Consider the following 115,343-nt stretch of genomic DNA (forward strand, 5'->3'; position numbering starts at 1 on the left):
GAAACTCAAAGGAATTGACGGGGGCCCGCACAAGCGGTGGATTATGTGGTTTAATTCGATGATACGCGAGGAACCTTACCAAGGCTTAAATGGGAAATGACAGGTTTAGAAATAGACTTTTCTTCGGACATTTTTCAAGGTGCTGCATGGTTGTCGTCAGCTCGTGCCGTGAGGTGTTAGGTTAAGTCCTGCAACGAGCGCAACCCCTGTCACTAGTTGCCATCATTAAGTTGGGGACTCTAGTGAGACTGCCTACGCAAGTAGAGAGGAAGGTGGGGATGACGTCAAATCATCACGGCCCTTACGCCTTGGGCCACACACGTAATACAATGGCCGGTACAGAGGGCAGCTACACTGCGAAGTGATGCAAATCTCGAAAGCCGGTCTCAGTTCGGATTGGAGTCTGCAACTCGACTCTATGAAGCTGGAATCGCTAGTAATCGCGCATCAGCCATGGCGCGGTGAATACGTTCCCGGGCCTTGTACACACCGCCCGTCAAGCCATGGAAGTCTGGGGTACCTGAAGTCGGTGACCGTAACAGGAGCTGCCTAGGGTAAAACAGGTAACTAGGGCTAAGTCGTAACAAGGTAGCCGTACCGGAAGGTGCGGCTGGAACATCTCATTTTAGAGCGTCTTAAAGACGTTAAACAAAATCAGTATCGTAAGATACATTATACTTACTTAAAGCATAGCTTTAGTTTTTTGTTTGGTTGCTATATAAAAATACAAAACCCACTAGAAATTAGTAAAGGGATTGAGAGAGGCAAAGAAGATAAAAGCAGAGAGAGAAAGACGAAGAAATTAGTCTATTATCAATCAGTCTATCATCTTTTACGTCTAAAAGACAGTCTCGTAGCTCAGCTGGTTAGAGCGCTACACTGATAATGTAGAGGTCGGCAGTTCGAGCCTGCCCGAGACTACTAATTAAAGCGGTAAGCATTAAGCTGGAAGCAGTAGGCAATACGCCTAAAGCTTATAGCGTAAAGCCTGCAGCACCTAGAGGGGAATTAGCTCAGCTGGCTAGAGCGCCTGCCTTGCACGCAGGAGGTCAAGGGTTCGACTCCCTTATTCTCCACAGTTTTGGAAGACTGATTTAAAAGTTACGAATGGAGCCAAAAACAACATTTGTTCATCAGTTGGAAAAGAAGAAATTAAGATCATTGACATTAACGGTAAAGACATCACAAAGAGAAAACCGAGCGCATAAAGCGCTTGAGTAACCAATAGGAAAGAAATCGTTAAGGGCGTATGGCGGATGCCTAGGCTTTCAGAGGCGACGAAGGACGTGGTAAGCTGCGAAAAGCTGCGGGGATTGGCACACACGAATTGATCCGCAGATATCCGAATGGGGCAACCCGGCATATTGAAGATATGTCACCTCGTAAGAGGAGCAAACCCGGAGAACTGAAACATCTAAGTACCCGGAGGAAAAGAAATCGAAGAGATTCCGTAAGTAGTGGCGAGCGAAAGCGGATTAGCCCAAAAGTCTTTTTATGTTTAGAGGAATGTTCTGGAAAGAACAATCGTAGAAGGTGATAATCCTGTACTCGAAAGGCATAATAAGATGATAAATGAGTAGGGCGGGACACGTGAAATCCTGTCTGAATATGGGGGGACCATCCTCCAAGGCTAAATACTCCTGAAAGACCGATAGTGAACAAGTACTGTGAAGGAAAGGTGAAAAGCACTTCGAATAGAAGGGTGAAATAGAACCTGAAACCGTACGCCTACAAGCGGTCGGAGCAGCGTAATGCTGTGACGGCGTGCCTTTTGCATAATGAGCCTACGAGTTAATTTTACTAGCGAGGTTAAGGTATTAAGTACCGGAGCCGGAGCGAAAGCGAGTCTGAATAGGGCGTATAGTTAGTAGGATTAGACGCGAAACCTTGTGATCTACCCATGGGCAGGTTGAAGCTCTGGTAACACAGAGTGGAGGACCGAACCGGTTGACGTTGAAAAGTCTTCGGATGACCTGTGGGTAGGGGTGAAAGGCCAATCAAACTGGGAGATAGCTCGTACTCTCCGAAATGCATTTAGGTGCAGCGTCGTATATAAGTTTATTAGAGGTAGAGCTACTGATTGGATGCGGGGGTTTCATCGCCTACCAATTCCTGACAAACTCCGAATGCTAATAAATGTTCTGCGGCAGTGAGGGCATGGGTGCTAAGGTCCATGTCCGAGAGGGAAAGAACCCAGACCAACAGCTAAGGTCCCCAAATATATGTTAAGTTGAAGCAACGCGGTTGGACTGCATTGACAGCTAGGATGTTGGCTTGGAAGCAGCCATTCATTTAAAGAGTGCGTAACAGCTCACTAGTCGAGCGGTCCGGCATGGATAATAATCGGGCATAAACATATTACCGAAGCTATGGATTTATATTTTAGATATATCTGGTAGGAGAGCATTCTATTTGCGCCGAAGCAGTACTGTGAGGTATTGTGGAGCGGATAGAAAAGAAAATGTAGGCATAAGTAACGATAAAGCAGGCGAGAAACCTGCTCACCGAAAGACCAAGGCTTCCTCAGCCATGCTAATCAGCTGAGGGTTAGTCGGGACCTAACGCGAACCCGAAAGGGGTAGTGGATGGACAATGGGTTAATATTCCCATACTTGCTCACAATAAAAGGGGACGGTTGGATGTAGCTGCTGGAGACTGACGGAATAGTCAAGGCCTAGCCTTCGGGCGAAGCTGCTGTAGTGTAATCTGATCCAAGAAAAGCCGAAGTGAAGCAACCCGTACCAAAACCGACACAGGTGGTCGAGGAGAGAATCCTAAGGTGCTCGAGTGAGTCGTGGCTAAGGAACTAGGCAAAATAGTCTCGTAACTTCGGAAGAAGAGACGCCATCAGCAATGGTGGCCGCAGTGAAGAGGCCCAGGCGACTGTTTATCAAAAACACAGGACTCTGCTAAATCGAAAGATGCTGTATAGGGTCTGACACCTGCCCGGTGCTGGAAGGTTAAGGAAGGTGCTTAGCGTAAGCGAAGGCATTAACTGAAGCCCCAGTAAACGGCGGCCGTAACTATAACGGTCCTAAGGTAGCGAAATTCCTTGTCGGGTAAGTTCCGACCTGCACGAATGGTGTAACGATCTGGGCACTGTCTCAGCCACGAGCTCGGTGAAATTGTAGTATCGGTGAAGATGCCGATTACCCGCAATGGGACGAAAAGACCCTGTGAACCTTTACTATAACTTCGTATTGACTTTGAGTAAGTAATGTGTAGGATAGGTGGGAGGCTTTGAAGCAGGCACGCTAGTGTTTGTGGAGCCGACGTTGAAATACCACCCTTTACTTACTTGGAGCCTAACTTCTTTCAGAAGGACATTGCGTGGTGGGTAGTTTGACTGGGGTGGTCGCCTCCAAAAGAGTAACGGAGGCTTTCAAAGGTACCCTCAGCACGCTTGGTAACCGTGCGTAGAGTGTAATGGCATAAGGGTGCTTGACTGTGAGACCAACAAGTCGATCAGGTGCGAAAGCAGGACATAGTGATCCGGTGGTTCCGTATGGAAGGGCCATCGCTCATAGGATAAAAGGTACTCCGGGGATAACAGGCTAGTCTCCCCCAAGAGCTCACATCGACGGGGAGGTTCGGCACCTCGATGTCGGCTCGTCACATCCTGGGGCTGGAGAAGGTCCCAAGGGTTGGGCTGTTCGCCCATTAAAGTGGCACGCGAGCTGGGTTCAGAACGTCGTGAGACAGTTCGGTCTCTATCTATTGCGGGCGTTAGATGTTTGAGAGGGCTTGATTCTAGTACGAGAGGACCGAATTGAACAAACCTCTGGTGTATCAGTTGTACCGCCAGGTGCACCGCTGAGTAGCTACGTTTGGAAGAGATAAGCACTGAAAGCATATAAGTGCGAAACTCGCCTCAAGATGAGACATCTTTTAAGGGTCGTTGTAGATGACGACGTTGATAGGCTATAGGTGTAAAGACAGTAATGTCATAGCCAAGTAGTACTAATTACCCGTAGATTTATAGCCTTTGGTTGCTATATCATATAATAAATGACAAGTTCTTTATGCGCAGCGAAGGTTTTGTCTTTGTGAAAGTTTTTATCGCTTAAAACGCAATAAGCTTAAGGCTTCAAGCCTGATGCTTAAAGCTATATACCTTCTTTAGGGTGGTTTTAGCGGTGGGGCTCACCTGTTCCCATTCCGAACACAGAAGTTAAGCCCACCAGCGCCGATGGTACTGCTAACGCGGGAGAGTAGGCCGCCGCCAGTTTTTATTTTATTTTTAAAAAATCCTTTATCATAACGATAAAGGATTTTTTTTGTTTTATACCCAGCTCAATGTATGAGTAATGGGTAATGAGTAATACATCGATTATTCATCATTCATCAACTATGATTGATCATCCATCACTTATCATTCATCATTGATCAATTATCAATGGTAACCGGACAGTACACCCTCCAATGGTCACTCCACAGGAGTCTCAACAAAGTATTATCAAATAATTTACAGTATTAAATCGTCTGGATTAAAGGAATCATAAAGACTCTAATAAAGTAGGCTGGATTCCTGCGGAATGACACAGTGGAAAGAAACGGAGCAAATGAAAAAGAGAGACGCCATAGGAATTAATTAAATTACTCCATTTGGAAAAGATAACCACGGAACCCGTATCCCGAATTCGTCACATTATTTATAACGTATCATTGATCGTTCGTTCACTATCATAGCCCCGATAGGAATGGTTACCCCGCAGCTTGGGTTGGAGTGAATGTGGTGGAGCGTGGGAGTGTATGGGCGCGAGGAGTATGAATGGATAGCGGGAAACAGCTCCTGAAATCTCAAGTGATGTTAAGTAAACTATTTCCTTCTATTACCCCGTTTTCCTCGAATAAATTCAATAAGTTTGTAGTAGTTTTCCAAAAATAATTATAATGTCAGGAAATATTCTGATCATCGATGATGAGATCAAACTCCTTAAATTACTAGGAATGATCCTTTCCCAAGAGAATTTTAATGTAAAAGAAGCTTCTACGGCACGTTCGGCAATGACGATGCTGGAGCAATATGAATTTGATGTTGTTCTGAGCGATGTTCGTCTGCCTGATGCTTTTGGAGTAGAGCTGGTAAAGTCTATCAAGACCAAATATCCACAGCTTGAAATTATCTTGATGACGGCATTCGGGAATATTATGGATGCTGTACAGGCCATGAAGAATGGCGCTTATGATTATCTGGTGAAAGGAGATGATAATGAGAAAATAATCCCATTGGTGTATAAGGCTCTTGATAAGGTAAAAGACAATAAATCGAGGGTTGTTCAGCAGGTTGTGACGAAAGGATTTGATCAGATTATTGGTAAGTCACCACTTATTTTGCAGGCTAAGAAGTTGGCTGAGAAAGTCGCTTTAACGGATGCTGCTGTGCTTCTTACAGGAGAAACCGGAACGGGTAAAGAAGTTTTTGCGAGTGCTATTCATGAAGGGAGTGACAGGAAGAAAAACAGTTTTGTAGCGATCAACTGTTCAGCATTCAGTAAAGAAATTCTGGAAAGCGAGCTTTTTGGTCATAAACAAGGTGCTTTTACTGGAGCTTTGAAAGATAAGAAAGGATTGATTGAAGAAGCTAACGGAGGAACTCTGTTTTTGGATGAAATCGGTGAGATGCCCATAGAGCTTCAGGCAAAACTGCTCAGGGTTTTGGAAACCAGGGAATTTATCAAAATGGGTGAAACCAAAGTTTCTAAATCTGACTTCAGGTTAATTGCTGCTACCAACAGAGACCTGATAGATGAAATAAAGCAGGGAAATTTCAGAGAAGACCTTTATTTCAGGCTGAATGTCTTTGAGATCACGCTTCCGCCATTAAGAGAACGAAAAGAAGATCTGAAAGCTATTGCCAAGCATTTTATAGATATTTTTTCTCATAAACTTCATCTGACAGCGGTTCAGGTAGATCCTGATTACTATAAAGTACTGGAACGAAACGACTGGAAAGGAAATATCCGTGAGTTGAGGAACGCGGTAGAGCGCAGTTTGATTTTAATGGATGACAATATCCTTGACGCAGAAAGTCTTCCCCATTATTCGGAAAAAGCTGTTCCTGAAAGTGATTCTTTAAGTATCAGATCACTGGAAAAAATACACATACAGAAAGTTTTACAGTATACAAAAGGTAACAAGGCAGAAGCTGCCCGTTTACTGGAAATTGGTATTGCCACATTGTACCGTAAACTTGAAGAATATGGATTAAAATAAACCTTTTATCATTTTAATAAAGAGCCTATCATTTTGATAGGCTTTTCTGTTTTTATATAGTTTTGTGTTTTATCTTAATGTGTTGTTAATCAATTAATTGATTATTTGATTTTCAGAATGGACTTTCTTTTGGCATATAGTCTTCGAATAAAATATTTAAAAATGACAATTTCAAGAAAAACGTTTAAAAAACGGGAGCACTCGACTTTTAGTCTGCTGATTGTATCGTACGTATTGTTGACCCTTTTAACCCTAATGATTAAAATATGATGCTCATAAGTTTAATTCTGCTTTTTGCAGTATTGTTTTGGCTTTTGTATAAATCAGTTGAATTTTTTGATAGAATATAAATTATGTGGAGTTTATTTTTCCTCTCAATACTTGCCTTCGTGTATATCTGTTATGTTTTAATGAAACCTGAAAAATTTTAATTAGTCATGAATACAGAGATTTTAGGCATTATAGCAATGTTTGCTATCACATTAGTTATCGGAATATTTTTAGGGAAATATATAGCTAATGTCTACGGATACAAAAAGACTTTTCTGGATCCGGTTTTTGAACCCATTGAAAAGTTAATTTATAAAGTTTCGGGAATTAATCCTGCCCGCCAGATGAACTGGAAACAGAATATGTATGCCATGCTGGCAATCAATCTGGTTTGGTTCATCATAGGTTTCCTTCTTTTAATGAATCAGGCGTGGCTTCCTTTAAACCCTGACGGAAACCCGAATATGTCACCCGATCTGGCTTTTAATACTACCATTTCATTCTTGGTAAACTGTAATTTACAGCATTATTCAGGAGAAACAGGAGTAAGTTATCTGAGCCAGCTTTATCTGATGTTTTTACAGTTTGTCACGGCTGCAACGGGAATGGCGGCAATGGCTGTCCTTTTCAGGGCTTTTAAAGAAAAAACAAGTACCGAACTTGGGAACTTCTACGATTTTTTCACCAAATCAATGGTCAGAATCCTGGTCCCGGTAAGTGTAATTGTTGCTTTAGTACTTTCTATTAACGGAAGTCCGATGACATTCGAAGGGAAAGATCATGTCATAACACTGGAAGGCCAGAAAGCAGATGTCTCCAGAGGTCCGGTATCAGCATTTGTTGCGATCAAACACTTAGGAACTAACGGAGGTGGATTTTTCGGAGCCAACTCTGCGCACCCTCTTGAAAATCCCAATTATATGACCAATATGACAGAGATGATCGCTCAGATGATCATTCCGTTTGCGTTGGTATTTGCACTGGGATTTTATCTGAATAAAAGAAAACTTTCATGGGTAATCTTTACGGTAATGACGGTCGGTTTTCTGGCACTTACCATTCCGAATATAGTGAATGAAACAGGAGGAAATCCTTTGATCACAAAAATGGGAACAGATAACAGCCTGGGAGCTATGGAAGGTAAAGAAATCCGTTTCGGAAGTGCAGCGTCAGGCTACTGGAGTATTGCCACAACGGTAATTTCAACAGGATCAGTGAACTCAATGCATGACAGTACAATGCCTCTTTCGGGAATGAATGAATTGCTTGCGATGATGATCAACTGCTTCTACGGAGGCTGTGGAGTCGGAATTCTGAACTATTTTATCTTTATCATTCTGGCTGTGTTTATCAGTGGTCTGATGGTAGGACGAACGCCGGAATTTATGGGTAAAAAGATTGAAGCGAAGGAAATGAAAATTGCTATGATCGTCGCTTTATTCCATCCTTTCCTGATTCTTGCAGGAACCGCTTTAACGGCTTATCTGCCGGAATTTGGGACAAAAACATTGAACAACCCAGGTTTCCATGGTTTCAGTGAAATGCTGTATGAGTTTACTTCTTCTGCAGCGAATAACGGATCCGGATTTGAAGGGTTGGGAGACAATACACCCTGGTGGAATATCTCAACGGGAATTGTACTGTTACTCTCAAGATTTATCCCGATTATAGGACCTGTAGCGATTGCTGGACTATTAGCACAGAAGAAATATATCCCTGAAAGTTCAGGAACACTGAAAACAGATACGGCAACTTTCGGATTCATGACTCTGGCAGTGATTTTACTGATTGCAGCGTTGTCTTTCTTCCCTGCATTGACTCTAGGCCCTATTGCAGAGCAGATTCAGTATTTCTCAAAATAAATGTGAACATTAAAAATTAAAATCAATATTCAACCATTAAGGAAGCCGAAAAGTTAGGAAGCTAGTCTGACACTTACTGAAACGTTCACTTAATATTATCCATATCTATCCTCATTATCTGGCAAACCTTGATGGTTACTATTGATTTACAATGATATAAATTCTTTCAAAAAAATGAAAAATCAGTCACAAACATTGTTTCAAAAAGATTTGGTCAACGAAGCGATAAAACAGTCCTTCGTAAAGCTGAATCCGAAGATTATGTTTAAAAATCCGGTAATGTTCCTGGTGGAGATCGGAACTATCGTCATGTTTATCGTAAGCATGTTCAGCCTTACCGGTGATAAAACCCAGGGAAGCTTTTCCTACAACTTTTTAGTATTTATAATTTTATTTTTCACCGTTCTGTTTGCCAACTTTGCAGAAGCTATTGCAGAGGCAAGGGGAAAAGCGCAGGCTGATACCCTTAGAAAAACAAGGGAAGAAACTCCGGCCAAATTAGTGCTTAATAATAAACCGGGATTCCAGGTAGAAACAAGACTGAAGATGTCTGCTGAAATGACCTTAGGTGATATTTTCCTTTGTGAAGCCGGAGATCAGATTCCGATGGATGGAGAGATTATTGAAGGTCTTGCTACCATTGATGAGTCTGCTATTACCGGAGAAAGTGCACCTGTCATTCGTGAAGCGGGTGGAGACAAAAGTTCTGTAACAGGAGGAACGAAAGTATTGTCAGATAGAATTAAAGTAAGAGTAACCACAAAACCCGGAGAATCCTTCTTAGATAAAATGATTGCTCTTGTAGAAGGAGCGTCAAGACAGAAAACACCCAACGAAATCGCATTAACCATACTTTTAGCAGGATTCACGCTTACATTTATTATTGTTACCCTCACTTTAAAACCTTTTGCAGACTATGCGCAGACTCCGATTACCATAGCGGCATTTATATCTCTTTTCGTTTGTCTTATTCCGACAACCATCGGAGGTCTGCTTTCTGCAATCGGGATTGCTGGGATGGACAGAGCATTAAGAGCAAATGTGATTACCAAAAGCGGAAAAGCAGTGGAAACTGCAGGAGATATTGATGTATTGCTATTGGATAAAACCGGAACAATTACCATCGGAAACAGAAAAGCAACTCAATTTCACCCTGCCAATGGAATTCAGCCTGAAGAATTTATTAAAGCTTCTGCATTAAGTTCCGTAGCGGATGAAACACCGGAAGGGAAATCTATTATTGAACTAAGTGCTTTAAAACCTGAAGATTTATTGGTTTCCAATCCTACGTATATCGATTTTACTGCAGAAACAAGAACTTCAGGAATCGATTTTGACGAAACAAGAATCCGTAAAGGAGCTTACGATACGATAAAAAAACTGACTGAAAAAGCCGGGAATATCTTCCCGCAGGAGACCCAGGATGCAGTAACCAAAATTTCTGAAAACGGAGGAACTCCTTTGGTAGTAGCCGTTAACGAAAAAGTATGGGGCGTGATTGAACTTCAGGATATTATTAAAACAGGAATCCAGGAACGTTTCCAGAGATTGAGAAAAATGGGTGTGAAAACGGTAATGGTAACTGGTGACAACCCTCTGACGGCAAAATTCATTGCAGAAAAAGCAGGAGTAGATGACTTTATTGCTGAAGCTAAACCTGAAGATAAGATGAATTACATCAAAAAGGAACAGCAGGAAGGTAAGCTGGTTGCGATGATGGGAGACGGAACCAATGATGCGCCGGCACTGGCACAGGCCGATGTTGGGGTAGCGATGAACAGTGGAACTCAAGCCGCAAAAGAAGCCGGTAACATGGTAGACCTTGACAACGACCCTACAAAGCTGATCGAAATTGTGGAAATAGGGAAGCAGCTATTGATGACCAGAGGAACATTAACGACTTTCAGTATTGCGAATGACGTAGCGAAGTATTTTGCCATTATTCCGGCACTGTTTATCACTTTTATTCCTTCTCTGCAGAAACTGAATATTATGAACCTTCACAGTCCTGAAACAGCCATATTATCAGCAGTTATTTTCAACGCGGTGATTATTCCGTTCCTGATTCCGCTGGCATTGAAAGGTGTGGCTTATAAGCCGATTGGTGCAAGTGCATTGTTAAGAAGAAACCTTTTGATCTATGGGCTAGGCGGAGTAATCGTTCCGTTCATCGGGATCAAAATCATTGATCTGGTAATCAGTTTATTCTATTAAAATTAAAAAAATGAAAAATCATATTGTTTCAGCATTCAGACTAACGCTTGTCATGTTGCTAGTTACAGGTATTTATCTGGCAGTGGTTTATGGAGGTTCTAAAATACTTCCTAACAAAGGAAACGGAGAAATTATTTACAACAAAGGGCAGAAGTTTTATGCCAATATCGGACAGGAATTCAAATCTGAAAAATATTTCCACGGCCGTCCTTCTTCAGTCAATTATAACGCAGCAGGAAGCGGAGGAAGTAATAAAGGTCCAAGCAATAAAGAATATCTGGAAATTGTACAGAAAAGAATTGATACTTTGAAAATGGATAACCCTGAAATGGGTAATGCAAAAGTTCCTGTAGAGCTTGTTACCGCAAGTGGAAGCGGACTGGATCCGGATATTTCTGAAGAAGGAGCTTTATACCAGGCAAAAAGAATTGCAAAAGTGAGAAATATTTCAGAAGAGCAAGTTAAAAGCTTAATTAATAATCAAACGGAAAAGCCGTTGTTAGGACTTTTCGGACCTACAAAAATAAATGTTCTGAAGCTTAACATTGCTTTGGATCAATTAAAATAATAAATTTAATAACCGATAATCATGTCAAGGTTTTAAACCTTGACATGATTCATACACCATAAAACTAAAGTGAAAAAATATCTATTTATAAGTGCACTATCAGGGCTGTTTTTAGCCAAAGCACAATCATCAGATTCATTAAAAACAAGTAATAAAGTGACATTTTCCGCTTATGCAGAACTCTTTTATACCTATGATTTTAATGAGCCTGGAAATCATATTCGTCAAAACTTTTTGTATTCCTATAACAGGCACAATGAAATGAACCTTAACCTGGGATTGGTTAAAGCCAATTATCAGAGCGAAAATACCCGTGCTAATGTAGCTTTAATGGCCGGAACCTATGCTCAGGATAATATGGCAGCAGAACAAAATGCATTACGGTACGTGAATGAAGCCAATGTAGGAATCAAAATATCAAAGAATAAGAATTTATGGATTGATGCAGGGATCATGCCTTCCCATATTGGATGGGAAAGTGCCATAGGAAAGGATAATGTGAACCTGACAAGAAGCTTAGCTGCAGAGAACTCTCCGTATTTTGAAACCGGAGCCAAAATTTCCTACACTTCAGATAACGGGAAATGGTTTTTAAGCGGATTGGTATTGAACGGATGGCAGCGTATTGCCAAACCTGAGGGAAACCAGAGTATTTCTTTTGGTCATCAGGTAACATATAAACCAACTGATAAAATTACCCTGAACAGCAGTTCATTCATAGGGAATGATAAAGCAAAAGAGGACAAAAGGATGCGTTACTTTCATGATTTGTATGGAAGCTTTCAGATAACGGATCAGTTTTCTGCTATATTGGGATTTGATATCGGTGCTGAGCAGAAATCAAAAGGAAGCGAGCAGTATAATATCTGGTATAGCCCGAATGTTCAGATGAAATATCAATTGGACAGCAAATGGGCATTAGCGGGAAGACTGGAATACTATAATGATAAAAATGGGGTGATCATCAGCACAGAAACGCCTAACGGATTTCAAACTTTCGGATATTCTCTGAATGTAGATTATGCTGTTTTCAAAAATGTTGTTTTCCGTACAGAAGCGAGAGGTTTTACATCTAAAGATGCCATTTTTGCTAAAAATGATGAATTTAAAAAAGGAAATTTCTTTATAACGTCAAGCTTAGCGGTTTGGTTTTAAAAAAGAATTTAGCCACAGGAAAGTGCTTAAAGTAAAATTAAAAAGAATAAAATCAATGTCATCAGCAAAAGATTTTTTAGAACTGATTCAAAAATCCCGTAAAGGAAAATTCAAAATTTATATCGGGATGAGTGCAGGGGTAGGAAAAAGTTTCCGTATGCTTCAGGAAGCTCATTCCCTTTTGCGAAATGGCATTGATGTAAAGATTGGCTATATTGAAACGCATGGCCGTGAAGAAACTGAAGCTCTTGTAGAAGGAATTCCTCAAATTGAAAGGAAATCAGTTTTTTATAAAGGAAAGAACCTTGAGGAGATGGATCTTCAGGCCATTATCAATGAACATCCTGAAGTAGTGTTAGTGGACGAACTTGCCCATACCAACGTAGAAGGTTCCAAAAATAAAAAAAGATGGCAGGATGTGCTGGAAATTCTTGATAACGGAATCAACGTCATCAGTGCCATGAATATCCAGCATATCGAAAGCCTGAATGAAGAGGTAAAGAAAATTACCGGAGTAGAAGTAACAGAGCGGGTTCCGGATAAAATTCTTGCATTGGCGGATGAAGTCGTGAATATTGACCTTACCGCAGATGAGCTGCTGACCCGATTGAAAGAAGGGAAAATCTATAAAAAAGAAAAAATTCAGACGGCACTGAGTAATTTCTTCCAGAGCGGACATATTCTCCAGCTTCGTGAGCTGGCTTTAAAAGAAGTGGCCACCCACGTGGAAAGAAAGGTGGAAACAGAGATCAAAACCGAAAATTTTAAGCCCATAAAATTCCTGGCCTGCATCAGCAGCAATGAGAAAATTGCCAAAACAATTATTCGTAAAACCGCCAGATTAGCCAGCTATTATAACAGTCCATGGACTGTTTTGTACGTTCAGAAGCCTTCTGAAAATCCGGAAAAAATTGCATTGGATAAACAGCGGTATTTAATTAATAATTTTAATTTAGCACAGGAATTAGGCGCCAAAGTAGTCCGCATCAAAGAAAGCAGTGTTCACAACGGAATTCTGGAATATGTAATTGCCCATAATATCACGACGGTCTGCATTGGAAAGCCCCATGCCAGTTTCTGGCAGCGAATGTTGGGGTACAGCTGGATCTATACCCTTATGAACAGGCTGAATGAAAGACAGATAGATATTATTATTTTATCTTAAAAGTAATGAAACTTAAAACGAAACTTACCTTAGGCGTGGGCCTTTTATTTCTACTGATCGTTCTGCTTTCAGTGATAGGTTCTGTATACATCAATAAATTAAAATCCGATACTGAAAAGATCCTTACGGCCAATTACAACAGCCTGGAATTTTCCAAAAATATGCTTTTGGCGTTGGATAATATCAGTACAGACAGTACCGTTGCCATAGCAGATTTTCGAAAAAATAATAAGCTTCAGGAAAAGAACCTTACAGAATTTGGAGAAAAAGAAGCCACGCAGAATCTGAATCTCCATTTCAACAGCTACCTTAAAGCTCCCGATATCCATAAAGAAAAGCTTATCCGTGAAGATCTTTCGAAGATCATGTCTTTGAATATGAAAGGGATAGAACGAAAAAGTGATATTGCGATTATTACAGCAGAAAATGCCACTTTTTGGATCGTAAGTTTAGGAACCGTATGTTTTCTGATTGCTTTTATCCTGCTTTTCAATTTACCACAAACCATCGCAGAGCCTATCAATCAATTGACCTTCAGTATTAAACAGATTGCCGATAAAAACTATAGTGAGAGGGTTCATTTTAAAGGAAGTGAAGAATTCAACAGTCTGGCAGACTCCTTCAACAGTATGGCGGAAAAGCTTCAGGAGTACGAAAGCAGCACGCTTTCCAAGCAGCTGATGGATAAAAAACGGATCGAAACGCTGGTTAACAATATGCATGATGCCGTGATTGGTCTGGATGAGAATCATTTTATCTATATGATCAATGATGAAGCTTTAAAGATCACCAATCTCCATAAAGAAGATATTATTGGAAAAACGGCTCATGAAGTAGCCATCAATAATGATCTGATGCGTGAACTGCTGAAAAATATCGACCATCCGGTAAAAGATCCGATTAAGATTGTCCGTGATAACAAGGAAAATTATTTCGAACAGGATATTATACCGATCAATATTGTAAAAACAGGGGAAAAAGAAAAAAAGAATATCGGAAAGGTAATCCTGCTAAGAAATATTACCCCTTTTAAAGAACTGGATTTTGCCAAAACCAATTTTATTGCGACCATTTCCCATGAACTGAAAACTCCGATTTCTGCGATCAAAATGGGTGTTCAGCTTCTTGGAAACCAAAAGTTCGGAGAACTGAACGAGCAGCAGCAGGAATTGTTGAAGAGCATCAATGAAGACGGACAGCGTTTATTGGATATCACAGGAGAATTGCTTAATCTTTCCCAGGTAGAATCCGGAAATATCAGACTGACCGTAGAAAAATGTTCCCCCAAAGAAATTGTACAGACTGCTGTAAAGAATGTTGAAAAGCTTGCCGAGCAGAAAAACATTTCCATCAGCACAGAATATTTTCTCGAAGACAATGATGCAGTGACTGCAGATTTTGATAAAACCGTCTGGGTGATGAATAATTTCCTGACTAACGCGGTAAAGCACTCTTTTCAGGACGAAAATATTAAGATTGTAGTAGAAAAGCTGGATTCATTCATTCAGTTCAGTATTATTGATACCGGAAGCGGGATAGATGAAAAATACCACCGCCAGATCTTTGACCGCTATTTCCAGGTTCCCGGCGAACATCAGAATGGAACTGGCTTAGGCTTGGCAATTTCAAAGAATTTTATTGAGAAACAGCATGGAGAAATAGGAGTGAAGAGTTCCCTGAATAATGGAAGTACGTTTTATTTCAGACTGCCGGTTTCATAAGAGTTATTGTTATATCTTTGAATAAGAAAATATTTGATTTTTCTTATTTAAAAATTTGTAATTCTATCCTTTTAAATTCATGGATCCTTTTTTCTATTTGCCATTGGCAGGTGTAGTATTTTTTATCATTTCAAGAATTTTCTTTTATAGCCAGAAAAATAAAATTATCGAAAAATATAAACAGCCGGATGCGGTAGTTTTTAAAAATATCAATGGTACCATTGTTTCAGTAACTAAAGGAGGTCTTCGCTATAGTAAAAGATTTCAATGGTGTAGTTTTGAAATTTTCATGAATCAGAATTCTATGTTTTTGTTTCCTAAAGATTTTTACATTGTTCCCGGTAAGTGTATTAATCTGAGATTTGGATCAGATCGAAGAAATACAAGAAACCCGGAAGTTCTGAGAGAATTTCATATATATGACAATCATGTAGAACTGATTCTTTATCCTGACTGGATGGCCAATACAAAACGCACAATTTCTTTGAAAGGATTAAACAAGGAAGAAATTTTACTGTTCCGGAAAGCGTTACTTAAAGAAGCATGAAGCATAAACCGTTATTCTTATATTTGTGATAAAAATAACAATGAGAAAAGCTTTAGGGCTCTTATTATTTTCAGTTGTATTGAGTATTCAGGTCTCTGCACAGACATTCACATTAGAACAGCTTAACAGTTTCAACAAACTTACGATGGATGAGTTTAAAAAGGAAATGAAACAGCTTCAGTTCAAATTTTATGACAGAACAGATGGCTTAAGCTTCCTTTTAACCGAATATGAAACTCCAGACTATAGCTCGAAAATCGGAAAGTTTGAATATAAAGAAGAAAAATCTGAAGACAGAATCGAGTTTGAGTTTAGGGACAAAAAAGAATATGAGCAGTATCTTAAACTGATATTAGCAGCAGGATATAAGGAAACTGAGAAAGGAAAGATTATCACCAAAGAGCTTTATGTAGATTACTACAAGAATAAGGAACATATCAGGATGATTCTGCCAAAATCAGGAGAAAACGCTCCGTATACTATTATTGTTTTTAAGTAAACAAGATTATATATATTCCGAAGATAGCTGCAAATATTGATTCTTAATAACAAAGAAGGCTGTGAAATCTATCACAGCCTTCTTTGTTATTCATTTTATAAATTTAATCCTTAATAAACTTCTGTACAAGTACTTTGTCCTTGGTGAAAGCTTTTAGAATATAGTTTCCTTTAGAAAGTTCAGAAACAGAAATTGAGTTTCCTGTTACACTTAATGAGCTGATAATTCTTCCAGTCGCATCATAGATTTCAGCTTTGATGATTTCCTGCTTGGATCTGATATTTAAAACATCTTTTGCAGGATTAGGATAAACAGAAATACTCTGGTTTTCCTTATCAATTTCTGCTGTTGCCAATACATTTTGAACGCTTGTCGTATAAGTATTGGTAATAATCGGATGGTTGTAATCGAAATAGATTTTGGCTGTATTACTGAAGCTGTTCCCGATATTTAAGGTCGATTTTGTTTTAATCTTAAATGAAACATATCCGTCATTATTGGCATCATCAAAAGGGAGTTGGATGTTTTCAAAGATGAATTCTACGGTATTCGGATTGGTAATTCTTGTCACAAAATTATGGCTTCCGTCTAACGCTACCAGGGAAGAAATATCAAATTTAGTAATGTCAATTTCATCTTTTACCACAATGTTCTGTGCATTGGCTGTTCCTGTATTTTCAAATCTGATCAGGTAATGTACATAGTCTCCCACCTGGGTTTGCGCAATAGTCGTTCCTTCAAGACAAGTCTTATCATTCGGGTCAAAAGAATTAACAACCGTTTGGTTCAATGTGAAGGTATTGTCAGCAGGTGTTTCGTCTGTAGCTCCATTGATTTGTGCGGTGTAATGTAAAATATCACCTCCATTTAGCGGTGGAGCCTGTGTTGGTGTATTTAATTTCATCGTTACAGTAATTTCTTTGGTTTCAAAAGGAAGAAGATTCGTGAAATTCCAGTTCATTGTTCCGGAAGATTGAGAGCTTGGAGATGTCGTTGCAGACTGATAGCCCATTCGGGTATGATCAAAATTAAAAGTTATATTTCCGGATTGTGTTCCTGTTCCTTTATTTTTATAAAAGATTTTATATTGAGTAACAAATCCCGGAACTGCTGCCTGCATAGGAATTATAACAATCTGCAGATCATTATGGGTACCATTCGCTGTTAAACAAAAGTTCTGTGTATAAGGACTTACCTGTGTTGGGAAATTGGTAGTGAATGAAGGGGGCGTAATATTAAAATAAGAAGGATTTTCCAACACAGGAGAGATAGTGTTAGTTCCGTATGTCAGAGGGAAAGAATAAGATCCGAACGCATTTGAAATGGCCATGTTTTGCCCTAAAATATTGAATTTTTGAAAAGGTTTTATCATGTCATTAATGTCGCATCCATTTGTGTTCATGTCATATCTTGTTTTACCCTGAAGGATAAAATAAGAAGAGCCTCCTGGTGTGAAAGAACAATAAGAATTTACAACAGCATTGGGTTGATTATAGGATGCTAATTGCGATATTGCATAGTCAGTTTCTATAGGGTCAGTGCATACATATTGCAGCTGTGGTGTATTTGAAAATCCAATGCCAAGATAATTATGCTTTCCGTTTTTAAGATTTAAAGTCTGTAAAGTAAGATTATTATCAAGATCAGCAATATCCAGAATAGTCTGCTTTGATAGATCAATATTCGTAAGCGAATTATTCATTACCTGAATACCTTTTAAGCCTTTTGCCTGATCAAATGCAATATTGGTTATATGATTATTATTGGCATACAAATAACCTAAAATTGGATTATTATTAAGTGTTAATGTGGTAAGCTGATTATTGTAAATATAAAGCATTCCAATCAAAGGGCTTGAACTAAAGTCCAGACTTGTGATTTGATTGTCGTTAGCAAGAAACATTACCAATCCGGTATAAGGGGTTACGTCAAAAGTCTGGAAAAGATTGAAGCTTATACTTAAATAGTTTACTAAAGAAGGATTAGGAATCGAAAGACTGCTTAGTTTATTACGAAATAATTCTAGTTTTTTCAAAGCTGTATCTCCTGCAAAATTAATACTTGTTAGAAATTGGTTTTCACTAACATTTACTTCTTCCAACGCAGGGAGATTACTTAAATTTAAAGAAGTCATCGCTGAATTCTCCAATGATAATTTTGTAAGATTAGGAAGTCCGGAAATATTAAACCCACTAATGTTGGAAACAGAAATTTCTTGTAGCGAAGTGTTCTGGATATTTATAACGTTTCCCGCGCTGCCAAATTGTGCGGTATTTATAGCATTGCAGTTTTCAATCGTTACGTTACCTACTGTTCCGCCTGAAAAAATTATTTTTTGAAGGTTAGTATAATTACTGAAAATCAGATTAGAGGATATATCAGGATTTGTTAGTTTTAGCTCAGTTAAATTCGGAAATTCAGTAAGTACGGATAAACCTGTAATAGCATTTGAAAGATCAGATAGATTTATTTTATAAACCAGCGAAGCTTCCGATAGTTGAATCTGTCCATCATTATTTGTATCCAGAGTAATAACGTTTCCAGTAGAATCCCTTGTTGCTCCGTACGTAAACAATTTTGTTTTCAAATAGGTATCGACATTTAACGTCTGAGCCTGAAACTGTGCAAACAGAATCATCAAAATGATTAAGTAGATTTTTTTCATGGATTAGTTTGTTATTTTTTTATTCTTTTATAGAATTGATTGCAAAAATAAACCATTAAGACAATATCTTAATGGTTTATTTAATATTATTTTGATTTTATTACTGTTTCTCAATCAGATCCAGAAACTGCTGCTCATCCAGAATTTCAATTGTTCCGATATCCTGAGCTTTTTTCAGCTTACTTCCTGCTTTTTCACCTACTACAAGATAGTTGAGGTTTTTTGAAACTGCAGAAATATTTTTTCCGCCATGCTTTTCTACCATTTCTTCTGCAGATTCTCTGGTGAATAATGACAATTTTCCGGTGAATAAGAAAGTTTTTCCTTCCAGAACATTGGATAGAACTTCATTGGTACTTTCTCCTTTTTCAAGCTGTACTCCGTAAGATTTCAATCGATCGATCATCAATACGTTTTCGGAATTCTGGAAGAAATCTACAATACTCACCGCAATTTTAGCTCCGATGTCTTCTACCTGACAAAGCTCTTCTACACTAGCATTTTTCAGTTCTTCAATTGTTGGGAAGTTTTTTACCAGTTTCTTAGCTACTGTTTCTCCCACGTGCTTAATCCCAATCCCATACAATACCTTTTCAAAAGGAATCTCTTTGGATTTTTCAATTCCTGTGATGATATTCTGGGCAGATTTTTCAGCCATTCTTTCCAGGGGAAGAAGCTGTTCTTTTGTTAAAACATAGAAGTCGGCAGGATTTTCAATCAGTTTTTCTCTGTACAGCTGTTCAATCGTTTCACTTCCAAGGTTGTCAATATTCAACGCTTTTCTGGAAACATAGTGAATCATTCTTCCTACAACCTGTGGCGGACAGTGAAGCTCGTTCGGGCAGAAATGGATGGCCTGATCCTCAATTTTTACCAGCTCAGTGCCACATTCAGGGCAATGTTTGATATATTCAATTTCTTTGCTTTCTTCCGTTCTTTTATCTGTGTTTACCCCTACGATTTTCGGAATAATTTCACCTCCTTTTTCTACATACACGAAATCATGTTCATGAAGATCCAGCTTTTTGATGATATCTTCATTGTGCAGAGAAGCTCTTTTCACAATGGTTCCGGCCAGTAAAACAGGTTTAAGATTAGCAACCGGAGTAATAGCTCCCGTTCTTCCCACCTGATAAGAAACGCTTTGAAGCTCTGTTTCTACCTTTTCTGCTTTAAACTTATAAGCCATGGCCCAACGTGGAGATTTGGCTGTATAGCCAAGTTGTCTCTGTTGTTGTAATGAGTTGACCTTTAAAACAATACCATCAATTTCAAATGGCAGATTATGACGTTCTGTGTCCCAGAAAGTGATAAATTCCTGTACCTCGGCCATCGTTTTACATAATTTGGCCTGTTGGGAGGTTTTGAAGCCCCAGCTTTGCGCTTTCTGAAGCAGCTCCCAATGGGTTTCCGCAGGAACTTCATCAGAAATAAACTGATACAATACCGAAGAAAGGCCACGCTTTCTTACCTCAGCGCTGTCCTGCATTTTCAAGCTTCCGCTTGCAGTATTTCTTGGATTCATGAAGGGATCAAGGCCTTCTTCCTCACGAAGTTTATTGATTTTATCAAAGTTTTTTCTGGTCAGATAAATTTCGCCACGCATGAAAAAATGAGTCGGGAAATCTCCTTTTAAAGTCAGAGGAATATCTGAAATGGTTCTTACATTCGGGGTAATCTCATCACCCTGGAAACCATCACCACGGGTAACCGCCTGAGACAGTTTTCCGTTTTCATAAAGGATAGAAATTGATGCACCATCATACTTCAGCTCAGCAACAAATTCTACAGGATCTTCAATCGTTTTGATGATTCGTTTTTCCCAGTCTTCCAGATCGTCAAAATCATAGGAATTGTCCAGAGAATACATTCTGAATTTATGCTGAATCGTGGGGAAGACCTTGGTAACACCACCACCTACACGAACTGTGGGAGAATTTTCATCATAAAACTCTGGGTACCTGGCCTCCAGATCCTGTAGCTCCTCCAGAAGCATGTCAAATTCATAATCTGTAATGGTAGGAGTATCCAGTTGGTAGTAGTTTTCGTTATGCTGGTGAAGCTCTTTGCGGAGCTGTTCTATCTTTTGTTGAATGTTTTCAGACATTGGGTTTCTATCTTTTGAGCAAAAATAACTAAAGTAATTGCATTTAAAAAATAACAGAATAAAATAGTACGGGAAAATTAAAAATGCTTAATATGTGTTAACCTACTGGTTTTACAGAAAATAAAACGCGTGTTTAAAGTAATTTAACATAACGTTCTGATTTAATTAAAAGAATGTTAAAACTTTCTTAAACACCCCGCTCTTAAAGTCAAAATACCTTTGCACATCTGATTGAAAGAAACCTCTGAATGATCTATCATTGTGAAAATCAAAGAGGTTTCCGGGCTAACATCAAAAAATTAATAATATAGATCTTCGGAAGAAATGAAAAAAGTAAAGATTGTACTGGGATTATTGTTTTTAGGGCTTGGGACAATGGCTTATGCACAGACCACGCAGGCTTCTATTGTAGGGAAAGTTACCGGACCGGGAAGTACGGCTCAGGAAAAAGTGAAAGTAACGATCGTGAATGAGTCTACAGGATTCAGAACGGAAACGGAAACCAACTCAAAAGGGGAATATATTTTTAAGGAAATTCCTCTTGGAGGGCCTTACACGGTCATTGTGAATGACGATAAAAAAGAAGGTTATAATGTCAACTTCGGAGATCAGGTGACCGTGAATATGGATCTGGGGAATGAAAAGACTATTGAGGAAGTAAAAATTACAGGAAACCTTAAAAATAAGATCGGAAACCTGGGAGCAGCTACCGCAATTTCTGCGAAAAACATCAACATGCTTCCGGTGAACGGACGAAACTTCACCAATCTTACGGAATTATCTCCGTTAAGTGGAAAAGGAGGAAACCTTTCCGGTCAGCTTGGATCTTCCACCAACTTTACGATTGACGGGATGACAGCAAAAAATCCTACTTCTGCAGGATCAACAACGAGCCGAAGCGGTGCACCATTCTCCATCTCCATTGAAGCGGTGCGTGAATTCAAAATCACTACCAACCAATATGATGTTACATTGGGAAGAAGTGGAGGAGGAACAGTAAGTGCTGTTACCAAATCAGGAACCAATAAATTTTCCGGAAGTGCCTGGGAATATTTAAGAACAAACTGGCTTTCCAGCCCTTATGATATCAGAGGAAACAAAAGAAATAATGATTTCTCCACTTCCCAGTTCGGTTTTTCATTAGGCGGACCAATCATTAAAAATAAATTACATTTCTTCGTAGCATGGGATCATCAGCTGGATTCAAGACCTTTAGTGATTGCTGATATCAAATCGCCGGATGATGAGAAGAGATTCAACACAACCACGCAGACCCTTAATCAGTTTCTGGATATTGCAAGAGCAAAATATGGAGTAGGAAGCAGCCCGCAATTCGGAACTTTTGATAAAGTGAGAAACTCTGATGCCGGTTTCTTACGTCTAGACTGGCAGATCAATGAAAAGAACTTATTAACCCTCAGAAATAACTTTACTTACGATCTTAACAAAAACGGATTAGGTGATAATACCAATATCAATTTTTTTGAGTCGTACGGAAATGACAAAAACCTTGATAACAGTTTATTATTGACTTTAAGATCAAATCTGAGACCTAACTTAACCAACGAATTAAAGGCGCAGTATCTTTATACCTTCCAGGACAGTTACCAGAACAACCAATTAGGAAAACCTGTACCGAGAGCTATTGTTGAAGGAGTCTCTTCAAGTGCGGGATCTACGAATATTCAGATCGGCGGACACCGCTTTGCTCAGGAAAGCTTCAGAAATAATGTGTTCCAGATCGTAGATAACCTATACTATAATACGGATAAGGTAAAATATACGTTTGGGGCAGATCTTATGTATACAACAGCAAAATCGGTATACGGAAGTGAGGTGAACGGAAGATTCCATTTCCAGGGAATGAGCAATTTTGAAACCATGACACCTTACCGATTCTATAGAGAAGTTCCTTTGGTGGCCGATCCGTCTGTCAGATCAAATATCTGGAACATTGGTCTCTATGGGCAATTCCAGACCAAAGTAGCTAAAGGACTTGATTTAATGGCTGGTTTGAGATTAGATTACAGTGGTTATCCGAAAGCAGAATTCAACCAGAAACTGTTTGATGAAATGGGAATCAGAACCGATAATCAGATCAAATCATTTGTCATCCAGCCAAGGTTCCAGTTTGACTGGAACATTAATGAAGGAAATAAAGACTTCCTGAAGTTCGGTGCCGGAATTTTCTCTTCCGATATCAACAATTATATGATCATCAACAACCTTGTATTTGATGGAAAGCATCTGGCTACTGTGGATGTAACGGGTAAAGATGTTCCGTTCCCGGATTTCAACAGCTATCGAGATGATTACAATACGGTTCCGTCACTTTCTCAGAAGCAGATTCCAACGATCAACTATACCGGTAAGGATGCAAAGATCCCGATCGTTTATAAAGCCAATATTTCTTATACCCATTTCTTCAATGAAAGGTTCAGAGCAGGAATTGCAGGATACATGGCTTTAGGTAGAAACAATTACTATTATTACGATAGAAACATGGTGGCCAATCCTTTCTTTACACTGGCTAACGAAGGCGGAAGGGGAGTATTTATTCCTACAGGAGCTATTACCAATAATGCCAATAACAGTGTAAGTTTCGACTGGAAACAGGGAAGAATCAATAATAATTTCGGAAGAGTACTGGAATTGGTGAGCGATGGTAAAGTAAACCAGTTCTCATTCGTAATCGATACAAGTTACCGCTACTGGAAAGATGGAGAAATCACCGCAAGTTATACATGGTCTGATATTAAAGACAATACTTCTTACAACGGAAACGTAGCCAACTCTGCAACATTGTCTACGATGATTCAGAGTGATCCCAGAGATTTAAGAATGACGTATTCTGACAACCAGTTCCGTAATAAAGTCGTTATTTATGGTAACTCACCTACGATTGCAGGATTTACTTTAGGAATCAGATACTCAGGGATTGGAGGAACCCGTTTCTCTGCAACAACAGGGGGAAATATCAACGGAGACTTCGTAGATTCCAACGATCTTGCTTTTATCTTCCCGAATCTTACCCAATCTATTTTGGATGATCCACAGGTAGGACAGGCTCTGAAAGATTATATCACTGAATACAACGGAAAAATTGCAGAACGTAATGGTGGTAAAAACGGTTTCTACGGAGTTTGGGACGTACGTGTTGCCAAGAAAATTAAATTCGATAAAGTCGGAGCTTTCGAACTTTCCGTAGATATTTTTAATGTAGCCAACCTTTTGAACAAAGAATGGGGTGTAAACAAATCATACGGAAATACTTCTCTGTATAAAGTGACGAAGTTTAATAAAGATACGATGCAGTACGAATACACCAAAAACGTAAGTGGAGGCGGTTTGGTTCCTCTGACAGGAAATCCTTACCAGATCCAGATCGGTGCGAAATACAGTTTCTAACTTTTACCTTTCTTAACCACTGAAGACATAAAAGAAATTGAGCCGGCTATGGTAAATCTCACTTAGCTTTAATCAGTAAATCTTTTATGTCTTTTTGGTTTTTATTTTGTAATAACTACCTTTATCAGGAAGTTTCACGACTTTATTTTAATAATTTAAAATTATATTATGAAAAATTTTATCTTAGGGTTAGCAGTTTTAAGTACAGTTATGATGAAAGCACAAACCCAGATTATTGCCCATAGAGGATATTTCCAGGCTCAGCCTCCAACAACAGAGAATTCAATTCAGTCATTGGAAAATGCCCAGAAATTAAAAATATATGGGTCGGAATTTGATGTAAGAATGACAAAAGATGGTGTATTGGCGATCAATCATGATGAACACCATGGTAAAATGGAAATTTCAGAAACTCCTTTCAAAGAACTGGAAGCCTTGAAATTATCCAACGGAGAAAAATTTCCGACCTTAAAAGATTATTTGAAGCAGGGGAAAAAAGACAAATCTCTAAAGCTGATCGTTGAGATCAAGCCAGCGAAAACTCCGGAAATAGAAAATGAAATCACAGAGAAAACGATCAAAATGATTAAAGATATGAAGCTGGAATCTCAAAGTGAATTTATTTCTTTCAGTCTTAATATCTGCAAAGAGATCAAAAAACTGGCTCCTGCCTTTAAAGTACAATATCTGAACGGTGAGTTGTCTCCTGAGCAGATCAAACAAGAAGGATTAGATGGAATGGATTACCACTACAGTGTCTTCCAGAAAAACCCAACATGGATTGCTGATGCAAAAGCATTAGGGTTAATTACCAATTCATGGACCGTAAATGACGTTGCTGTTTACGAAGAATTGAAAAAACAGGGAATCGGGTTCGTAACAACGAATATTCCTGATCAGTTAAAGAATAAATAACGATTGAATATCCTTCACCAATAGTACAACCGAAGGACGAAATATTCCCCTCCTTCGGAGGGGTGGCAAAAATTCAAAGAATTTTTGACGGGGTGGTTTACAACAATGCCCAATAATAAACAAATTACAAAGTCTGCCTCTTTAAAAAGAGGCAGACTTTTCATTTTTAAGAATTATCCAGTAATTACTTCAGAGATTAAAAAGAGATATTGAAAATCGATGGTTTTTAATATGCTTTAAATCAGTTGATTATATGTATTGTGTGGTATTATCTCAAAGCAAGACAATAAAGATACATAAATACAGCCTTACCACCGTATTAAAAATACTTAATTGCTTAAGTGTTTGTTTATGAGTTGTTTAAATAGTGTTGTTAAGACTTGATTAACATATGGTTTAATAAATTTTTAAGAAACGTTAAAGTCATGTTAAGATCATCCTGGTAATGTCGTTCTAATTTTGCGCAAACAAAAAGGAAATGCGTAAAGAGACACAAAAACTGTTGGTTTTGTCGCTGTTAGGATTCGTCAGTGTCAATCTGGCAGCTCAGCAGAAAGCTAAAAAGGACACCATTAAAGGAATTGATGAAGTAGTTGTAACTGCTTTGGGAATCAAGAGGCACGACAGAGCTTTAGGGTATGTTGCCGAAAAAGTAGATGCCAAAACATTTGAAGAAACCCAGAACAACAACTGGGCGCAATCCATGGAAGGGAAGGTGGCCGGCCTTAAAATCCAGACCGCCGGAGCAGGACCGTTGGGAACTTCCAGAATTACTTTGAGAGGGGAAAAATCCATTATGATGGATCACAACTATGCTCTTATTGTAGTGGATGGAGTGCCATTGGGAAATTCCACTACAGGTTCCGGTACAGCCGCCTATGGAGCTGGTTCCGGAGGTGATGTTCCCATCGATCTTGGAAATGGATTGAACAGCATCAATCCGGATGATATTGAATCCGTAACGGTATTGAAAGGAGCTTCTGCAGCCGCATTATACGGATCACGCGCTGCCAACGGAGCTTTAATGATCACCACAAAATCCGGAAAAACAAAAAACGGAAAACTAAGAGTAACTTTCAATTCTTCCTCAAGCTTTGATTCCGTCTTGAAATGGCCGGACTGGCAATACGAATACGGACAAGGAACACTGGCCACCAATACAGCAGGAAATTTTTACTACTCTTATGGCCTTTCTCCTGATGGACCAAGTACCGGAGGAACCAGTAGTGCTTTCGGACCAAAATTCGCCGGACAGTATTATTTCCAATACGATCCTAATGTGATGGGACAGAGCAAGGAAAGACAATTATGGAGGCCTTACGAAAATAATATTAAAGGTTTCTGGAGAACAGGTTCTACTTACTCGAACAGTATCTCAGTAGAAAGCTCCAATGAGAAAACCAGCTTCAGATCTTCACTTACCTATCTTAATAACGAATGGATGATGCCGAATACAGGCTTCGACAGATTCAATTTTGCGTTGTCATTTGCCCATCAGCTTACCCAAAAATTAAAAATATCAACAAAATTTGCTTATAACACTACTACCAGTGACAACCTTCCTGCGACGGGATACAACAATCAGTCGATTTCCTATTTCATGATCTTCCAGAATCCCAATGTAGATCTGGAGTGGTATAAGCCGATCTGGAAGCCGGGGCAGGAACAGGTTGATCAGATTCATCCGTTCAGTTCTTACATAGACAATCCTTATATGATTGCTTACGAAATGCTGAATGGAGTCAGAAAGAAGACCATTACAGGGAATATCACGGCAGATTATCAGTTTAATAAAAATTTCAGCTTAATGTTGAGGTCAGGAATTGAAATCCTGAACGAAAAAAGAACGACCAAAAGACCATGGAGTTCTGCCAATTACCTGAAAGGTTTCTATAGAGAGCAGTTTATCAAAAACCAGGAATATAATAACGACCTTCTATTCTCTTATAAAGCAGACTGGAATAAATTCAGCATTTCAGCGTCAGCAGGGGGAAGCATTCGTTATAATGAATACCTGCTTAATGATTATCAGGCCATCGGACTGAAAACAGCAGGAGAATACAGCCTTACCAACGCACTTTCTATTCCGGTTAAATATCCGGCACCCAGAGATAAACATGTAGACAGTGTGTACGGATTGCTTACTCTGGGATATGACAATAAAATATTTGTGGATATTACCGGAAGAAACGACTGGAGCTCTACGCTTCCGAAGCAAAACAGATCTTTCTTTTATCCTTCGGTGAGTACCAGTTTCATTTTATCAGATATTTTTAATCTGAAAAGCAATAATCTGAACTTGTGGAAACTGAGAGCTTCATGGGCAAAAGTAGGGATTGACAGTGATCCTTATCTTTTGGACAATTATTATACAGCAAGCAACATTACAGGAAGTGTAGTAGCACCTACCACTTTTAATAATCCTACTCTTAAACCTGAGAAAAATACCAATATAGAAGCCGGTATGGATTTCAGCCTTTTCAAAAACAGATTGAACCTGAATCTTACTGCCTATCAGAATTTCAGTGAAAACCAGATTATCCCTGTATCGTTACCCACCGAAGCAGGATATTCCAAAAGGATCATTAATGCGGGAAAAATCCGAAACAGAGGTCTTGAACTTTCTGCCGATATCTTAGCTGTAAAAGGCAAAGATTTCTCATGGAAAGTAGGTGGAAACTGGTCTACGAACGAAAACAGGGTGATGACCTTACCTGAAGGCTTCGATGGCATTGTTTCCAACGTAGGAGATGTAGTATTCTATAAAATGGAAGTAGGAGGTTCGTTGGGAGATATGTATGGATTTAAATTATTAAGAAACCCGGACGGAAAAGTAATTTACGGAGATAACGGGCTTCCTGCAAGACCCGCAGATATTGAAAAAGTAGGAAATGCGTTTCCGAAATGGAGAGCCGGTCTTCAGAATGATTTCAAAATCAAAAACTTTACGATCAGTTTCTCATTTGACGGTCAGTATGGTGGTATTGCATATTCTCAGTCACATCATAAAATGTCTGAACAAGGTAAGCTGAAATCGACCCTTCCGGGAAGAGACAACCCTGGCGGAATGATTGTAGGAGACGGAGTAGTTCAGAACCCTGATGGTTCCTTCAGTCCCAACACAAAAGGAGTGCTGGTATCTTCTTATTACGGAGATTATTACAGGAGAGCCAATGTGGAGACCAACAGCTTCAGCACAGACTTTATTAAGCTGAGAGACGCAAGAATTGCTTATTCATTCCCGAAAGAAACCATAAAATCTATAGGACTGGATGATCTTACCATTGCCATTTTCGGAAAGAACTTATGGATGTGGACCAAGTTCCCGATGTTTGACCCTGAAGTGGCTACACTGGACAATGCAACCATCACTCCGGGAGTGGAAATGGGACAGCTTCCCACAGCAAGAACAGTTGGTTTTCAGTTAAATCTTAAATTCTAAAATTTTAAAAATGAAAAAAATAATCATACATCTGACATTGGTAGTTTCTGTTTTCATGCTTCAATCCTGTGACAGAACCTTTGATGAAATGAACACAGATACCAGTAAAGTGAAAGACCCTTCAGTTGGCAGTCTTCTCGCTCCGATCCAGTATGAAATGGGAAGTTATGGCTATAACAGGGCAGATGATTTCACCTTTGATATCATGCAGATCGCTTTAGATTTTCCCAATGAAGGAAATTCCTACAGCAGATATTATATGGATGAAAAAAGTGGTAACGGATACTGGAATACTTCTTACAGATGGCTTAAGCAGGTAAGCGATCTTAGAAAATATGCAACAAAAGAACAGAATAATAATTATCTGGCTATTTCAATGGTCCTGAACGCATGGATTGCTTCCAATCTTACTGATGCTTTTGGGGATATCCCTTTATCTGAAGCATTAAGAGTTGAAGAAAATATTTTAAAACCAAAATATGATAAGCAGAAAGATGTCTATATCCAGCTGTTAAATGACCTGAAAACAGCCAACTCGTTATTCAATACCAATCAGGCATTAACGGAAACAGATCTGTTTTATAACGCCAATACAAATAGTCAGACCGGAATTTTAGGATGGAAAAAATTCTGTAACTCCTTGTCATTAAGATTACTGACCAGAATTCTAAGCCGGAACGGAGAAGTGAATGTGTATGAAAGAATTCAGGAAATTATCAACAATCCGGCACAATACCCAATTTTCCAGAACAATACAGACAGCGCAGTTCTGCCACTTTCCGGAATATCTCCTTACTTACCGCCGATCGCCCGTCCACAGGATTTTACAGCGTACAGGGCAGCAGGTGAATTCTTTGTGAATGCCATGAAAGATAACAATGATCCAAGACTGAGCATGTTTTTCACTAAAGCTAAAGCAACGTCAGGAGAAGATCTTGGTTATAAAGGAGCTCCATCAGGATATGCTTTGGGAACATCTTTCAACTATCAGCCTTCCAACCTGAACCAGAACCTGGCGAAAGCACCTTTAAAGATTTTAATCATGACCTATTCTGAAGTACAGTTTATCCTGGCAGAATTGGTTAACAAAGGAATTATTGCAGGAAATCAGCAGACCTATTACGAAACCGGGGTGAAATCTATTATTGAACAGTGGGGAGCAACAGTTCCTGCCAATTACTTCAGTAATCCTAAAGTGGCGTATGACGGTTCTCTGGAAAAAATTATGCTTCAGAAATACATTTCCCTGTTTTTTGTTGATCATCAGCAATGGTATGAGTACAGACGTACGAAACTTCCGGTACTTCCAAATAACGGCGGACTTCAGAACGGCGGACAGATGCCTGTGAGATTCATGTATCCTACCGCTACAAAAGTAATGAATGCGGATAACTATAATGCAGCCGTACAATCCATGGGTGGAGACAATATCAATGTGAAAATGTGGTGGAATAAATAATTGTGATTTAAAGATTAAAATAATTTAAAGATTTAAAAAATTATGAGTATCAATATAAAATTTATAATGCCTTGCATGCTGGTTTCAGCAATGGCTTTCTCACAGGCTTCTGTTGCCGGATACGTATTCGAAGACAGTAACAAAAATCAAAAGAAAGAAAACCGCGAAAAAGGAATTGAAGGAGTAGCCGTTTCTAATGGGGTTCAGGTAGTTCTTACCGATAAAAACGGAAGATACAGCCTGCCGGTTCAGGAAGATCAGACTGTTTTTGTTATCAAACCTTCAGGATATCAGACTGCTTTAAATGCAAACAATCTTCCACAGTTTTATTATCATCATAAACCAAAAGGGTCTCCTGCAGATTTTAAATACAAAGGAGTTGCGCCCACAGGAAACCTTCCCAAAGAACTGAACTTCCCGCTTTATAAGCAAAACGAGAACAAAAATTTTGACATCCTTGTTTTCGGTGATCCGCAGCCTTACACAGAAAAAGAACTGGATTACTTCAAAAGAGGAATCGTAAACGAAGTGAAAAATACTAAGAAAAATGCAGTGCTGGGAATCAGTCTGGGAGATTTGGTAGGTGATAATCTAAGCCTTCAGAAACCTTATGCAGACGTTATGAAAGAAGTTGGACTGCCTTGGTATAATGTGATGGGAAATCATGATATGAATTATGATGCAAAAGAAGACAAGCTTTCCGATGAAACATTTGAATCGAACTTTGGTCCGGCCAATTACGCTTTCAACTATGGTAATGTACATTTCATCATTCTGGATGATATTCTTTATCCGGATCCGAGAGACGGTAAAGGATATTGGGGCGGATTCCGTGAAGACCAGCTTCAGTTTATTGAAAACGATCTGAAACTGGTTGATAAGAACAAACTGATCGTCATTTCTTTCCATATTCCGTTGGAACATAACAATGAAGACAATTTTAGAAATGCCGACCGTCAGAAGTTATTTGATTTCTTAAATCCTTTCCAGAATGTATTGCTTTTATCAGCACATACCCATATCCAGCAGCAGATTTTCTACGGCAAAAAAGCAGGCTGGAACGGAATAAAAGAACTGCACGAATATAACGTAGGAACTACCTGCGGCGACTGGTATTCAGGAACACCGGATGATGCCGGACTTCCTACCTCAACCATGAGAGACGGAACGGCAAAAGGATATTCTTTTATCAGCTTTACAGACAATCAGTATAAAGTGAAATACAGAACTGCCGGAAAACCGGAAGATTATCAGATCAAATTATATGTTCCGAAAGTAATTCCTTCCTCAAGAACTTCTGCCAAAGTACTGGCTAACTTCTTCATGGGAAGCAAAAAAGACAAAGTAGAATACAGAATAGATGGCGGAAAATGGGAAGAAATGGAATATGACGAAACCATCGACCCGAATTTTGCTCTTTCTGTTTTCAAATGGGATTCTACAGAGAAAATTCTTCCGGGAAGAAGACCTTCCAATCCCGAAATGTCAAAACATATCTGGGAAGCAGATTTTCCTAAGAAATTAGCATTAGGAAAACACAAAGTTGAGGTGAAAGCTGTAGACATGTATGGAAATGAATTCTCAGCTTCAGAAGAATTTGAAGTTCAGAACGCCATCCAGATTCCTTAAGCTTTTTATTTTTTTTACTATACCTTTTTTTAGATTTGAAACCGGTTCTTATGAGCCGGTTTTAATTTTTATCGAGGTTGAGATAAACCATAAAAGTCACAAAAGTTTTTAAGATATACTTTGGATATAAGAAGCGCACTTAAGTTTTATAAAAATCTAAGTTTTCATCTTATGTTAACTTTTATACAGGATGATTGTAACTTTTAAATATTCTCAATAGTAATCATCTTTTGTGACTTTTGTGGTTGTATAAAATATAAGTTAAATCTGTGTTTTCACCGCCTCATAAAAATGTTCTTTCGTAACTTTGTATCAAGAAAAGATCATTACTATGAATATAAACGGAAAAAATGCCATTGTAACAGGTGGTGGAAGAGGACTAGGAAAAGCCGTAGCATTAGCTTTAGCCAATGAAGGAGTAAACGTTGCCATTACAGGAAGAAACGAAGAGAACCTTAAAATGACGGTTGAAGAAATCAAAAAATTAGGAGTACATTCAGCTTATGCAGTATTTTCTGTAGACAATGAAATTCAGGTAAAAGCTGGAATAGAATCTTTAGCAGAGCAATTGGGAGGTATTGATATCCTGATCAACAATGCAGGAATCGGAGACTTTGGTTCTATCGAAGAAATGCCTTCTGAAACATGGGAACAGGTGATTAAAACCAATCTTTTCGGGGTGTACTATGCAGCTAAGGCAGCTTATCCATTTATGAAAGCTAAAGGAGAAGGTGATATCGTGAACGTAGCTTCTACTGCAGGTCTGAAAGGAGGCCCGAATATGTCTGCATATGCCGCTTCAAAAGCAGCAGTAGTATCTCTTTCTCAATCCATGATGGCAGAATGGAGAAAACAAAATATCCGTGTCATTACGCTTACTCCAAGTACTATTGCTTCTGATATGAGCATCCAGGGCGGTCTTACAGATGGAAATCCTGATAAAGTATTACAACCGGAAGATTTTGCAGAATGGGTAAGAGATATCCTGAAAATGAACAGAAGAGCGCTGATCGCAAACGGTTCTATATTCTCAACAAATCCTTAATAAGGTTTTAAAATTTAAAGTTCAAGGTTTAGAGTTTAATGTTTACAGCTTTTACAAAGAACCATTTTAATCTAGCTTGAATGATAAAATTCAATAGGAGCGGGCTTTAGCCCGCTTTATTTTTTATGTTTCTATTTAAGTTTTGGCTGAATCCAAGGGAAATTTGTCATGATTTTTAAGACGGGCTAAAGCCCATCACTATTGAATATATTATACGCAGTCATCTGTGGCCTCACTGCCATCCGTGGGATAAAAATTTCACAAATAAACCTTCCTGTCTTATTTATTCAAAAAATTGACTTTCATCCACTAAAAAATATAAAAATCCCCGGTTTCAGCCAAAATTTACTCCATCATTTTTTTAACCGTGATAACATTAGTATTTTTGCAGCAAATTAGTCACATGCAAAATTATTTAGAATTCAATTTCAAAATTTCTCCATTACAACCCTGGAATGAGATTTTAATGGCAGAGCTTATAGAAATAGGCTTCGACAGCTTTACAGAAGAAATTGACGGAATTTTAGGATATATCCAGACAGATTTGTTTCATGAAGATCAGCTGAAAGCACTTCCGATCTTTGAAAACGAAAACGTAAAAATCGAATATTCTTTTGAAGAAATGCCAAACATCAACTGGAACGAAGAATGGGAAAAGAATTTTTCTCCAATTAATATCGATGATAAAGTATTGATCAGAGCAGAGTTCCATGAATCTGTACCGGGAATGCATGAAATTATCATTCAGCCAAAAATGTCTTTCGGAACGGGGCATCACCCTACAACCCATTTGATGATCCAGCAAATGATGGATATTGATTTCAAGGGTAAAAAAGTATTGGATATGGGATGCGGAACTTCCGTATTAGCCATTTATGCAAAACAGCAGGGAGCTGGAGATACAAAAGCAATCGATATTGATGAATGGTCAGTAGAAAACTCAAAAGAAAATGCAGTAAGAAATAATGTAGAACTGGATATCGAACAGGGAACTGCAGAAAATTTAGGGAAAGAGAATTACGATATCATTTTAGCCAATATCAACAGAAATATCCTGATCTCAGATATCCCAACCTATGTTTCGGTATTGAATGACGGTGGAAAATTATTACTTTCAGGCCTTTGCTTCTTTGATGTAGATGATATTCTGGAAGTATGTAAAGAGAGCGGACTAGAGCTTAAAAAGAAGTTGCAGCGTGAAGAATGGGTAAGCCTTCTGCTTGAAAAATAACACACAAAAAAACAAAATACGAATATGAAAACTTTATGGACAGCTTTACTTTTACTGATGCTGCAGTTTTTTACAGCTCAGGAAAATGAAGTATATGCAGATGGTATCTTTGGTTTCGAAGAAAATAAAGCACAGAAGATCTTTACAGATTGGACCCGTGTAAGACTGGATCCGGGAGTGAATGCCAGAATTGTAGATTCACTTCAGACCAATCAGCAGATAATGATTCTTAAAAAAGAAGAAGGCGTTCTGAAATTGGGAGAAAGAGCTGCCAACTGGTATAAAATCTCCTATCAGAAAGGAGAAAATACAGTGGAAGGATATATCTGGGGTGGTAATCTTTGTGTAGGATACCGCAATAAAAACGGGTACGATTTCCTTTTTGGGCTTTCCAAAACAATTGACAGGAAGAACAAAGAATTCAATGAGACTGAAAAGCAGAATATTGCCGGAATCAAAGTGATGGAAGGAACTACACTTATGGATGAGGTATATTTTGATACCGGAAAAGGAGAGGAGCTTAGTTTCGGATCTTTCAATATAGAAAGCGGTCACAAGCTTCAAAATGTAGAATTTACTCTTAAAGCTTCAGTTTCCGGAGAAGCGTGTGGAATAGCCGGCTATGATCAGTATGTTCTTTTTAAAGATAAAAAACTGATTGCCCTTCCGCAATTGATGAATGTGGGTGATGCCGGTGCTTTTTATCACAGTGAAGAATATATTTTTCCAAATGATAAAGGAGGAATTCCCAATGCATTTATCTTAAAAGTGGAAGATATGGAAGTAGACGAGAAAGACAGAGAGAAGAAAAAACATTCTTCCAAAACTTACCTTTGGAATGGAAATACATACAGACTGAAATAAAATCAGAATGTAAGCAATAAAAATCCCTCAACTGTAATTGAGGGATTTTTAGTATAATGTCATGATGAAACCCGTTTACAGATAATCACTATCGTATTTATGAATTAATGAAAACAGCTGTTTGTGTTCCATTAAAATTATTCGGTTTCAGATATTGATTTGAGAGATTGATAGAGATCACTTTCTGCATCAAGGTATAATTTTTTGCGTAGACGGTATTTCTTTGTTTGTACAGATCTGTGCTCCATTGAAGAATATTGTGCAATTTCTTTTGAAGAGAATCCTAACCATATCATAGCGCAGAAAGATAAATCAGAATGAGAAAGACGAGGATTGATTTTTAAAAGCTGCTGACAGACTTCAGGATAAGTTTTCTGAAATAGTGATAAAAAGCCAACACTGTTTTTCTTTGCCAGCTGGAGGATCTGCTCATGATTTTCACTGAGTTTTCTCTTTAGAGTTTTTGTTTCTTCTTCCTGCTGAAGAATGATCTTTTTGCTTTCTACAAGCTTTTTTTTCTTTCTTCTAATCTGCAGATAAAAATAAAGAGACAATACAATAACGATTACCGATGAGCCCCCTCCATACCATAAAGCAGCTTGATGTTTTGTTTTCTTTTTTTCTTCCTCATCTTCTTTAGTTATTTTATTAAAAGATAATGTAATAGCGCTGCTTGAGTTATTGTCTATACTATCATTTAGTGAGGATGCTTTGTTTAAATACTCAACTTCTTTGTCAGTTTTTTTTAGTGCTTTGTACACTGAGGCAAGCGATCTGTAATCATTTAAAACCAGCTGAGGCCTGTCGACTTCTTTTGCCAGTTTAACAGATTGGGTGAAAGCATCAATAGCCTCGTTATTTTTTTTCTGTACCTGCATAAAAATGCCATAATCATATAAGGTTGCTGCTCTTTGGTACTTATTATGCTTAAACCGTTGGGTTTCTAACAGGTCAAAGGCTTTTTTAAAATAAGAGTTAGCCGAATCTGGATTCCAATTGTATTTGGTATAATGACTGGCTATGTGGGATACATCTAAAGGATTAGGGTCTATTTTCATCGCTTTATGAAGATAGGCGAATGATGAATCGTGCTGTTTAATTCCGTCGAAATAGACCGATCGGGTTGAATAGACATACCGTAAAAAAAAACGGCAGTCCTGATTATCTTTTTTTAATCTTAAAGCATATTTCATGGCTTTCAAATTATAATCTAAAGCCATTTTGGGGAGATTCATTCTGTTGTATACCTGTCAATATTCCTGAATAATTTTACCCGTAAGAAAGTCGTCATTAAGCTTTTTTGATTTTTCCTCGGCATAATTCAGATATTCTATGGCCTTTTTAAATTCTCCTATCAGCCAGAGACGATTCGCAATATTGGCATAACCCCAGGCTTCTCCTTTAGGATATTTATTCTGAATGGCTGATTTTATAATTTTTTGATTCCAGATGATAAGATCCTTGTTAGACAATCTCGTTCTGAGTTCTTCATTGGTTTTTATAAGTAAAGTATCTATTTGCTGTGCATTATAGTGCTGTGGAAACAGTTTTGAACAACAAAATGTAAAAATCAGGCAATAGATTATTCTATCAAAGTTTTTCAATGTGTTCATGGTTGTAGAATTAAAGATAATACAGGAATGAGATGGATACAAGATAAAATGAATTCATTAGGATATAATCTGCAGTGCATTGATTATTGTCATTCAGCATAATGCCATTTAAAAAAACGGGTGGGACTATTAATCCCACCTGTTGGCATCATAAAGGTTTTTTGATCTATTTGTGTTTTAGAATCAGTAATTTGTCTGCAATTTCAAAAAAAAAAACAAACAGGAAGAATAATTGAATACATCATAAATACATCATTTTATTTTTTGCTGTATGTAGGGCTGCTTATTATGTTGTATACATGATGTATGTCCATAGTGTGTAAGTACTGTAGATAGGCTTTGTTATGTTGTGGCTGCTGTGTTTGCTTTTGCGCAAGGATGTCATCAAGAAATAGAAAATAATTTATTAATAAGGGTGAGTCATTCTTTCCCTGTGTTTTTTACTAAGAATTAACACTGCAAATCCTACTTTATAGTAGATATAAAATAGATCTACTGATGAAAAATGGACATGCAGTCAAATAATATATCAGATAGGCTTAAATGAGATGTTTTAAACAAGCTATCGGACGATTCTTTCAACAGAAATATCTGAATAAGATTATCTGGGGTCATTATTATCAATAAATAATGATGAGGAATTTATTTAGAATAAAAATAGTAGTGTATTGGTAAGCAGTTGAAATATTGTATGGTATTGCTTTTTGTTTTGAGATTTTTGTCCATTATAATCTGTGAAAATCGATTACATTTTATGAATTTTTCCTTTTTGGATACAATAATCTGACATTTGATTACACCTGTTTTTTTTATTCGTTGGAACTTTGTACCAACAAAAATAATCTTAAAATGAAAGTATTTGTAACAGGAGCTTCAGGCTTCATTGGTTCTGCGATTGTTAAAGAATTAATTGCTTCAGGACATCAGGTAGTAGGCCTGGCACGTTCAGAACAATCTGCAGCAGTAATTCGCAGGGAAGGTGCGGAAGTGTTAAGGGGAGATCTTGAAGACTGGGAAGTTTTAAAGCAGGGTGCCAAAGATTCAGACGGTATTATTCACGCGGGTTTTTTCCATGATTTTACTCAATTTGCAAAGGCTGCGGAAATTGATAAAAATGCAATTAATGCAATAGGAGAGGCACTGATGGGAACAGATAAAGCTATGGTAGTAACAGCAGGAATTTTAGGATTACCCCTTATTAACGGAAATATTACAGAGGAGAGTCTTTCATCTGGTTTTCCGAGATCTTCCGAAACTACAGCTTTGACATTGGCTGAAAAAGGAATAAATGCTTCAGTTGTCCGCTTAGCACCGTCGGTTCATGATAAGGGTGACAAAGGTTTTGTTCCTTTTATAATTGGGCAGGCTCGTATCAACAGCTTATCAGGATACCCTGGTGAAGGATTGAATCGGTGGACAGCTGTTCATCGTTTGGACGCAGCAAGATTATTCCGTCTGGCATTTGAAAAAGGAATCAAAGGAGCAGTATATAATGGTGTGGGTGACACAGGAATTAACATGAAAGAAATTGCTGAACTGATTGGCTCAGAACTAAATTTACCTGTTGCATCCCTTTCTGAAGAAGAAACAGCAAAGCATTTTGAATGGTTGAGTGGATTTATAGCTTTTGACAGCCCTGCAACCCATTTTAAAACGAAGGAACTCTTAGGCTGGAAACCTGAACATATCGGACTTATAGACGATATGAAACAAAATTATTTTTAACCATTTGTGAAATTTTCCACTGTATTTGATATACCCATTGGTAAATTTTTTGACAGAAATGGAGATGAATTGCCTTGGTAAAACAAACAATGACTGTATAAGCAATTAACCAGAAAAATAAAATTAAATTTGTGGTATGGAGCCAAGAGAGACACAAAGAATAAAAACAATAAGCGAATTCCACAGATTGCGTGGTTTGCCAAATCCTGAGCACCCGCTTGTCAGTATTATTGATTATTCTTCCATCAAAAGACCTGCTGACATTGATGAAGTAAATCTGATTTTAGATTTCTATATGATTTCCTTAAAGAGAGGAATTGGTGGAAAGATGTATTATGGACAACAGGAGTTTGATTTTGATGACGGGCTTATGGCATTTATGGAGCCTAACCAGGTTTTCAGGATTCAATCTGATCCTTCTATCAAGGAAGAACGTTCAGGCTGGCTGTTGCTTATTCATCCTGATTTTTTGTGGAACACAGCACTTGCTAAAGGCATCAGGAGATATGAGTATTTTGATTATTCAGTGAATGAAGCACTGTTTCTTTCCGAAAAGGAACAAAAAACGCTGAATAGCATTATTGATAACATTAAGCAGGAATATCAAACGAATATAGACCGATTCAGTAAGCAGATTATCATTTCACAGATTGAAAGCCTGCTTAATTATTCAGAAAGATTTTACAATCGTCAGTTCATAACAAGGGAAAAAAGCAATCACCAGATTCTGGAAAGGCTGGAGAAATTACTTGATGAATATTTAAACATAAAATTGCAGAGAAAGGATTGCTTTCCGTACAGTTTATTGCAGATGAGCTCAATATCTCCCCCAAATATTTAAGTACTTTACTGAAAACACTGACCGGACAAAATACACAACAGCATATACACAACAAATTGATAAAAGTAGCCAAAGAAAAATTATCCACTACAAATTTATCTGTCAGCGAAATTGCTTATGAAATAGGATTTGAACATTCTCAGTCATTCAGCAAGTTGTTTAAAAGCAAGACATCCCAAAGTCCGCTGGAATTCAGAGGAAGTTTTAACTGATTGTTTTATCATAACTTAATCATTAAAATTAGTATCAAATGAACTCTAAATATCCAAGGTGTAAAAGTTGGGTTACACATTTTTATGGGTATAAAAAAGATTCACTGTTTCCAATAAGCCTTTATGTGGGCGCGAAAGGATTCGAAGTTTTACCGTCCCGATTGAAATCGGGATGCTCTATCCTGTTTGATTCATTAAAATTGTTGGATTGTAAAATAAAATTGTAAACAAAAAACCTCACAATAAAAATTGTGAGGTTTTTGTGAGCGCGAAAGGATTCGAACCTTTGACCGTCTGCTTAGAAGGCAGATGCTCTATCCAGCTGAGCTACGCACCCTAAATTTTTTAAGTCGGGGCGGCAGGATTCGAACCTGCGACCTCCTGGTCCCAAACCAGGCGCGATGACCGGACTACGCTACGCCCCGAGGGTGTCATCACTAATGAATTTTACTTCGTTTTTGCGGTTGCAAAGGTACAATACTTTTTGGAATAAAAAAATAAAATCAGGAATAATTTTTAATTAATTTTTCATGACTGCTTCTCGATTAATTGTACATATTTAAAAATCATAGCCTTAGGCTGTTTTTTATAGTTCGATGCTAAAACGGTTTATTTTACCCGGATCTGAGGAGAAATAAAAAGACTCAATATTTCCGCTAAGTCTTTATGTGGGCACGAAAGGATTCGAAATTTTGCCGTTCTGATTGAAACCGGGATGCTCTATTTTCTTTTTTTTGTTTGTAATAATTATGGGTAGTAAAAAAAAAAGACTCACTGTTTTCAGTAAGTCTTTAAGTGAGCTCGAAAGGATTCGAAGTTTTGCCGTCCCGATTACAAATCGGGATGCTCTATTGAGTATGGTTAATCATTGATTGTTTGAGGGAATAAAAAAAGACTCACTGTTTCCAGTAAGTCTTTATGTGAGCGCGAAAGGATTCGAACCTTTGTCGTCCCGATTACAAATCGGGATGCTCTATTCAGTAATCATTGATTGTTTGAGGGAATAAAAACAAAAAAGACTCACTGTTTCCAGTAAGTCTTTAAGTGAGCGCGAAAGGATTCGAACCTTTGACCGTCTGCTTAGAAGGCAGATGCTCTATCCAGCTGAGCTACGCACCCTAATTTTTTTTAAGTCGGGGCGGCAGGATTCGAACCTGCGACCTCCTGGTCCCAAACCAGGCGCGATGACCGGACTACGCTACGCCCCGAGAGTGTTATTAATAACGAATTTACATCGTTTTTAGGGCTGCAAATTTGCAATACTTTTTGGAATAAAAAAAATAAAATGAAGAATATTTTTTAATTAATTTTCCTGATTTCTTTTTTATTACCTTTACCGGGTTAATAACCATAGACTTATCTTGTTTTAAAAAGTTTAATTTTTTTTTCCTCTTTTGGGATCTGCAATCATCTGTCCATGGTATTTTATTTTTTAATCTAAAATGGAAACAAATATTTTTATAAGATTATATTCAGTTAAATTTTTATGACATCCTATATAGATTCCAATAATTATTATCTGTCAAAATTTTTTAATTGTGAATTCTTCAATTACGATAGCTTTTGGTTATTTTATAGTCAAAGAAATGGAATTCGAATGGCCGATCTTTTTTCTAATCAAAAAATTTATTCTTTTCTGTGGGAATATGCTGATGTAGGCATTTTATTAAGGATAGATGAATGGAAAAGAGCTTTCAGGAGAAGTAATATTGACGTTTTACCAGATGCTAAGCTGCATACCCGGAATTACCTATCAGGAGGGCGAAAAGTATATCTGGATTGCTTGGAAACCAGTCCTGTAATTGCACACAAAAAATTTAAGGACCTAACCGCATACTATATCGGACAACGTTTTGGTCAGATCGTTACCGATGAAAATATATCTTTTACTGATATCAATTTAAGTTTTCTGGAATTAACTGACAATATTGATAAATTTAAAGCGTTTATCAGGATTTTAGACACCAATGGTATTCATGCATTAATTTTAAATGGCTATCATCATCGAGGAGAACTGCTTAAAGTATGTATAGTTAAAAATAGTGAAATGAATTTAAAAACAGAAGAAACTTTACCTTTAAATGTTTTTGAAAATACTTATGTCTCAATGCCTTTTAACTGGTAAAATTATTAGAATCCCGCTCCGCAAAGTCTCCCGACTTTGAGGTGAAAAAACAAATAACTCAATTCAATATTAAAAACCTCGCAAAACGCGAGGTTTTTTCATTAAACAAGCCCCACTAATCCCTATATTTGCCTCATGAAACGATTAATGCTGCTGTACATACTTTTCCCTGTATTTCTATTCTCACAGACGACCGGAAAAGTGATTAAAATTTCAGACGGAGATACCATTACTTTACTGTTAAAAGGCAACCAGCAAAAAAAACTGAGATTGGCTGAAGTCGATTGTCCGGAAAATGGGCAGGCGTTCGGTAAAAATGCAAAACAGTTTACTTCTGCTCAGGTATTCGGGAAAACGGTAAGCTTTGTTGAAACCAATACAGACCGCTATGGAAGATCCATTGCGAAAGTATACTATGACGATGGAAAATATCTTTCCAGAGAGCTTATCAAAGCCGGATTGGGATGGTGGTATTTTTCTTATTCCAAAGATGCCTCTTTGGGTAAGATCCAGGAAAATGCTAAGAATAAAAAGATAGGCCTTTGGCAGGATATCAATGCGGTTGCTCCCTGGGACTACCGCAAAATGAAACGTGAGCTTAGGAATAATAAGAAAATGGAAGCTGCTAAGAATGGAGCAAAAATAAAAGGTGCAGCATAAATATCAGATTATTATCCAATCTGATGAATGGTGAAAAATAAAACTGTCTCAAAAAATGAGACAGTCTTTTAAACAAAAAATAGTACAATCCTGATCTGGAAATTAATTTCTGTTTTTTACCAGAATCCATCCGGTGTAGGAAACCAGTTTTTGGGTATCCGGATCAGTCCATTTTATTTCATACCAATAGGTGCCGCTGTTTACCGGAGTACCTCCGATGGTGCCATCCCATTTTAAGTTATTATTTTTATCGGATGAATGAATAAGCTGTCCGTATCGGTTGAAAATATCAAACTTCAGATCTTTCAAAAATCCAAGCTCTGAATAATCCAGAGTATCATTGATGCCGTCACTGTTTGGTGTAATGGCATTGATAAGATTTGGAACCAGAATCTGTACTTCTACAGGGTGGCAGTTGCTGGAGTCTTTCACATAAAAAATATTTTTACCTCTTGGAAGGCCTGTAAAGACATTAGAATCCTGCCATATCATTCCATCCCTTGAATATTGGTAAGGAGGTGTACCGCCTTCTACAGTAAGTGTAACCGTATTTCCTGTAGTTTCTATCTTTTTAATTTTTGGAACAGGAACAGATAGTACTTTTACAAACTGTTTCGTTTCACATCCATTGGAAGTCAGGATTACCCAATAATTACCTATGGAAGCGGTGATAGATGGAGTAGTTGCTCCTGTGTTCCATAAATAAGAGGTATAGCCCGGCCCGGCATCCAATGTAACGCGTGCATCCGGACATATGTACCGATCCACCAGAAGAGCAGAAGGCTTGGGTGGAATCACAGTTAAAGTAATTTGGGCAAAATCAAAACAACCATTGCCTGTAATTATCTTTACGTAAACTGTTGTGTTTGAAGAAATATAAGCGGTAGGAGTAGTTATTTCATTCGTTCCATTGGTGGCATCTGCGAGAGTTGGATAATATCTCTTTGTCACTGGAGCCGTGGTCGTAACAAGAGCTGTAGTTAAATCGAAAGTTCCCGTATTAGGATTGCCTGGAACAAAGCATCCGTTAAGATTTGCATTCTGCACATTCGGAGCAGGATAAAATTGAAGAGTAATTCTAGCATTAGCAGTACAGCCTTCTACTGTAGTTACTTTTACGAATACTGTCGCAGGAGCAGCTGATGGATATGCATTGGCAGGAATAATTTCATTGGTTCCTGCATTTAAGTCAGCCATGGTAGGATAATATTTTCTGATGGCATTGGTTGGTCCTCCTACAGGAGCTGTAGTAAGATCAAAAATACCAGTTCCGTTGGTCTCGCAGGTTTTTACAGTCGTATCCGTTAAAATCAGAGGCTGTACTGTTATATTGACTTTTACCTGTTCACAATCTGTAAAATCCGGGTCGTTTCCACAGAATTTATAAGTGAAAGTATCCGTGGTTGTTCCTGCATTGGCAGTATAAGTAAGAATTCCTGTTGCAGGATTTACTGTTAAAGTCCCGTTCACCGGAGGAGCAATGATCTGTACTGTTCCTGGTACGGGAGTCTGTGTAGAATTGGAGAATGCAGGAGTGATGGCGGTAGGAGTTCCGGCGCTGCAGACATTCATTGATTTTACAGTATTGACAATGCAGGTGTATACTTTGTAGGGATATGTTGTGAGAGGATTACAGGTGCTTTTAGTAATTGATACGGTATAATTTCCTGCTTGGGTAGGAGTATAGGTATTATTGTTCGCACCCTGAATAGGAGTGCCGTTAAGATTCCATTGATAATGGTCAAAACCGCTTTCTACTTCTAAAACAATTCCCGGAACACATTCTCCGGCGGATTTACTGATTACCGGAATGGAATTGAAACCTGCAAAATATCCTCCGTAGCCAAGATTTCCGCTGCCTCCAATAATCCCGGCTGTAACCGCTTTGTTGGAAGTTACCGTAACATTTCCGGATATATTGGGAATAGAGTAAGAAACCCAGTCTGAAGTTCCGGTTACGGGAAAAGGTCCCTGTGCCGCTGCAGGTGTTACCCCATTTACTGCCACTCCGGCGCCTGCCTGTGTCAGGATATTGAGCTTTACAGAAAGTGGCGGGTTGAATGTCGTATAGTAGGGCATTTCTCCAATTTTTCCAATTTCATCAATAACAGTGGGAAGAAAACAATTCAAAGGAGGAATGTAATTAAAACCTTCTGTGGCGTCATTATCTGCAATGCCTGAAAGAAGCTGATAAACATACACATTTTTTGATGCTTTGACATACATATTGAGATGGGATGGCCCGTTAACGATATAATTCATTGCACTGACACGGTAATATTGTCCTTCGTTCAGAGTAGCAACCGGAGTAGGGTTGTTGTTCAGTCTGATTTCCGTATTATTTTCAGTAGCAACAATGATAGCGCCTTCGATTTCTGGAAGAAGGTTGCCCATTCCTTTAATAAGAACAAACTCCTGACCAAGGCGTTCTACAGGAACAGACTGATCCATCACAATGTCCTCTCCGTTATAAGGGGGAGCCAGCCCAAACTGACCGTGGTAATTTCCGTTGGTTACTGATACCGGTTTTGTAGATTCTATTTTAGCTCCGATAAAACCATCTTTATTTCCGGGTTTATTGGCATAACCTGCCAATATATAAGACTGCCCTTTGTTCAAAGTAATTGTAATACTCGGATGGGTAAGTCCGTTGAAATTATTATAAAACCAGGTAGTCATGGCATATCCGGAAACTTTAACCTGGGTATTGTCCTCTGTTGCCAGAATACCACAAGTGAAGTTCTGACTGATCTGATTGTTCATCAATGGTGAATACACTGCATAAAACTTCGTTCCGATTCCAGCTTTTCCCTTTGATGTTAAGATTTCCCCGTGATTGATTTCTGAAAATCTGTAGGTAGCAAAGAAAGGTAAATCACCGTGAAGATAGAGGCCTCTTGTTTTTACACTCATGGCATCCGTTGTATTCTGGCCTGTCATCAGATTCCAGGGTACATCAAAGGTCTGTGGATTTCCTTTGCTGATAGTAACCGTTCCAATAACGGTGTTATTATTGTAAATGGTGACGGGAAAAGGAGTTATATTATCTGTGGAAAGATAAAGTGCCTGTTTCGGCGACCCGTTGGAAGAACTTACCACCATGGGAGCAAACCAGTGGTCTGTATCCCGCTGTGCATAAGCAATTGAAGATAAGAATAACAGTATAAAAATAAATATGATCCTTTTCATAAAATTGTAGGGAAGATTAAATTAAATTGAACTCGACAGTGGCTGTGCGCCTTTGAATTAATCTTTATTTTTCAACAAGATCCATCCGGTGTATTTAATGATGGCATCCTGCAGAGCTGGCTCTTTCCAGGTGATGCTGTACCAGTAAGTTCCGGTAAACAGTTTTTTATTACTGAACATACCGTCCCATGTGTAATTGTTAAAGCGTGTCCCGGTAAAAACATTGTTGCCATATCTGTCGTACACCGTAAAAGACAGATCTTTTTTATAAGCAAAATCTGCATACGAAATTGTGTCATTAATATTATCACCATTAGGCGTAATAGCGCTGATCAGATTAATAACTGTTAATTCTACTTTTAAAGGTTCACAGTTATAAGAATCTTTTACGTAAAATTTGTTCTGTCCGTTCGGGAGGTTAATGAAAATATTTGAGCTTTGCCAGCTGGCACCATCAAGAGAGTATAGATAAGGAGGCTGTCCGCCGGTTACGGTAAGAGTAGCTTTATTATTTTCAATATCAATATTTTTGATAACAGGTTGGGGAGCGGCCTTTATCGTAATATTCTGTTTGGTAAAGCAATGATCATGTTCCAGAATCACCCAGTAATTTCCCACTCCTGCATCGGAGATTGATGAGGTAGTAGCGCCTGTGCTCCATTCATATGACTGATATCCCGTTCCTGCATCCAGTGTGGTTGTAGAATTAAAACAGATAAACTGATCTTTAAGCAAAGGAGAAGGATGAGGCAGGGTAACGGTAAGAGTTACCGTTGCAATAGTATAACAACCATTAGCATTAATTACTTTAATGTATATTGTTCCGCTGGTCGAAATGAAGGCATTAGGGTTTTGAATAGCATTGATTCCGGCTACAGCATCCTGTATCGTTTTATAATATTCTTTTGTAACACCTGTTTCATTGGTAACCAAAATCTGTGTAAGATTAAAACTTCCTTTATCCGGAGCTGAATCCATATAACATGACGTTAAAGAAGCATTCTGAACCTGTGGGGAAAGACTGAACAAAAGACTGATTTTTGCCTGGGCAGAACATCCTTCAGGAGTTGAAACTTTTACATAAATATCTTTAGGAATAGCAGATACATAAGCATTAGCCTGTATAATTTCATTGATTCCGGCCGTCAGATCTGCTAAGGTTGGGTAATACTTTTTTATACTTCCCGACGGACCTCCCACATTGGCGGAAGTAAGATCAAAAATTCCTGTTCCGTTATTATTGCAGGCCTTGATTGTAGTATTGAAAACACTCACTGATTGTACGGTAATGTTTACCTTTACTTCTTCACAATCGGTAAATTCGGGAATGTTACCACAGAATTTATAAGTGAATGTATCGGCTGCGGCCCCTGTATTAGCTGTATAAGTAAGCAGTCCCGTTGTAGGGTTTACATGGAGCGTACCATTGGCTGGCGGAGTGATGATCTGTACAGTACCCGGAACCGGAGTTTGGGAAGAATTAGTAAATGCTGGGGGTATAGTCAAAGGGGTGCCTGTCGAGCATACTGTCAGCGCTTTTGTTGTCTGTACCAGACAGGAAAATGCTTTATAAACAGGAGTTGTCGCAGGCGGACAGCTTCCTCCCACTGATACAGTCACTGTATAATTTCCCGGCTGGGTAGGAGTGTAAGTATTGCTGTTTGCTCCCGGAATAGCTGTTCCATTAAAATTCCACTGATAGGAAGAATAACTGTCATCTACCTCCAGGGTCATACCGGGAATACAGGCTCCGTTTTTCCTGGCAATAACAGGTATAGAAGAGAATCCGGCGAAATAACCACCGTAGCCGACAGCATCATATCCAGCTACAATTCCTGCTGTAACAGCTTTGGTTGATTGAACTGTGACATTTCCTGTAACGTTTTCCACAGAATAGGTTTGCCAGTTTGTATTTCCTGTAACGGGATAAGGTCCCTGAGTACCTGATAAATTATTTCCATTTACAGATACGGTTGCTCCGGATTCAGTAATGATCTGTAATCTAACAGTAGGAGTCATGGGTGTGAAATAGGGAAGAATATTAATCATCCCGATCTCATCAATTTTCTTTGGTAGAAAACAGTTTAGCGGTGGAATATAATTGGCTCCACCTGTATTGTAATATGTTCCGGAAGTCCCGCCGGACATTAGCTGATAAACATATATTTTCTTAGTAGAACGGATGCGCATATTGTAATGCCCGCTGAAATTCTGGCTGATATATCCCGTTGCGCCTATTCTATAGAACTGCCCCTCATTTAATGTTGCTTTTGGAACTGTTTCATCATTCAGGTAGACTTGTGTGTTATTTTCAGTAGCTACAACAATAGCTCCTTCAAGTTCATAAGCTAGAGGAGATGTACCTTTCATTAATACAAATTCATCTCCAAGACGTTCCACAGGTACGGATTGATCCATGAAGATATCGCTTCCTCCCGCTCCGTTGCCAATCAGTGTCTGCTGTCCGTTAAAATTACCATTAGTAACTGTGATCGGTTTGTTTGACTCAATTTTAGCTCCGATGAAACCGGTAAGATTCCCTGCTGAGGAGCCCTTTCCATCAATAGTATAAGATTGCCCTTTATTTAAAATAATGGTCATGGAAGGAGTCGTTGCCCCTGTGCTTCCGTTGGAGAACTGCACCGCTGGATTATAACCTGACACAGTAACTGTAGTATTATCTTCCGTTGCTAAAATACTACAGGTGAAATTATAAGTAGGATCAGGCTGTGGTAAGTTGACATAGGCAACATAGAATTTTGTTCCGATGCCCGCCTTTCCTTTAGACGTAAGTATTTCTCCATGTTTGTCTATTGAAAATCTGAAAGTACAGAAAAAAGGTTTCTCTCCTTTTACATAAAGTCCCCGGGTCGTGGTTGTAAATACCTGCGACTGGGATTCGGTAATCATATAATCTTTAAGAATATCAAAAGACTGAGGATTTCCTTTACTGATAGTTACAGTTCCTATAATGGTATTATTGTTATAGATTGTAACAGGAAATGGAGTAGTAGAATCTGTAGACAAAAACAATGCCTGTTTATTGGTGTTGTTTGTAAAGCCCTGTTTTATCGGAGCAAACCAATGTTCTGTATCTCTTTGGGAAAAAAGCATATTGCTTGCAAAATGTAAAATAAGCACTGCAAAAAAAAGCTTTCTGACCAGTAGAAGCCAGTGCTTTACTATTTCGGAAGCAGGCTTGTAAACGAAGTAAAAGTCTTTCATTGAATAAGTTTAGGGGGAAAAAAACTGCCATAAAAGCGACAGATCAATTCCAGCCGCTTTTAATGGCAGAGACAACATTTATTTCTTTATAACTTTTACGGTATGGAAAGTACCGTCTTTCTTTTCCATTCTTGCTACATATACTCCTGATGCCAGATCCTTTAATGAAATGGTATTTTCAAAATTTCTGATCTCAGTGATGAATTGCCCGGAAGTACTATAAATTCTGACTGACTTTAGATTTTTGCTTTCAGTAAAAGTAATTACATCAGTGAAAGGATTAGGATAGATGCCGGTTTTTGTTTGGGTTGTATTCTCATGTACATTCATAGTCTGGCTAGGAGCCCATGAAATATTATCCCAGTAATATTGTGCATTCCCTGAAAGAGCATACGTATTGCGGATGGCCAGTCTTGCTCCTGCAGGAACGGTATTGGGAATCGTAACAGTGTAATCACTGCTTCCTGTAGCTGGAGTATAGGATGTATTTGTGATATCCAGCTGCTGGATCAGCGTGAAACTGGCAGCATCCGCAGGATTGGTCATATATCCGACTTCTAATTTTCCTGTACTGGCACTGCAATAAGCATTGAATTTTAAAGAATGAGTTCCGGCATTAATATTGGTAAACACAGGTAATATGGCAATGGATACATCTCCAGCAGAAATACTGCGTTGTAATATATGTCTTGTTCCGGAGAGAGCCCCGTTTCCATTAATGTTTACGCTAGCGATTCCTGTTACAATTCTTCCCCAGCATGGAGCATTGGTTAGCAGCCCTGTAGCATAAGAGTCAAAATTCTCGGATAAACCAGCCACAGGTGCGCAGAGAGTCAGGACAGAAGCAATATTACTCCATGCACTCTGATCAGAGGTACTGCATCTTGATCTCACCCAGACATAATATGTTGTTGCAGAATTTAATCCCTGTATCGTATAAGGATTTGCCGTTACACCTGTTATACTAGGTGCAGTAGATGAGGTTGGAGCAATGTTGTTTGTACTGTAGTAGATATCATATCCCATTGCTGGTGCAGGAGAGGGTGCAGTCCATGTAATATTCGCTGTTGCACTGGTAGCATTGGATAATACAATATTTGTTGGAGCAAAGCAAGTTGGTTTAGGCTCCCAATAAACATTATCCCAGTAAATACTCACAGAAGGAACTCCTCCATGTCTTATAGCCAGCCTTGCATTGGCAGGAACGGTATTGGGCACTACAACACTGTATTCATAACCGTCAAAACCTGTACTGCTGATATTCACAGATTGAATATTCACAAAAGAAGAAGCATCAGTATCACTGGTAACGTAGCCAATGTCTAATACTCCGGCTGTACCGCTTACTTTGGCTTTAAATCTCAACCAATGGGTTCCTGCATTTACATTGCTGAACATTGGAAGTACGGCGATAGTTGTATTGGCAGCCCCATTAGCACTTTGATACATGGCTTTACTGTTATTCACACCACTACCGGAAGCAATAGTCTGATATCCTGTTCCCAAAATAATTCTGTCCCAGCAATCAGCGTTACTAGGCCCGCTTGCAGCATTTTCGAAATCTTCAAACATTGAAGTTTTAGCATCGCACTTGGTTTTAAATATCCCCCTTAAAGACCATTCACTTTTAGATGTACCGCAAACTGATCTCACATAAAAATAGTAAGTCGTAAAAGGCAAAAGTCCGCTGATTGGTGCTGAGACTGTATTACTGGCTCCCGATATCGGAGTAGAGGCATCCGGAATAGTAGTGGAAGAAGTATAATAATATTCATAGCTTCCTGGTGCTGTCGTTGGAGCGGTCCAGGAAATAATTGCAGAATTGTTGGTAATACCGGAAGAAGTAAGAGCTGTTGGAACAAAACAGGCCGGGGAAGCATCTATCTTCAAGCTGAAATCTGCAAAATTACCGTAATTGTTAGGTCCGCACGGATTTACCGGATTGGGGAATGAAGTTCCGCTCTGTACCCTGATTCTATATATTCCCAATGCCTGGGAAGGCGGAATAAAAAACTGATCATCAACAACCGAATAACTTGAAGGGCCTAGTGGATTCTCATAAAAATCATCAAAATCCCCGTCACTATTCCAGTCGATCCAGATATAGGATTTTACTCCTGATCCGGCAAAATCCAGATGAACGTTCACTGTTCCTCCAGGATAGGAAGTTACGATCTGACTGGAAGAATTATCTGCATAAGCCTGATATGCGGTGGCTGTATAATATAAACCTCCCTGATCAGAAAAAACAGCATTTTTTAAATAATTGTTCTGGCTTGAAGCTCCGGCAGTAGGAACACAATAAGCCTGCGCATTCAGTTGGTAAACTGAGAGGAAGAAAATCATCCATAATAAGTAGTGTTTTCTCATTTTATTTCTATTTTTTTTAAGATTAGATACTACCTTTATTGTCTGCATCTTTATTTCTTTTCTATATCAATGAATACAGATGATTGATTGATGTCTTAAAAAATCATATATTAGATGATAGTGATATTCTCTTTAATTTCTTTTAATAATAATGGTTAATAGGTGTGATGGCTACATTGAAATTTGAGAATAAGTCTAATATTTTGAATCGACTTAAAGGTTTGAACAATATTAGCGTTATATTTGCCCCTCATCAAGGAATATGCTTGCATAATTCGCTGAATTTACAAGGGTTTAAAATTTAAAACACTGTAAATCAGCAATATGTGATTTTATGGTTTAAAAGGACTAATGATAGAAATATCAGTTAATAATAGCGGGAAAATGATCCTCATGGTAAGAAAAATACTGGAAAGTAATATGACAATATTGTTTTTCATTCTGTGGTGCCCGGTTTTTATAAATGGGCAGCCGGCTCCGGATTTCAGTATTTTAACCGATAAAGCATTTCAGAAATTATATCAGAATCCTGAAGAGTGTATCAGCTATTCACAAAGTCTTCTGATTAGTGATAAAAATATAGAACATAAAGTCATTCTCCGGAATATTATTTCCCAGGCTTATGCCTTACAGGGAAACTATGTGCAATCCGTAAGTATTTCCAATCAGAAGGAAGAAGATGATAAAAGAGGGAATCTTTCACAATTCATCCAATTGTTTGATGATTATAATCTGGCAGATCAGTATCAGAATTTAGGATTGTATGGGCAGTCAAAAAAAATCATTGCAGGTATTTTAAAAGATCCGGATCTGCTAAAGAGCCAGAATCCAAAGGAACGTATGGTTCTCGCCAAGCTATTTCAGCTTCAGGCTATCAATGCAGGGATGGTAAGAGACTATGAGTCTGCTGTGTTGAATATGGATAAGAGTGATTCTTATCTCACTGGTACAAATGAAGAAAACAGAATTATCAGATGGGAAAATAGCATTTTCAGGTCTACTTTTCTCTTACGTCAGAACAAACTGGAAGAATCAAAAAAATTGTTTGATAGTGTCATTGCGGATATTGAAAAGCATGGAAATAATGCCTTTATCTCTGCATTTGCTTATGAAAGTCTTTCCCGATACTATTTTATGAAAGGAGACTATAATGCAGCCATCCAAAAGCTGGAAAAAGGATTCTCTGAAATCGAAAATCTTCCTTATAACGATCTGAAAATTATTTTTTACGAATTGTTTGCCCGCAACTATCTGGCTCTTAATAATGATGAAAAATATTACTACTACAATAAATTATATACGGATCTTAAAGCAAAGCTGGATTCCAATAAAAAAGAAGGGATTCAGTATGTTGTAAAGCTGCTTGAAACGTACCATAATAAAAATCTTGAATTTCAGAAGCAAAATAAGGTAAGCCAGCTTCGGATAGCAGGAAGTATTATGTTAATTCTTATCCTGATAACAACTGCTTATTTCCTGATTGAATCCGCAAGATCCAAAGACCTTAAGAAACAGCTTGTTTTTTTTGAAAAACTGAAATTTAAAGAAGAAATAGCAGGAGGGGCAGCTGAAAGATCAATCGAAATTTTAAAAGAAAATAAAGCCCAGGAAAAAGATCTCTCTAAAATTTCAAAAGAAAAAGAAGAAGAAATTCTACAGAAGCTCAAAGACTGGGAAAAGTCTGACAGTTACCTGAACAAGAACATGTCATTGGCGATCTTATCTGCTCAGACAGGAATAAATACCAAGTATTTGTCGGAAGTGATCAACAATAACAAAGGAAAAAATTTTAACGGCTATATCAATGAGCTCAGAATTGATCACATTGCACGTCTTCTGAAAACAGATCCTGCCTATCTGAATTATAAAGTAAGCTATCTGGCGGAATACGCAGGGTTTTCATCTCACGGAGCATTTACAAATGTGTTTAAATCGATCACGGGAATGTCTCCAAATACCTACATTCAGGAAATTATAAAAAATAAATGCTGATGAAATTCTTTATCCATATCATTTTACTGAGTGTTTTGCTTTTCCAGACAACTCTTTCAGGACAGAAAATTTCTGATGATTCCCTGATGAAGCTTGCCAACCGTGAGATTTATAACAATCCGGATTATGCTACCAGTATTGGAAAAAAACTGCTTAGAAAAGAAAACGGACTTGAGAAATCCATTAAAATTTATCTGATTTTGTCCACAGCGGGAATTGCCAAAAGAAACTTTGATGAATCTCTGCAATATATTCTAAAAGCAAGAGAGTTGCTTCAGAAAACGAATGACCCTAAAATTCACACCAGTTTTTTGATTGCGGCTGCCGTGCAGTATCAGCAAATGGAACTCTTCAGTAAAAGTCTTGAAACACTGGACGAAGCTGATGAATATCTTACAAAACTTCCGGAAGATTCTTATCTGAGATATTTTGAAACGGCGAGAAGTTATGCATTAAGAGGAATGATTTATAAAAGTCAGTCGAATCCGGAAATAGCTCTTCAGGAATTTTTAATTGCCATCAGAAATTTTGAAAAAGTAAAAGAGCAGGAGAAAACATATTTTAACCAAAGCATCATTTATTACAATATAGGGAACTGTTATCTCAATCTGAACCAGCCTGACAATGCCGGAACAGCTTTTATGAAATCTATGAATCTGGCAAGCTTAATCAAAGCGAAAAGTCTGGAGGCATTTGCTTTAAAAGGCCTTGCGGAGATGAATAAACAAAAACATCAGAATCAGGAAGCCCTTACACTGTTGATAAAAGCTGAAGAACTGGGTAGGGAAGCAGGAGACCTGACTCTTAATGAAGGAATTTATATGGAAATGGCGGATAATTATCTGGCAATGGGAAATCCTGATCTTTACCAGGTGTACAGCAAGAAATATTTTGAGACGAAATTCAAAAGAGAGCAGAGTGAATTAAGCTCTATCAAACACGCTATTGATGTTCATAATATAGAGACCCGGAAAAAAAGTGAAAAGCTAGCCACCCGATATAATTATTTTATGGCTGGGATGATGATTCTTGGACTTTTTATACTAAGTATCTTTTCCTATTTTGTTATAAAAATCAGAAAGCAGAATAGAAAATATCAGGACGAAATTAAACAGCTTATCAGGGATTAAACAGAGATTATCCGGCTTTCTGTGAAATAGGCTTTAGCTCAAACTTAATTATCAAAAAGTTCAAGATTTTTGATGAAAATAAATCGTGGAGATCAATTTGTATGAAGGTAATAAAAACAAAAAACCTCACAATAGAAATTGTGAGGTTTTTTGTGAGCGCGAAAGGATTCGAACCTTTGTCGTCCCGATTTAAATCGGGATGCTCTATGCTGTTTGATTCGTTGAAATTATTTGATTGTAAAATAAAATTGTAACCTTTTAAAAACAAAAAACCTCACAATAAAAATTGTGAGGTTTTTTGTGAGCGCGAAAGGATTCGAACCTTTGTCGTCCCGATTTAAATCGGGATGCTCTATGCTGTTTGATTCGTTGAAATTATTTGATTGTAAAATAAAATTGTAACCTTTTAAAAACAAAAAACCTCACAATAAAAATTGTGAGGTTTTTTGTGAGCGCGAAAGGATTCGAACCTTTGACCGTCTGCTTAGAAGGCAGATGCTCTATCCAGCTGAGCTACGCACCCTTAGAAGTTGATTCTCGCTTAGTAATAAGCACATTAAAAAGTCGGGGCGGCAGGATTCGAACCTGCGACCTCCTGGTCCCAAACCAGGCGCGATGACCGGACTACGCTACGCCCCGAATATATAGAAGAGCGGAGGGTAAGGGATTCGAACCCTTGCGACACTTTCGCGTCGACAGTTTAGCAAACTGCTCCGTTAACCACTCCGGCAACCCTCCTTTTTGTTTATTTTTTAATGATCGTTGTTCCGTTATTGCGAGTGCAAATATAGAACAGATTTCTTTATTTACCAAATAAAATTCAAGAAAATTTTGTGTATTTTTGAACTAATAAATCATCCAAAAACCAAACTGATGCGTAAAACATTATATATCATCGGATTAAGCACATTTGTTTTTTCATGTACTTCTCAGCAAAATGTGAAAAAAAATACTTACAAACCGAAAACCCCAATAACACAGGCGAAACCAACGGTTCAGACAAAACCTCCGGTTGCTCCAAAACCAAAAGTTATATCTGATCATGGAGTAGAATTTTTTACGACCAATATAGCAGACCCAACAAAAAATGATAATACGGCAAGTTACGGTTCTATTGTATCTGCAAAACCGGGCGGATATAAAGTGGTAAAAACTTATTTTCCTGCAGTGGGGCAGAATTTCAGACAGCGTTATCTGATATTACATTATACCGCTCTTGCAGATGATAAATCAATCAGTGTTCTTACCCAACAGTCGGTAAGTGCCCATTATCTGGTAAATAATACAGGAGATAACGAGATCTATCAATTGGTAGATGAAAATAAAAGAGCATACCATGCAGGGATAAGTGCATGGAGAAATGACAAAAATCTTAATGATAATTCTATCGGTATTGAAATTGTAAATACAGGATATACTACAGATAGTACCGGTAAAAGAACTTTTGCCCCTTTTAGTGATGAGCAGGTGAAAAAAGTGGCTGCTCTGGTTAAAGATATTGTAACAAGATATCAGATCCAGCCAACAAACGTATTGGGGCATTCAGATATTGCTCCTACAAGAAAACAGGATCCGGGACCGATGTTCCCATGGAAAAAGCTCTATGACGAATATCAGGTTGGAATGTGGTATGATGAAGCTGCTAAACAGACTTATCTTGAACCTGCACAAGCCGACCTGGCAGCAAGATATAATGAGTCCAGTTTTATTTTCCTTATTCAGACTTCATTGCAGAAATTCGGATATGCAATTGATCCTAGCGGACAATGGGATGATGCTACCAAGAAAACAATTGAGGCATTCCAGTACCACTTCCGTCCACAGAATTATGACGGAATCATGGATGCTGAAACATGGGCAATACTCCAGGCTTTAAATCAAAAATATCCAGTAAAATAATTCAAATTAAAACGCATCGGTTAGATGCGTTTTTGCTATCTTTAAACGATCAAAAACAGTAAAATATCTGTAATGGAAAATTTCAGAAAAGAAAGTGATCTATTAGGCGAACTGAATGTGCCTTTAGATGCTTATTATGGGGTTCAGACACAAAGAGCTATCGACAATTTTAAAATCTCAGGACAGCTTTTGTCTTCGTATCCGGATTTCATAAAAGGGTTGGCTTTTGTAAAAAAAGCAGCCGCAAAAACCAATTATGAATTAGGACTTCTGGACGAAAACCTGTATTTTAAAATAGCAGAAGCGTGTGATGAAATTGTAGAAGGGAAATATCATGAGCAGTTTCCGGTAGATATGATTCAGGGGGGAGCAGGAACTTCTATCAACATGAATGCGAATGAAGTGATCGCTAACATCGTATTGGAAAAATTAGGAAAAAATAAAGGAGAATACGAATTCTGTTCGCCTAATGATCATATCAACCTTTCTCAGTCTACCAATGACGCTTATCCTACAGCTATCAAAATGGGATTGCTTCAGATGAACATTGGGCTGGTAGAAAAATTAGAAAGAATTATCACTGCTTTCCGTGCAAAAGGACAGGAATTTCAGGATGTAATCAAAATGGGACGTACACAACTTCAGGATGCAGTCCCGATGACTTTAGGGCAGGAATTTGAAGCGTATGCAGCCACTTTGGAAGAGGATATCTCCAAGCTGAATAACAATGCCAGCCTTTTTGTAGAAGTAAATATGGGGGCTACTGCCATCGGAACAGGAATAAATGCTCCGGTAGGCTATGCAGCCCTTTGTGCTAAAAACTTAGCTCAGATAACAGGATTTCCGATTGTTTCAGCACCAGACCTTGTGGAAGCTACCCCTGATACGGGATCTTATGTGATCTACTCATCAGCAATGAAACGCCTTGCTGTGAAACTGTCAAAGATTTGTAACGATTTAAGATTACTTTCATCAGGTCCAAGAGCAGGCCTTTTTGAAATTAATCTTCCGCCAATGCAGCCGGGTTCTTCTATTATGCCGGGGAAAGTAAATCCTGTAATTCCGGAAGTGGTTAATCAGGTATGTTTCAAAGTGATTGGAAACGATCTTACGGTAACCTTTGCAGCAGAAGCAGGACAGTTACAGCTGAATGTAATGGAACCGGTACTTTCTCATGCCATCATGGAAAATATCAACTTCCTTTGCAATGCTTTGGATACACTTCGCGACAAGTGTGTGGTTGGAATTACAGCCAATAAGGAAGTCTGCCTGAATATGGTGAAACACAGCATCGGAATTGTAACGGCATTGAATCCTTACATCGGGTACAAACAGTCTACACAGATTGCAAAAGAAGCTTTGGAAACCGGGAAAAGTGTTTACAATCTTGTTCTGGAAAAAGGAATTCTCTCTCAGGAAAAGCTGGACGAAATTCTTGATCCGAAGAATATGCTGAAACCGCATAACAAATAAATTCATCAACGATAAATGATCAATGGTAATTGATGCCCTCGAAAGCTTCTCATCATTGATCATTTATTATTCATCATTTATACTATAATTCGTGAGGTTTTTAATCATAATTCCTGCCCATAACGAAGAAAACAACCTTCCATTTACTCTTGATTCTTTACAACAGCAAAGCAGCAAAGATTTTAAAGTAGTGGTAGTGAATGACGGTTCTACAGACAGAACAGCTGAGGTGATCAGAAAATATACGGAAGCTGATTCCCGTTTTGAAACGGTCAACCTTCAGAAATCTGAACACCAGCCGGGATCAAAAGTGGTTCACGCTTTCAAAAACGGACTTCAGACCCAGGCTATGGATGAATTTGATATTATCTGTAAATTTGATGCCGATATCATTCTTCCGGAAAATTATCTGTCAGTTGTAGAAACAGCTTTTGCCACGCATCCGGAATTTGGATTGGTAGGAGGCCTTTTGTATATTGAAAAAGACGGAAACTGGGTATATGAAGGAAATTCCAATAAACATCATGTAAGAGGTCCTATGAAGGCCTACCGTAAAGAATGTTTTATTCAGATTGGCGGCATAAGGGAAACACTGGGCTGGGATAATATTGATTCCATTTTACTGGATAATCTTGGGTGGAAAGAAGTTGTTCTTCCGGAGCTGCATGTAAAGCTGATTAAAGTAAAAGGTGCCGATTATACGATACGCCCAGCGGATTATTACGGAAGATATTTTTATTTCTTAGGACTGAACAGGTTTCTGGCATACATCGCCTCCTCAAAAGAAGCTGTGAAAAGTAAGTCTGCTTCATTTTTCTTTGATATTATCAGGTCTTATGAAAGCTGCAGATCAAAGAAATTAGAATTGAAAATTACAAAAGAAGAACAAAAAGCCGTTAATGATCAGCGTCTGAAAACGTTGAAAAAGAAATGGCTGAAGATGTAAAAGATAAATTATTTTATACATTGCAAATGTTCATCAATTGAAACGGGCTTTAGCCCGTTTAATCAAAAAAATAAAAATCCATTGGCTTTAGCCAAAACTTAAGATATAACTCCCGTTAACCCGTGAAAAAAATAGCTTACATAGAAATAGACACTCACGCAGAAATTGCTCAGGCTTTCATGGATATTATGGAAGGTTCTGAGGATTTTACCGTAGACTATTATTTTTCAAAAAGGATAAAAGATCAGATCAGCCATCATGATGAAGCTGTTTTCTTATCAGACAGTTCCATGATTCTGGATCAGTTAAAAGGGAAAGGATATGACCTTGTGGTAATAGGAACTGTTCATCGTTATTTTAATACATTTTTTGCAGTGACAAAAAAGTACAATACCGCGGTCATTATCCATAATCTTAATTTCATAAAAGCTTCAAAGCTGGATCTGATAAAAAGCGTTTTCAAAGGAGATGTTATTTTCAGGTTAAAATTGTGGCTGAAAGAAGGATTACTGTACAAAACCAAAGTGTATCAGGCATCCCGGTCTCTTTTTGTACTGGATGAAGCAATGACTTCGGATCAATATCAGTATCTGCCACTGTTTTATACCAGAGATTTTGACAGGACAAAAAATGAAAATCTTATGGTCGTAATTCCTGGTGGGGTTTCACAAAAGAGAAGAGATTACGTCTATATTTTTAAAACTATTCAGAATCTCCATACAGACAGGATTTGCCAGTTTGTTTTCCTTGGAAAAGCAGGCGGACACGAGTTAAAACAACTTGAAAATCTGTCCGGAAAATTACCCGAAAACATTAAAATCACCTATTTTTCAGAAAGGGTGCCCTCCGGGGATTTTGAAAAATGGATGCAGAAAGCAGACGTTTTGTGGTGTCCGATTCAGCAGGATACAGAATTCTTCAGCATGAAAGAAACGTATGGACTGACTAAGATGACAGGAAACCTGGGCGATGCCATAGCTTATGGGAAACTGGCTATTTTTCCAGGAAATTATCCCTCAAAATTAGACTTTATTATTGCTGAAAAAGAAAATGTTCTTGAACAATTAAGCACTGTTTCGGAAACTCCATTTGATTTTTATAAAACTTATGGCAGGAAAGAAGTTCAGAAGAGACTGGAACAATTTCTAACATCTTTAATCTAAAAAAGTCTGAATTGTTCTCTTATTTTATCTTAAATACACTCTTGATAAACCTCATATTCAGATAGTCTTCAACCGGGAAAATCTTGGTGAAGTAATTTCCGATATAGATCAGTACCAAAACAACTGCAGGTTTGTAAACAAGATTAATCAGATTGCTGTTGAAATTAGGAAGAACAATGGCTACTGTAATGGCTAAAGTACAGATAATAGACACGAAAATCATTTCAATACTTAAAGGCGAAACTTTAAATACAATATAATTGAAAACAATTTTCACCACATTATAAATCGTAAGTGAAATAGCTGTTGATAAAGCAATTCCAATCAGTTTCAGAGGTGTGTTTTTAATAAAATAATAATTCAGTCCGATTGTTAATCCGGCCAGTAAAAGCATGACCAGAATATTGAATCTGTAATATTTTGAGAGTGAAATAATATTTCCATTAAATCCCGTTGCAAGGTCGATCAATACAGCAGAGCCCCAGATCCATACTACCGGCTCGTACTCTCTGAGCATGGTTCCGTTCTTTGGCATAAACTGCGTCAGATATGGGAATCCAACCATAATACATGAGAACAACACAGCGCCAAGGAAATAGAGTGTTAAAGACGTCTTCTTATGGAATCTGTCCAGTTCTACCATATCTCCGTCTGCCAGATTTTTACTGATAATCGGAGCTGAAATATTGAATAGTCCCAATTGGGGGATAGAGATCAGAGAAATCAAAGCATAGAGAACGGAATATATCCCGTTTTCTTCCATTCCCATAAATTCTCCAATCATAAAACTGTTGATCGCCAGATAATTTCCAAATGTTCCCAGAAATCCAAAGAAGCTGTAGTTCAGGAATTCCTTCCAGAAATTATTTTTTTTGAAATAATCTGTGCTGATGTCGAACTTTATTTTTTCCAGCTTATTGGTATAATAAATATACCCGAACAGCATGAGCGCAAATATTCCGAAGAAAAAAGCCAGTGCAATATTCTGAGACAAAGAAAAGTAGAAGAAAAGACAGAAAGCGCCCAGATTTGCTATTTTAGGGAAAAGATTGTCAAAGATATTCGAGACGACAATTCTTTTATAATTTGAAGTGTATTTATTGAAAATAGCACAGAGTGACAAAATTAAAATTAAGGGTAAAATAATTTTTTTAATTTTCCACGCTTCTGAATGTACAAATTTCGGATAAAAATAGGGGAGGATAAAAAATACAGTAACAAAAATGAGAAAATTGATCAGAACTGTCACAAGAGATAGTGAAAGCATATTCTGGTTTTTTCCTTCTTTCTGCAAAGCATTAAAAAATTTTACATTCGCATAAGAAATACCAAAAACAACAAAAGGAACAAGCATTTCAGCGGTTTGCATACTGTAGCGCAGTTTTCCGTAAAATTCAAAATCATTCGGAAATATGAATATTGCGGAAACGGTGCCCAGCAAAAAACCAATATAACCGATAATGGAATATTTGAAGCCTTGTCTCGCTACTACACTCATAAAGTTGTTTTAAATGTTTTTAGGTATAAAAATAATATTGTTGATGTACTGAGTTTTATTTTTTTCGTCGTTTGTATTTTGTGTAATAATATCTTCTGTAAGATCCTCCAGCGTAAAACTGTTTCTGTTCAGATATTTGGCGTCATATCCCCAGCTCATCACTTCGGATATCTCATTCCAGATCGGCGTTTCATGGTGTCTTTGTTCCATCTCAACCATCAGGGTTGGCTTGAACTGTCTGATCGTTTCTCTCGCGCCGGAAAGGGTCTTTATTTCGTTTCCTTCAACGTCTATTTTAATAAAATCAAGCCTGTTGAAATGTTCAAGTGCTGCCCATTCATCCAGCTTGATCACTTTTACTTTCTCTGTATAGCTTTTCTCTTCTCCCTTTTCTTTGTAAGCCGTGTTTAAAGTACCGCGGGAAGCAACCGTTTTTCCGTTTATAATAGGTACTTTGAACTCAGCAATTCTGTTTTCGTCAGAAAGAGCAAGAGGAAAGATGTGCATGGCCGGAAACAGTCTTTTCAATCGTGTGCAAAGCTTTTTGTTAGGCTCAAAACCATAAATATGGTCATGATTTAACGTTTTTTCCAACTGATAAAGGAAAGTTCCTACATTCGCACCAATATCAAGGATTACAGCATTTTTAGAAAGGTATTCTTTGATCCATACCAGTTCCGGTTCTACATTACGTTCCGAAAAGTTGCTTTTATTAAGATTATTTAAAGTTTTAAAATATCTTTTTTTGTAAAAATTCGGGCTTATGTATTGTAGTTTCTCTGCAATTTTTTGGTATAAAGACATTGTTGGCTTTTTGGCGAACAGCAAAGATACATAAAAATGTAAAACTTTTCTTAAAAAATGTTAATTGTAATAGCTTGATTTTCAGTACTAAATTTTAAAATTTGATTTTGTAACCCATTGAATTTTAAGATATTCTCAATTTGTCACAGAGACATCTTTATCTCTGCAACACATGTTTTAAACATCGTGGCCAGCGAGAATACACGCAGTTGTCTGTTGAATCTGCGATTTATGATCAGAAATTAAAGCAGAGGTGTATTCAGGAAATCATTGAAAGGTTTCATCAGCTTGAAAACCTGGGTCATATTTTTTACCGCATTTTTGTCCAGTACTTCCTCATCTTTCAGAGAGTATATCACAATAAAGTTTTTAAGCTTGAGGTATTCTGCCATAGGGTCTTCCTTTTCAAACCCTTGAGGGACTTTCTTCAGTTTATCGTCCTGATCAAGCTCCGGAAAATGTTTTTTAAAATCTTTATTATTGAGAATTTTCAGGAAATCATCTCCATACAAAGAAATTTCCTTACGGACTTCTTTCAGAACAGAAGATTCCGGCATATAGATTCCTCCGGCTAAAAAGGATTTTCCGGGTTCCAGGTGAAGATAATAACCTCCTTTCTGATTTCCTTTTCCCATGCCCAGAGAAGCTCCGAAATTGGTTTTATAAGGGGATTTGTCTTTCGAAAAACGGGTATCCCTGTAAATCCTGAACAGGGCTTTTTTACTGTCTATTCTGGCAAGTTCTTCATCAAAACCGGACATCTCTCTGATGAGCTCATCCAGAAAGGATACCACGTTTTGCTGTGATTCTGTGTATAAATTTTTATTTTCATTAAACCAATCGCGGTTATTGTTTTTATTTAACTTTTTTAAAAAATCAAATGTTTTGGAAGAAATACTTGAAGACATATTGTAATAGGTGTTTTTTGTTATTAAGTGAGATCCTGGATTTCATACCCAGAATCCCGAATCAAAGTCTCGGATGTCCAGTCTCGCAACCCGAACCGCGAATTCCACAACTCAAATGTACAAAAACTATTAATTAGGGGACAATATTCAATAGCGATAAATAAGAATATGAAAAACAAAAATTTGCATTTAATGGCTTTATTTTTGAAAATTCATAAATAACACGGAAAAAATTAATCCAATTTAATAAAAAAAAATAATGTTTAACAACTTTTTAAATCAAGGCTTCTTTTTTTAGATTTAATTTTACAAAAATCAAAGATATATTACAGGATTGTGAATTTAAGTTTGCATATTTAAAAATTTATTCAAAAACAAATCAAATATTTATTGTATCTTTGCAAAAATTTTAAAATAGTTAATGAATTTATTTACGGAAACCAATTTAAGTCCTGATATCCTTAAGGCAATTGGCGAACTGGGTTACGAAAGCCCAACAGAAATCCAAAAACAGACTATCCCTTTTATTCTTTCAGATATTCGCGACTTGATCGCACTTGCGCAGACAGGGACAGGCAAAACAGCAGCGTTTTCGCTTCCGATTTTGGATATGATTGACGATACGAGTCGCAAAATCCAATTATTGGTGCTTTGTCCGACACGGGAATTATGTCTTCAGATTTCGAAGGACATAAAGAATTACTCTAAGTATATGAAAGACATCAAGACAACTGCGGTTTATGGTGGAAGTAGTATTGTAGAGCAGATGAGATCTTTGAAGGATAAGCCACAGATTATCGTGGGAACTCCGGGAAGAGTAATTGATCTTATCAACAGAAAAGCATTGGACTTTTCTGCAATTCATTGGTTAGTATTAGACGAAGCTGATGAAATGCTTTCTATGGGATTCAAGGATGAATTGGAAACCATTCTAAGCGAAACTCCGGAAACGAAACAAACTTTCTTATTCTCTGCAACGATGAATAAAGAAGTGGAAAGAATTTCCAAAAATTATCTTACAAAACCACATCGTATTTCTGTAGGTTCTATCAACGAAGTGAAGAAGAACATTACTCACGAATACTATGTTGTAGGATACCGTCAGAAAAAAGAAGCATTGAAGAGACTTATCGATGCAAATCCAAACCAGTATTCCATTATCTTCTGCAGAACGAGAATGGAAACTCAGGAGGTTGCTGATTTCTTAATGCAGAACGGATATGCCGCTGATGCTCTTCACGGTGATCTTTCTCAGGCGCAGAGAGATACGGTAATGAAGAAATTCAGATTGAAAAATATTGATATTCTTGTGGCTACAGATGTTGCCGCAAGAGGACTGGATGTAAACTCTCTTACTCACGTTATTCACTTCTCTTTACCGGATGACCCTGAAGTATTCGTTCACAGAAGCGGAAGAACAGGTAGAGCTGGAAAAGACGGTATTTCTATGGCTCTGATCAAGCCTGAAGAAAGCAGAAAACTGAAACAGATCAAATCTGCAACTAAAATTGAAATCCACGAAAGATTTATCCCTACAGGTGATGATATTATCAAAGCTCAGGTAGGAGGTGTATTTGAAAAATTATTGACAGAGCACGAAGATCTTTTCGAATTTGATGATAGCTTAATCCCGGATCTGAGCAACTTCACAAAAGAAGAACTGGTGCACCAGCTGCTGCAGTTCCAGTTGAAAGATCTTGCTTTATACTACAAAGACAAGCACGACCTTGCTGAGCAGAAATTAAGCAGCAGGGATGACGATTACTCAAGAAGAGACCGTGGACGTGACAGAGACAGAGATAGAGGTCGCGACAGAGATCGCGGACGTGACAGAGACAGAGATCGTGGCGGAAAACCAAGAAGAAGAGATGAAAACATGGTAAGATTCTTCTTCAACCTTGGTAAAAAAGACCATTTGAAGAAACTTGATGTTTTAGATATTATCAACAAAGCTACTGCTGGCGGAAAAAGCAAGAAAAGAGCGGAAATCGGTGATATCGAAATCTTAGAGAAATTCTCTTTCTTCGAAGTTGAAAAATCGTTCAAAGACAATGTATTGAGCAATATTCAATCGATGAAATTCAAAGGAAAAGATATGAGAGCTGAAGTAGCCAACTAATCCTTCCTATACCATACAAAACCGGCATTCATGCCGGTTTTTTTATTTGATAATCAGTAGTTAAGCGAATGTTAACAAAACTTAATGTTATATAGTTTCACGTGCAATCCTTTTTTAAGAAATTTGCACACGAATTATAAATACTAAAAAATGGGAATTGGTAATATTTTCCACGCTTTTCAACCAAAAGATAAAATCTTCTTTGTACTTTTCGAAAAAGTAACTGAAAATCTAGTTGCAATGTCAGAAGAATTCAACGCAGGAATCAAGGATTTCGATCTTAATGACGATTCAATGTTGAAGAAAATGAGCGACTTCGAACACAAGAACGATGAACTTACTCACGAAATTTTCGTAGAATTAGGGAAAAACTTCATTACACCTTTTGACCGTGAGGACATCCACACATTGGCAACAGGGCTTGATGATATCGCTGATTATATCTACGCTTCCACAAAATATATTTTCCTTTACAAATCACCTGAGATGAAGGCGTATTCAGACTTCTCTTTATTGATCCACAAAGCATGTCTTGAAATTCAGAATGCGATGAAAAACCTTAAAGGGTTTAAAAACATGGAGCAGGTGAAAGAAGCTTGTATTAAGGTGAACTCTATTGAGAATATTGCTGACGATTTGCTTTCCAACTCAATGGTAGAATTATTTGAAACGAATGATGCGATCAACATTATTAAAGTTTCTTCCGTATTAAACTACCTTGAAATTGTAACAGACAAAGCAGAAGATGTTGCCAATACCATTGAGAACATCATGATTAAATACGCATAATACATAGCAAAAAATGGAATTTCCGATTTTACTTGTAGTTATTATTGCGCTGGCCCTGATCTTCGATTATATCAATGGTTTCCATGATGCAGCCAACTCAATTGCAACTATAGTTTCTACAAAAGTTTTAACTCCATTCCAGGCTGTACTTTGGGCGGCGCTTTGGAACTTCGCAGCATTCTTTATAGCTGCTTATATTATTGGAGAATTCAAAATTGGTAATACAATTGCCAAAACAGTTAACGAGAATTTTATCACCCTTGAAGTTATATTTTCCGGTCTTGTGGCAGCTATTGCCTGGAACCTGCTTACATGGTGGTTCGGAATCCCTTCATCATCATCACATACGCTGATCGGAGGATTCCTGGGAGCAGCTCTTATGCATGCTTTCATGATGGATTATCACGATGTGGCTGCAGCCCAGCCAGATCTTGGAATGTGGGGTACTGTTAAAGAAGCTTTCAATCAGGTAACACACCAGAGTGTGGTGAAATTTGATAAAGTAATTCCTATCTTCCTGTTCATTTTCATGGCTCCGATTATAGGGATGATTATTTCAATTATCATTACCCTGATCATTGTACATCTTTATAAAAGATCAAACCCGCACAAAGCAGACCAGTCTTTCAAAAGATTGCAGCTGGCTTCATCCGCTTTATTCAGCTTGGGACACGGTTTGAATGATGCACAGAAAGTAATGGGGATCATTGGTGCAGCGGTAATTTACTATCACGTTAATATGCTTCAGGATGTTCAGTATCTGAATATTCCTTCTGCAGAACGTTTTGATTATTTTGCGCAGCATTATATCTGGGTTCCTTTAGTTTCGTTCCTTGCCATCGGTTTAGGTACAATGAGTGGTGGTTGGAAGATCATCAAAACAATGGGTACCAAGATTACCAAAGTAACTTCATTAGAAGGAGTAAGTGCAGAAACTGCAGGTGCTATTACTTTATTCATCACAGACCACTTTGGTATTCCTGTATCTACAACCCATACGATTACAGGTTCTATCATCGGGGTAGGATTAACAAAAAGAATTTCAGCGGTAAGATGGGGAATCACTGTAAGCTTACTTTGGGCCTGGGTTCTTACCATTCCAATCTCTGCCATTGTTGCAGGAATTACCTATCTTGTGGTAACCTTCGTTTTCTAAAAAAACAAATCATATAATTATACAAACTTTGTCCTTTTGGGCAAAGTTTTTTGTTTTATAAAGCCTTGAAAAATCGTATTTTTGTTCAAATTATAAGATTTTATGGAATTTTTAGACAGATACCAGCAGATTGTTGCGGACGCCATCACTAAATATACTTTTAAAGACAAACCTTCGGAATTATATGAACCGATGAACTATATTATTTCCCATGGTGGAAAACGTCTTCGTCCCATTATGGTGCTTATGGCATGTGAGATGTTCGGAGGAGATCTTAAACAGGCAATCAAACCTGCACTGGCAATCGAGTTTTTCCATAATTTCACGCTGATTCATGACGACATTATGGATGAGGCGCCTTTGAGAAGAAATAAGCCTACTATTCATACCCTGCATGGTCTTAATGTGGGGATCCTTTCCGGAGATGGACTGATGCTTAAAGCCTATAAATTCTTTGAAGATCTTGAACCTGAAATTTTCAAAGCTTGTATCAGAATATTTACCCACACAGGGCTTTTGCTTTGTGAAGGACAGCAGTATGATATCAACTTTGAAACTCAGAAAGACGTTACTTTTGATGATTATATCAGAATGATTACCTACAAAACCGGTGTGTTGAGTGCTTCTTCATTTGAAATCGGAGCTTTGATTGCAAAAGCAGATTTTAAAGATGCGAAAGCTATTTTCAATTTCGGAAAGCATATCGGAATTGCTTTCCAGATTATGGATGATTATCTTGATGTCTTCGGAGATCAGGCACAGTTTGGAAAAAAACACGCAGGAGATATTTACGAAAACAAGAAAACAGTTCTGTATCTGTTAGCAAGAGAACATGCTACCGATGAAGAAAGAAAAGAACTGGATTACTGGTATTCTAAAAAGACTGAAAATGTTGATAAAGTCTACGGAGTTGAAAAGATTTTCAGAAGAACAAAAGTGGATGAAAAAGCATTACGACTGATTGAAAAACATAATGAAATCGGACAAAGCTACCTTCAGAAAATAGATGTTCCTGAAGAAAAGAAAAAACCTTTTATCGAACTGGCCAATTATTTGTTGAGAAGAGAAAGTTAAATAAGGTTAATAGGAATTAGGGCTTAGGAATTAGTTGGCCTGAGCCCTGATACCTAAATCCTAATCCCTTATAAATGAAATTCAGAACCGAAGTTGATATTCCCGCATCAGAAAAGAAGATTGAGATTGAAGATAAAATATTCTCAATAGGATCATGTTTTGCCTCTGAAATGACAGATCTATTGCAGGACGGACAACTTCAGACCCTTAATAATCCTTTCGGGACGATTTTTAATCCTTATTCCATCAATCATGCCATCAACAGATTACATGATTCTGCATTTTATGAAGAAGAGGAACTGATTACTTACAATGAAGAATATATCTCTCTGGATCATCATACCAGTTTTGATACCCGCTATATTCATCAGACCCTGGATAAGATTAATGGAGCTATTGAAGCGGGAAATGCCTTTCTTCAGGAAGCCGACTGGATCATCATTACTTATGGATCATCATTTATTTATGAGTTTCTGCCCAAAAATAAACTGGTAGCCAACTGTCATAAAATTCCGCAAAAGTTTTTTGAAAAAAGGCTGCTTTCCCATCAGGAGCTTACCAGCTCAATTTACCAGACGATTCTGGATCTTAAAGACATCTGCAAAGAAGGTGTACAGATCCTGTTTACGGTTTCACCTGTAAGACATACAAAAGACGGAATGGTAGAAAATCAGTTGAGCAAATCGAAACTGATTACAGCCATCCACGAATCCATTTCGATGTTTGAAGACTGTCATTATCTGCCTGTTTATGAAATTTTAATGGATGACCTGCGGGATTACCGTTTCTATAAGGAAGATATGATCCATCCCAGCACACAGGCGGTTAATTATATTTTTGACAAATTCGGAAGGTCTTATTTTTCAGAAGAGACTCAGAATTTTATCAAAGAAAACTTTAAGATTATCAAAGCTCTTGAACATAAAACCAGTGATAAGAAAGATCCAAAGTTTATAGAATTCAGAGAAAAACTGGATCAAAGAATTGAAGCCCAGCGCAAAAAGGTAAAACATAAAATATTTTAAATGCCTGATTTCACCAAGATTGATTATCTCAGAAATGGCAATGAAAGACAGAAAAGGGTTTACGAACTTCTTACAAAGCATCGCTTTTTTGAGAAATTAAAAGAGTATTCCCCAATTTTAGCAGGAACTGTTCCTATTGAAATAGATATAGCAGGAAGTGATCTGGATATTATTTTTGAGGTTGATTTAAGATTTGAAGAAGATTTTCTGGATGATTTAATGTTCAGCAGGTTCATCCCTCACGATGTTGACGTTGAATATCCCATTATCAACGGGGAAAAATGCATGACTTTGAATTTTGTGCTTGATGGTTTCCCGATCGAGATCTTTGGACAGAATAAGCCTACAATACAGCAGAACGCCTATCTTCATATGATTGCTGAATACAAAATATTACAGGAAAAAGGAGAAGAATTTAAACAGAAAATAATAGAACTTAAAAAACAGGGAATAAAAACAGAACCCGCTTTCGGATTATTGCTGGGACTTGAAAACCCTTATGAAGATCTGTTAAAATACTAAATAAAATGATTGATACACATACACATCTATACGCAGAAGAATTTGATGAAGACAGAAAAGAAGCCATTCAGAGAGCTTTAGACAAAGGAATAACAGAATTTTATCTTCCTGCTATCGATTCTGAATCGCATGAGAAAATGCTGCAGCTGGAAACAGAATATCCGGGGCAGATTTTTTCTATGATGGGACTACATCCTTGTTATGTAAAACCGGAATCATGGGAAAAAGAACTTGAAATCGTAAAAAATTATCTTGATCAGAGACATTTTCCTGCGATAGGAGAGATCGGAATAGATCTGTACTGGGATAAAACAACACTCGATATTCAGGTGAAAGCCTTTGAGCAGCAAATCGACTGGGCCATAGAAAAAGATCTTCCTATTGTCATTCATACCAGAGAAAGTTTTGATGAGACATTTGAAGTTTTAGAAAGAAAAAAACATCCAAAACTAAGAGGAATTTTCCATTGTTTTTCAGGAAATCTGGAACAGGCAAAGCATGCCATTGATCTTAATTTTATTTTAGGAATCGGTGGGGTAGTGACCTTTAAAAATGGAAAAATAGATCAGTTTCTGAACGAAGTTCCTTTGGATAAAATTGTTCTGGAAACAGATTCTCCTTATCTCGCGCCGGTTCCACACAGAGGAAAAAGAAATGAAAGTTCCTATCTTGATCTGGTGGCCGGAAAACTGGTGAATATCTATGGAAAAGATTTCACTGAGATAGACCGTATCACGACAGAGAATGCAAAGAATCTTTTTAAGTAAAGGGCTGGAAGGTGGAAGAGAGAAGCTGGAGATACTGTTAGTTTAAGATAAACAAAACCCCTTTTCAACACTGAAAAGGGGTTTGTCTCTTTTATTTCTTTCTTGTGAAATTCTTATTCTTAGGCTTTTTAAAACCTACGGAAGCTCCCGCAGAAGGCTTTTTGCGGTTATTATTAGACCTTGAATTATTACTGTTTTCTGTTTTGGGCTTTCCGCCGCCGGCAGGAACAGGTTTGTTATTCGAATCCCTTTTCTGTGCCACCAGATCATCAGTATGGAACGGATGATCCTTGATCACAGGGATTTTCTTGCCAATCAGCTTTTCTGTATTCTTTAAATTCAGAAGATCAAGTCCATCTACAAAAGAAATAGAGGTTCCTTCAGCTCCGGCTCTTCCTGTTCTTCCGATTCTGTGTACATAGGTTTCAGAAACATCGGATAGCTCAAAATTGATTACGAATTTCAGTTCATCAATATCAATTCCTCTGGCTGCAATATCTGTAGCCACAAGAACCCTTGTTTTTCCGGATTTGAAATTGTTCAACGCATTTTGTCGTGCATTCTGAGATTTGTTACCGTGAATCGCTTCTGCAGAGATATTATCTTTCTGAAGTTTTCTTGAAATCTTATCCGCGCCATGCTTTGTTCTTGCAAAAACCAGTACAGAATCTGAAATGTCATTTTTAAGAATATGAGAAAGCAGATTCAGCTTGTTGTCCTTTTCTACAAAATATACAGATTGTTTGATGGTATCTGCTGTAGAAGAAACCGGTGTTACTTCCACTTTCACAGGATTATTCAGAATGGAATTGGCCAGTTTTTGGATCTCGCCGGGCATTGTTGCCGAAAAGAATAAAGTCTGTCTTTTCTGAGGTAAAAGTTTAATAACTCTTTTTACATCATGTACAAATCCCATATCCAGCATTCTGTCTGCTTCATCAAGAACAAAAATTTCAAGGTTTTTCAGGCTGATGATTCCCTGTGCAATAAAGTCCAGAAGTCTTCCCGGTGTTGCTACCAGAATATCAACCCCTTTTCTCAAAGCAGCTTCCTGATTTCCTTGTTTTACGCCTCCGAAAATAACAAGTTGTTTTAGCGGAAGATATTTACCGTAAGCATTAATGTTTTCCTCAATCTGGATAGCCAGTTCTCTGGTGGGGGTAAGGATTAAGGCTTTTATATGTTTATTGGGAATTTTATTTTTGGATAAATTCTGTAGGATAGGGATGGAAAAAGCCGCTGTTTTTCCTGTTCCTGTCTGCGCACAACCTAAAAAGTCTCTGCCTTCTAAGATATCAGGAATAGATCTTTCCTGGATAGGAGTCGGAGTCGTGTAACCCTGCTCCTGGATTGCTTTTGCAATAGGTTCTATTAAGTTTAAGTCTGTAAAATTCAAATGAATTATTTTAAAATTTAAATAAAAATTCCTTCAGTCTGAAAGAATTACATTCTGCAAAGGTAGTCTAAATATTTTTAAGTATCTTTTTCCACTTTTTTAGACTTATTGCCTATTGAAAAACGGAAATGGCCACCCGAATAGGAGCCGCCATTTTTTTCTGTTAGATATCTGTAGTTTATTTAAATCTATATCCTGCACCAGCCTGAAGAAATCCGGCTTTCATAGGTAAAGTATTGCTTTTACTTATTTCTATAAAATTGAAATTATATCTTGCATCTACAAAAAACTTTTTGCTAAGCTTGTATTCTGCTCCCAGGAATGGAAATAGGTTTAAGGTCTTTACTCCATCATAATTTCTTTTCTCAGTTCCTGTTATCCTGCTACTGGCTTCTACTTTTGTAGATATATTGAAACCAATATTCATCCCGGCAGAAGCAGAAAGATTAGGAATAATATAATACTTTGCAGAAATGGGCACCTGTATTTGAGTTAGAGAATATGTATAATTCATATTTCCTAAACTACCCTGAGTGTTTGGTATTGTTATAGGATATGAAATTTTACCGCCTAGCTGAGTATAAAGAACCTCAGCCTGCAATCCGAACTTGTGGGATATTGGCTGCTCTGCCAGAATACCTGCATAGAAATAAGACTGGGAATCCATTTTATCATCAAAAAGTTTCATGCTGGATAAAGAATATCCTCCTTTCACTCCAAGGCTGACAGAGGATTCTGTTTTTGTGGGGTGTTGTGTTTGGGCATTAATGAAACCTGAACAGGCAAATAGTGAAACGAAAAAAAAGTTTTTTCTCATGTTGTTGATGGTTAATAATTTTATAAAAAAAATTCCTCGGTGGGAGGAATTATGGTAACAAAGATAATTTAATATTTTTTAAATGAAACTATTTCACTTTAGTCCATTCCTGGTTTTTTCTCAGATTTTCAAAAAACTGGTACACTTCTGAGAGCTTCTCGCTTCCGCGTTTTCCATAATCTTCTATATTTTTTGAAGTTCCGTCAGCAAATTTGATTCTTAAATAAGAGGTTGGAAGATCGGTAATATTGTGTTCACCGTATTTATCATTGAGTGATTTTACATCTAATCCGTCCAGTAAGGTGATCAACTTATTGTAATCCTCTTCCTTAATGGTTCCTTTAAAAGTTCCTTCACGCGGCTTTGAAAACTCATCTTTCGAAGGTTTATCATTAAAATTAAAATGTTCTGCTTCAAAAACCGCAGTTCTGTCCGGATTGATCGTCATTTTAAAAACAGGACAGAATCCAAAACATGGAGTAGCCTCATATTCAATGGCAGCATATTTTGAATTTACTTTTTGAGAAGTCGTACAGGATGTCAAAAACACAAATGCACAAATGGCTAGCAAATATTTCATAGTTTTTTCAATTTCAGAGGATCTCCCAATAATTGTTCCAAAAGAGAAAATTTCTTTTGTTTTTATGTTAAATCAGTTTAAATTTTTATTGAACAATTATTATCCAATGAAAATGTTAAGAAAAATCCATTCTTAACGGTTTAAAATGTAGAAAAATATCAGAATTATATACAGAAAAATAGCCTCAGGAAAACCTAAGACTATTTTGTATGTTGCAGTTTTATTTTATGAAAAAACAGAACTGATGAATCAATATTTCTATCCGTGCAATTGTTTCCAGATAGCATCCTTAAGTTCCATAAGGCCTTCTCCGGTAACACCTGAAAAGAATAAAGGCTGCTTGTTCTCCGGGAACTCTGCTGCAATTTCCTTTTTCAGTTCATCATCCAGAAGATCAGATTTTGAAATGGAAACAATGAAATCTTTATCCAGAAGTTCAGGATTGTACTCCTTCAGTTCATTTTCAAGAATCTTAAACTCGTTGAAATGATCCTCAGAGTCAGCCGGAATTAAGAATAAAAGGATGGAATTTCTTTCAATATGTCTCAGGAATCTGTGTCCTAAACCTTTTCCTTCCGCTGCTCCTTCAATAATTCCCGGAATATCAGCCATTACAAATGATTTGTAATTTCTGTAATCTACAATTCCAAGGTTAGGAGTCAATGTCGTAAAGGCATAATTGGCAATTTTTGGTTTTGCCGCAGAAACAGATGCTAAAAGTGTAGATTTTCCGGCATTCGGAAACCCAACCAGACCTACATCTGCCAAAATTTTAAGCTCGAAAACGATATACCCTTCCTCTCCCGGAAGACCTGGCTGTGCATATCTTGGGGTCTGATTCGTAGAAGACTTGAAATGCTCGTTTCCTAACCCTCCTTTACCACCATGCATCAGGATGATTTCCTGTCCGTCTTCTAAAATTTCACCGATAATTTCGCCTTCTTCATTTTTGGCAATAGTTCCCACCGGAACCTCAATATAAACATCAGCTCCGTAGGCACCGGTAAGCTGGTTTTTTCCTCCGTTTTCACCACGTTCTGCTTTTACGTGACGGGTGTATCGGAGTGGAAGCAAAGTCCATTCATTAGCATTTCCTTTCATAATGATATGACCTCCACGACCTCCGTCGCCTCCGTCAGGACCACCTTTAGGAATATACTTTTCACGGCGAAGGTGGGCAGAACCAGCACCTCCGTGTCCGCTTTTACAATGGATCTTTACGTAATCTACAAAGTTAGACATATAGTTTGTGTTGCGGGGTGAGAATGACGGGATGAAATTTCAATCCCGTACCCATATCCCGATTATTTAATTTTCTCTACCTCAGCGAAAAGTTTTTGGGAAATCTCATCAATTTCTCCAACACCGTTTACCTCTACATATTTTCCCTGCTTTTTATAAAGCTCGGCAACTTCTGCTGTTTTGGTATAATATTCTTTAATTCTGTTTTCGATGATCTCTACATTGCTGTCGTCTGATCTTCCGCTGGTTTCACCTCTTTTCAGAAGTCTTTCCACCAAAATTTTGTCCTCTACCACCAATGAAAGACAGATATCAATCTCGTCATTCAGTACTTCTTTAACGATTGTTTCCAAAGCTTCTGTCTGTGCAGTTGTTCTTGGATATCCGTCAAAAATAAAACCGTTGGTATCAGTAGGTTTTTTGATCTCATCGATCAGCATATCTGTTGTTACCTGGTCCGGAACCAATTCTCCCTTATCGATGTATGATTTAGCCAGTTTTCCAAGTTCAGTGTCATTTTTCATATTGTATCTGAAAAGATCACCTGTTGAAACCTGTTTTAAATTGAATTTTTCGATCAGATTCTGAGCTTGTGTTCCTTTTCCACTTCCTGGAGGGCCGAACAGAACAATGTTTATCATAATGTTGATTCGCTTTAGGCAACTGGCATTTTGCTTCTGGCTTTTGGCTTTTGGCGGTTTGCTCTTTGCTTTCAGCTTTTTTAAGTTATTATTAAATTTATTTCTTTATATAATTTTAAGCTAAAAGCTATCAGCTAATAGCCAACAGCGTTTAATGGTTGATTTGTCCGTCTTCCAGCTGATATAAATTCGGAAGGTTTCTACCCAATTCGTCATAATCCAGTCCATATCCAAGTACAAACTTGTTAGGAATTTCCTTTCCGATATAATCCAGTTTGAAATCTTTCTTGTAAATCTCCGGTTTCAGCAGGAAACTAGCTAGTTTTACAGATTTAGGACGTTGTGTTTCTTTGAAATATTTAAAAAGACTTTCAACGGTATTTCCTGTATCTACGATATCTTCAACAAGAATAATATGACGGTCTCTTACATCTTTGGTAAGTTCCATTTTCTGATAAACGATCCCTGTAGACTCAGTTCCTACATAAGAACTCATTTGAATGAAGGCAATTTCGCATTCTCCCGGGTAATATTTTAAAAGATCTGAGAAGAACATCACCACCCCATTTAAAACCCCAATGAAAACAGGAACTTCGTCCTTGTAATCTTCATAAATTCTTAACGCTGTCTCTTTTACAATTTCCTGAATTTCGGCATCCTTTAAATAAGGAACGAAAGTTTTGTCGTGAACTTTAATGCTTTCCATAAAATTTTTAGTAGTTGGCAAAGTTACGGAATTTTGATTAAAATACTTTCCTGTTTTTATCAGTTTGAAAGTTTAAGGGTTTTGCAGCAGCAGAACTGTATATCATGATAAAGGATGTTTAAATAGGAATAACGATAAGCTTTCCAGTGATGTATAATGATATACCTTCAAAAATCAAGATCTTGAAAGTGATAAAAAAACAGGTGTTTGATAAAGGAGAGAAAAGAAGGTGATCAATTTCCTGATCATTAATGAAATATAATATTCCGAAAATGAGTATCTTTGTACTTTCAAAACCCAAAATACAGACATGTAGGATATAATTTCTTTCAGATTCAATAAACGGCAACGCCAATGTTGCTGGTGTTTAATTATACTATTTAAGAAAGAAATCATGATTTTACTGCAAAATATATCCTTTGGGTTTCCGGGAGGAAATCTTCTATTTAATCATATCAATGTAACAATACAGGCTCATACCAGATCTGCTTTGCTAGGCAGTAACGGCATGGGGAAATCAACTCTGCTGAAAATAATCGCAGACGAAATACAACCTTCAGAAGGCAGCGTTAATATCCAGGGCGATATTTTTTATGTGCCTCAGATGTTTGGAAATTGTAATCATCTTACCATCGCGGAATGTCTGAAAATAGATCAGAAATTATATGCCCTCCAGAAAATTACCAATGGTGAGGTGGATGAAATTTATTTTGAAACGCTCAATGATGACTGGGACATTGAAGACCGGTGTAAGCAGGCTCTGGAGCATTGGAGACTCGGGAATTTTGAATTAACTCAAAAGCTTGAAGGCTTGAGTGGCGGTCAGAAGACGAAAGTTTTTCTTGCCGGAATTCAGATCAATCAACCTGATATTATCGTATTGGATGAGCCGACCAATCATCTGGATAGGGAAGGAAGAAAACTCTTGTATGATCTTATTGACAAAACAGATTCAACAGTAGTTATCGTAAGCCACGACCGTACTTTGCTCAATCTTGTGGATACCATATTTGAGTTAAGTAATCAGGGAATTACAACTTATGGTGGAAACTATGACTTTTATGCCGAACAGAAAGAAGTGGAGGAGGAAGCATTGCAAAATGATATCCATTCCAAAGAGCGGGCTTTAAAAAAAGCAAAAGAAAAAGAACGGGAAACATTAGAACGAAAGCAAAAACTGGATGCGAGAGGTAAAGGCAAACAGGAAAAATCCGGAGTAGCAAGGATTATGATGAATACTCTTCGGAATAATGCGGAAAAAAACAGTTCAAAGCTGAAAAGTGTCCATGCTGAGAAAATAAGTGGTATCTCAGGTGATTTGAGAGATTTGCGTTCCTCGTTAAAGAATTCTGAGCAGATGAAAGTGAATTTTAATGATTCCAATCTGCATTCAGGGAAGGTTTTGATTACAGCCGAAGATCTCAACTTCAGTTATGGAAAAGGGAAACTCTGGAAAGAAAATCTTAATCTTGAAATCAGCAGTGGAGACAGAATTTCAATAAAAGGAGGAAACGGTTCCGGAAAAACGACGCTGATAAAACTTTTGTTAGGAAGTCTTCAGCCCTCGGAAGGGAGAATAAAAAAAGCAGATTTCAACAGTATTTACATTGATCAGGAATATTCTCTGATTGATAATGACTCAACGTTGTATGATTTTGTACAGACTTTCAATGACAGTGCCATGCAGGAATCAGAAGTCAAAACATTACTGTCCAGATTTTTGTTTGGAAAAGATACCTGGGATAAAAAATGCGGTATGCTGAGTGGAGGAGAGCGTTTACGGTTACTTCTCTGCGGGCTTTCCATCAGCAATAAAGCACCGGATATGATCATCCTTGATGAACCTACCAATAATCTTGATCTGCAGAATGTGGAAATTCTCACCTATTCTATCAAAGATTATCACGGAACCCTGCTGGTGATTTCCCACGATGAAGTTTTTCTGGGAGAGATTGGAACTGGTCAGGAATTAATCCTGAATTGATACCTGGGTTTCACAAATTATACAGAATCATTTTGATATTCAATAGAGATGGGCTTTAGCCCGTCTATCAATAAGATTAGAATCCATCGGCTTTAGCCGAAACTTATACAGAAATTCCAGATAATTGCTATCTGGAATTTTTATTCTCTGTGATTATTGAATTTAAATATCCACTTATAAATTTCCGTCAGAACCTCTTCTCTTATGGATTCGTTCAAAATCTCATGACGCATTTCCGGATAGATCTTTACGTCCACATTTTCAAAACCATCAGCTTTTAAGTTATCGACCGTATGCATGACTCCTTTTCCAAAATCGCCAATCGGATCATTCTGCCCGCTTATAAATAAAAAAGGGAAGGATTTTGAAATAGAAGAAGCCCAGTTTCTTGCAGTCGCCTTTTTATAAACGGTAAATAGAGTATAAAAAGCATTATGGGTAAACGGAATTCCGCAAAGTTCATCCTGTTCAAAAGCCTTTCTGTTTTCAGGATTAATACTGAGCCAGCTTGTGTTGCTGAAATCTTTATCCTTTTTAAAATGCTTGTTATTGACACTTGTAAAAACAGAATTTAAAAACGTACGATGACGGGGAGCAATAGCCGTAGCCAATGATAAATACCCTCTCAATATATCGATTCCTGGTAAAGGTCCGCCGGTTCCTGTAATGACAGCTCCTGAAAATTGACTGCTGGCTTTTTGAAGAAGGCAACGTGTAATAAAAGATCCCATAGAATGGCCCAGAATAAAATGGGGAATATCCGGATATTGCTCTGCAAGATGATCTGCCATCATTTTGGCATCGGCTATAAGTCTTTCATCCGGTTTTTCAAGCTGGAAGAAACCAATGTCTTTTTTCTCTTTTACAGATTTTCCATGTCCCAGATGATCATACGTCAATACAGCAATACCATGAGACGCAAAATATTCTGCAATCTCTGCATATCTTCCGCTGTGTTCCTGCATGCCGTGAACAATGAGAAGGGTGGCTTTTGTTGTCTCCGGAGAAAACAGAGTGTAGAAAAGTTCTGAACTGCTGTTTATTTTTGATGGTAAATAGGCAGACTTTTGTGATGGGTTCATAGTAATTGGAATATTATTTTATTTCAATATCTGGAAGTTTATAATTTCCAACCGTTTCAATTAATTTTGAAGAATTGGTTTTTAAATTATTAAAAAAAGAATCAATATTTTCCGGATACCCTCTTTCACTCAGTGCAAAAAGAAGAACGCCTTTATTCTTTCCATTACTAATGATTTTGTAGCGATAAATATTTCTTTCTGCAATAAGTATTTCCTTGCCGTCCTTTGAATTTTCACTGATAAGAAAATCTAAAATATATTCTTCCTTATTTTCAAAAATCTGGTAATTGACGACTGGGTTGGTCTTTTTCATTTCCTGCAGTTCAGCTACTTTTTGATCCACAACATCCTTGATATTAAAATCACCTTTTATAAAATCGACCAATACCATACTGTTGTATTTATGGATGTTATCATGTGAGCTTACATATTCCTGTTTAAAATAATTTTCATTAGGATGCGAACTCCATACGAGATTATATTCCTTTTGATTTAGCTTAATGGGACCACGTATATTTAGATAATCATTTACTTTATTTTGAGCGTTCACATAAATAAGAGGGATTATTAAAAGTAGAATCAGAATTTTAATTTTCATTTGTATAAATTTATAGTAAATATAATCCATTTTATATAGGTGTGAAAGTAAAAAGGTAGAAATGAAGTAATATTCAACCTCATGATTTTCACCCCAACTCAAAATAAATATCCTCTATAATTTGGTCGTCATTTTTTTTCAGAGTAATTTTGCACGAATCTAAAAACAAAAGTAAAATATGTCAACTTATGTAGTTGTAGGTCTTCAGTACGGAGATGAAGGCAAAGGAAAAATCACGGATGTTTTATCAGCAAAATCGGACTATGTTGTACGTTTCCAAGGTGGAGACAACGCTGGTCACACGGTTTATGTGGGTGATGAGAAATTCGTTCTACACCTTCTTCCTTCAGGAGTTCTTCAATGCAAAGGGAAATGTATCATTGCGAACGGAGTAGTGGTAAACCCTAAGTCTTTCATTAAAGAAGTTGGTCAGATCGAGAGCAAAGGCTTAAGAACAGATCACATCTTTATCAGCAGAAGAGCGCATGTTATTATGCCTTACCACATCCTTTTGGATACTTACCGTGAAGAGGAGCACGGAGGAACTCAGATCGGAACTACCAAAAAAGGAATCGGACCTTGTTATGAAGATAAAATTGCAAGAGTCGGGATCAGAATGGTAGACCTTTTAAATCCTGAGATTTTAAGAGATAAAATTGAGAAAAACTTAAAAGTTAAGAATTCTCTTTTTGAAAAATATTACGGAAAACCGGCTTTAGATGTTGAAGAAATCTACAACGAGTATTTAGAAATCGGAAAGCAGCTTCAGGACAGAATCGTTGATACTGAATTAGAGCTAAATGAAGCAATCAGAGACGGTAAAAACGTTTTATTCGAAGGAGCGCAGGCGTTAATGCTTGACATTGACTTTGGAACGTATCCATACGTAACTTCATCTTCTCCATCTACAGGAGGTGTTTGTTCAGGAGCTGGTGTTCCGCCAACTTCACTTCAGAACCTTATTGGAGTAGCGAAAGCTTACTGTACAAGAGTAGGAAACGGACCTTTCCCTTCTGAATTGGATAACGAACTGGGTGAGAAAATCAGACAGATCGGTGGTGAATTCGGAGCAACTACAGGTAGACCAAGAAGAACAGGTTGGTTAGACCTTGTTTCCTTAAAGCATGCTTGTATGATCAACGGTATCAATAACCTTGTGATTACTAAACTTGACGTTCTTACAGGAATTGAGAACCTGAAAGTTGTAACGCATTACAAAACTGAAGACGGAAAAATCATCGATTATTTCACTTCGTCAACAGAAAAGCTATACAACTACGAGCCAATTTACCAGGATTTACCAGGCTGGAGCGAAGATATTACCAAAGCAAGAAGCTATGATGAACTTCCTGATACTGCGCAAAAATACATCGAGTTTATTGAGAAATACTTAGGAATCAACGTATACTTAGTTTCTGTAGGTCCTGAAAGAAGTCAGAACATCATCAGAAAAGAATTATTCTAATATTTCTTAGAACATACAATAAAAAGAGATCATCATTGATGGTCTCTTTTTTTGTTTTTATGAGCCTTGTCAAGTTTTTAAACCTTGATGTGGGTAAGAGGTCATTAAGTTTATTCCTCATTTACTTGAGAAGAAATAACTCCTTTTTCTTCTATAAACTTTTTAATTGTAAATGTTAAAATTTAAACTTTATCATAAAATTTTCTAATATTATGTTGTTTTGATAAAATTTTGGCAGATGTTTTGATATTGAAACACTACTTATCGATAAGAACAATAAAACTAATAATCAAAATTTTTAACAGTTTAAATAGTAGTAGTGATGAAACAACATAACCAAAACCAGGAATTTCGGTTCAACGAGGTCCTGTTCGAGCACCGCAATAAAGACTATGGTGCCTATGTATTAAGAAACGAATCAGATAGAATATTAACCAAAGCGCTTTTTATCGGAGCAAGTTTAATGGCTGCAGTATCCATTACACCATTTGTGATTTCTGCATTGAAACCTGTAGAAGTTATAACAGATGGAGGGTATGTACTTCCTCCACCAGTATTAATTCCTGATGATCCTGTTGCTCCGCCGGTAAAAATTACTCCGGTAAAGCCTGAGGTAGCACCCAATACAAAAACATTTGACAGTACAGTGCCTACGCCATCAAGTACAGCTCAGGATAATGTGAAAAAAGATCCAATTCCTGATGATGCTGTAGCAGGATTTAAAGACAATTTTAAAGGAGATCCTGTTGCGCCGAATACACCCAATGTTCCGACACTAACAGTAGGAACAGGTCCTGTAATGACAACACCTCCGCCTGTGATTGCTGATCCGGTGGACAAAAGTAAAATTGCTGAAGCAGGAGAACTTGGGGTAGAAGCCAATTTTGCAGGAGGAATAGACTCCTTCAGAAATAAAGTAATGAACAGCTTCGATAGTTCAGGATTTGAATCCGAAGATGTTGTAAAGACGACAGTTACCTTTATTGTAGAAATGGACGGAACCATCTCAGGGGTAAAAGCTAACGGAACCAACGCCGATTTTAATAATGAGGCAATGAGAACTATTAAATCAATTTCCAACAAAGGAAAATGGATCCCGGCCAAAAACAAAAAAGGAGAATTCGTAAGAAGTTATTTCAAATTTCCCATCTCTATGAAATTTGAGAATTAATACGGAAAAGTAAATTTCAAGTAGTTATCCACAAAGATTTTTTTTTGTGGATAATTTTTTTTATCGTTAAATTGCTTATTAACAATATTTTAACTCAATTTTGATTTTCCCCACTCACCGAGAGCAAAGAAAAAAGTGTATTTTTGAAACTTAAAGTTCTAATAATGGCAAAAATCATAGGTATTGCTAATCAAAAAGGAGGTGTTGGTAAAACTACCACCGCTGTAAATTTGGCAGCAGCATTAGGAGTATTGGAAAAAAGAATATTAATTATTGATGCTGACCCTCAGGCGAATGCAACATCCGGCTTGGGTGTTGAGGATGTTCAGTATTCTACCTATAATCTTCTTGAGCATAGTGCAGATACAAGAGTTTGTATCAAAAGAACGGCAACTCCCAACCTGGATATTATTCCGTCACATATCGATCTGGTAGCAGCGGAAATTGAATTGGTAGACAAGGAAGACCGTGAGTATATGCTGAAAAAAGCATTGGCAAGTGTAAGGGATGATTATGATTATATTATCATCGACTGTGCACCGAGTTTAGGTCTTATTACGGTAAATGCTCTTACAGCAGCAGATTCTGTAATCATTCCGATTCAGTGCGAATATTTTGCATTAGAAGGGCTTGGGAAATTGTTGAACACCGTTAAAAATGTTCAGAAAATCCATAATAAAGATCTTGGAATTGAAGGTCTTCTTTTAACCATGTACGACAGCAGATTGAGACTATCCAATCAGGTTGTGGAAGAAGTAAATTTACATTTCCCTGAGATGGTTTTTGAAACCATTATCAGCAGAAACGTAAGATTGAGTGAAGCACCAAGTTTCGGGGAAAGTATCCTGAACTATGATGCAGAAAGTAAAGGAGCTGTTCAGTATATTCAGTTAGCTGAAGAAGTTCTTTTGAAGAATGAAAACTTAATAAAGAATTAAATTAATAATAAATGGGCAATAAGTGAATGCTGGTCATCACTTCTCAAACATCATTTATCAATTATATCTATGAAGGACAAAAAAAGAGCTATGGGACGCGGCCTGGGCGCCATTTTAAGTGCAGAATCCAAAGCAACGATCAATTCCGCTACTGATGAAGGAGCAGATAAGTTTGTGGGAAATATTGTGGAAGTTGCGCTTGAAGATATCTATCCGAACCCAACGCAGCCGAGAACTTATTTTGATGAAAAAGCATTAAACGAACTTGCACAGTCTATTAAAAACTTAGGCGTAATCCAGCCGATTACCCTGAGAAAAGACGGGGAGAAGTTTGAAATCATTTCCGGGGAAAGACGTTACAGGGCAACTAAAATTGCCGGATTAACGACTATTCCTGCCTATATCCGTTTAGTCAATGACCAGGAGCTTCTTGAAATGGCTCTTGTTGAAAATATCCAGAGAGAAGACCTTGATGCTATTGAAATTGCATTAACTTATCACAGGCTTTTGGAGGAAATCGGTCTTACTCAGGAAAACCTGAGCCAGAGAATAGGAAAGGACAGAAGTACAATTACCAATTCTATCAGACTGCTAAGATTAAATCCGGATATTCAGAATGCTATCAGAAGCGGTGAGATTTCTGCAGGACACGGAAGAGCGATTATCAGTCTTGAAAGTGAAGAAGCTCAGCAGATTTTATTTGATCTTATTATCAAAGAAAAATTAAACGTTCGTCAGGCTGAACAGGCTGCTGCTGCATTGAAGAACCCGAAGTCTCCTGCTGCCAAAAAAGCAAAAGTGGAGCTTTCCAATAACTATAAAAAAGCCCAGAAGACCATTGCTGATATCTTAGACGTGAAAGTAGAGATCAAAGCTTCTGGAAATGGTAAAAAAGGTAAAATTGTTCTGGACTTCAAAAATGAAGAAGAGCTGGAATATATTTTATCCCATATTAAATAAATGAAGAAAATATTTTTCACATTTTTCTTGTGTATCGCTGCACTGGCTTACTCACAAGTAAAACCTATCGATACCGTTCGGATGCAGACTCCTCCGAAAGAAGAAACCCGTGTCGTAAAGCCTGGTAAAACCGAAGCCAAAATCATTGAAGATCTTGAAAAAGCAAACGGTCCCACAGCAAAAACCTTAAAGCTTAATCCTACCAGAGCAGGATTGTACTCTGCAGTTTTACCCGGTTTAGGACAGTTTTATAACAAAAAATACTGGAAAATTCCTATTGTCTGGGGAGCAGTAGGTGCTGGGGTTGGTATTGCCGTATGGAATGATAACCAATACAAAAAATACCGTGAATATTACGTGGCAAAGCTGAACGGAACTCCCAATGAATTCGTAGACAGCCACCCATGGCTGGACAAAAGAGCGTTGGGTAATGCACAGGACAGAGCCAAGAGGCAAAGGGATTATGCCATTGCCATTACTGGTTTGATTTATATTCTGAATATTGTAGATGCTGTAGTAGACGCTCATCTTTATGAAAGCCGTCATGATCCGGATCTGGTGTTTAAGCCATCGGTTATTCAGGACCAGTATGGCTACAGCGCACCAAAAACAGGCTTCAGTTTAAGTTACAGATTTTAAAATACAACATATCTGCAGAAGGTCTGAAGATTGAATGCAGCATTAAAAATAAATAAGATTATATGAAAATAGCATTAGTTGGTTACGGTAAAATGGGTAAGATCATTGATGAGATCGCACAGAAGAGAGGTCATGAAGTAGTTGCCCGTCTGAAGGAAACCCCGACTGCTGAGAATCTTAATAACCCGGATGTTGTGATTGAATTTTCACTGCCGGAAGTAGCTTTTGAAAACATCAAAGCTTGTCTTGAAAATAAAATTCCCGTGATCTGCGGAACAACAGGATGGCTTGATCAAAAAGCTGAAATTGAAAAACTGGCCGTAGATAATGGAACTGCTTTCTTATATGGTTCTAACTTTAGTTTAGGCGTGAATTTATTCTTTGCTCTGAACGAAAAGCTGGCAGACCTGATGAAAAACGTAGATGAATATTCTTGCCAGCTGGAAGAAATTCATCACATCCATAAAAAAGATGCTCCAAGTGGGACTGCAATTTCCATCGCTGAGGGAATCATTCAGAACAATCCGAAATTCGATGCCTGGAAACTGGAAGAAACAGAAGGGAAGCAGCTTGGAATTTTTGCCATACGTGAAGATGAAGTTCCGGGAACACACAGCGTGTATTACAGAAGTGAAGTGGACGAAATCGAAATCAAGCATACCGCTTTCAACAGAAACGGTTTTGCCCTGGGAGCGGTAGTCGCTGCTGAGTGGATTAAAGATAAAAAAGGAAACTTCGCAATGAAAGACGTTTTGGGACTTTAATTTGTAACAAATTCTGTAAATTGCAGACCAATAAGCAGAAAATGATGAATAGTGAATTGTAAACAGCGGACTGCTTTTATCATTTATTACTCATCATTTTTATTATTTATATCTTAAGAATAGGCACAAAAATTTATGAATTATTTTTTAACTTATACAGTATATGTCCTCATACTATCCGTACTGATGGGGATTTCATCTTGGAAACTGTTCAAGAAAATGGGATATAGCCCTCTGTTTGCTTTTATCCCTTTCTATAACTATTTCATTATTCTCAAAGAAACAAAACATCCGAAATGGTGGGCAATCATGTCTTATCTTCCGATAGTAGGCCCCATCATGATGTCGGTTTTCCACCTTTATTTAGTGAAAAAGTTTGGGAAAACACTTTTCAAAGATCAGATTCTTACCGTGATTCTGCCGTTTATTTATATGGCGGTCATCAACTATTCTAAAGATGTAGAGTTAGAAGATGAAAATGCAAACGACCTGTTTCTTACAGACGAAGAAAAAAACGATAAAAAGAAAGACACATTTATTGGTTCCATTACTTTTGCGGTAGTTTTTGCCACTATTATCCACGTTTTTGTAACACAGCCTTTCGGGATTCCTACAGGATCTATGGAAAGAACATTGTTGGTGGGTGACTTCCTTTTTGTAAACAAATGGAGCTACGGATACAGACTTCCAATGCGTCCGGTAGCCATACCTTTCCTTCAGGGAACCATTATGGATACAGGACAGAAAGGAAACCCGAAAGATGATCCAAAGTCTTACGTAGATGCAGTGAAGCTTCCATACACAAGAATTTTACAATTCAACAAACCACAGAAAAATGATGTAGTAGTTTTCAACTATCCTCAGGATTCCGTACATACAGCAATTGACAGAAAAGATCCTTACGTAAAAAGATGTGTGGCTACAGCAGGAGATACTTTTGAAATGAGAGCCGGAAGACTTTTCGTGAATGGAAAGCCGGAAGTGGTTTTAGGAGATCAGGAGGTACAGCACAGATATATTGTAACAACGGATGCTCAATTGGATATCCCTACTTTATATAAAGCTTATGGATTTTTACCGGTTCAGGAAGTACAGCAGAATAACGGAGGTTTCCTTTATGGATTCCAGGGTTTAACAGATAAAACGGCTAAAGAAATTAAAGAACTTCCTCATGTTATTGATATGAAGGAAGAAGTTTCACCAAAAGGAGAAGCTGCAGTATATTACAGAGACGAAGCTAAAACTAAAATTGATACCACACAATCTATTTTCCCGATCAACAAACCTTGGAATCAGGATTGGTACGGCCCGGTTAGAATTCCTAAAAAAGGAGATGTGGTAGCGATCAATCAGGAGACACTTCCAATGTACCAATGGATCATTTCTGAATATGAACACAACAGCTTAGAGAAAAAGAACGGAAAGATTTTTATTAATGGTAAAGAAGCGAATCAGTATACCATTCAACAGGATTATTATATGATGATCGGGGACAACAGAGATGCGTCATTGGATGCAAGATTCTTTGGTTTCGTTCCGGAAGAAAATATTGTTGGAAAACCAATGTTTACGTGGATGAGCGTACAGGGAGTATTTCCGGATGCAAGCTCAACGTATCAGGCTCCTAAAAAAATCCGTTGGGAAAGAATGTTCAAAGCAACCAACACAGGAGAATCTAATAAAACCTCTTACTGGTGGATTGCAGCCATGATCCTGATCTTGTTCTTCGGATGGGATTATTTCATGAAATTATTCAGAAAGAAAAAAACTGAAGACAATTAATAAAAAAAATTAAACGTAAAATAGAATGAAGTATTTGAAAAAATACTTCATTTTTGCATTATGAATATGAAGAATGTATTATTGCCGGCATTTTATATGCCTCCAATCTCTTGGTTCTCAGTGTTTTTGAATCCTGAGAATGAAATTGTATTTGAACAGTTTGAAAATTTTCCGAAGCAGACGTATAGAAACAGAGCCAATATTTATGGTGCCAACGGAAAATTATCATTAATAATTCCTATCAATCATAACGGGAAAAGAGAATTCAAAGATGTTGAAATTTCTTACCGCGAAGACTGGAGAACGCTTCATTGGAAATCCATTAAGACAGCATATCAAAGCTCTCCTTATTTTGAGTATTATGAAGATAAGTTCAGAAAAATATTTGACCTTAAAGAAAAGTTTCTGCTGGATTTTAACCTTAAAGGGATAGAAGTCATCCAACAGATACTTAAAACAGAAAAGGCACACTCTTTGAATGTAGAATATATCAAAAATCCGGAGAGTATCAATTTCAGGGAAAAGTTTTCGGCAAAACTTCCTTCAGAATTTCAGATGGAAGACTATTACCAGACATTCTCTGATAAATTCGGATTTTTGGAAGACCTGTCGGTTCTTGACCTTATTTGTAATAAAGGCCCGGAATCACTCGTATATATAAAAAATATAAAACAACAATATTAGTACAATCACTGTTGGTAAAATATAAAACAGATGATAACGGTGATTGGCATATCTCTTTAAAAATTAAATATCAACATATGAAAAAGGTATTATTAGCTGCAGTTTTTTTTGCAGGTTTTAGTTTATCCTTTGCACAGGAATCTAAAGCTAAAAGTATTGATCCCAGCGAAGATAAAGATCTTATGACATGGTATCACAAAGATTTTGCAACTTCAAAAGTATATGGGGTAAATACAGCAAATGCTTATAAATACCTGGAATCTAAAGGTCTGAAGCCTAAAACAGTCGTGGTGGGTGTATTAGACAGTGGAGTACAGGTAGATCATCCCGGATTGGTAAAAAATCTATGGTCAAATCCAAACGAGGTTCCCGGTAACGGTAAAGATGATGATGGAAACGGGTATATTGATGACGTACATGGATGGAACTTTATAGGAGGTAAAAACGGTGATATTGATATCGATAATATGGAGGTGACAAGAGTAGTTGCCAAATATAAACCTGTCTTCGAAGGAGATGATTCCACACAAAATAAAGCCAACCAGGCTAAGATGAAGGAAGAGTTTGAGATGTATATGAAAGCCAAAGATATGTTCAATAAAAAGAGTATCGAGGCAAAACAAAACTTTCAGACTTATTCTATGCTGAACGAGCTGATTCCTAATATGGTAAAACTGCTGGCAGGTAAGCCTGTAACCGCTGAAACTATTGCTGCGATCAAAGCTCCGACAGATCAGAGAGATGCCATTGCGAAGGAATTTTTAGGCCAGATTTCACAAAGTCCGGAATTTAAAGGAAAATCAGCCGCGGAATTTGAAAAAAAGATGAAGGAGGAAATGAAAGAAGCCATCGATCATTTTGCTCCTGCTGCAAAACAATATGACCTTTCCTATGATCCGAGAAAAGAAATTGTAGGGGATAACTACGATGACTATTCTGAAAAAATCTATGGAAATAATCATTATGAAGGACCGGATGCAGAACATGGAACCCACGTGGCAGGAATTATTGCCGGACTTCCGCAAGGAAAAGAAGTTCAGTATGGAGTAGCTTCCAAAGTGGCTAAAATTATGTCTGTAAGAACAGTTCCGAATGGTGATGAAAGAGATAAAGACGTTGCCAATGCGATCAGATATGCTGTAGATAACGGTGCGAAAGTTTTAAATATGAGCTTTGGAAAACCTGTTTCTCCTGGTAAAAATGTGGTTTGGGATGCTTTCAAATATGCTGAAGATAAAGGCGTTCTTTTAGTAAAAGCTGCAGGTAACGAAAATGAAGATGTAGCAGAACATCTCGCATATCCTACCAACTTTAAAAATGTTACAGACGAGAAACCATTTGTAAGCAATGTTCTTGTGGTAGGAGCAAGTACGAATAAAAATAATGCACTGAGAGCAGATTTTTCCAATTACAATAAAAAGATGGTGAACGTTTTTGCTCCGGGAGAAGAAATCTATTCTACCGTTCCTAAAAACGAATATAAATACCTTCAGGGCACTTCTATGGCTTCCCCTGTTGTGGCCGGAGGAGCAGCTGTTTTACTGGCTTATATGCCGGATCTTAAACCTTATCAGATCATTGAAGCTCTTGTGAAAAGCAGCAACCCAAGTACTGCCGATGGTTTTGGTGACCAATCTCAGGCAGGTGGGGTTATCGACCTGAAAAAGGCAGCAGAGTATGCCTATACCAACTTTTATAAAGGAAAAACTACAGGCACAGCCAGGCCTTCGAAATCCGTAAAAAAGGCTGTTAAAAAATAATTTATCTCCCTGTGTTTAAGGAGAAACCATAAGGAGTCCGGATTTTTTCGGACTTTTTATTTTTTATTTTAAATTTTGGCACGGTTTTTTGTAACTTTATAGTAACAAAATAATAAACAACAAAATGAAAAAGTTACTACTTGCAGGGATGTTGGGAACATCACTTTTTGCAGTTTCGTGTTCCTCTGTTAACAAAGCAGCTACATCTCAAAATCAAAGAGCCGACTTCCTGAAAATGAAAGGAGACTGGCAGATTGTAAGCATAGATTATGATAAAGGTTATAAAATTAAGCCTTTTGATGAAGGTGCAGACGCACAGTGCTTCGTAGGAAGCCACTGGAGATTGATTCCCAATAACTGGACAGGAGCGTATACTTTAAACGGTGGTGGAGATTGCCCGGCAATTACACAGCCAATCAAATTTGAAGTAAAAGGCGGTAATACGTTTATGTTTAAAAAAATTGCTTCAGGTACAAAAGCTAAACAAAATACAGCAGGTTACAGTCTTACAATGATTAATCAGAGTACAGATCAGTTTTCACTTGAGCAAGATGTTCCTTTTGAAGGAGGTAATGTAAAAGTAGTTTACAACTTCCAGAGAACTGGAATGAAATAATTTATCAACATAAAAGATCAAAAAAAATGAAATTTACAAAAACATACGTAGGAGCCCTTTTCTTGTCATCAGCATTATTATTGACAAGCTGTGAAGCGGTTCAGAATTCAAATCACCAACAAAGAGGTACAGCGGTAGGAGCTGCTTCGGGAGCAGTACTGGGAGGTATCCTTGGTAACAATGTAGGTAAAGGAGGAAACGGAGCTATCGGAGCTGTATTGGGAGGTATTATCGGAGGTGTTGCTGGTAACGTTATCGGTAACAAAATGGATAAGCAGGCGAAAGATATTAAAGAAACTTTACCAGGTGCTCAGGTAGAAAGAGTAGGAGATGGTATTAAAGTAACTATGAACGAAAGTATTGTCAATTTCGCTTTCGACTCTTCAAATCTTACTTCTGTAGCACAGACCAACCTTGATAAATTAGCTGAAGTACTGGCTAATAATCCAGATACGAATATCAATATCTATGGTCACACAGACAGCAAAGGTTCGGATGAGTACAACCTGAAACTTTCTCAAAGAAGAGCAGACGCTGTGAAAGCCTATTTATCAGGAAAAGGAATTGCATCAAGCAGAATGTTTACAAAAGGTGAAGGTGAAGCGATGCCTGTAGCTAGCAATGATACTGAAGAAGGAAGAGCTAAAAACAGAAGAGTAGAGTTTGCAATTACTGCCAATGAAAAAATGATTAACGATGCCAAACAAGGGCAATAGTTAATTTAATATATAAATATTTTCGTAAAAGACCGCCCCGGCGGTTTTTTTTGTATTTTTATGCTAGAAATTTTGAATTTATTATTTTTGTATTTGAAATAACATAAATGAAGAAATATTTAAAACTGCTCCGTGTGGAGCAATGGGTGAAAAACCTTTTTGTATTTGTCCCTCTGTTCTTTTCAGGTAATATTACCAATATAGATCTGCTTCTCAAAAGCATTTTTGCATTTGTCATATTTTCACTTGCAGCAAGTGTTGTTTATATCCTGAATGATTATAATGATATTGAAGCAGACAGAAAACACCCTGAGAAAAGGAGAAGACCTTTGGCGAGTGGAGCTATTTCAAAATCAAAAGCGATAGGAATTCTTATAGGTCTTATCATTGCTGATATTGGTCTTGTATTTTTTACTCAACTTTATTTCCATGAATTTCTTTGGAAATTTGCAATCATCATAGGATTTTATGTAGTTATGAATCTTGCCTATACTTTCAGGCTTAAACACGTTCCTATTATTGATATTTTTATTATTGCCATAGGATTTGTCCTGCGTGTACTGGCTGGAGGTTATATTACCGGAATCAGCATTTCGCAATGGGCGATTCTGCTGACCTTTGTATTGGCTTTGGTACTGGCTATAGGAAAAAGAAGGGGAGAGCTTATCAATGCCCAGGTTTCAGGAAAAACAAGAAAAGCACTGGATGGCTATAACGTGCAGTTTGCAGATATTGCTTTATCCATTTCTATTACGCTGGCCATAGTATGCTACCTGATGTTTACCCTGTCTCCTGAAGTTCAGGCAAGGTTTCACGAAAGAGTCTTTTATACCGTGATTTTCGTGGTTTTTGCGCTGTTAAGATATCTTCAGCAGACGCTTGTTTACAACAGAACGGAGTCTCCTACAAAAATTGTCTACAGAGACCGTTATATACAGGTTACTTTATTACTTTGGGTCGTTGCATTTTTAATTCAAATTTATTTTAAGAAATGAAGCCGAATTTCATACAGAAAGTTACCAACTGGGGAAATTTTCCAATAGTAGAGAAGGAAATGAGATCTGAGGACAGTTTCAGAAAAATAAAAGAATTTGTACTCAATCACAACGAAGTCATAGCGAGAGGAAATGGGAGATGTTATGGAGATGCTTCATTGGGAGAAGCTATATTTTCAACAAAAAAATTAAATAAGTTCATCAATTTTGACCGTCTGAACGGGATCATAGAATGTGAATCCGGAGTGCTGCTTTCAGATGTACTGGAAATAGCAGTTCCGCAGGGATATTTTCTATACGTTACTCCCGGGACAAAATTTGTATCGGTAGGAGGTGCTATAGCATCGGATGTTCATGGAAAAAACCATCATGCAGAAGGTTGCTTTTCAGAATATGTGCTTGAATTTAAGCTCATGACTGAGAAAGGGGAGATCCTTACCTGTTCCAGAGAGGAAAATACAGAAAAGTTTTGGGCTACCATTGGTGGAATGGGACTTACCGGTATTATTCTCACAGCAAAATTTAAACTTAAAAATATAGAGTCCGCATACATTCGTCAGGAAAGTATCAAAGCAGACAATCTGGATGAGATCTTTAAGCTGTTCGATGAAAGTGAAAACTGGACCTACACGGTTGCCTGGATTGATTGTCTTCAGAAAGGAAAAAATATCGGAAGAAGTATTCTTATGAGAGGAGAACATGCTTTTCAGCATGAACTTCCCCATAGTTTTTCCAAAACACCTTTGAGATTGAAGAAGAAATTTTCTCCTACAGTTCCTTTTTATTTTCCGGGATTTGTACTGAATGCCCTTACCGTAAAGATTTTCAACTGGTTATACTATAAAAAGCAATCTAAAAAAGAAGTGAAAAACTTTATCGACTATGAAACGTTTTTCTATCCTTTGGATGCGATCACAGATTGGAATAAGATCTATGGGAAGTCCGGTTTTATACAATACCAGATGGTAATTCCTAAAGAAACAGGAAAAGAAGGTATGAAAAGAATCCTTGAAACGATCGCTAAAAGCGGGAACGGATCATTCTTAGCGGTTTTAAAACTTTTTGGAAAAAACAATCCTCAGGCTTATAACTCATTCCCTGTGGAGGGGTATACATTGGCACTGGATTTTAAAGTTAATTCAAAACTGAAAAAACTGGTAGATCAGCTTGATGCTATTGTTCAGGAGTTTGGAGGAAGAATTTATCTTACCAAAGACAGTATGAGCAGATCATCGCTTACCAACTACCTGAAAAATATTCAAAATCCTAAATTTGTGTCTTTACAGCACAAGAGAATCATAAATAATAATTCATAATGATAGTTCTGGGAAGTACATCTGAAGTGGCACAGGCTTTTGTGGAAAAAGCACTTCAGGAAGGAGAAAAGTTTGAAAAAATCTATCTTTTTACCTCAAATAAAGAAACTACAGAGCGTTTTGCAAGACATCTTGATGTAAAGTTTTTGCAGCAGGCGGAAGTTATTGAGCTGGATCTGACAAAAGAAATTGATTACAATAGATTTGATAATATCAATTCAAATGTATTATTTTGTGCCGTAGGATATTTAGGCGAGGGAACCGAAGAGGGGTTATATGATAACAGAAATACAGAGCGTATCATTGATATCAATTATTCAAAACTGGTTCCTTTAATGAATTATTTTGCCCAAAAGTTTGAAAGCAGAAGATCCGGCACGATTATCGGGCTTTCATCAGTGGCAGGAGACCGGGGAAGACAGAGTAACTTTATCTATGGAAGTGCGAAAGCAGCTTTTACGGCTTATCTGAGCGGTTTGAGAAATTATCTTTTTGATAAAAAAGTGCATGTTCTTACGATAAAACCTGGATTTATGGCAACCAAAATGACAGAAGGCCTGCCTTTAAATCCGAAACTGACAGCCACACCAAAACAGGCAGCTTCCTGTATTTACAAAGCCTTCAAAAAACAGAGAAATGTGGCATATGTTTTGCCGGTTTGGAGTATTATTATGATGATTATCAGGAATATTCCTGAGTTTATATTCAAGAAATTAAAGCTTTAAAAAATGAAAAAATTGTATTGTTTTGATTTTGACGGAACCCTGACATATAAGGATACCATGTTTATGTATCTTAAATTTTACGATTCAACAAAATACCGTATACAATTTTTGAGACACGTGCCTCTTTTTATCCTGTTGAAGCTAAAACTGGCTGAAACGGAAAAAGTTAAAAAAAGCTTTATCGGTTCTATCTTAAGAGGACAGACCCAGGAGAAAATTGAACAGAAGTCTAAACAGTTTTTTGAACAGCACTACCCTAAAATAGTAAGGGAGAATGCATTGGATTTTATAAAAAATATCGATAGGAATAATACACAGAGTTTATTAGTAACCGCTTCATTGGATATCTGGGTAAAACCATTCGCTGAAGAACTGAAAATGGAGCTTGTTTCTACGCGGGCAGAGTTTAAAAACGGTATTTTTACCGGAAACTTTGTAGGAAAAAATTGTAACGGAAAGGAAAAATTGATAAGAATAAAAGAGGAAATTAACGATTCCAAGTACGATAAAATTATTGCATTTGGTGATACTTCCGGAGATCGGCCGATGTTGAAATGGGCAAATGAGGGACATTACCAATTTTTTCACTAATTTTGGGAGATAAAATTGTAAAAAATGAAAAGCCTGATCATTGCATGTGCAGTACTCTTTATGGGCTGTGCCGGCACTTCATCTCAGAAGTCTTCTGCTATGCAGGAAAATACGGAACTCCTTGTTTCTGAAAATCAGGGAGGAACCGATGCTCCCGGCTTTAAGATTATTAAAGACGAAAAGGATTTTCGCAATATTATCAGCGGAAGTTTTGGTATTTCAGAACCGGGAAAAGAATCTTATATCAAATATCCACAATTTCCGAAAAATAAAAAAGTTGTTTTATACAATTTGGGAACCTTCAGATCAGGAAGTCATAAAATTGAAGAGATCAAAAATATATCAGTGAAAAACCAGATTCTGTATGTAGAAGTTCCTGCCGGAGAACCTTCCGGTGGAATGGAAATTCAGGTGATCTCAAGTCCCTGGTTTATATTTACTGTTCCCACAGATTATAAATTTACCTCTGTAGAAATAAAATATTCAAAATAACAATGGATAAAGTATATTTAGATAATGCCGCAACCACTCCGCTTGCAGAAGAAGTTATAGATGCAATGGTAGGCACAATGAAGATGAACTTCGGAAACCCTTCTTCAACGCACAGCTTTGGCCAGGAAGCAAAAATCCTTATTGAAAATGTAAGAAGACAGGTTGCAGACTATCTTCATGTAACTCCTGCTGAAATTATTTTCACTTCATGTGGTACGGAATCAAATAATATGATCATCAAATCCTCGGTAGAACACCTTGGAGTAGAAAGAATCATCAGCTCTCCTCTGGAACATAAATGCGTTTCTGAAAGTATTCTGGATATGAAAAGCAGAAAAGGGGTAGAGGTAAACTACATCCGCCCGAATGAAAAAGGAGATATTGATCTTGCTAAACTGGAAGAACTTTTAAAAGCTTCAGATAAAAAAACATTGGTAAGCTTAATGCATGCCAACAACGAAATCGGAAATATCATTAACCTTAAACAGGTTGCCCAGCTTTGCAAACAGTATCAGGCACTTTTCCACTCAGATACCGTGCAGACAATGGCTCATATGAACCTTGACTTCTCTGATATCCCTGTGGACTTTGCATCGTGTAGTGCCCATAAGTTTCATGGTCCGAAAGGAGCCGGATTTGCATTTATCAGAAAAGCAACAGGCTTAAAAGGAATTATTACCGGAGGACCTCAGGAAAGAAGTCTTAGAGCCGGAACTGAAAATGTTTGTGGTATCGTAGGATTAGGAAAAGCTTTAGAACTTTCTCTGAATCATATGGAGGAATATACCCAACATATGCAGAATATCAAGGATTATGCAATTGAAAGACTTTCTGCTGAAATTGAAGGAATTAAATTCAACGGAAGAAGTGCAGAAAAGGAAAATAGCCTTTATACAGTTTTAAGTGCATTACTGCCTTATAAAAATCCATTGATAGGTCTTCAGCTGGATATGAAAGGAATTGCAATTTCTCAGGGAAGCGCATGTTCATCTGGAGCGTCAAAACCCTCAATGGTGATGATGATGGTGCTTTCTGAGGATGAAATGGATCATTGTACGCCATTACGTATCTCTTTCAGCCATATGACGACTAAAGCGGAGATTGACACTTTGGTCAATGCGTTGAAGGAAATCTCAAGCGATTATACTATAGAAAAAACTAATGTTGAGCATAGATAGTCTTGTGCTTTAAAAATCGTAATTTTGAATATCCAAAAGGATTAAAAGAAAATAATATTAATTAAAATAAAAGAAACAAAAATGGCTTTAGAAATTACAGACAGCTCATTTCAGGATACGGTTTTAAAATCAGATAAACCGGTATTAGTAGACTTCTGGGCAGTATGGTGCGGACCTTGCAGAACTTTAGGACCAATCATCGAAGAAGTAGCATCAGATTTTGAAGGTAAAGCGGTAGTAGGGAAAGTAGATGTAGACAACAACCAGGAGATTTCTATGCAGTACGGTATCAGAAATATTCCTACAGTTCTTATTTTTAAGAATGGAGAAGTAGTAGACAAATTAGTGGGTGTAGCTCCAAAAGAGGTAATCGCTGAAAAACTAAGCGCTCACTTATAAAAAAAATAAGTTTGATAATGAACGCCTTCCAGTATTGGGAGGCATTTTTTTTAAAATAATTTGCAGGTAACAAAAAAAGTTGTAATTTTGCAACCACGAAAAAGAAACGACGTTCTTTAAAATAATGATCCGGTAGTTCAGCTGGTTAGAATGCCGCCCTGTCACGGCGGAGGTCGCGGGTTCGAGTCCCGTCCGGATCGCATAAGTTTTTCTCAATTTACTTTAAAAAAATTGATCCGGTAGTTCAGCTGGTTAGAATGCCGCCCTGTCACGGCGGAGGTCGCGGGTTCGAGTCCCGTCCGGATCGCAGAAGTTTTCTCAATTTCTTTTTAAAAAATTGATCCGGTAGTTCAGCTGGTTAGAATGCCGCCCTGTCACGGCGGAGGTCGCGGGTTCGAGTCCCGTCCGGATCGCGGAAGTTTTCTCAATTTCTTTTTAAAAAATTGATCCGGTAGTTCAGCTGGTTAGAATGCCGCCCTGTCACGGCGGAGGTCGCGGGTTCGAGTCCCGTCCGGATCGCAACTACAATATCAAGGTAGTCAGAATACTGTAAAATATATTTTTGCAGTATTTTTTTTGTGTTTTTAGCGTTCAGAGAATATAAATTTTTCAAATTTACTTTCATAATATTCCAATATTGAAGTTTATATTTTAAACAAAAATTAACATATAGAATTAAAAATATTAATAATAATTGCTACCTTCGTTCAATAATAAAAACCACTGGCTGTTGAATTAATGAAAATGAAATCTAGATTTATTGTATATGGGGAATATTTTTAAGATTACGGGCTTAAGGTATATGGCTGAGTGGTTGGCTTTTCCTGGTTATATTTTAGCCGTTTTTTTTCTTGTTTTGGTTTTATATTTTCCCCCGATTAGTCTGAACTTACCAATTACTTTAAATGGATATCAGGATGAAAAAGTATTTTCGTTGATCGAGATTACTATTCTGTTTTTATTTTTCCTTAGTTTTTCTAGTATTCAAAATGGCAACCGCAAATCTTAATAATAAATGTGTCAGAAAAATTCCTCATGATATCAACATGATCATTCAGGATTAAACTGAGGAAATTCAGTTGATGAATTGTAAAAAGAAAATGTCATTAAAAATTTACAAGCAATGTAGAATATCTGAAAATGAAGCATATAATTAAAATTAAAGAATTAAATAAATAAAAAAGTTCATATTAAAATAATAATTTCATCATTTTGTTTTTAAACGGAATGAAAATTGCTAGAGAAAGAAGTGATTTTAACATGAGAATTTAAAGTGCGCTTTAAAATATTTAAATAGTATAGTCGTTTTATTACAATATGTATTTAAATATAGTTGAAATTAGTTCGATAAACCTAAATAATAACACAAGTAGATAAGAATAATAACATATGAATAAAACTATTATTGCATATATAGTACTGTTATCGGTTACTTTATTATCATGCAGACCGAAGCAGAATATGGTATATATGTCAAAGCATAATATGGAAGAAGAGGTTGCAAAAGCCAAGTTTCAGGGCCTGCATATTCAGGAAGGAGATGCTCTCCTGATTCTTGTATCTGCACTTGACGAAATAGCAGTAAAGCCTTTTAACCTTAATACCGCAAATAAGGTAGGGGGTGACGCTAGCAGGGGAATTAACCAATATGTAGAACCAAGTCAATACCTTGTTAATGAAGAAGGTTATATCTCTTTTCCGGTTTTAGGAAATGTGTACGCTAAAGGAATGACGCAGGTACAGCTAAAACAGGAGCTTGAATCGCGTCTTAAGAGATATCTGACAGATCCACTGGTAACCATTACCCTTAAAAATTTTAACGTAAGCGTTTTAGGAGAGGTAAAGGAACCGGGGCAGAAAGAAAGTGTTTCTCAGAAAATCAATATTTTTCAGGCACTTGGGCTTGCAGGTGATATGACGGATTTCGGAGACCGTACCAATGTAAAGCTTATCCGTGCTGATGATAGCGGTACAGATCAGATTGTTAATATCGATCTTACAAGATCTGATATTGTCAGTTCGCCCTATTATTATATGAAGCAGAATGACATATTATATGTGCAGCCGGACAAAAATAAACAGGTTCAGGCTAACTCGAATCCGAACAGAGCCCTTACATTCCAGATTATTGGTGCTTTACTGACAGCTGGTACACTTATTATTGCTTTAACTCGTAAATAAAATATGCAGCAGATAGAATTTCAGGAAAGTGAAGAATCTTTGAATTTAAGAAAGATCATTGGGAAATATTTAGTCAAATGGCCTTGGTTTATAGCATCTGTCCTATTATTTGTTATTGTGGCCTTTATATATCTAAGATATGCTGTACCTCAGTATCAATCAACTACTACATTAAAATTTGATAAAAAACAGTCTGATTTAACAGGTGCATTAATTGATCTTGATAACTTAGGACTGGGTTTAGGAAATGCAGATGAGCTAAAGAGTGAAGTGGCTGTAGTAAACTCAAGACCCATCCTGATGAAGGTTGTTGAAAATCTAAATCTTAATATACAATATTATAATTCGGGTGAGATAAGGGATTCCGAATTGTTTACCAAGGTACCCATTGTTGCAGAAATTATTTCTTATAAAAATGTCAAGAAATTTGTTTCTTCCGAATATGAAGTAAAAGAAGTAAATGGAAATGAATTTGTTCTGGAGGATAAGGAAAACAAAAAAGTAAAGGGAACTTTTGGTAAAAACCTGATACTAGATTTTGGAACTGTAGTTCTTCAAAAAGTTCCGGGCCTTACCTTTAAAAATAAGTATAAAATTGTTTTCTGGAATCCAATAGAGAAGGTAAAATCTTTAGAAAAGAAAATCCAGGTTGATCTTCCGGATCAGAAAGCGATGCTTATGGACATCAGCATCGTGGGAACTGTTCCCGAAAAATCAGAAGCCATCCTTAATGAAGTAACCAAGCAGTATAATCTGGATGGGCTAAGAGATAAAAACTTACAGGCTCAAAATACACAAGAGTTTATCGATAAACGTTTAGAAGTTATTTCACGGGATCTTTCCGGAGTGGAGAATCAGAAAGAAGACTTCCAGAACCGTAACAAAATCGTAGACTTAGAGGCTCAGGCTCAATTGGCGCTTCAAAATACAAACGAGAACACAAAGCAGCTTCTTCAGCAGCAAACACAGCTGGATCTTCTTAATTCCCTTCAAAATGAAGCTTCAAAAGGAGATAATCAGCTTATGCCTTCAAATTTAGGACTTAATCCTTCTTTGGAACAGGCAATTTCACAATATAATACGTTGGTTATCACCAGAAATAAAACTTTGAAGCAGGCTACCAATGAAAACCCTGCAGTGATAGAAATGAATAAAGAAATTTCTTCACTAAAAGAAATCGTAAGAGATAACATCCGTCAGCAGAAAGCAACAATCCAGGCATCTATTGCGCAGGTAAACAGCCAGATTTCTGCCAGCACAGGAATGATTGAAAAAGTTCCGGGACAGTCGAAAATCTACAGAGGTATCGAGCGTCAACAGAACCTTAAAGAGCAGCTTTTCCTTTTCCTTTTACAAAAAAGGGAAGAAAATGCGATCAATCTATCTGTTAATGTTCCGAAAGCTAAAATTGTAAACCCTGCTTATACTGATGATGTTCCTGTTTCACCTAAGAAAAATATCATTCTTCTGGCTGCAGTTCTATTAGGATTGATGCTGCCGTTGGGAGTGTTCTATCTTTTCTTCATGTGGGATGATAAAATCTACAACCGTACAGATATTTCAGAAAATTCGTCACTTGGGGTGCTTGCAGATATTCCTTCTCTTAAAGATAACCAGAATCACCTTGTACAGAAAAACGATTTCTCAGAGTTGGCTGAAGCATTCAGAATCTTGGTTTCCAATCTTAAATTTCTACTTCCTAAGAAAGATTCTGCGAAAGTTATACTGGTAACTTCTTCTGTGAAAGGAGAAGGAAAAACGCTGGTTTCTGTAAATCTTGCTCTGACATTGGGAAGCAAAAACGGAAGATCATTACTCATTGGTTCGGACGTCAGAAATCCACAGATCCAGAGATATGATGATGAACGTATTAAGAATGCCGGTCTTACGGAATATTTATATGATGAAACTACAGATGTAGAAGACCTTATACATACTTCCGATACCAACCCTGAATGTGATGTAATCTATGCGGGGTCTATTCCTCCAAATCCTCAGGAGCTTCTTTCCAACGGCCGTTATCAGAAGCTTATCAGTGAGATGTCGTCCCGTTACGAATATATTGTAATCGACTCTGCTCCACTGATGCTTGTTTCAGATACATTGAGTATCTCTGATACAGCCGACGCTTCATTATACGTGGTGAGATCGGGCGTTTCAAGAAAAATATTAATTGATTTTGCCAATAAACTGGTTAAAGAATCAAAAATATCAAACGTTTCTTTCGTGATCAATGATGTTTCTAAAAATGTTGGTGGTTACGGCTACGGATACAACTATGGCTATGGTTACGGATATACAGCTGATAAGAAGAAAAACTGGTGGCAAAAGCTTTTTAATAAATAAATCAAATTATCTTCAAAATAAACATTAAAATAAAGTAAGAACATCACATTTAATATGAATATACAGAATAAAATTGGGGTAATCGGATTGGGGTATGTAGGATTACCACTGGCCCGTTTATTTGCAACAAAATATGCCGTAGTAGGTTTTGATATCAACCAGGCCAGAATTGCAGAACTGAATAGCGGAAAAGATTCCACTTTGGAAGTAGAAGATGAAGTACTGCAGCCGGTTTTAGTAAAAGAGAACCCGTTTTCAAACTCATCAAAAGGATTGCTTTGCTCATCTGATCTGGAAGATATTAAAGAGGCTAACATCTATATCGTAACTGTTCCTACACCGGTAGACAGACATAATCGTCCGGACCTGACGCCTTTATATAAAGCATCTGAAACAGTAGGAAAAGTATTGAAAAAAGGGGATATTGTTATTTATGAATCTACTGTTTATCCCGGTGTTACAGAAGAAGAATGTATCCCTGTGCTGGAAAAAGTTTCGGGATTAAAGTTTAACGAGGACTTCTTTGCAGGATATTCTCCTGAAAGAATCAACCCGGGAGATAAAGAACGTACCGTAGAGAAAATTTTAAAGGTAACTTCAGGTTCTACACCGGAAATTGGTAAAAAAGTTGACGAATTATATAAATCTGTAATTGCAGCAGGTACCCATTTGGCACCTACCATCAAAGTAGCTGAAGCATCAAAAGTTATTGAAAATTCACAACGTGATATCAATATTGCTTTTGTGAATGAGCTTGCCAAAATATTTAATCTCCTGGATATTGATACACATGCCGTTTTGGAGGCAGCAGGAACGAAATGGAATTTCTTGAAATTCAAGCCAGGATTGGTAGGAGGACACTGTATCGGGGTAGATCCTTTCTATCTTGCCCAAAAAGCGCAGGACGTGGGATATTATTCTGAGCTTATCCTTACAGCAAGAAGACTGAATGATTCCATGGGGCAGTTTGTAGCTTCCGAGGTGGTAAAAACAATGATTAAGAAAAGAATCAACATTACGGATGCCAAAGTACTGAATCTTGGAATCACTTTTAAAGAAAACTGTCCGGATGTAAGAAATACGAAAGCTGCAGATGTTATCAATGCTCTGGAAGACTATTCTGTAGAAGTTACAACGTATGATCCGTGGGCAAATCCAGAAGAAGTAATGCACGAATATGGTATACAATCTACCAATTCTCTTGAAGATGTGAAAGGACAGTTTGATGCAATTGTTCTCACAGTTTCTCATGATGAATTCCTGAATATTGATCTTTCCCGATATCTGAAGGAAGGAGGAGTTTTATATGATGTTAAAGGAATTTTAGAGAAATACGATAATCGTTTATAAAAAAGTAGAGAATGAAAATAGCAGTCGTAGGAACAGGGTATGTAGGTTTGTCTAATGCCGTCTTATTGGCCCAACATAATGAAGTTGTAGCTTTAGATATTGTTCAGGAGAGAGTAGAGTTGCTTAATTCTAAAAAATCTCCTATTGAAGATGATGAGATCAGTACGTTTCTTAGTACTAAACCCCTTAATTTCAAAGCCACTTTAGATAAAAAGGAAGCTTACGATAAGGCTGAATATATTATTGTTGCCACTCCAACAGATTATGACCCCACTACCAATTATTTCGACACAAGCAGTGTTGAGAATGTAATTAAGGAAATTGCAGAGTATAATTCTGAGGCTGTAATTATTATTAAATCTACAGTTCCGGTGGGGTATACCGTAGAGTTAAAAAGCAGAATGCATTTAGATAATGTAGTGTTTTCTCCGGAATTTTTGAGAGAAGGCAAAGCTTTATATGATAATTTATATCCTTCGAGAATTATTGTCGGGGAGCAGAGTGAGCGAGCAAGGATTTTCGCAGAATTACTGAAAGAAGGTGCGGTAAAAAAGGATATTCCGGTTTTGTTTACTAATCCTACCGAAGCAGAAGCCATTAAATTGTTTTCCAATACCTATCTGGCACTGAGGGTAGCTTATTTTAACGAATTAGACAGCTATGCGCAAATCCACGAGCTGGATACCCGCCAGATTGTGGAAGGTGTTGGTCTGGATCCAAGAATTGGATCGCATTATAATAATCCGTCTTTTGGATACGGAGGATATTGCCTTCCAAAGGATACCAAACAGCTTTTGGCAAATTATAACGCTGTTCCCAATAATATAATTCAGGCAATTGTAGATGCCAACAGAACCCGTAAGGACTTTATAGCAGATTCTGTACTTGCCAGAAAACCAAAAAAGGTAGGTGTTTACCGTCTGATCATGAAAGCAGGCTCCGACAATTTCAGAGCATCTGCCATCCAGGGCGTAATGAAAAGGATTAAAGCTAAGGGAGTAGAAGTGGAAGTGTTTGAGCCGGCCCTTAATGAAGAGTCTTTTTTCGGTTCCAGAGTAGTAAAAGATTTAGAACTTTTCAAGAAAGAATGCGATGTCATTATTTCTAACCGCAATGCACCGGAACTTGCTGATGTACAGGAAAAAGTGTACACAAGGGATCTATTTGGTAATGATTAAAAGTATAACTGCATTATAATTAATTTAATGGTTAAGACAAAACATCTAATTATATTTGGAACTCGTCCAGAAGCTATAAAAATGGCTCCCTTAGTAAAGGAATTTTTACAACGTGACGATTTTGAAGCAAAGGTCTGTGTGACTGCTCAGCATAGAGAAATGTTGGATCAAGTACTTGATTTTTTTGAAATAAAGCCTGATTATGATTTAAACTTAATGAAGCCTAATCAAAATTTATATACTCTTACAGCTGATATTATTACAGGACTTCGTCCTATTCTAGAGGAATTTAAACCTGATTTTGTGTATGTTCATGGAGATACAACAACAACAATGGCTGCAAGTATCGCGTCTTTTTATGCAGGCGCTAAAGTTTGCCATGTAGAAGCAGGATTAAGAACGCATAATAAAAGATCACCATTTCCAGAGGAAATAAATCGTCAGGTTGCAGGACGTATATCAGATTACCATTTTGCACCAACCGAACAATCGAAACAAAATTTGTTAAATGAGAATATAAAAAACGAAAATATTCTTGTAACCGGTAATACTGTTATCGATGCATTATTAGATAGTACTGAAAGAGTCAGCACACTATCCAATAATAATGAAATTGATTATTTGAAAAGTATTGTTGATTCCTCAAAGAGACTTATATTGGTAACTGGTCATCGACGCGAAAATCACGGAGAAGGATTTATAAATATTTGTGAAGCACTTAAGGAAATTGCCATTAACAATCCAGATGTACAGGTGATTTATCCCGTTCATTTAAATCCGAATGTAAAAGAACCTGTTTATAAAATTTTATCAGGAATTGATAATATTCATCTTATATCTCCTCTAGCTTATCCTGCATTTGTTTGGCTTATGAATAAGTCATATATGATCATTACGGACTCAGGAGGGGTTCAAGAAGAAGCTCCGAGTTTGGGTAAGCCCGTTTTAGTAATGAGGGATACAACGGAGCGACCGGAAGCAGTAGATGCCGGGACAGTCATTTTGGTAGGAACAGATAAAAATAAAATTGTTTCAGAAACACAAAGTTTACTCGATAATGGTGAACGTTATCAATCAATGAGTGAGCTTCATAACCCGTATGGAGATGGGAAGGCGTGTAAAAGAATCGTAGACTTTATATCATCCAAATAATTTTGAAAGGTGAATATAAAATCATTATATAAGAAAGTCTTAGGGACGGGAAACCAACAAAAGATTATTAAAGGAGTATTCTGGTCCTTTTTGGGAACTCTTATATCTAAAGGATTTGTTTTTATAGCTCTTTTTTTAGTTGCAAGAATACTGACAGTAGACGAGTACGGAAAGTTGGGATTATTGCAATCATACATTAATACCTTTACTACATTCAGCCTTGCAAGTTTTGGTGTAACTGCTACAAAATATCTTGCTCTATATGCTGAGAGTGATAAGAAAAAGGCCAGTGAGATTTATTCTTTAACAAGATTGTCTGTATTCTTTTTAGCAGTGGCGATACTTGTTCTTTCATTGGTTTTTAATAAACAGGTAGGTGAGTATATTGTGGGAAATCAAAATATGTCTAAGGAGGTATTACTTTGTGCTTTTGCTATTTTTTTCTCATCACTTAACGGATTGCAAACAGGTGCTCTGGCCGGTCTTGAAAATTTTAAAAGCATATCATTTGTCAATATGGTAAATGGGATCCTTTCATTACCGCTGATATTGTTTTCTGCATACAAATTTGGAATTTACGGTGTAGTTGTTTCTCTTGTCATAATTAATTTCTCTATTTGGCTCTGTTCAGCAATATTATTACAAAGAGAATTAAACCTTAAACAAATAAAGTTTACAATAAAAGGCCAGAAGAAGCATTTAGAAACAGTGTATAATTTCACTTTACCATCTTTTATAAGCAGCATGATGCTAAGTCCGGTGGTACTGATTTGTAATTCTATGTTGATAAAAAGTCATATAAATGGATATTATCAATTAGGAATTTATAATGCTACTTTTAATTTTTCTCAGGTTGGTACTCTGTTACTTGGAATAATTGGACAAGTCACTTATCCACTTACAATGAAGAATTTTGGTAAAAATAACAAAAGATTTGACTTCTTTAATATTAACCAATCATACGTAATAGGAGTTGTGCTTTTTCTGCCAATCTTAGTGTTGCCAGATTTGTTTTCTCAACTGTATGGAAGCAAATATCAGAATAGTGATATGCACTTAACACTACTATTTGTTTCTTTATCAACGATCATTATAGCGCAAAGGCAGGGAATCGCCAGAAATTTTGCAGCAGGAAATTTTATGTGGTTCAGTGTTTTCTCTAATATGACCTGGGCGGTAACTACAATAATTGTATGCAATTTTTTAATAGATTATGGAGCAATAGGAAGAGCTGTAGGATTTTTAATAGGGTATTTTGTCAATACTGTAATTTTTATTCCTTTCTATTTGAAAAAAAAGCTTATCAGTAAAAAACTGATTCTTAGCAAGGAACATTTTGTTTTGATCATTATTATTTCATTAGGTTGTTTGTCTTTTATCTGTGTTGAGAATATTGTTTTAAGAACCTTAATCGCTGTTCTTTTATTAACAGCAAGTCTCTTTACTTTTTATAAATGGTATAAAGTATATATAAAATGATAGGTAAAATTTTATTTCACATAAAGAATTTTGTAGACGGAAAAATACATAATTATAGAATTCAACAAGTACTAAGTAGTAGTAATATAAGTAAAAAATGTAGAATTTCTACTGGTTTTAGATTTACGAATATTAAAAATATATATATAGAAGACTATGTATATATGGGGCGTGATTCATTTTTATCAAGTTTTGGAAAAATTATAATAAAAAGAGGTACTATCATAGGCCCAAGAGTAGTAATTTATACAGCAAATCATAATTACATTAATGATATTAAGGCAATACCTTACGATAAGGAATTACTTATAAAGGATGTTGTCATTGAAGAAAACGTATGGATTGGAGATAGTGTAATTATTGTACCTGGAGTTACTATTGGAGAGGGTTCAGTCATTGCAGCAGGAAGCGTGGTGGTGAAAGATGTTCCAAAGTTTTCTGTGATGGGAGGAAATCCCGCAAAAGTAATAAAGGAGAGATCTAATATAAGTGATTATTTAAAGAATAAGGAATTAGATAATATTTATTTAAAGCAAAAAAATGGAAACTAATATAGTTATAAGAGGCGGTTATGGTTTCGGCAATTTTGGTGATGATGCCTTAATGTATACTATCGTAAAGGAATTGAATGAAGTTTCCACTGATATTGTACTTCTTTGCCAGTCAGCTCCTTATATTAATAATATTTTACCTGGTATTAAAGTTATGGATTATCATAAACTGAAACAACCTGTAAATTCAAAATTATTGGTATATGGAGGGGGAACACAATTTTATCATTTTAAAAAAAATACTTTCAGCAAAGGGTTAAAAGATAAGATATTTAATCTCAGCCATATTAAAAACTATATTAACAAAAAAATAGTAAAGAAAAACTTTATTGAAAACAAATTCCAGATCAGCAATTATGCCTCACACATTGCATTGGTTGGTGTAGGTGTAGGACCTTTTGATATAGAAAATTCAACTATAGAGAGAAAAACGGGAGAATTGTTTGCTAAAGCTGAATTTGTAGGTGTAAGAGATGAATTCGCTTTAAAAAAATCAAAAGAATGGGGGGTTAAAAAACCAATTCTTTCACCGGATATTTGTTATTCTTTTAATAGCCATTTTTTAGATTCATACACAAATGAGGCTAATGAAATAAAGAAGATAGGTGTTATTGTAAGAGACTGGAATTATGCAAATGGAGGAGGAGAATACTATGAAAAATTGCAGCAAGCTACAGAAAAGCTTAAGAAAGACGGATACGAGATAAAGTATATCCTTTTTGATGCCGAATCTGATTCCTATTGGTATAACAAAAAAGATAAATTGGATATGATCATTTGGAATCCTGAAAAAGATAAATTTGACTCTTTTTTGGAAGAGATTTCAAAGTGCGATTTATTTATTACAGCTCGTTTTCACGGGGCTATCTTTGCCTCATTATTGAATACGCCATTTATAACAATTGAAGTTGAACAGAAATTAAAGTTTATTTCAGAAACCTATTCTGAAAGTTCATACAGCTGGGGAAATCCATTCGATCTGGAAGATTTGTATTCCAAGATTTCTTTACTCAATGAAAACTATGTACAACGAAAAACATATTTGACACAGAAGATGCTTGAATTTAAAACATTATCTGATCAAATGTTTTTAAAATTAAAAGAATATTATAATCAATTACAATAATATCAGATGAAAATACATATTTTTTATTTAGCGGTAATGGATCGTTTGGGTAAGCAGATTACGGTTGGAGGTATTCAGAATTATTTAATAGGTCTAGGTACAGCTTTAAAAAATGCAGGATACGAGGTAGTAATTTACCAGGGTGCAGACGAAAACTTTGTGTCAGAATATAAAGGAATAACTATTATAGGTAAGAAAAACAATCTGAAAGAATCATTAAAAAAACAAACGAAAGATGTTTTTAACCAGGTTAACGATAAAATTTCAGTTAATGATATAATTGTTTTTGGTACAGATAAGATCGCATTTAAGTTAAAAGAATATTCAAAAACGATTTCTATCCAACATGGAATTTCATTTGATTATATTTCATATAATGCCTTTCCCGGATTTTTTAAAAAGAACATAGTAGGTATATTCTATAAACTCTTACAATGTTACAAAAATGCAAAAGACTTTCTTATTTGTAAAAACGTTGTATGTGTAGATTATAATTTTACAAACTGGATAAGAACAATTTTACCTCGAAATTACTCAGAAAATACGGTAGTGATACCTAATTATGCTACCACTTCTAAAGAAATCAGCATCAATCAGATTTCTGGTGATAAAATTAAAATTCTTTTTGCAAGAAGGTTCGAAATGATGAGAGGTGTGCATATTTTGATAGATATAGTGAAAAATATTACAGCAAAATATGATAATGTAGAATTTACAATATGTGGAGAAGGACCATTAAAAAATGAATTAATAAAAGAAATTGGTTCTTTTTCAAATGTCAACATTACTAAATATGGTATAGGAGAATCCGAGCAGTTCAATTTACAACATCATATTACTTTAGTGCCGACTTATGGAAGTGAAGGGACTTCATTCTCATTATTAGAAGGAATGGCGGCGGGAGCTGTACCTATTGTTTCAAATGTTGGGGGAATGACCAATATTATTCTAGACGATTATAATGGATATATTATGAATCCTGATAGCAAAGCTTTTATTGAAAAAATAAGTTTTTTGATTGAAAATCCTGATATTTTAAAAAGAATTTCTGAAAAAGCAAAAGAAACGGTAGAGTATTCTTTCAATGAACAAAAATGGAGAATAAATTGGATAAATTTTATTAATAAAGTGCATAATGCAAATTAAAAAAAAGTTTTATAATTTTTATGTAATCTTTTGTTTAGCTGGTTTTTTAATATCCAGCTTCCTACCTTCTATTTTAAAAATACAAGGACAGGGTATTAATATAATCTATCGTGTACTTGTGCTGGCTTTTAGCCTTATCATTATCAGTAGTAATATTTTTTCCAAAAAGTTTAATTTTAAAATTTTTAGCTTTTACACCCTATTCTTAATTTTTTGGGGAATCTATTCCCTATTTCTATTGAAAGATATTTATTTTGAGCCTATTAGACTTACTTCCAATAAAACTTACTCAGAATATGTACAGTTTGCATTTGGAGTTGTTTTAATACCTTGTTTCGCTTTTATGATATTAGACTTTAAGAAATTAAACTTTAAGGGAATACTCAACATAATTTACTATACCATATACGCTTTACTCTTTGTATCATTATTATCAAGAAATAATAGTAATGTTACCGGAAGAGATGTTGGAGATCTTGAAATAGGTGTCCTCGTATATGGACAATATGGTACTATGTTGGCATTATTATCAATTTATAAGCTAGCAAATGAGAAAAAAGGAATTTTTTCTATTCTATATATAGCCGGTATAATTTTGGGTGCGCTGATTATCTTCGTATCAGCAAGTAGAAGTCCATTTATAGCTTTGATTTTGTCGACTGTATTTTATTTTGTTATTAAAAAAGGAACAAAAGGAGTTTTTTACTTGAGTATACCAGCCATTTTTATTTCCGTTTTCTTTTTTCAGATCATGGAATTGTTTGGAAGTCTTTTTAAGAGTAATTTCTTAGACAGATTGGTTTCAACTTTTGAAAAGGATAATGAGCGTGAAAAATTAGTCAAGGTCGCTTTAAGAGAATTTATTGATAATCCTTTTTTTGGAAAAAATTTTTTAATACAAACAAAACCATATATAGGATCTTATCCTCATAACCTTTTTGTCGAAGCTTTTATGGCAACAGGTTTTTTTATCGGAATGATACTTGTAATACTATTTATAAGAACCCTTTTTATAAAAGGAAAGTATGTTATACAAAATGATCATTCGACAGGTTGGATTCCGATGATCTTTTGCCAGTTTTTTATTTTCAGTATGTTTTCAAACAATATTTATTCCAACAATTTGCTATGGTATTTATTGATTTTAACAATTATTACTTTCAGATATGAAAAATATTTTAATGCTCATCGTACTCCTGTGCTTAATGCCTAGTTGGTTTAATGGACAAGAATTTTATGTTTATACACAAAGTAAAAGGTATAATATACAATGTAAAAATTGTATAAAAAATTATTATTTTTTTGGCCAGCATTATATTGATGGTAATAAAAAAAATATCATTGACCTTAATGCCTTAACTCAGGGTATTAATACTATCATACCTAATAAACAAAGTACCGATTTAATAGTACTGGATATTGAAAATAAGGTTTATCAGGATGTCAAGCAGAAAAGCAGATTTGATGTCAATTACGCTTCTAATATAAAGAAACTGGTAGATATGGTAAATCTGGTAAAAAAAATGAGACCTAATGCAAAGGTTGTATTATATGGTGTTCCGTTTAACTTCAACTATGATTTTCAAAAGAAATTTAATGATTTTGAAAAATTAAAGCCATTACTAAAAAGTGTAGATTATCTGGCACCTTCATTATATCTAATGTATTCTAATTTCGAAAAGGATGATGGTTATTTTAAAAACTATATCACAAATAATTTAGATCTGAACTTTCAAATGGCAGAAAAAGTTCAAAAACCTGTATTACCATTTATTTGGTATAAAGTTCATCCTTATAATAAAATTTCTGGTGGTAGTGTAGTTAATGAAAATTTATATGATACTTATTTAAAACTGATAAAAGATTATAGCTACAAAGGAAAGAAAGTGAGCGGTATTATTTATTGGGAACCCTCGAAAGAAACAATTAATATTAATCAGAAGCTGAATAGTACATTAAAAATTTTAGATAAATGATACTTCACATTACAAACGATTACTCAGGATCTACAGTCTATAAAAATTTAGTGAGGGAGCTGGATAATAATGGGGTGGAGCAGATTGTGTATAATCCATTTCGTGAGGCTTCCAGAATAGGGAAAAACAAAATAAATTTTAAAAATAACCGCTCTCAGATTATCTACAGCCACATCTTATCAAAATATGCAGATCGGGTTTTGTATAAGAGAAAAATTAAAAAAATAGTACAGGACATTGAAGCAAAAATAGATCTCAAGACTGTCAAATTTATTCATGCTCACACATGGTACAGCGATGGTGGAGCGGCCTATGAACTTCATAAAAAATATAATATTCCCTACATAGTAGCAGTGCGTAATACTGATCTGAATGTTTTTTTGAAATATTTCCTGCACGAAAGAGGCTACGGAAAAAAAATTCTTCAGAATGCGAATAAGATCATAACCATTTCGGCAGTCTATAAAAAAAGAATGCTTGAAGATTCCCGACTGTCTCATATCCTGGAGAATGTACAGCAAAAACTCACAGTGGTCCCAAATGGTGTAGATCCTTACTGGATAGAATCAAAGGTTGTGAAGAAGAAAACTGCTGTGGATGAAAAAAAAAGCATTCAGTTACTTTATATAGGGAAATTTAACAAGGGAAAAAATGTTTTTAACCTTATTAATGCTGTTAAGAATCATAATCGCAAAATTCAGAATAAGATAAAATTAACACTGATTGGAGGAGGAGGAAATGACGAGAAGAGAATCCTGGATTCTATTAAAAACGACCCTTCCTTTGAGTTTGTAGGAAAAGTAGACAGTCTGCCTGTTTTAAAATCCTATTACGAACGAAGCGACTTTTTTACTATGCCTTCTAAAGCAGAAACCTTTGGCCTGGTCTATATAGAAGCCCTCCTCCAAGGCTTACCGGTAATGTACACGCAAAATGAAGGGATCGACGGTTTTTATGATGATTCTATCGGGGAAAAAGTGGAAGACACTTCTGTTGCTTCGATCGAACGGGCGCTTGAACGTTTAATCCAAAAACGAGATCATTATAGTTTTGATATGGAGCAATTGTTAGAAAATCATGACTGGAAGAGAATAGCTGAAGTATACCAACAATTATATACAGAAAAAAAATAATGAACATATTATACATCCACCAATATTTCGTAACTCCTCAGGAGCCAGGAGGAACAAGATCGTATTGGCTGGCGCAAGAACTTATTAAAAACGGGCATAAAGTTACTATGCTCACCTCATCGTCGAAATTTTCAGAGGATATTAAAGTGGTAAACATTGATGGTATTGAAGTCGTTTATATAAAAGAAGACTACGACCAGAATATGAGTGTTTCCAGAAGATTAAAGGCTTTCTTGAAATTTATGTACAAATCCTCTGTGGTAGGATGGAAACAGAAAGATATCGATTTGGTGATTGCTACATCTACTCCTCTTACAATAGGTATTCCGGCACTTTTATTAAAGTGGTTTAAAAAGAAACCTTTTGTTTTTGAAGTAAGGGATCTCTGGCCGGAGGTGCCTATACAAATGGGAGCCATAAAAAACAGCTGGACAATAAAAACAACTCGTCTGCTGGAAAAAACGATTTATAAAAACGCTTCCCGCGTTATTGCTCTTTCTCCCGGTATGCAGGATGGAGTCGTAAAATATATTCCAAAAGAAAAAACATCAATGATTCCTAATATGGCTAAAATGGACGAATTCTGGCCTAGGGGGAAAAATGATCAATTGATGGTAAACCTCGGGTTAAAAAAAGATTCCTTCAAAATAGTTCATTTTGGATCTCTGGGATTGGCAAATGGAGCTCATTCAATTATTGAGTCTGCCAAATTATTAAAAGATAGAGAAGATATAGAATTTTTGTTTGTAGGAGGTGGTTCTACCGAACAGGATTTGGTAGATGAAGTAGAGAAAAACAACCTTAAAAATGTGAAATTTCTCGGAAAGTTCCCTATGACAGACGTATCTGAGATTGTCAATTTTTCAGATGTTTCTATGATTTCCTTTTTGGATATTCCGATTTTGTATACCAACTCTCCAAACAAACTTTTCGATTCGTTGTCTGCAGGAAAACCGATTATTGTAAACTCTGCCGGATGGACGAAAGATATAGCCGAAAAATACCATTGCGGATATTATGTAAACCCCAACCATCCGGGAGAACTTGTAGAAAAAGTACTCTATTTGAAAGACAACCCTGAGGTGGTAAGGAGTATGGGACAAAATGCAAGAAAATTGGCTGAAACAGTTTATGACAAGTCTATTTTGTGTAAAAAGTTTGTTGAAGTTATCGAAGAAGTAGATAATGCTTAGGAGACGTGTAAGTAGGTATTGGTACAATCATTTTTCTGCTATCATAATAACAAGGGAATAGTGAGTTTTAGATACCGGATGAATAGTTAAAAAAACAGTTGATTGTTTCCGTAAAGAGAAAACTTACATGAATTTGAAAGATAATCTTTTAAAAGAAAAGCTTTTAAAATAGTTAGATGCCTTATTTTTTGTATTTGACAATCTGCATCTTAACAAAATCTTTGGTAGAAAAGGAACACGTTTCTTTGGAAAAGCTAAAAAAAGGTATATATTTGCACCAGTTAAAAGCAAATGCTACCTTAATTGATCCGGTAGTTCAGCTGGTTAGAATGCCGCCCTGTCACGGCGGAGGTCGCGGGTTCGAGTCCCGTCCGGATCGCAGAAAAAGTCTTCTAGAAATGGAAGACTTTTTTATTTTTCCCACATTCAATTTACTATTCAATTTGATTCCTGTAAAACTGATAATTTATCATTGACAGAATTCTCGTATGGAAATTCGGGAATAGAAAAGTGAATAAAGTTCAGTTTTACATACTGTTGCTGATTGCTTTTTTGTGAATTGTAAGATTTATACTGATTTTTTTATATAAACTGACCTTGGTAGAAACTATTTTTACAAAAGAACAAATAAGAAAATAATTTTTTTGTGAAAATCCCGGAATACCTGTCTGGAACGCTAACTTTATAAAAATGAGCTAACTATAACTCCTCATTTGCAATCCTTAAACCTCCGTTTTTTTACGGTATTTTTAAGAATGTCTTTTATTGTTCAAATTTAGGTCTGATATTTGTACTGGGTAGCCAAACTAAATGGCCGATTTATTTATGAAAAACATATCTGTGAAAAAATCCTTTCTTTATGTCTGTTTATGCGCTTTTTTCCTGGTTTCCTGTAAAAAGGAAATAGAAAAGATAAGCGATACTTTTAAAGATACTGTTTCTTCTTCGGAACCTTCGGAGGTGGAAAAGGATTCCATAAAGAAAGATTCTGTTCCTGTAGTGAAAAAAGAATCTGTTCCGCCTGTGATGCAGGAGAATGGTTTCTATAATGCCTTTGTTCTTCCTAAGGATAAAAAAATGCGTGATTCTGTGTATGCAGAATTCAGCAAGAAATACAGTGTAGAGGAGAGAACTGCTATTTTAGCTTTAAACAGGCTGGATTCTAAAAGTAAATGGAATGCCGATACTTTGGTTGTTCCTGCAAAAATAGATACAACATTGATGGCATATTCACCGTTTCCAATGCAGCTGGATGTATTAAGCGGAGTGAAAAAGTTTGTCATCTTCTCATATCCTATACAGGCTTTTGCGGTGTATTCCAATGGAAGTCTTGTAAAATGGGGCCCGACAAGTATGGGTAAAAAAGCAGCCCAGACCACAAGAGGGCTTACTTTTGCCAACTGGAAAAAGAAACTCGCTATTTCTACGGTAAGTACTGAATGGAAACTTCCTTATAACTTTAATATTCACAATATCGGAGGAATTGGGTGGCATGAATATACCCTTCCGGGATATCCTGCTTCTCACTCATGTCTCCGACTGCTGAGGAAGGATGCCCAATGGCTGTATTCTTATGCAGATACCTGGATTCTGAATCCCGGCGGTGCCACAACAAAAGCCAAAGGTACAGCGGTAATGGTATTCGGAGATTACAAATGGGGAGGAAGAAAACCATGGAGAAATCTTTTGGATGATCCTAATTCCAACAATATTTCCGTTGAAGAATTGACGAAGCTTCTAGAGCCGGACGTTCCAAAAATGCTTAAAGAACAAAGCAACAGAGAAAAAGTGGTGGATTCTATCAAAGCAGCAAAAGCAGCAGCTGCACCTGTTCAGAATGAAAAGCCTGCAGAACCTTTATCTAATTAATTTTCTTTTCAAATTGCAAAGTAGATTCTTCAGCAAATTTTCTGAGTTTAATCATTTCCTCCTTACCCTTATGTTGCCCGAATCTTGCAGCAATATACGTAAGAAGAATAAACAATAACATGACAAAAGAAGCGCTCAGTGCCCAGGGGTATTCGGCGCTTTTTATCTGTTTCTCCACGTAATACATGGTGAAGAATGTCATCCACAAAATAGAAAAAG

The 115,343-nt window shown here is 37.0% G+C and carries 85 protein-coding genes, 14 tRNA genes, 3 rRNA genes and 1 pseudogene (2 of these 103 only partly in view); 77 read left to right on the forward strand and 26 right to left on the reverse strand.

All coding sequences use genetic code 11. The features are described from left to right. From V0410_RS20740 to V0410_RS20805, 14 genes are all read left to right on the forward strand, one after another. Positions 1–626 (forward strand): 16S ribosomal RNA (locus tag V0410_RS20740) (it extends 891 nt beyond the left edge of the window). 221 nt (positions 627–847) lie between these two features. Beyond that, positions 848–921 (forward strand) — tRNA-Ile (locus V0410_RS20745). Between the two features lie 81 nt (positions 922–1,002). Continuing rightward, positions 1,003–1,076, forward strand: a tRNA-Ala gene (locus V0410_RS20750). Positions 1,077–1,229: 153 nt separating this feature from the next. After that, positions 1,230–3,984, forward strand: a 23S ribosomal RNA gene (locus V0410_RS20755). Positions 3,985–4,120: 136 nt separating this feature from the next. After that, a 5S ribosomal RNA gene (gene rrf / locus V0410_RS20760) occupies positions 4,121–4,228 on the forward strand. Together the 16S, 23S and 5S rRNA genes with 2 tRNA genes alongside form the textbook arrangement of a ribosomal RNA operon. Before the next feature lie 665 nt (positions 4,229–4,893). Then, positions 4,894–6,216: a sigma-54-dependent transcriptional regulator gene (locus V0410_RS20765; protein ID WP_330745467.1), complete on the forward strand. Its 1,323-nt coding sequence runs from the start codon at positions 4,894–4,896 to the stop codon at positions 6,214–6,216. Between the two features lie 437 nt (positions 6,217–6,653). Further along, positions 6,654–8,348 (forward strand): potassium-transporting ATPase subunit KdpA, encoded by a 1,695-nt coding sequence (gene kdpA, locus V0410_RS20770; protein WP_330745468.1) that lies wholly within the window; start codon positions 6,654–6,656, stop codon positions 8,346–8,348. A gap of 174 nt (positions 8,349–8,522) precedes the next feature. After that, positions 8,523–10,562: a potassium-transporting ATPase subunit KdpB gene (gene kdpB, locus V0410_RS20775; RefSeq protein ID WP_330745469.1), complete on the forward strand. Its 2,040-nt coding sequence runs from the start codon at positions 8,523–8,525 to the stop codon at positions 10,560–10,562. 10 nt (positions 10,563–10,572) lie between these two features. Continuing rightward, positions 10,573–11,130, forward strand: a complete 558-nt coding sequence (gene kdpC / locus V0410_RS20780) for a potassium-transporting ATPase subunit KdpC (RefSeq protein ID WP_330745470.1) — start codon at positions 10,573–10,575, stop codon at positions 11,128–11,130. 69 nt (positions 11,131–11,199) lie between these two features. Further along, a complete protein-coding gene (locus V0410_RS20785) occupies positions 11,200–12,285 on the forward strand; it encodes a porin (RefSeq protein ID WP_330745471.1) in 1,086 nt (361 codons plus the stop codon). 55 nt (positions 12,286–12,340) lie between these two features. Beyond that, the gene (locus V0410_RS20790) at positions 12,341–13,450 is read left to right on the forward strand and encodes a histidine kinase (RefSeq protein ID WP_110011850.1); all 1,110 of its coding nucleotides are present in this window, start codon (positions 12,341–12,343) and stop codon (positions 13,448–13,450) included. Positions 13,451–13,455: 5 nt separating this feature from the next. Then, entirely contained in the window at positions 13,456–15,171 is a 1,716-nt protein-coding gene (locus V0410_RS20795) for an ATP-binding protein (RefSeq protein ID WP_330745472.1), read from the forward strand. Between the two features lie 79 nt (positions 15,172–15,250). After that, entirely contained in the window at positions 15,251–15,718 is a 468-nt protein-coding gene (locus V0410_RS20800; protein WP_330745473.1) for a hypothetical protein, read from the forward strand. Between the two features lie 40 nt (positions 15,719–15,758). Next, the gene (locus V0410_RS20805) at positions 15,759–16,217 is read left to right on the forward strand and encodes a hypothetical protein (RefSeq protein WP_330745474.1); all 459 of its coding nucleotides are present in this window, start codon (positions 15,759–15,761) and stop codon (positions 16,215–16,217) included. 103 nt (positions 16,218–16,320) lie between these two features. Here V0410_RS20805 and V0410_RS20810 read toward each other — a convergent pair whose 3' ends face one another. Beyond that, on the reverse strand, positions 16,321–18,882 hold the full coding sequence (locus V0410_RS20810; RefSeq protein WP_330745475.1) for a DUF7619 domain-containing protein: 2,562 nt from the start codon (positions 18,880–18,882) through the stop codon (positions 16,321–16,323). Between the two features lie 100 nt (positions 18,883–18,982). Next, positions 18,983–20,989 carry an NAD-dependent DNA ligase LigA gene (gene ligA / locus V0410_RS20815; RefSeq protein ID WP_330745476.1) on the reverse strand — a complete coding sequence of 669 codons (2,007 nt, stop codon included), beginning with the start codon at positions 20,987–20,989 and terminating at the stop codon, positions 18,983–18,985. Between the two features lie 324 nt (positions 20,990–21,313). Here ligA and V0410_RS20820 point away from each other — a divergent pair, with 324 nt between their 5' ends. The 8 genes from V0410_RS20820 to V0410_RS20855 all read left to right on the forward strand — a co-directional run bounded on the left by V0410_RS20820 (position 21,314) and on the right by V0410_RS20855 (position 34,982). Continuing rightward, positions 21,314–24,397, forward strand: coding sequence for a TonB-dependent receptor (locus V0410_RS20820; RefSeq protein ID WP_330745477.1), 3,084 nt, complete (start codon positions 21,314–21,316; stop codon positions 24,395–24,397). Between the two features lie 168 nt (positions 24,398–24,565). Next, positions 24,566–25,312, forward strand: a complete 747-nt coding sequence (locus V0410_RS20825; RefSeq protein ID WP_330745478.1) for a glycerophosphodiester phosphodiesterase family protein — start codon at positions 24,566–24,568, stop codon at positions 25,310–25,312. Positions 25,313–25,790: 478 nt separating this feature from the next. Further along, positions 25,791–28,754 (forward strand): SusC/RagA family TonB-linked outer membrane protein, encoded by a 2,964-nt coding sequence (locus V0410_RS20830; protein WP_330745479.1) that lies wholly within the window; start codon positions 25,791–25,793, stop codon positions 28,752–28,754. Positions 28,755–28,764: 10 nt separating this feature from the next. After that, the gene (locus V0410_RS20835) at positions 28,765–30,213 is read left to right on the forward strand and encodes a SusD/RagB family nutrient-binding outer membrane lipoprotein (protein ID WP_330745480.1); all 1,449 of its coding nucleotides are present in this window, start codon (positions 28,765–28,767) and stop codon (positions 30,211–30,213) included. Positions 30,214–30,279: 66 nt separating this feature from the next. Continuing rightward, entirely contained in the window at positions 30,280–31,842 is a 1,563-nt protein-coding gene (locus V0410_RS20840) for a calcineurin-like phosphoesterase C-terminal domain-containing protein (protein WP_330747733.1), read from the forward strand. A 331-nt stretch (positions 31,843–32,173) separates the two neighbouring features. Next, positions 32,174–32,887: a 3-ketoacyl-ACP reductase gene (locus V0410_RS20845; RefSeq protein WP_062676455.1), complete on the forward strand. Its 714-nt coding sequence runs from the start codon at positions 32,174–32,176 to the stop codon at positions 32,885–32,887. A gap of 403 nt (positions 32,888–33,290) precedes the next feature. Beyond that, complete coding sequence (gene prmA / locus V0410_RS20850) at positions 33,291–34,118, forward strand: 50S ribosomal protein L11 methyltransferase (RefSeq protein WP_330745481.1); 828 nt, start codon at positions 33,291–33,293, stop codon at positions 34,116–34,118. Positions 34,119–34,142: 24 nt separating this feature from the next. After that, on the forward strand, positions 34,143–34,982 hold the full coding sequence (locus tag V0410_RS20855) for an SH3 domain-containing protein (protein WP_330745482.1): 840 nt from the start codon (positions 34,143–34,145) through the stop codon (positions 34,980–34,982). Between the two features lie 137 nt (positions 34,983–35,119). On the opposite strand, the gene V0410_RS20860 is transcribed toward V0410_RS20855, so the two are convergent. Beyond that, positions 35,120–36,217 carry a tetratricopeptide repeat protein gene (locus tag V0410_RS20860; protein ID WP_330745483.1) on the reverse strand — a complete coding sequence of 366 codons (1,098 nt, stop codon included), beginning with the start codon at positions 36,215–36,217 and terminating at the stop codon, positions 35,120–35,122. A 15-nt stretch (positions 36,218–36,232) separates the two neighbouring features. Then, positions 36,233–36,595 carry a hypothetical protein gene (locus V0410_RS20865; protein WP_330745484.1) on the reverse strand — a complete coding sequence of 121 codons (363 nt, stop codon included), beginning with the start codon at positions 36,593–36,595 and terminating at the stop codon, positions 36,233–36,235. Between the two features lie 849 nt (positions 36,596–37,444). On the opposite strand from V0410_RS20865, the gene V0410_RS20870 reads away from it, so the two are divergent. Together V0410_RS20870 and V0410_RS20875 are read left to right on the forward strand one after the other, a co-directional pair. Then, positions 37,445–38,320, forward strand: coding sequence for an SDR family oxidoreductase (locus V0410_RS20870; RefSeq protein ID WP_330745485.1), 876 nt, complete (start codon positions 37,445–37,447; stop codon positions 38,318–38,320). A 136-nt stretch (positions 38,321–38,456) separates the two neighbouring features. After that, positions 38,457–39,373: pseudogene (locus tag V0410_RS20875) on the forward strand (helix-turn-helix domain-containing protein). A gap of 263 nt (positions 39,374–39,636) precedes the next feature. On the opposite strand, the gene V0410_RS20880 reads toward V0410_RS20875, so the two are convergent. From V0410_RS20880 to V0410_RS20895, 4 genes are all read right to left on the reverse strand, one after another. After that, positions 39,637–39,710 (reverse strand) — tRNA-Arg (locus V0410_RS20880). Between the two features lie 13 nt (positions 39,711–39,723). Next, a tRNA-Pro gene (locus V0410_RS20885) sits at positions 39,724–39,798 on the reverse strand. Positions 39,799–40,418: 620 nt separating this feature from the next. Further along, positions 40,419–40,492: transfer RNA gene (locus tag V0410_RS20890), tRNA-Arg, on the reverse strand. 14 nt (positions 40,493–40,506) lie between these two features. Then, positions 40,507–40,581, reverse strand: a tRNA-Pro gene (locus V0410_RS20895). Positions 40,582–40,970: 389 nt separating this feature from the next. Here V0410_RS20895 and V0410_RS20900 point away from each other — a divergent pair. Beyond that, positions 40,971–41,498: a hypothetical protein gene (locus tag V0410_RS20900; RefSeq protein ID WP_330745486.1), complete on the forward strand. Its 528-nt coding sequence runs from the start codon at positions 40,971–40,973 to the stop codon at positions 41,496–41,498. A gap of 135 nt (positions 41,499–41,633) precedes the next feature. Continuing rightward, positions 41,634–42,158 (forward strand): thermonuclease family protein, encoded by a 525-nt coding sequence (locus tag V0410_RS20905; RefSeq protein WP_330745487.1) that lies wholly within the window; start codon positions 41,634–41,636, stop codon positions 42,156–42,158. 102 nt (positions 42,159–42,260) lie between these two features. Here V0410_RS20905 and V0410_RS20910 read toward each other — a convergent pair whose 3' ends face one another. From V0410_RS20910 to V0410_RS20920, 3 genes are all read right to left on the reverse strand, one after another. Further along, on the reverse strand, positions 42,261–45,347 hold the full coding sequence (locus V0410_RS20910; RefSeq protein WP_330745488.1) for a T9SS type B sorting domain-containing protein: 3,087 nt from the start codon (positions 45,345–45,347) through the stop codon (positions 42,261–42,263). Positions 45,348–45,404: 57 nt separating this feature from the next. Beyond that, entirely contained in the window at positions 45,405–48,572 is a 3,168-nt protein-coding gene (locus tag V0410_RS20915) for a T9SS type B sorting domain-containing protein (protein WP_330745489.1), read from the reverse strand. Positions 48,573–48,650: 78 nt separating this feature from the next. Beyond that, positions 48,651–50,942 carry a fibronectin type III domain-containing protein gene (locus V0410_RS20920; RefSeq protein WP_330745490.1) on the reverse strand — a complete coding sequence of 764 codons (2,292 nt, stop codon included), beginning with the start codon at positions 50,940–50,942 and terminating at the stop codon, positions 48,651–48,653. Between the two features lie 351 nt (positions 50,943–51,293). Here V0410_RS20920 and V0410_RS20925 point away from each other — a divergent pair, with 351 nt between their 5' ends. Together V0410_RS20925 and V0410_RS20930 are read left to right on the forward strand one after the other, a co-directional pair. Next, a complete protein-coding gene (locus V0410_RS20925) occupies positions 51,294–52,934 on the forward strand; it encodes a helix-turn-helix domain-containing protein (RefSeq protein ID WP_330745491.1) in 1,641 nt (546 codons plus the stop codon). Beyond that, complete coding sequence (locus V0410_RS20930) at positions 52,934–54,064, forward strand: hypothetical protein (RefSeq protein ID WP_330745492.1); 1,131 nt, start codon at positions 52,934–52,936, stop codon at positions 54,062–54,064. The genes V0410_RS20925 and V0410_RS20930 overlap by 1 nt, the downstream gene beginning before the upstream one ends. A 449-nt stretch (positions 54,065–54,513) precedes the next feature. Here the strand turns inward: V0410_RS20930 and V0410_RS20935 are convergent. The 3 genes from V0410_RS20935 to V0410_RS20945 all read right to left on the reverse strand — a co-directional run bounded on the left by V0410_RS20935 (position 54,514) and on the right by V0410_RS20945 (position 54,802). Next, positions 54,514–54,587 (reverse strand) — tRNA-Arg (locus tag V0410_RS20935). Positions 54,588–54,628: 41 nt separating this feature from the next. After that, positions 54,629–54,703 (reverse strand) — tRNA-Pro (locus V0410_RS20940). A gap of 14 nt (positions 54,704–54,717) precedes the next feature. Further along, positions 54,718–54,802 (reverse strand) — tRNA-Ser (locus V0410_RS20945). Positions 54,803–54,937: 135 nt separating this feature from the next. Here V0410_RS20945 and V0410_RS20950 point away from each other — a divergent pair. From V0410_RS20950 to V0410_RS20965, 4 genes are all read left to right on the forward strand, one after another. Next, positions 54,938–55,963, forward strand: coding sequence for an N-acetylmuramoyl-L-alanine amidase (locus V0410_RS20950; protein ID WP_330745493.1), 1,026 nt, complete (start codon positions 54,938–54,940; stop codon positions 55,961–55,963). Positions 55,964–56,035: 72 nt separating this feature from the next. After that, entirely contained in the window at positions 56,036–57,436 is a 1,401-nt protein-coding gene (aspA, locus tag V0410_RS20955; protein ID WP_110010803.1) for an aspartate ammonia-lyase, read from the forward strand. A gap of 91 nt (positions 57,437–57,527) precedes the next feature. After that, positions 57,528–58,382, forward strand: coding sequence for a glycosyltransferase (locus V0410_RS20960; protein ID WP_330745494.1), 855 nt, complete (start codon positions 57,528–57,530; stop codon positions 58,380–58,382). A 122-nt stretch (positions 58,383–58,504) separates the two neighbouring features. Next, a complete protein-coding gene (locus V0410_RS20965) occupies positions 58,505–59,545 on the forward strand; it encodes a hypothetical protein (protein ID WP_330745495.1) in 1,041 nt (346 codons plus the stop codon). A 19-nt stretch (positions 59,546–59,564) separates the two neighbouring features. Here V0410_RS20965 and V0410_RS20970 read toward each other — a convergent pair whose 3' ends face one another. The 3 genes from V0410_RS20970 to V0410_RS20980 all read right to left on the reverse strand — a co-directional run bounded on the left by V0410_RS20970 (position 59,565) and on the right by V0410_RS20980 (position 62,755). Continuing rightward, a complete protein-coding gene (locus V0410_RS20970) occupies positions 59,565–61,043 on the reverse strand; it encodes a lipopolysaccharide biosynthesis protein (protein WP_330745496.1) in 1,479 nt (492 codons plus the stop codon). Positions 61,044–61,052: 9 nt separating this feature from the next. Next, the gene (locus tag V0410_RS20975; RefSeq protein ID WP_330745497.1) at positions 61,053–61,847 is read right to left on the reverse strand and encodes an FkbM family methyltransferase; all 795 of its coding nucleotides are present in this window, start codon (positions 61,845–61,847) and stop codon (positions 61,053–61,055) included. Between the two features lie 242 nt (positions 61,848–62,089). Next, the gene (locus V0410_RS20980) at positions 62,090–62,755 is read right to left on the reverse strand and encodes a DUF2461 domain-containing protein (protein WP_330745498.1); all 666 of its coding nucleotides are present in this window, start codon (positions 62,753–62,755) and stop codon (positions 62,090–62,092) included. 421 nt (positions 62,756–63,176) lie between these two features. Between V0410_RS20980 and V0410_RS20985 the strand changes: the two genes are divergently transcribed. The 7 genes from V0410_RS20985 to V0410_RS21015 all read left to right on the forward strand — a co-directional run bounded on the left by V0410_RS20985 (position 63,177) and on the right by V0410_RS21015 (position 70,207). After that, complete coding sequence (locus tag V0410_RS20985; protein ID WP_202839809.1) at positions 63,177–64,874, forward strand: DEAD/DEAH box helicase; 1,698 nt, start codon at positions 63,177–63,179, stop codon at positions 64,872–64,874. A gap of 150 nt (positions 64,875–65,024) precedes the next feature. Then, complete coding sequence (locus tag V0410_RS20990; RefSeq protein ID WP_065393534.1) at positions 65,025–65,663, forward strand: DUF47 domain-containing protein; 639 nt, start codon at positions 65,025–65,027, stop codon at positions 65,661–65,663. Positions 65,664–65,676: 13 nt separating this feature from the next. Then, complete coding sequence (locus V0410_RS20995) at positions 65,677–66,819, forward strand: inorganic phosphate transporter (protein WP_110010796.1); 1,143 nt, start codon at positions 65,677–65,679, stop codon at positions 66,817–66,819. A gap of 102 nt (positions 66,820–66,921) precedes the next feature. Beyond that, a complete protein-coding gene (locus V0410_RS21000) occupies positions 66,922–67,893 on the forward strand; it encodes a polyprenyl synthetase family protein (RefSeq protein WP_110010795.1) in 972 nt (323 codons plus the stop codon). A gap of 74 nt (positions 67,894–67,967) precedes the next feature. After that, positions 67,968–68,918, forward strand: a complete 951-nt coding sequence (locus V0410_RS21005; RefSeq protein ID WP_330745499.1) for a GSCFA domain-containing protein — start codon at positions 67,968–67,970, stop codon at positions 68,916–68,918. Further along, on the forward strand, positions 68,919–69,440 hold the full coding sequence (locus V0410_RS21010; RefSeq protein ID WP_330745500.1) for a DUF4269 domain-containing protein: 522 nt from the start codon (positions 68,919–68,921) through the stop codon (positions 69,438–69,440). Between the two features lie 5 nt (positions 69,441–69,445). Next, positions 69,446–70,207, forward strand: coding sequence for a TatD family hydrolase (locus V0410_RS21015; RefSeq protein WP_330745501.1), 762 nt, complete (start codon positions 69,446–69,448; stop codon positions 70,205–70,207). Positions 70,208–70,298: 91 nt separating this feature from the next. Here V0410_RS21015 and V0410_RS21020 read toward each other — a convergent pair whose 3' ends face one another. The 6 genes from V0410_RS21020 to V0410_RS21045 form a co-directional block, all read right to left on the reverse strand. After that, positions 70,299–71,603 (reverse strand): DEAD/DEAH box helicase, encoded by a 1,305-nt coding sequence (locus V0410_RS21020; protein ID WP_330745502.1) that lies wholly within the window; start codon positions 71,601–71,603, stop codon positions 70,299–70,301. A 178-nt stretch (positions 71,604–71,781) separates the two neighbouring features. Beyond that, positions 71,782–72,420: a porin family protein gene (locus V0410_RS21025; RefSeq protein WP_330745503.1), complete on the reverse strand. Its 639-nt coding sequence runs from the start codon at positions 72,418–72,420 to the stop codon at positions 71,782–71,784. An 88-nt stretch (positions 72,421–72,508) separates the two neighbouring features. Beyond that, complete coding sequence (locus V0410_RS21030; protein ID WP_330745504.1) at positions 72,509–73,000, reverse strand: DUF6438 domain-containing protein; 492 nt, start codon at positions 72,998–73,000, stop codon at positions 72,509–72,511. 258 nt (positions 73,001–73,258) lie between these two features. Continuing rightward, a complete protein-coding gene (obgE, locus tag V0410_RS21035; RefSeq protein ID WP_110010788.1) occupies positions 73,259–74,242 on the reverse strand; it encodes a GTPase ObgE in 984 nt (327 codons plus the stop codon). A gap of 62 nt (positions 74,243–74,304) precedes the next feature. Beyond that, positions 74,305–74,883 (reverse strand): adenylate kinase, encoded by a 579-nt coding sequence (locus V0410_RS21040; protein WP_202839791.1) that lies wholly within the window; start codon positions 74,881–74,883, stop codon positions 74,305–74,307. Positions 74,884–75,034: 151 nt separating this feature from the next. Continuing rightward, positions 75,035–75,589: a phosphoribosyltransferase gene (locus tag V0410_RS21045; protein WP_047374145.1), complete on the reverse strand. Its 555-nt coding sequence runs from the start codon at positions 75,587–75,589 to the stop codon at positions 75,035–75,037. A 394-nt stretch (positions 75,590–75,983) separates the two neighbouring features. Here V0410_RS21045 and V0410_RS21050 point away from each other — a divergent pair, with 394 nt between their 5' ends. Then, entirely contained in the window at positions 75,984–77,573 is a 1,590-nt protein-coding gene (locus V0410_RS21050; protein ID WP_330745505.1) for an ABC-F family ATP-binding cassette domain-containing protein, read from the forward strand. 140 nt (positions 77,574–77,713) lie between these two features. Here the strand turns inward: V0410_RS21050 and V0410_RS21055 are convergent, their stop codons facing one another. Continuing rightward, a complete protein-coding gene (locus tag V0410_RS21055; protein WP_330745506.1) occupies positions 77,714–78,655 on the reverse strand; it encodes an alpha/beta fold hydrolase in 942 nt (313 codons plus the stop codon). 13 nt (positions 78,656–78,668) lie between these two features. Then, a complete protein-coding gene (locus V0410_RS21060; protein WP_065119740.1) occupies positions 78,669–79,253 on the reverse strand; it encodes a hypothetical protein in 585 nt (194 codons plus the stop codon). Positions 79,254–79,431: 178 nt separating this feature from the next. Between V0410_RS21060 and V0410_RS21065 the strand changes: the two genes are divergently transcribed. From V0410_RS21065 to V0410_RS21245, 37 genes are all read left to right on the forward strand, one after another. After that, positions 79,432–80,718, forward strand: a complete 1,287-nt coding sequence (locus V0410_RS21065; RefSeq protein WP_330745507.1) for an adenylosuccinate synthase — start codon at positions 79,432–79,434, stop codon at positions 80,716–80,718. 322 nt (positions 80,719–81,040) lie between these two features. Next, on the forward strand, positions 81,041–81,889 hold the full coding sequence (locus V0410_RS21070; protein WP_330745508.1) for an energy transducer TonB: 849 nt from the start codon (positions 81,041–81,043) through the stop codon (positions 81,887–81,889). A 164-nt stretch (positions 81,890–82,053) separates the two neighbouring features. After that, entirely contained in the window at positions 82,054–82,827 is a 774-nt protein-coding gene (locus tag V0410_RS21075) for a ParA family protein (RefSeq protein WP_002981269.1), read from the forward strand. 69 nt (positions 82,828–82,896) lie between these two features. Continuing rightward, positions 82,897–83,787, forward strand: a complete 891-nt coding sequence (locus tag V0410_RS21080) for a ParB/RepB/Spo0J family partition protein (protein ID WP_227943892.1) — start codon at positions 82,897–82,899, stop codon at positions 83,785–83,787. Then, positions 83,788–84,426: a DUF5683 domain-containing protein gene (locus V0410_RS21085; RefSeq protein ID WP_202839779.1), complete on the forward strand. Its 639-nt coding sequence runs from the start codon at positions 83,788–83,790 to the stop codon at positions 84,424–84,426. A 62-nt stretch (positions 84,427–84,488) separates the two neighbouring features. Further along, on the forward strand, positions 84,489–85,190 hold the full coding sequence (gene dapB / locus V0410_RS21090) for a 4-hydroxy-tetrahydrodipicolinate reductase (protein ID WP_330745509.1): 702 nt from the start codon (positions 84,489–84,491) through the stop codon (positions 85,188–85,190). A 135-nt stretch (positions 85,191–85,325) separates the two neighbouring features. After that, entirely contained in the window at positions 85,326–86,972 is a 1,647-nt protein-coding gene (gene lepB / locus V0410_RS21095) for a signal peptidase I (protein WP_330745510.1), read from the forward strand. A 60-nt stretch (positions 86,973–87,032) separates the two neighbouring features. Continuing rightward, the gene (locus tag V0410_RS21100) at positions 87,033–87,656 is read left to right on the forward strand and encodes a WbqC family protein (protein WP_442879159.1); all 624 of its coding nucleotides are present in this window, start codon (positions 87,033–87,035) and stop codon (positions 87,654–87,656) included. Positions 87,657–87,733: 77 nt separating this feature from the next. After that, positions 87,734–89,416 carry a S8 family serine peptidase gene (locus tag V0410_RS21105; protein ID WP_330745512.1) on the forward strand — a complete coding sequence of 561 codons (1,683 nt, stop codon included), beginning with the start codon at positions 87,734–87,736 and terminating at the stop codon, positions 89,414–89,416. A gap of 124 nt (positions 89,417–89,540) precedes the next feature. Then, positions 89,541–90,032, forward strand: a complete 492-nt coding sequence (locus V0410_RS21110) for a lipocalin family protein (protein WP_047433063.1) — start codon at positions 89,541–89,543, stop codon at positions 90,030–90,032. 26 nt (positions 90,033–90,058) lie between these two features. Continuing rightward, positions 90,059–90,748 (forward strand): OmpA family protein, encoded by a 690-nt coding sequence (locus V0410_RS21115; protein ID WP_330745513.1) that lies wholly within the window; start codon positions 90,059–90,061, stop codon positions 90,746–90,748. 107 nt (positions 90,749–90,855) lie between these two features. After that, complete coding sequence (locus V0410_RS21120) at positions 90,856–91,743, forward strand: decaprenyl-phosphate phosphoribosyltransferase (RefSeq protein ID WP_330745514.1); 888 nt, start codon at positions 90,856–90,858, stop codon at positions 91,741–91,743. Further along, positions 91,740–93,059, forward strand: coding sequence for an FAD-binding oxidoreductase (locus V0410_RS21125; RefSeq protein ID WP_330745515.1), 1,320 nt, complete (start codon positions 91,740–91,742; stop codon positions 93,057–93,059). Before V0410_RS21120 ends, V0410_RS21125 begins: the two co-directional genes overlap by 4 nt. After that, positions 93,059–93,784, forward strand: coding sequence for an SDR family NAD(P)-dependent oxidoreductase (locus tag V0410_RS21130; protein WP_330745516.1), 726 nt, complete (start codon positions 93,059–93,061; stop codon positions 93,782–93,784). Before V0410_RS21125 ends, V0410_RS21130 begins: the two co-directional genes overlap by 1 nt. 3 nt (positions 93,785–93,787) lie before the next feature. Continuing rightward, complete coding sequence (locus V0410_RS21135; RefSeq protein WP_137905434.1) at positions 93,788–94,375, forward strand: HAD family hydrolase; 588 nt, start codon at positions 93,788–93,790, stop codon at positions 94,373–94,375. A 24-nt stretch (positions 94,376–94,399) separates the two neighbouring features. Then, positions 94,400–94,867, forward strand: a complete 468-nt coding sequence (locus tag V0410_RS21140) for a hypothetical protein (RefSeq protein ID WP_330745517.1) — start codon at positions 94,400–94,402, stop codon at positions 94,865–94,867. 2 nt (positions 94,868–94,869) lie between these two features. Further along, positions 94,870–96,045, forward strand: coding sequence for a cysteine desulfurase family protein (locus V0410_RS21145; RefSeq protein WP_330745518.1), 1,176 nt, complete (start codon positions 94,870–94,872; stop codon positions 96,043–96,045). Positions 96,046–96,126: 81 nt separating this feature from the next. Then, on the forward strand, positions 96,127–96,444 hold the full coding sequence (trxA, locus tag V0410_RS21150) for a thioredoxin (protein WP_027374941.1): 318 nt from the start codon (positions 96,127–96,129) through the stop codon (positions 96,442–96,444). A gap of 126 nt (positions 96,445–96,570) precedes the next feature. Further along, positions 96,571–96,644: transfer RNA gene (locus tag V0410_RS21155), tRNA-Asp, on the forward strand. A gap of 33 nt (positions 96,645–96,677) precedes the next feature. Next, positions 96,678–96,751 (forward strand) — tRNA-Asp (locus tag V0410_RS21160). Between the two features lie 32 nt (positions 96,752–96,783). Further along, positions 96,784–96,857 (forward strand) — tRNA-Asp (locus V0410_RS21165). Between the two features lie 32 nt (positions 96,858–96,889). Continuing rightward, positions 96,890–96,963 (forward strand) — tRNA-Asp (locus V0410_RS21170). 870 nt (positions 96,964–97,833) lie between these two features. Beyond that, positions 97,834–98,625 carry a polysaccharide biosynthesis/export family protein gene (locus V0410_RS21175; protein ID WP_330745519.1) on the forward strand — a complete coding sequence of 264 codons (792 nt, stop codon included), beginning with the start codon at positions 97,834–97,836 and terminating at the stop codon, positions 98,623–98,625. A gap of 3 nt (positions 98,626–98,628) precedes the next feature. Then, positions 98,629–100,971: a GumC family protein gene (locus V0410_RS21180; protein ID WP_330745520.1), complete on the forward strand. Its 2,343-nt coding sequence runs from the start codon at positions 98,629–98,631 to the stop codon at positions 100,969–100,971. A gap of 54 nt (positions 100,972–101,025) precedes the next feature. Continuing rightward, the gene (locus V0410_RS21185) at positions 101,026–102,321 is read left to right on the forward strand and encodes a nucleotide sugar dehydrogenase (RefSeq protein WP_227943881.1); all 1,296 of its coding nucleotides are present in this window, start codon (positions 101,026–101,028) and stop codon (positions 102,319–102,321) included. Between the two features lie 11 nt (positions 102,322–102,332). Beyond that, complete coding sequence (locus tag V0410_RS21190) at positions 102,333–103,499, forward strand: nucleotide sugar dehydrogenase (RefSeq protein ID WP_330745521.1); 1,167 nt, start codon at positions 102,333–102,335, stop codon at positions 103,497–103,499. Between the two features lie 27 nt (positions 103,500–103,526). Next, the gene (wecB, locus tag V0410_RS21195; RefSeq protein WP_330745522.1) at positions 103,527–104,651 is read left to right on the forward strand and encodes a non-hydrolyzing UDP-N-acetylglucosamine 2-epimerase; all 1,125 of its coding nucleotides are present in this window, start codon (positions 103,527–103,529) and stop codon (positions 104,649–104,651) included. Positions 104,652–104,660: 9 nt separating this feature from the next. Beyond that, entirely contained in the window at positions 104,661–106,130 is a 1,470-nt protein-coding gene (locus V0410_RS21200) for an oligosaccharide flippase family protein (protein ID WP_330745523.1), read from the forward strand. Continuing rightward, positions 106,127–106,681 carry an acyltransferase gene (locus V0410_RS21205; RefSeq protein WP_330745524.1) on the forward strand — a complete coding sequence of 185 codons (555 nt, stop codon included), beginning with the start codon at positions 106,127–106,129 and terminating at the stop codon, positions 106,679–106,681. The genes V0410_RS21200 and V0410_RS21205 overlap by 4 nt, the downstream gene beginning before the upstream one ends. After that, positions 106,671–107,807, forward strand: coding sequence for a polysaccharide pyruvyl transferase family protein (locus V0410_RS21210; protein WP_330745525.1), 1,137 nt, complete (start codon positions 106,671–106,673; stop codon positions 107,805–107,807). Before V0410_RS21205 ends, V0410_RS21210 begins: the two co-directional genes overlap by 11 nt. Before the next feature lie 6 nt (positions 107,808–107,813). Further along, on the forward strand, positions 107,814–108,953 hold the full coding sequence (locus tag V0410_RS21215; RefSeq protein ID WP_330745526.1) for a glycosyltransferase family 4 protein: 1,140 nt from the start codon (positions 107,814–107,816) through the stop codon (positions 108,951–108,953). Continuing rightward, positions 108,943–110,166: an O-antigen ligase family protein gene (locus tag V0410_RS21220; protein ID WP_330745527.1), complete on the forward strand. Its 1,224-nt coding sequence runs from the start codon at positions 108,943–108,945 to the stop codon at positions 110,164–110,166. Before V0410_RS21215 ends, V0410_RS21220 begins: the two co-directional genes overlap by 11 nt. Further along, entirely contained in the window at positions 110,120–110,929 is an 810-nt protein-coding gene (locus tag V0410_RS21225; RefSeq protein ID WP_330745528.1) for a hypothetical protein, read from the forward strand. The genes V0410_RS21220 and V0410_RS21225 overlap by 47 nt, the downstream gene beginning before the upstream one ends. Then, positions 110,926–112,062 (forward strand): glycosyltransferase, encoded by a 1,137-nt coding sequence (locus V0410_RS21230; RefSeq protein ID WP_330745529.1) that lies wholly within the window; start codon positions 110,926–110,928, stop codon positions 112,060–112,062. Before V0410_RS21225 ends, V0410_RS21230 begins: the two co-directional genes overlap by 4 nt. After that, a complete protein-coding gene (locus V0410_RS21235; protein ID WP_330745530.1) occupies positions 112,062–113,255 on the forward strand; it encodes a glycosyltransferase family 4 protein in 1,194 nt (397 codons plus the stop codon). Before V0410_RS21230 ends, V0410_RS21235 begins: the two co-directional genes overlap by 1 nt. Before the next feature lie 305 nt (positions 113,256–113,560). Further along, positions 113,561–113,634, forward strand: a tRNA-Asp gene (locus V0410_RS21240). Positions 113,635–114,080: 446 nt separating this feature from the next. Further along, entirely contained in the window at positions 114,081–115,124 is a 1,044-nt protein-coding gene (locus tag V0410_RS21245) for a L,D-transpeptidase (RefSeq protein ID WP_330745531.1), read from the forward strand. On the opposite strand, the gene V0410_RS21250 is transcribed toward V0410_RS21245, so the two are convergent. Further along, positions 115,117–115,343 carry the 3' end of a hypothetical protein gene (locus V0410_RS21250; RefSeq protein ID WP_330745532.1) on the reverse strand. Its footprint extends 301 nt past the window's final position, so 227 of the gene's 528 nt are visible here — the last part of the coding sequence; its start codon lies beyond the right edge, outside the window — the gene reads right to left on this strand; it ends in the stop codon at positions 115,117–115,119. The two genes, V0410_RS21245 and V0410_RS21250, sit on opposite strands and share 8 nt — an antisense overlap.

It is taken from the genome of Chryseobacterium sp. CP-77, assembly GCF_036362765.1.
Taxonomy (GTDB): domain Bacteria; phylum Bacteroidota; class Bacteroidia; order Flavobacteriales; family Weeksellaceae; genus Chryseobacterium; species Chryseobacterium cupriresistens.

What these genes read in the sequence shown, in the direction of transcription:
- V0410_RS20765 (WP_330745467.1), top strand. Translation starts at nt 4,894, where the DNA reads ATGTCAGGAAATATTCTGATCATCGATGATGAGATCAAACTCCTTAAA.
- kdpA (WP_330745468.1), top strand. Translation starts at nt 6,654, where the DNA reads ATGAATACAGAGATTTTAGGCATTATAGCAATGTTTGCTATCACATTA.
- kdpB (WP_330745469.1), top strand. Translation starts at nt 8,523, where the DNA reads ATGAAAAATCAGTCACAAACATTGTTTCAAAAAGATTTGGTCAACGAA.
- kdpC (WP_330745470.1), top strand. Translation starts at nt 10,573, where the DNA reads ATGAAAAATCATATTGTTTCAGCATTCAGACTAACGCTTGTCATGTTG.
- V0410_RS20790 (WP_110011850.1), top strand. Translation starts at nt 12,341, where the DNA reads ATGTCATCAGCAAAAGATTTTTTAGAACTGATTCAAAAATCCCGTAAA.
- V0410_RS20795 (WP_330745472.1), top strand. Translation starts at nt 13,456, where the DNA reads ATGAAACTTAAAACGAAACTTACCTTAGGCGTGGGCCTTTTATTTCTA.
- V0410_RS20800 (WP_330745473.1), top strand. Translation starts at nt 15,251, where the DNA reads ATGGATCCTTTTTTCTATTTGCCATTGGCAGGTGTAGTATTTTTTATC.
- V0410_RS20805 (WP_330745474.1), top strand. Translation starts at nt 15,759, where the DNA reads ATGAGAAAAGCTTTAGGGCTCTTATTATTTTCAGTTGTATTGAGTATT.
- V0410_RS20810 (WP_330745475.1), bottom strand. Translation starts at nt 18,882, where the DNA reads ATGAAAAAAATCTACTTAATCATTTTGATGATTCTGTTTGCACAGTTT.
- ligA (WP_330745476.1), bottom strand. Translation starts at nt 20,989, where the DNA reads ATGTCTGAAAACATTCAACAAAAGATAGAACAGCTCCGCAAAGAGCTT.
- V0410_RS20820 (WP_330745477.1), top strand. Translation starts at nt 21,314, where the DNA reads ATGAAAAAAGTAAAGATTGTACTGGGATTATTGTTTTTAGGGCTTGGG.
- V0410_RS20825 (WP_330745478.1), top strand. Translation starts at nt 24,566, where the DNA reads ATGAAAAATTTTATCTTAGGGTTAGCAGTTTTAAGTACAGTTATGATG.
- V0410_RS20830 (WP_330745479.1), top strand. Translation starts at nt 25,791, where the DNA reads ATGCGTAAAGAGACACAAAAACTGTTGGTTTTGTCGCTGTTAGGATTC.
- V0410_RS20835 (WP_330745480.1), top strand. Translation starts at nt 28,765, where the DNA reads ATGAAAAAAATAATCATACATCTGACATTGGTAGTTTCTGTTTTCATG.
- V0410_RS20840 (WP_330747733.1), top strand. Translation starts at nt 30,280, where the DNA reads ATGCCTTGCATGCTGGTTTCAGCAATGGCTTTCTCACAGGCTTCTGTT.
- V0410_RS20845 (WP_062676455.1), top strand. Translation starts at nt 32,174, where the DNA reads ATGAATATAAACGGAAAAAATGCCATTGTAACAGGTGGTGGAAGAGGA.
- prmA (WP_330745481.1), top strand. Translation starts at nt 33,291, where the DNA reads ATGCAAAATTATTTAGAATTCAATTTCAAAATTTCTCCATTACAACCC.
- V0410_RS20855 (WP_330745482.1), top strand. Translation starts at nt 34,143, where the DNA reads ATGAAAACTTTATGGACAGCTTTACTTTTACTGATGCTGCAGTTTTTT.
- V0410_RS20860 (WP_330745483.1), bottom strand. Translation starts at nt 36,217, where the DNA reads ATGAATCTCCCCAAAATGGCTTTAGATTATAATTTGAAAGCCATGAAA.
- V0410_RS20865 (WP_330745484.1), bottom strand. Translation starts at nt 36,595, where the DNA reads ATGAACACATTGAAAAACTTTGATAGAATAATCTATTGCCTGATTTTT.
- V0410_RS20870 (WP_330745485.1), top strand. Translation starts at nt 37,445, where the DNA reads ATGAAAGTATTTGTAACAGGAGCTTCAGGCTTCATTGGTTCTGCGATT.
- V0410_RS20900 (WP_330745486.1), top strand. Translation starts at nt 40,971, where the DNA reads ATGGCCGATCTTTTTTCTAATCAAAAAATTTATTCTTTTCTGTGGGAA.
- V0410_RS20905 (WP_330745487.1), top strand. Translation starts at nt 41,634, where the DNA reads ATGAAACGATTAATGCTGCTGTACATACTTTTCCCTGTATTTCTATTC.
- V0410_RS20910 (WP_330745488.1), bottom strand. Translation starts at nt 45,347, where the DNA reads ATGAAAAGGATCATATTTATTTTTATACTGTTATTCTTATCTTCAATT.
- V0410_RS20915 (WP_330745489.1), bottom strand. Translation starts at nt 48,572, where the DNA reads ATGAAAGACTTTTACTTCGTTTACAAGCCTGCTTCCGAAATAGTAAAG.
- V0410_RS20920 (WP_330745490.1), bottom strand. Translation starts at nt 50,942, where the DNA reads ATGAGAAAACACTACTTATTATGGATGATTTTCTTCCTCTCAGTTTAC.
- V0410_RS20925 (WP_330745491.1), top strand. Translation starts at nt 51,294, where the DNA reads ATGATAGAAATATCAGTTAATAATAGCGGGAAAATGATCCTCATGGTA.
- V0410_RS20930 (WP_330745492.1), top strand. Translation starts at nt 52,934, where the DNA reads ATGAAATTCTTTATCCATATCATTTTACTGAGTGTTTTGCTTTTCCAG.
- V0410_RS20950 (WP_330745493.1), top strand. Translation starts at nt 54,938, where the DNA reads ATGCGTAAAACATTATATATCATCGGATTAAGCACATTTGTTTTTTCA.
- aspA (WP_110010803.1), top strand. Translation starts at nt 56,036, where the DNA reads ATGGAAAATTTCAGAAAAGAAAGTGATCTATTAGGCGAACTGAATGTG.
- V0410_RS20970 (WP_330745496.1), bottom strand. Translation starts at nt 61,043, where the DNA reads ATGAGTGTAGTAGCGAGACAAGGCTTCAAATATTCCATTATCGGTTAT.
- V0410_RS20975 (WP_330745497.1), bottom strand. Translation starts at nt 61,847, where the DNA reads ATGTCTTTATACCAAAAAATTGCAGAGAAACTACAATACATAAGCCCG.
- V0410_RS20980 (WP_330745498.1), bottom strand. Translation starts at nt 62,755, where the DNA reads ATGTCTTCAAGTATTTCTTCCAAAACATTTGATTTTTTAAAAAAGTTA.
- V0410_RS20985 (WP_202839809.1), top strand. Translation starts at nt 63,177, where the DNA reads ATGAATTTATTTACGGAAACCAATTTAAGTCCTGATATCCTTAAGGCA.
- V0410_RS20990 (WP_065393534.1), top strand. Translation starts at nt 65,025, where the DNA reads ATGGGAATTGGTAATATTTTCCACGCTTTTCAACCAAAAGATAAAATC.
- V0410_RS20995 (WP_110010796.1), top strand. Translation starts at nt 65,677, where the DNA reads ATGGAATTTCCGATTTTACTTGTAGTTATTATTGCGCTGGCCCTGATC.
- V0410_RS21000 (WP_110010795.1), top strand. Translation starts at nt 66,922, where the DNA reads ATGGAATTTTTAGACAGATACCAGCAGATTGTTGCGGACGCCATCACT.
- V0410_RS21005 (WP_330745499.1), top strand. Translation starts at nt 67,968, where the DNA reads ATGAAATTCAGAACCGAAGTTGATATTCCCGCATCAGAAAAGAAGATT.
- V0410_RS21010 (WP_330745500.1), top strand. Translation starts at nt 68,919, where the DNA reads ATGCCTGATTTCACCAAGATTGATTATCTCAGAAATGGCAATGAAAGA.
- V0410_RS21015 (WP_330745501.1), top strand. Translation starts at nt 69,446, where the DNA reads ATGATTGATACACATACACATCTATACGCAGAAGAATTTGATGAAGAC.
- V0410_RS21025 (WP_330745503.1), bottom strand. Translation starts at nt 72,420, where the DNA reads ATGAGAAAAAACTTTTTTTTCGTTTCACTATTTGCCTGTTCAGGTTTC.
- V0410_RS21030 (WP_330745504.1), bottom strand. Translation starts at nt 73,000, where the DNA reads ATGAAATATTTGCTAGCCATTTGTGCATTTGTGTTTTTGACATCCTGT.
- obgE (WP_110010788.1), bottom strand. Translation starts at nt 74,242, where the DNA reads ATGTCTAACTTTGTAGATTACGTAAAGATCCATTGTAAAAGCGGACAC.
- V0410_RS21040 (WP_202839791.1), bottom strand. Translation starts at nt 74,883, where the DNA reads ATGATAAACATTGTTCTGTTCGGCCCTCCAGGAAGTGGAAAAGGAACA.
- V0410_RS21045 (WP_047374145.1), bottom strand. Translation starts at nt 75,589, where the DNA reads ATGGAAAGCATTAAAGTTCACGACAAAACTTTCGTTCCTTATTTAAAG.
- V0410_RS21050 (WP_330745505.1), top strand. Translation starts at nt 75,984, where the DNA reads ATGATTTTACTGCAAAATATATCCTTTGGGTTTCCGGGAGGAAATCTT.
- V0410_RS21055 (WP_330745506.1), bottom strand. Translation starts at nt 78,655, where the DNA reads ATGAACCCATCACAAAAGTCTGCCTATTTACCATCAAAAATAAACAGC.
- V0410_RS21060 (WP_065119740.1), bottom strand. Translation starts at nt 79,253, where the DNA reads ATGAAAATTAAAATTCTGATTCTACTTTTAATAATCCCTCTTATTTAT.
- V0410_RS21065 (WP_330745507.1), top strand. Translation starts at nt 79,432, where the DNA reads ATGTCAACTTATGTAGTTGTAGGTCTTCAGTACGGAGATGAAGGCAAA.
- V0410_RS21070 (WP_330745508.1), top strand. Translation starts at nt 81,041, where the DNA reads ATGAAACAACATAACCAAAACCAGGAATTTCGGTTCAACGAGGTCCTG.
- V0410_RS21075 (WP_002981269.1), top strand. Translation starts at nt 82,054, where the DNA reads ATGGCAAAAATCATAGGTATTGCTAATCAAAAAGGAGGTGTTGGTAAA.
- V0410_RS21080 (WP_227943892.1), top strand. Translation starts at nt 82,897, where the DNA reads ATGAAGGACAAAAAAAGAGCTATGGGACGCGGCCTGGGCGCCATTTTA.
- V0410_RS21085 (WP_202839779.1), top strand. Translation starts at nt 83,788, where the DNA reads ATGAAGAAAATATTTTTCACATTTTTCTTGTGTATCGCTGCACTGGCT.
- dapB (WP_330745509.1), top strand. Translation starts at nt 84,489, where the DNA reads ATGAAAATAGCATTAGTTGGTTACGGTAAAATGGGTAAGATCATTGAT.
- lepB (WP_330745510.1), top strand. Translation starts at nt 85,326, where the DNA reads ATGAATTATTTTTTAACTTATACAGTATATGTCCTCATACTATCCGTA.
- V0410_RS21100 (WP_442879159.1), top strand. Translation starts at nt 87,033, where the DNA reads ATGAATATGAAGAATGTATTATTGCCGGCATTTTATATGCCTCCAATC.
- V0410_RS21105 (WP_330745512.1), top strand. Translation starts at nt 87,734, where the DNA reads ATGAAAAAGGTATTATTAGCTGCAGTTTTTTTTGCAGGTTTTAGTTTA.
- V0410_RS21110 (WP_047433063.1), top strand. Translation starts at nt 89,541, where the DNA reads ATGAAAAAGTTACTACTTGCAGGGATGTTGGGAACATCACTTTTTGCA.
- V0410_RS21115 (WP_330745513.1), top strand. Translation starts at nt 90,059, where the DNA reads ATGAAATTTACAAAAACATACGTAGGAGCCCTTTTCTTGTCATCAGCA.
- V0410_RS21120 (WP_330745514.1), top strand. Translation starts at nt 90,856, where the DNA reads ATGAAGAAATATTTAAAACTGCTCCGTGTGGAGCAATGGGTGAAAAAC.
- V0410_RS21125 (WP_330745515.1), top strand. Translation starts at nt 91,740, where the DNA reads ATGAAGCCGAATTTCATACAGAAAGTTACCAACTGGGGAAATTTTCCA.
- V0410_RS21130 (WP_330745516.1), top strand. Translation starts at nt 93,059, where the DNA reads ATGATAGTTCTGGGAAGTACATCTGAAGTGGCACAGGCTTTTGTGGAA.
- V0410_RS21135 (WP_137905434.1), top strand. Translation starts at nt 93,788, where the DNA reads ATGAAAAAATTGTATTGTTTTGATTTTGACGGAACCCTGACATATAAG.
- V0410_RS21140 (WP_330745517.1), top strand. Translation starts at nt 94,400, where the DNA reads ATGAAAAGCCTGATCATTGCATGTGCAGTACTCTTTATGGGCTGTGCC.
- V0410_RS21145 (WP_330745518.1), top strand. Translation starts at nt 94,870, where the DNA reads ATGGATAAAGTATATTTAGATAATGCCGCAACCACTCCGCTTGCAGAA.
- trxA (WP_027374941.1), top strand. Translation starts at nt 96,127, where the DNA reads ATGGCTTTAGAAATTACAGACAGCTCATTTCAGGATACGGTTTTAAAA.
- V0410_RS21175 (WP_330745519.1), top strand. Translation starts at nt 97,834, where the DNA reads ATGAATAAAACTATTATTGCATATATAGTACTGTTATCGGTTACTTTA.
- V0410_RS21180 (WP_330745520.1), top strand. Translation starts at nt 98,629, where the DNA reads ATGCAGCAGATAGAATTTCAGGAAAGTGAAGAATCTTTGAATTTAAGA.
- V0410_RS21185 (WP_227943881.1), top strand. Translation starts at nt 101,026, where the DNA reads ATGAATATACAGAATAAAATTGGGGTAATCGGATTGGGGTATGTAGGA.
- V0410_RS21190 (WP_330745521.1), top strand. Translation starts at nt 102,333, where the DNA reads ATGAAAATAGCAGTCGTAGGAACAGGGTATGTAGGTTTGTCTAATGCC.
- wecB (WP_330745522.1), top strand. Translation starts at nt 103,527, where the DNA reads ATGGTTAAGACAAAACATCTAATTATATTTGGAACTCGTCCAGAAGCT.
- V0410_RS21205 (WP_330745524.1), top strand. Translation starts at nt 106,127, where the DNA reads ATGATAGGTAAAATTTTATTTCACATAAAGAATTTTGTAGACGGAAAA.
- V0410_RS21210 (WP_330745525.1), top strand. Translation starts at nt 106,671, where the DNA reads ATGGAAACTAATATAGTTATAAGAGGCGGTTATGGTTTCGGCAATTTT.
- V0410_RS21215 (WP_330745526.1), top strand. Translation starts at nt 107,814, where the DNA reads ATGAAAATACATATTTTTTATTTAGCGGTAATGGATCGTTTGGGTAAG.
- V0410_RS21220 (WP_330745527.1), top strand. Translation starts at nt 108,943, where the DNA reads ATGCAAATTAAAAAAAAGTTTTATAATTTTTATGTAATCTTTTGTTTA.
- V0410_RS21225 (WP_330745528.1), top strand. Translation starts at nt 110,120, where the DNA reads ATGAAAAATATTTTAATGCTCATCGTACTCCTGTGCTTAATGCCTAGT.
- V0410_RS21230 (WP_330745529.1), top strand. Translation starts at nt 110,926, where the DNA reads ATGATACTTCACATTACAAACGATTACTCAGGATCTACAGTCTATAAA.
- V0410_RS21235 (WP_330745530.1), top strand. Translation starts at nt 112,062, where the DNA reads ATGAACATATTATACATCCACCAATATTTCGTAACTCCTCAGGAGCCA.
- V0410_RS21245 (WP_330745531.1), top strand. Translation starts at nt 114,081, where the DNA reads ATGAAAAACATATCTGTGAAAAAATCCTTTCTTTATGTCTGTTTATGC.